The sequence below is a fragment of the Micromonospora sp. NPDC048839 genome (assembly GCF_040649915.1).
Classification (GTDB): Bacteria; Actinomycetota; Actinomycetes; order Mycobacteriales; family Micromonosporaceae; genus Micromonospora.
In genome coordinates, this window is record NZ_JBEZGL010000007.1 from 187,286 (window position 1) to 302,628 (window position 115,343).

The following is a 115,343-nucleotide window of genomic DNA, read 5'->3' on the forward strand; positions in this document are numbered from 1 at the left end:
GCCGAGATCGGTGATGTAGCCGATGATGGCTATCGCGCCGGCCAGGCGCAGGCTCGCGGAGCTGACCCGTCGGTACTCGTCCGCCCCGTAGCCGATCACCCGGTCGTCGTAGCAGCCGAGCGCCTTGAGCGAGATCAGCCAGGCCAGCACCAACCCGGGGGCCACCAGCACGTACGGGACCTCGGAACCGGTCGGCTGGCCGTCGCCGAAGCGGGTGACATAACCGATGAACAGCGCGACGATGAGCACGGTGGTGTCCAGGACCACCATGACCCGGACGTAGGACCGCTCGTCGGCGCGCGCCACCAGCCCGGCGCGATTGTCGTTCGGCTCCGCCGACGTGGCGGGGGTCAACAGTGTCGCCGCGGTCACCGGCCCTCCCACTCTGCTCAGGATGGCCCCGGCCAATGGGTCGGACCGAAGGCGGACCGACCATGCCGGAACAGTCGACATCCTGCCTGGATAACTATGACTACCGATTGCTTCGGACGTATTGCCGTCACTTTTCTTCAACCTGGAAGCCAAAAAAGGCCTGCCTACCGGGATCCGGTAGGCAGGCCTTCGACCTCGGTGTGTCAGCTCAACGCGGTGCCGGCGGACGTCGCGCGATGGCGCTGAGGAAGATGCTGCCGATCTCACTCGGGTCCTTGGTGACGAAGACGTCGCCACCGGTCACCTTGGTGATCGACTCAAGCTCGGCCTTGCTGACGCCCTCGCCGATGCCGATCATGATGACCTGGACCGGTCGGTCCGGATCGGCGACCTGCTTGAGCTTGGCGAGCAACTGCTGCTGGCTGAGACCGTTGTCGTCGTCGTCCTTGCCGTCGGTGAACAGCACGATCGAGTTGACCCGGCCGGGTTGCCAGTTTTCCTGCACCGCCAGGTACGCGGCCAACATGGTGTCGTAGAGGCCGGTGTCGCCGTCGGAGGGTTTGATGCCGCCGAGCGCGCCCTCCAACTGGGCACGTTGGCCCGAGAGCGGGCCGATGCCGACCAGCTCGCGGTAGTCCCGGTTGCCGACCAGCTTGGTGGAGAAGGTCCACAGGCCGATCGACCAGGTGTCGTCGAAGAGGCCGAGGCCACGACGGGCCGCGTCGACGGTGACCTCCTCCCGGCTCCGGTTGTTGGCGGAGGGCACCGGGTCCTTCATCGAACCGGAGACGTCGATGACGGCAAGCATTCGGCCGGGCTGGGTGGCGATCGACCAGCTCGAGACGACCCGCTGGATCGCGGCCGGGTCCAACCCACCCGCTGCCGTGCCGCCGTTCGCCGGCGCGGTCGGCGCGCCGCCGGACGGGCTCGGGGCACCCTGGGGGGCCTTGAAGCCGTCACCCCAGTTGCCGTCCGGCGCGCGCAGCGACTGGGCCGCGAGCCGATTCCGGAAGGTGGGGCTGGTGAGCAGCTCGAACAGCACCCGGGCCGCCGACGCCTTGCTCGGCTCGATGCCGGGCAGCACCGCGTACGGGTAGTCCAGCGGCATCGGGGCCGGCTCCATGTAGAGCGCGGCCAGCGGCACCGGTGGCTCTTTGCTGTTGTAGGCGATCACGTCTTCTTCGGACAGCGCCGCCGCGCCGAGACCGCTGGCGATGGTCGTCGCGTCGTTGGCGGTCGGGAAGCGGGCCAGCAGGTCGTTGCGCAGTGAGGATCGGCCGGTGGCCAGTGCGCGAAGCGCGCCGACGGTGCTGCGCTGGGCGTCTTCGCCCGCGCCGTTGGCGGCAGCGGTCAGCGAGAGCAGGCCGGAGAGGCCGGCCGCGTCGCGAGTCGGCTCGACGATCCCGGTGCGCAGCGGTGTGCTGGTGTTGTTCATCTGCTTGAGCAGCTCGGTCCAGGTGAACTTCTTGTCCGGCCAGCCCAGCCGGAGTGCGATCGGCTCGGGCATCGCGACGACGATGGGGCTGCGCGCGATGGACGCGCCGTTGGTCGGAGCGAACGCGGTCGCGTCCTTCTTCAACCGCAACAGCCAGGTCGAGGAGTCCGGCACCCAGACGTCCGGACTGACGGCGGTGCCGCTGGCCTGCCCCACACCGGCGAGGACCGCGCCGTGCTTGGCCGCCACCACGGCCGCCACGTCGACCGGGTCGGACGCGGAGACGTCGACCCGGATGCAGGTGGGACCCACCGCGGCGCCGTCCTTGACCCACTGGGACGCGGCGGCGTCCACCGCGGGTGCGAGCTCGGAGGCGACCGCCACCGCGAGTCGGATCTCACCCGAGCAGTTGGACTGGATCAACTCCCGATAGCCGAACCACGCGCCGGTCGTGACGACGAGCACCGCCGCCATCGCGGCGGCGGCTGCTAGGTGGAGTTTCGAACGCATGCGATGGCGGCCTGCTGACACGGTGACCATCTTGCGTACAAGGTGCCGTCTCTGCCACATCCGTTCGGCCTAAAGTTACGGAGGAGAAACAGTTGATCACCATTTAGCAACAGAGCGTGACGCGCTGGCCCCGAGGTGTTGCCGAATCGGCGTCAGCTTCACATCCCTGTGTCGGCCCTCACGGCAGCACACACGTCGGACTCGGCACCGGCACCGGCTCTCCGATCGCCTCCGGAACGCCGGTCTCGACGTCGCGCCGGAAGATCCGCACCATGTCGGCCCGTTCGTCCGCGACGTAGAGATGCTCACCGATCAACGCAAAGTGCCGGGGCCACTCACCACCGGTGTCCACTTCGGCCACCAACTCGGGCAGCTCCCCGGCCAGGCGGAAGGCCGACAGGGTCCCCACCCCCCGGTTGGCGACGTAGAGAAACCGGCCGTCCGGGCTGACCGCGACCTCCGAGGGCTGCACGTGACCGGGCCGCCCGCTCGCCTCGACCCGACCCGACTTGTGCAACGCGCCGTCGTCGGTCAGCTCGTACGCGGTGACGGAGGCATCCAGCTCACCGACGACGTAGCAACGCCGTCCGTCCGGGTGGCGGGCCAGGTGCCGGGGTCCGGTGCCCGGCGTCGTGCGGGTGCGTGGCGCACGGGGCACCAGTCGACCGCTCGCCGCCTCCAGGTCGTACCGGTAGACCGAGTCGGTGCCGAGATCCACCGCGAGCAGTGGCCCCTGGCCCGACCCCGGCGAGACCATGTGGGCGTGCGCGTGGTCCTGCCGCTCCGGGTCGGGGCCGTGCCCCTCGTGCACCACCAGGTCGGTGCGCTCGCCGGGCACCCCCTGCGGGTCGAGCGCGAAGACCGCCACGCTGCCGCTGCCGTAGTTGGCCGCCACCAGGTGGCCACCGTCGGGCACCACCGCCAGGTGGCAGGGCTCGGCCCCACCTGTCGACCGGCTGCCCAGCGGATCCAGCGCGCCGTCCGGCCCGACCCGCCAGGCGCTGATCTCCCCGGCCGTCAACTCGTTCACCGCGTACAACACCGGCCGGGTGGGGTGCCGCGCCAGGAAGGAAGGGGACGGGGTGACCGCCACCGTGCCGAGCGGGGTCAACGCTCCGGTCGTCGGGTCGCGACGCGCGGCGACGATGCCGCTGCCCCGCCCACCACTCTGCGCGGTGTAGCCCCCGATGTGGACGACCTCACCCTGAGCACTCACGTTCCACTCCTCCGCCGGCATCCTCCGCTGATCCAACCAGAGGCTGCCCGCATCGCCCGCCGGTTAACCGGCTTTGCCGGCCGGATCTCAGGCCGTGGGCACCGGCTCCCCGCGCTGCCGGGCGACATGCTCGACCAGAGAGATCAACACCATCTTTCCGGACTGCCGGTCGCGGGCGTCGCAGAGCACCATCGGCACGTCCGGGTCCAGGTCCAGTGCCCGGCGTACGGTCTCCAGGTTGAACCGGCGGGAGTCGTCGAAGCAGTTCACGCCGACCACGAACGGGATGCCACGCTGCTCGAAGTAGTCGATGGACGGAAAACAGTCGGCCAGCCGACGGGTGTCGGCGAGCACCACCGCCCCGAGCGCGCCGAAGGCCAACTCGTCCCACAGGAACCAGAACCGATCCTGGCCCGGGGTGCCGAACAGGTAGACCTGCAGGTCGTCGTTGATGGTGATCCGGCCGAAGTCCATCGCCACCGTGGTGGTCGACTTGCCCTCCACCCCGGAGACGTCGTCGGTGCCGATCCCGGCGCCGGTCAACACCTCCTCGGTCTGCAACGGGCGCACCTCGCTCAGGGCACTGACCAGCGTCGTCTTGCCAGCCCCGAAGCCGCCCGCGATGAGGATCTTCAGCGCCAGCGGGATGGTGGTGCTGGTGCCCGTATGGTCATAGCGCACGGAGTCCACTGACCACCGCCTTGAGGATGTCGTCGTCGGGAAGTTTTCCGGCGGCCGGTGGCTCGTGCACCGCGACCAGGCCCTCGGCCAGGAGATCACCGAGTAGTACCCGGACCACACCGACCGCGAGGTCCAGTTCGGCTGCCAACTCGGCCACCGACACCGGCCGGAGGGCCAACGCGATCAGCCGTCGATGCTCCGGGAGCAGGTGCGGATGGCCGGCGTCGTCGACGTCCGAGTCCGCCAGCACGATCGCGACCAGGTCGAAGCCGTCGACGGCGGAGCGGACCCGGCCTTTGGTGAGGGTGTACGGGCGCACCACCGGGCCGGCCTCGCCGTCCAGCCACTCGTGTTGCGGCCCGGGCGGCTCAGCCCGCATCACCGTCTCCCGCCGACGATCGGGCCGGCGCGGCGAGGTTCTCCCCCACCCGGATGACAAGCATCGCCATCTCGTACGCGACCAACCCGATGTCCGCGGCGGCGTCGCTCACCACCGCCAGGCACGCGCCCTGCCCGGCGGCGGTGACGAAGAGGTACGCCGACTCCATCTCCACCACCGTCTGCCGGACCGGGCCGCCGTCCACGTGCCGGCTGGCGCCCCGCGCGAGGCTGGAGAAGCCCGCGGCGAGCGCACACAGATGCTCCGCGTCGGAGCGCTCCAACTCGGCCGAGCAGCCGAGCAGGAGACCGTCGGCGGACAGCACCACCGCCTCCCGGGCGGCCGGCACCCGTTGCACCAGCTCGTCGAGCAACCAGTCCAGGCCGGCGCTCTGCTTCGTCGAATGCCGCACTAGGCGTCCCTCTCAGTCGCGGTCGGGGGTTCGGGGGGCGTCACCGGACCAATCGGGGTGGCCGGACCGGTTGGCGCTGCCGGGGTGGTGACGGTGGCGCGTCCGCGCGCCGTGCCGGCCTGCAGGGCCGCCATCACCCGGCGCACCTCCTCGGGAGACCGGGGCGCCGGGGTGTCGGTGACTGTCGACCGAGGTTGGGCGGCGGCGGGGGTACGACGTCGCACCCGGCGGGGCAGACCCTCCAGCTCGTCGTCCGCCGCCGACCCCGCGTCGCCCGGCCCGCCGCCCGAGGTCGGTGCGCTGGCTGGTGGGGCGGACGGTGCGGCGACGGTGCGCGGCGCGGTTGGTGGGCGGGTGCGGGGCACGGCACCCCGACGAGCCGTACGGGCCAGCCGCCGGGCCGGGTCGGCCGACGCGGCGGACAGCGTGGCGGGGTCGGGGCCGGCCGGCGGCTCGGCGGTGACCAGGTCGGCGGGGATCAGCACCACCGCGGTCACCCCGCCCTGCTCGGAGGGACGCAACCGCACCCGTACGCCGTGCCGGGCCGCCAGCCGGGCCACGACGAACAGGCCGAGCCGGGCGCTCTGCGCCGGGTCGAACTCGGGCGAGCTGGCCAGCCGGGTGTTGGCGGTCTCCAGGGCCGCGGCGGACATGCCCAGCCCCTGGTCGGTGATCTCCAGGGCGTACCCGTTGGCCACCTGTTCCCCGGTGACGGTGACCCGGGTGTCCGGCGGGGAGAAGGCGGTGGCGTTCTCGACCAGCTCGGCGAGCAGGTGGATGACGTCGCCGACCGCCCGACCCAGCACGCCGACGGGCTGCGCGGCGGTGATGTCCACCCGGTCGTACGCCTCGACCTCGGAGATCGCGCCGCGGATCAGGTCGACCATCGCGACCGGGTTTCGCCAACCCCGGCCGGGCGCGGAGCCGGCAAGGATGACCAGGTCCTCGGCGTGCCGGCGGAGCCGGGTCGCCAGGTGGTCGACCTGGAAGAGCTCGGCCAGCTCGTCCGGATCCTCGGCCCGGCGCTCCATCCGGTCCAGCAGGTGCAGCTGACGGTGCACCAGGCTCTGGCTCCGGCGGGCGATGTTGAGGAAGACCTCGTTGAGCCCACGACGCAGGGCGACCTCGTCCACGGCGGCCTGGACGGCGGTGCGCTGCACCTCGGTGAAGGCGCGGCCGACCTCGCCGATCTCGTCGTGGCCGTACTCCAGTGGCGGTGCCTCCCGGGCGACGTCGACCTGCTCGCCTCGGCGCAACCGGGCCACCACGTCCGGGAGACGGTGCTCGGCCAACTCCAGCGCGGCGGTGCGGACGCCGCTGAGGCGATGCACCAGCGTGCGGCCGAGCCGCAGCGCCACCAGCACCGAGACCACCACGGCGACGAGCCCGAGCACACCGGCGGCGGCGAGCCGCGCCAGGATGCGTACCGCCATCGGCACGGAACGGTCGGTGAGGCCATCGGCCTCGGCCAGCTCGAAGTCGCGCAGCTGCTGCTGCACCGCGTCATGGCTGGTCTGCCAGGCCGCCGCGTCGACCGGCGGTCGGCCGGACCGGTTGGCCGCGAGCAGCGCGTCCTGCATCGTGCGCAGCCGGGTGAACGCCTCGCCCTCGGTCAACCGCTGGTACGCGGCCCGGCCGCCCTCGGGCAGGTCAGCCACGGCGCTGTCGACGAGCCACCGTTGATTGGCGATGGCCTGCACGAGTTGGGTGTGCTCCCCCTCGGCGAACCGTCCGGCGCTCAGCGCGCCGGTCAGCAGCGCGTCGCTCTGGCCGAGCAGCTCCCGGGAGCGGCCCAACGCGGTGAGCGCCAGTGCCTGCCGGTTGAGGTCCGGGTCGTCGAGGGTCGCCATCGCGGAGAACGCCTGGAAGGCCGCGGTGACCATGCCGCTGTACAGGCCGATCGCGCCGCTGCGGTCCACACTGCGGTCGTCGATGAACTGCCGGCCGGCCGGCAACGCCGCCAGGGCGGAGACCAGGTGGTCGATCCGGGCCTCCAGTAGATCGTCCGCGGCATCGCGCAGGGCTTCCCCGTCGACACGGCGGCGCAGCTCGGCGACAGCCCGGTCGGTGCGCTGCCGTTGCTCGGCCAGGACGGGCAGCCGGGTGGTGCCCGCGAGTTGCACCACCGAGAGTCGGCGCTCCCGCTGCAACTCGGTGACCACGACCTCGCCGGGGCGACCCAGGTCGTACAGCAGGGTGCGGGCGGAGAGCAGGCCCAGGGCGGGACCGAAGGTCAGCGTGGTCGCGAAGATCCACAGCGCCAGAAGCGCGGTCACCGGCACGACGACCAACGCGGTCAGCTTCGAGCGGATCGGCCAGTCGCGGGTTCTCATCAGACCTCGCCCGTGCAGGGGTGGCAGGAGGGGTGCCGGCACCGCCGGGCAACGCGTCGGCCGGCTGCGCACCCGGCGTGACGCCGGGCACCGGCGCGGGCGCCTTGGGCAGGATACGTAATCGGGGGCCGTTGCACTACCGCCCGTCGCGCCGACATCGACGCTCCGAGATGCCTTGCGGGGGCGGCCGCGGATCCGCACCCGGTCGACCTGAGCAGGCGCGTTTTCTGGACCTGGTCAGGTCTGGGCCGGTCGGCGGGGCCGCCGCGCCGGAGGCGCTTCTCCCGCTGCCGGACGCAAGCCGGCCAGAAAGTACCCCGGATCGGGATTGGCGATCAGTGCGCGGAGGGAATACCAGGTGACGAAGGAGGAGCCCATGTCGCCCACGCAGGTAATCGTCATCGTGCTCGTCGTGCTCGTGGTCGTCGCGGTGCTGGCCGTGGCCGTCCGGTCGCTCGGCCGCCGTCGCGCGCTGCGCGACCGGTTCGGGCCGGAGTACGACCGGGTGGTGGAGGAGCAGGACAGCCGATCCGCCGCCGAGCGCGAACTGCGCGACCGGGAACGCCGGCACGCCGAGCTCACGCTCACCCCGCTCAGCCCGGAGTCCCGGGCCCGCTACAGCGCCGCCTGGGAGGAACTCCAGGTGCGCTTCATCGACTCACCCGGCGAAACGGTTGGCGACGCCGACACTCTGGTCACCCGGCTCATCGAGGAGCAGGGCTACCCGACCGGGGACTTCTCCGACCAGATCGCCCATCTCTCCGTCGAGCACGCTCGCACACTCACCAACTACCGCGACGCGCACGACATCCACCTGCGCAACTCCCGGGGCGAGGCCAGCACCGAGGAGCTGCGGCAGGCGGTCGTGCACTACCGGTCACTCTTCGCCGATCTGCTCGGTGAGGAGCCGGTCGGCCACCGTACGCCCGAACAGCGCCACCACCCGGACCACGACTCCACGAGCCGCTGAGGAGGCCACCGATGCGCCAGGAAGAACAGCAGGTGAGCAACGACCACCCGGAGGCCGTCCGGTCCGCGCCCGTCCCGGTACCGCCCACCGGCGACCGGGCCGGCCGCTCGGACGTCCCCGAGGACGCCCTGGACGACCGGGGCACCTTCGACGACCAGACCACCCCGAACGAGCGGGACGCCTCCGACGGGCGGGACGCCTCGAACGAGTGGACCGCCCCCGAGGAGCGGACCGACGACACCACTCGGACCGACGACACCACTCGGACCGACGACACCGCGCGAGTCGACGACACCGACCGGGACGCCGCGTACGACCCGGTCGACGACGAGCACGCCGACGACTCCGACCCGCGCCACCGGCGGGACGACCGCTCCGCCGACGAGGGCGGTTTCCACGAGCCGGGGCCACTGCCCACGGCGTTCGGAGCCACCACGGTGGCCGACGCGGTGGCGGCCTCGGCACTCGCGAGCCCCAACCCGCAGGATCAGCCGGACGCCCGGGCCGAGCGGACGGCCCAGCCGGGCGACGGCGCCGAGGACGGCGAGCGTGAGGGCCTGCGGGCCGACCCCACGGCCGAGTTGCACCGCCGGGACGCCGCCCCGGGCACCGACCCGGACGCGGTGGCCGCCGGCTACGGCAGCGCCGCGCCGGAGATGGTCGATCCGGACGCGGACGGCGAGCCGCTCGACACCGAGGGCGACGGCACGTCGTTGGGGGCCGCCGGGACGTCGCGGCCCGCCGGGTCGACAGTCGCGGCCGAGCCGGCGACACTCCTGGACACCGACACCGCGCAGGGCTTCCGGGACCGCTGGCGGGACGTGCAGCTGCGTTTCGTCGATGATCCGCACGCGGCGGCCGGCGAGGCGCAGTCGCTGGTGGAGGAGGCCATTCAGGCGCTCTCCTCGGCGCTGGCCGCCCAGAAGAACACGTTGGGCGGGTGGCAGGACGCCGGCTCGGCCGACACCGAGCAACTGCGGATGGCGGTGCGCAACTACCGGGACTTCCTGGACCGCGTACTGGGTCGCTGAACGACGCACCACCGAGGGGCGCTCCGGCCGGTCGGCCGGGGCGGCCCCTCACCCTGTGCGACGGGTACGCCGGCGAGCCGATCGACAGGCGCGCGACACCCCCCAATCCGCCCGAACGCAACGCAAGCTGCGTCGAGGCGTGAAAACGTCCGGACGGGGTAATAGGGCGCGCGCGCACCAACCAGCGCAGACGTCGGGACGAGGGGTGACGGGATGGACGGCGACGGTCTTCGGCTCAACATGAACGGCCTGGACTACCTGATTCTGGCGCTGTACTTCGTCACCGTCCTCGGGGTCGGCATCGCCGCGCGCCGGGCGATCCGGACCAGCGTCGACTTCTTCCTCTCCGGCCGGTCCCTGCCGGCCTGGGTGACCGGGCTCGCCTTCGTCTCGGCGAACCTGGGCGCGCTGGAGATCATCGGTATGGCCGCGAACGGCGCCCAGTACGGCGTCATGACGGTCCACTACTACTGGATCGGCGCGGTGCCGGCGATGGTCTTCCTCGGCATCGTGATGATGCCCTTCTACTACGGCTCCAAGGTCCGCAGCGTGCCCGAGTACCTGCGGCTGCGGTTCAACCGCCCCACCCACCTGCTCAACGCGCTCAGCTTCGCCGTCGCCCAGGTGCTCATCGCCGGCGTGAACCTCTACGCGCTGGCCCTGGTGATGCAGGCACTGCTCGGCTGGCCGCTCTGGACCGCGATCGTGGTCGGCGCGGCGATCGTCCTGGCGTACATCACCATCGGTGGTCTGACCGGCGCGATCTACAACGAGGTGCTTCAGTTCTTCGTCATCCTGGCGGGCCTCATCCCGGTCACCGTGATCGGCCTGGTCAAGGTCGGCGGGGTCAACGGCCTGATGGACGCGGTACGCGACTCCAAGCTCGGCGAGGCGGGCCTGCATGCCTGGCAGGACACGGGCAGCACCGCCAACCCGCTGGGCGCGCAGTGGATCGGCATCGTCTTCGGCCTCGGTTTCGTGCTGTCCTTCGGCTACTGGACGACGAACTTCGCCGAGGTGCAGCGGGCGCTGTCCGCCAAGAACATGAGCGCCGCCCGGCGTACGCCGATCATCGCCGCGTACCCGAAGCTGTTCATCCCCCTGGTCACGGTGATCCCCGGCCTGGTGGCCCTGGTGACGGTCAAGGGCCTGGGGGCGGAGACCGGCGACCTGCAGTACAACAACGCGATCCCACTGCTGATGCGCGACCTGCTCCCCAACGGCGTCCTCGGCGTCGCGGTCACCGGCCTGCTGGCCTCGTTCATGGCCGGCATGGCGGCCAACGTGAGCGGCTTCAACACCGTCTTCACCTACGACATCTGGCAGGCGTACATCCGTCGCGACCGGCCGGACGACTACTACGTGCGGGTCGGTCGGTGGGCGACGGTCGCCGCCGTGGTGGTCGGCATCGGCACGGCGTTCATCGCGGCCGGGTTCAGCAACATCATGAACTACATCCAGGCGCTCTTCTCCGTCTTCAACGCGCCACTGTTCGCCACCTTCATCATCGGCATGTTCTGGAAACGGATGACCGCCCTCGCCGGCTTCTGGTCGCTGCTGCTGGGCACCCTGGTGTCGCTGAGCCTCTACCTGCTCTACAAGGGCGGCGTGATCGACTTCAACTCCGACCTGGAGGAGAGCTTCTGGGGCGCCGGTCTCGCATTCGTCACGGCGGTGGTGGTCGCCGCGATCATCACCCCGCTCACCGCGCCCAAGCGTGACGAGGAGTTGCGCGGGCTGGTCTACGGCATGGGCGGCGTCGACCTCAAGGGAGACGTGCTCGCCGGCGACGCCGTCTGGTACCGCTCCCCGGTGCTGCTCGGTCTGATCGCGGTCGCGCTGGCCGCCCTCTTCTACATCCCGGTCTTCTAGGAAAGGAGTCGGCAGATGAGCAACGACGGCCAGCCGGCACAGGACCCGCTGATCGACGAGTCGCAGGAGGAGCAGCGCCGCTCCGCCGCCGCCCGCTTGTTCGACGTCCGTCGGGTGATCGGTGGTCTCTTCGTGGCGTACGGGGTGATCGTGACGTTGATCGGCATCTTCGACAGCGCCGCCGAGATCGACAAGGCCCAGGGTGTCCGGATCAACCTGTGGGCCGGGTTGGTGATGCTCGTCTTCGGCCTGCTCATGCTGCTCTGGCAGTGGCGGCGCCCGGCGGAGCCGCCGGCCGCCAACGAGAAGCAACCCGGCACCTGACGGCTGCTCCTTCGGCCTGAGCGAGACCCGATGGCCTGAGCCCGACCCGATGGCCTGAGCCCGACCCGTTGCCTGAGTCCGACCCTTCGGCATGAGCCCGGCACGAGGGGGTACGCCAGGGGCAGCAGGCAACGTGTCGGACACAGGAGGCACCACCATGACCGATCGCGATCGGCAACCGCCGTTGGAGGACAGCCCGGAGGTCGCCTCGGCGGTGGACGATGACGCCACCGTCCCGCAGTTTCGGACCGGCGGCGGCCCCGACCGGGACACTCCCGGGTTCGCCGAGCCTCGCAGCCGGCCGGACGACCTCGCGCCGGACACCGACGAGCTGATCGGCGACCCGTACGGCGCCGGCACCGGGGCCACCGGGACGGGCACCGGGGCCGGCGGCGACAACATCCGCACCGGCGCCGAGCAACCCTGGGAGCCGGAGGATCTGGTGATGGCCCGCGGGCAGGACCTCACCCCGGAGAACCTGGACAAGGCCCGCCGCGATCTAGCTGAGCAGGGCCGGGCCGCCATCGAGCGCACCGTGCCCTGATCGGGTACGAAGGGGGGTCCCCGACCCGACCTTGACGGTCGGGCCGGGGACCCGGGGGACCTGCCGCCGGCAGTGCCTCACCTACTGCCGGCGGCGGGTGGTTACGGTCGCGATCCGGTCAGAGCGCCGGGTACGCGTTGCGCATGAGCTCCTGGAACTGCGCGGAGAACCACGCACCGGAGATCGGCGCGTCGCCCAGTGCCCCGGACGGGTTGTTGCCGTTGCGGGCGTTACCGCCATACGTCGGGTCACACATCCGGTCGAAGCCCTTGCCCTCGTTGTTCGGGATCTCCTTGCTGGAGCCGTCCGACTCACCCGGGGGCTTCACCCAGACGTACGCGTCGATGCCCGTGGCCGGGGTCGCCCGGGGCCGCTCACCGAGACCGGCGCCGGCCTGGTTGCACCAGTTGCCGAGGTGGGCCCGACGGTCGATGCGACCACCGTTGACGTAGGTGTCCACGCTGGTCATCGCGCCCGGCCCGGTGGGCCGCGCGGAGCCACCCCAACCGTTGCGGGACGTGTCGATCAGCATGCCGATGTTCGAGTTGAAGCCGACCGAGACCAGCTGGTTGCGGAACGCCTGGGCGAACGACAGCTCGTCGACGTAGAAGTTCCAGTCGACCCACTTGGACTGCCGCACCGTCTGACCGTTGACGTTGTCGGTGACCTTGAAGTTCGGCTCCTGCAGCGCCGAGTAGTTCGCGGTGTTGGTGATGAACCCGTGCACGTTGTTGACAGTGCTGCCGGAGGCGACCGCGGCGGTCTTCAGGATGTTGGAGGTCGGGACGAAGTTGGAGTCCCAGCCGAGCCAGCCGTGGTGGCCGGCGTCGATGTAGTTGTAGACGTTGCCGAGGGATCCCAGCTTCGCGAGGGCGTAGCCGACACCGTTGACGTACGCGCCGTTGGCCTTGACCGTGTCACACATGACCGTGCCGCCGGGCTGACCGGAGGTGTTGGTCACGATGTTCGGCAGCGAGTCGATCTCGATGATGTTGATGATCCGCAGGTTGCGGTACTTCGACTCACCCTGGATCGCGGCGATCGGGTCGATGTACTCGGCCTTGTACTTGGGCAGCTCGTCCGGACCCAGCTCACCGTTGGAGGAGAGCGCGGAGCAGTCCCGGCCGGGCAGGTTGTAGATGACGAACTGGATGTAGCCAGCGCCCTGGCGCAGCGCCTCGTCCAGGTGGTCACGCACCCCGAAGGCACCGTTGGAGCTGCTGTCGGGGGTGCCGTTGATCGCGGCGATCCGGTCCAGCCAGACGGCGGTGGGGTTGTTGGAGACCCGGCTTCCGCCCGGCTCGGCGTCCGCCTTGGCCTTCCACTCCGGGTTCACGTAACCCGGCACACCGACGTACGGGTTGTCCACCTTCTGCCCCGGCGGCGTGCTGGTCGGGGGCGCGCTGGTCGGCGGCGCGCTGGTCGGAGGCGTGCTGGTGGGCGGCGTGGACGTCGGCGGCACGCTGGTCGGCGGCGCGGAGGTCGGGGTGACACCGCCGTTGCAGACCACGCCGTTGAGGGTGAACGAGGTCGGCTTCGGGTTGCTGCCGCTCCAGGCGCCGTTGAAGCCGATGTTCGCCGACGCGCCGGCGGCCAGGGTGCCGTTGTAGGACATGCTCCGGGCGGTCACCTGGCTGCCGGACTGACTGAACTCGGCCGACCAACCCTGCTGCACCCGCTGGCTGGAGTTGGGGAAGGTCCAACCCAGCGTCCAGCCGTTGACCGGGTCGCCGAGGTTCTTGATGGTGATGCTCGCGGTGAAGCCGCCGGACCAGTCGTTCGTCGTGTAGCCGATCTCGCACTGCGTCGCGGCCTGCGCCGCCGTAACCGGAATCGTTACCAACCCACCGGCGACCAGGGCACCCGCGCCGGCGAGCGCGAGGGCCCGGCGTTGGCCGGACAGCCTTCTCCACACATTCATGCCACTGATCTCCTTGGGCGAGACCGGGCCCACGTACGGCCCGGCGAGACGGCCCGGTGGGCGTCCTGCACGGACGGCCGCCGGCGCCAACGGGATTCTTTCGGGGACGCCCGACCCGGACGGGCGATGGTGGTGGTGGTGCACGACCAGCACGGTGGCCGGTCGATCGACGGCGGGATGTCGCCCCGGTGAAACCGGGTGCCCTCGACTGCCTGCCTGCGCGGTGTGGCTCCCCGAACCGCGTGCGCCGATTCTTACATGGGAGCGCTTCCATGGCAATGGCTCGATGCGTCGTGGGCCGGCGCGGCTCGCCTGCGGAGCCGTTTCGGACGATACCCCCGAGTTCGCCCGAGCGGCACGTCAGAGACGCCGGCGCCGCTACCGGATGGCCGCAGCGGGTCCGGCACGACGAATGCCGAACGCCGTGGGCCGCTCGCAAGGCGGCGCGGTGCCAGAGATGACGCGGCACGCGCTGAAAGCCGCGTAGCACCCCTTCACCTCTTACCCGACCAAAGGTCAAAACGCGAATCTTTCACTTCATAAGTCATGAAACGGTCTAACGTCGGTCTTAGCTCGGTTGTCGCCGAGCTCAGGACAACAGGGATGGAGTGACGCAGGTCATGGCTAAGAAGATGCTCGGGAAGGTCGTTGCGGGCGCCGCGCTCGGCGGCGCGTCGCTCCTGGTGTTCGCACCGGGGATCGCCTACGCCAACGGCCACGACGACGGCAGGGACCAGGACGGCAAGGTCTACGCCAAGCCGCACGTCGTCAAGGCCGGCGAAGAGATCAAGCTCCTCGAGATCTGCCCGGATCGGCAGGAGCACGCGTTCGTGTGGTCCAAGGTCACCGGCAAGGTCAAGCTCGAGCCGGCCAAGGATGACCGGGGCGAGGACCGCGAGTGGGGCGAGGAGGAGGACTCCTACGACCACGAGAACGGCAAGGACGAACACGGTAAGGACGACGAGGGCAAGGACGAGCACGGCAAGGACGACAAGGGCAAGGACCACGAGGGCAAGGACGAAAACGGCAAGGACGAAAACGGCAAGGACGAAAACGGCAAGGACGACAAGGGCAAGGACGAGCACGGCGGCCAGGGTGGCGGCGCTGCCGCCGACGCCTACGAGGACGAGGGCAGCAAGGACTGGAAGGGCGAGGAGCACGGCCAGGACGCGGACGACAGCCGCGAGGAGAAGGACTGGGGCTCCAAGGACGAAGACAAGAAGGACTGGGAGTCCAAGGACGAACACGGCTCCGACAAGGGCTGGGAGTCCAAGGACGAGCACGGCTCCGAGTACGGCTCGGACAACGGCTCGGACAAGGGCTGGGAGTCCAAGGACGAGCACAGCTCCGACAAGGGCTACGACTCCAAGGACGAGGACGAGTACAGCTCGGACAAGGGCTGGGAGAACAAGGACGAGCACGGCTCCGAGTACGGCTCGGACAAGGGCTACGACTCCAAGGACGAGGACGAGTACAGCTCGGACAAGGGCTGGGAGTCCAAGGACGAACACGGCTCCGAGTACGGCTCGGACAACGGCTCGGACAAGGGCTGGGAGTCCAAGGACGAGCACGGCTCCGACAAGGGCTGGGACTCGAAGGACGAGCACGGCTCGGACGAGGACAGCTGGGAGAAGGAGCGCGAGTTCGTCTACTACGGCGACGCCAAGGTCGACAAGGACGCCAAGCCGGGTCGCTACGAGCTCAAGGGCTCGTGCGGCGAGGGCGAGCTCGTCGTGCTGCCGCACGGCGGTGTCGACGGTGGTGACGGTGGCGCCAGCACCGGTACCGACCGTGGCCTGGCCACCGGCGGGGCGGGCCTGCTCGGCGCTGCCGCGCTCGGCGGGATCGTGCTGATGCGTCGTCGGCGGACCAATGGTTCGCTCGTCTGACGTGACGACGACACGGGCCGGCGGCCGTCACGGGAGACCGTGGCGTGCCGCCGGCGCGGCCGTCGTCGTCACCATGGCCATGCTCGGTGCTGGCATGATCGGCTTCGCCCTGAAGACCACGCCCCCGACCCGACCGCCGCAGCCGCTGGCCCAGGCCGGTCCCGAGGTGAGCGGGCCGGCCGACACCGCCACCGCCGTCCCGCCGGTCGACGGGCAGCCGGTCGGCCAGGGGGGTGTGCCGGCCGGGTTGGCGCGCTCCGCGCCGACCAGCATCGAGATCCCCCGGATCGGCGTCAACGCGGCGATCCTGTCCCTCGGCACCAACCCCGACGGCACCGTCCAGGTCCCCCCGTTGGAGCAGGCCGACCAGGCTGGCTGGTACGAGCCGGGAGCGAGCCCCGGCGAGACCGGTAACGCGGTCATCGTCGGGCACGTGGACTCGGCGAAGCTCGGCCCGGCCGTCTTCTTCGAACTGGGCTCCCTCGTGCCGGGTGACACCATCACGGTGCGGCGGGCGGACGGCCAGCCGGCCGCGTTCCAGGTCGACTCGGTGAAGTCGTACCCGAAGACGGCCTTCCCCACCGAGTTGGTGTACGGACCCAGCGACCGGCCCGGTCTGCGGGTGGTCACCTGCGGTGGTCAGTTCGACGAGGCCGCCAAGAGCTACCCGGACAACATCGTCGTCTTCGCCACCCTGGTGGCCTGATCAGGGGGACGAAACGAAACGCGGTCCGGCCGGTCGGGTCACCCCGACCGGCCGGACCGCGTCCGGCGTAGCGACTCAGGCGGCCGCGGAGGTCCGCACCAGGGTGCGGATCTGGCGCAGCAGCACCGACAGGGCGGCGAGATCCGCCCGCGACTCGTCGAACTCCCCCATCGCCCGCCGGGCGCGGTGGATCGAGGTCGCGTTCGACTGCTCCCACTGCTGCACCCGCTCGTGCGGCGGCAGGTCCTCCGGGGTGGAGTCGAACACCTCCGCGGTGAGCGCGGCAAGCGCGGCGTACAGGTCGTAGCGCAGCGCCATCCGAGCCAACGTCTGCCAGCGGTCCTCGCGAGGCAGCAGGGAGATCTTCGACAGCAGCGAGTCCACCCGGAACAGGTCGGACAGCACGAAGTAGACCGAGGCCACCTCGCTGACGTCCCGCCCGCTGGCGTTCGCCGTCTCCACCACGTCCATCAGACCGAAGCTGTACATCAGCCGGGTCGCGCGTTCCGCCAGCTCGCGGGGCAGCCCGCGCTCGGTCATCGAGTCCATGTGCGCGGCGATGCCCTGGCGCTCGTTGCCGTAGAACAGCTCCTCCAGCCCCGGCAGCAGCCGGGTGACCCCGTCGCGTAGCCGGGCGATCTCGGCCGGCACGTCGATCGGCGAGCGCCGGTTGGACACCAGCCACCGCACGGCCCGGTCGAGCAGCCGACGGGTGTCCAGGTAGACACTCGTCTGCAACTCCGGCGCGACCTTGTTGTCCAGCGCCTCGACCGCGTCCCACAGGTCGCGGAGGCCGAACACCTCGCTGACCACCACGTAGGCCCGGATCACGTCCGCCGCGCTGGCCGCCGTCTCCTCGACCACCCGGAAGATGAACGAGATGCCACCCCGGTTGATCGCCTCGTTGACCAGCACGGTCGTGACGATGTCGCGGCGCAGTCGGTGCCGGCCCATCCGGTCGGCGAAGCGCTCACGCATCGGCGTCGGGAAGTAGTTGACCAGGACCCCGGTCGTCCACTCCTCGTCCGCCAGACCCTCGGTGAGGATCTCCCGCTCCAAGACGATCTTCACGTACGCGAGCAGCACCGCGAACTCCGGCGCGGTCAGCCCGGACTCGCTGCGTACCGCCAACTCCTCATCCGGCGGCAGCGCCTCCAGCGCCCGGTCCAATCCACCCGACCGCTCCAACTCGTTGATCATCCGACGGTGCACCGGCAGCAGCGAGGCGGCCTGCGCCTGGGCGTTGTTGATCGCCCGTGCCTGGTCGTAGTTGTCCCGCAGCACCAGCTCCGCGACCTCGTCGGTCATCCCGGCCAGCAGCTCGTCGCGCTCGGCCGTGGTCAACTCGCCGTCGGCCACCGCCGTGTTCAGCAGGATCTTGATGTTCACCTCGTGGTCGGAGGTGTCCACGCCGGCCGCGTTGTCGATGAAGTCGGAGAAGATCCGGCCGCCGGTCAACGCGTACTCGATCCGGCCGAGCTGGGTCCAGCCCAGGTTGCCGCCCTCGCCCGCGACCCGGCACCGCAGGTTGCGCCCGTCCACCCGGATCGCGTCGTTGGACTTGTCGCCCACCTCGGCGTTGGTCTGGGTGGACGCCTTGACGTAGGTGCCGATGCCGCCGTTCCAGAACAGGTCCACCGGAGCGGTGACGATCGCCTTCATCAGCTCCTGCGGCGACAGGTGCGTGACGTCGTCGTCCAGGCCGATCGCCGCCCGGACCTGCGGCGTGATCGGGATGGACTTCGCGGTACGCGGGAAGATGCCGCCGCCGGCCGAGATCAGCTCCGGGTTGTAGTCCTCCCACGAGGACCGGGGCAGGTCGAACAGCCGCCGCCGCTCCGCGTACGAGGTGGCCGCGTCCGGCTCCGGGTCCAGGAAGATGTGCCGGTGGTCGAAGGCGGCCACCAACCGGATGTGCTCGGACAGCAGCATCCCGTTGCCGAACACGTCGCCGGACATGTCACCGACGCCCACCACCGTGAAGTCCTGGGTCTGGGTGTCCAGGCCCAACTCCCGGAAGTGCCGCTTCACCGACTCCCAGGCGCCCCGGGCGGTGATGCCCATCTTCTTGTGGTCGTAGCCGGCGGAGCCGCCGGAGGCGAAGGCGTCGCCCAGCCAGAAGTTGTGTGCCGTGGAGATCTCGTTGGCGATGTCGGAGAACGTCGCGGTGCCCTTGTCCGCCGCGACCACCAGGTACGGGTCGTCGTCGTCGTGCCGGACCACGTCCTCGGGCGGCACGATCTGCCCGCTGACGATGTTGTCGGTGACGTCGAGCATCGCGCCGACGAACTCCTGGTAGCAGGCGACCGCCTCGTCCCGGTCACCCGGCTTCTGCTTCAGCACGAAGCCGCCCTTGGCGCCCACCGGCACGATCACGGTGTTCTTCACCATCTGCGCCTTGACCAGGCCGAGCACCTCGGTCCGGAAGTCCTCCCGCCGGTCGGACCAGCGCAACCCGCCCCGGGCCACCGGCCCGAACCGCAGGTGCACGCCCTCGAAGCGCGGCGAGTAGACGAAGATCTCGAACTTCGGTCGGGGCGCGGGCAGGTCCGGGATGGCCTGCGGGTCGAGCTTGAACGCCACGTACGCCTTCGGTCGCCCGTCGGCGCGCTTCTGGTAGAAGCTGGTCCGCAGGGTCGCCTCGATCAACGTCAGGTACGACCGCAGGATCCGGTCCTGGTCCAGGCTGGCCACGTCGTCCAGCCCGGCCCGGATCGTCTCCACCAACTCGCCGCTGCGCTGCTGCCGCTGCTCGGTGGTCTGCTCGCCCGGCGCGAACCGGGTCTCGAACAGCTCCACCAGCAACGCGGCGAGCTTCGGGTACGCGATGAACGTCTGCTCCATGTAGTCCTGGGAGAAGACCGTGCCGGCCTGCCGCAGGTACTTCGCGTACGCCCGCAGCACCACCACCTGCCGCCAGGTGAGCCCACCGCGCAGCACCAGCTCGTTGAACCGGTCCACCTCGGCCTCACCGCGCCAGGCCGCCGCGAAGGCATTCTCCACGTGCGGGCGCACCTCGGACAGCTCGTGGTGCCCCTCGGGCAGCATCAGGCCGAAGTCGTACAGGTAGACCCGCCCGTCGATCCGATCCACCTCGTACGGGTGCTCGTCGACCACCCGCACACCGAGGGAGTGCAGCACCGGAAGCACGGCGGAGAGCATCATCGGTTCGCCGTACCGGTAGACCTTGAACCGGACGTCCATCGCCTCGGCCAGGTCCGCGCCGGGTACCCGGGTGCCGGGACGGGGTGCGAGCTGCTTGCGGAACAGGTGCATCTCCAGCTGGCCGGGCTCCTCCAGCAGCTCCAGCTTCGCCAGGTCCTTCATCGCCTCGTACGGCGTGTGCCCGTCCTTGTAGCCCTCGGGGAACGCGTCGGCGTACCTGGTGAACAGGTGCTTGGCCTGCTCGTCGCCGAGCTTGCGCTCCAACACCAGCCGGTAGTCGTCGTCCCAGAGCCGGGTCGCGTCGGCCAACTCCTCGGCCAACAGGTCGGCGTCGATGTCGCCGGGTGGCCGGGTCGGGTCGGTACGCACGATGAAGTGCACCCGGGCCAGCATCGACTCGGTGACACGGGTGGTGTAGTCCACCCCGACACCGTTGAGCTCCCGCAGCAGGATGTCCTGCATGCGCAGCCGGTTCTGCGTGGTGAACCGGTCCCGGGGCAGGTAGATCAGGCAGGAGATGAACCGCCCGTACGCGTCCCGGCGCAGGAAGACCCGCAGCTGCCGACGACCGGCCATCCGCAGCACGCCGATCACCGCGTGGTAGAGGTCGTCGGTCTTGATCTGGAACAACTCGTCGCGGGGGTAGGTCTCCAGGATCTGGATCAGATCCTTACCCGAGTGGCTGCGCCGGCTCAGGCCGGAACGGTCCAGCACCTCGGCCACCTTGCGGCGCACCACCGGCAACTCCCGGACGCTGGTCCGGTACGCGGCGGTGGAGAACAGGCCGAGGAAGCGCCGCTCGCCGATCACCTCGCCGGCCTCGTTGAAGATCTTGAAGCCGATGTAGTCCAGGTACGCCGAGCGGTGCACGGTGGCCCGCGAGTTGGCCTTGGTGATGATGAGCAGGCGCTTCTCCAGCACCTTGTCGTGCGCCTCCGGCGTCATCGACGCCAGCGGCCGGGCCTCCGGCGCGTCGGAGCGCAGGATGCCCAGACCCGTGCCGAGCACCGCCTCCAGCGCCTTGCCGTCGACCTCGTCGCCGGCATCGCCGCTCGCGACGTCGACCAGCCGGTACTCCCGGTAGCCGAGGAAGGTGAAGTGGTCGTGGGCCAGCCACCGCAGCAGCTCCACCGAGTCGGTGATGTCCTTCTCCGGCACCGGCGGCCGGTTCTCGGCGGTACGCGCGGAGGCCAACTCGTCGGCGAGCGCGAGGGAACGCTGACGCATCTTCGGCCAGTCCTCCACCGCCTCCCGCACGTCGGTGAGCACCCGCTGCAGCTCGCGGCGCAGCCGGTCCCGCTCGGCCGCGTCCCGGACCGGGTCGATCTCGATCCGCATCCAGCTCTCGATGATGTCGCCGGCGATCGCGTCGTCCGGCTCCACGTCCGCGGAGACCTCGGTGAGGCGGCCCAACGGCTCCCGCCGCACCACCACCAGCGGGTGCACCAGCAGATGCACGTCCAGGTGGTACGAGTTGAGCAGCGCGGTCACCGAGTCGACCAGGAACGGCATGTCGTCGGTGACGATCTCGACGACCGTGTGGTGCTGGTCGGCGTGCGGCTCGTGGATCCGCAGCTTCAACTCGCCCGGCACCCGCTGTTGGGCGAGGTCCCGGTGCGCCCGGGCCGCGTCGAGCATCTCTTCCGCCGTGAAGCCGACCAGCTCCTCGTCCGGTGCGAACCGCCAGAAACGGCCGACGAGTGTCGCCGCGTCGTGGTCGTCCCCCGCGAGCGCGACAGCCTGAGCCACCAGGCGCTCCGCGTTGGGAACGGGTTCGTCGAGCTCGGCGTCCTCCACGTCGTCGGCCAACGCCTCGGTGGGCAGGCCCAGATCGTAGATGGTGTCGATGCTCGACCCGGTCAGCCCCGTGACTCCCGTGTCGAGCCGGCCGTAGCCGTCCCCGTCGGTCGCCGAATCGAAGCTGTCGTCGTCCCGGCCGGAGTCATCCTGCCGGAGGTCGGGTTCCGGTTTGATCGCCGGACGCCGGTCCATCGGTGCCACTCCCCTCGACCCACCGCGTTGTGGGTCACTCTGCCGCTCAGCCTAGGCCCTGCCGTTGTGCGCCTTCGTCGGCGGACCACTGGCCAGACGTCCGGATCGGGACTTTGTCCTTTCACCCGTTGCGGGTCCGAGGTTGGCCGGCTGCGGGATACCCCGCCACGCGATGTTCATCACACCGGCCCGGCCCGTCTTTGAGCGCGCCCGCCACCGTGGGGGACGTTGGGGACGGCGTCGGCGTACTACCGTGCGAAGGCGCTCCGAGATCGGAAGGACCAGCTTCATGCCCTCGTCGTACCCCCGGCCCCTCCGGCCGAACCCCGTCCGCCGTGTGGCCGCCGCCCTCACCGCGGCGCTGCTCATGGCCGGCGTTCTGGCTGGCTGCTCGGCTGACGACGGGCCGGAGGGCAGTCTCGACGCCTTCCTCGCCGGTTGGCGCAGCGGCGATCTCCAGGCGGTCGGTCTGATCGACCCGACCGGCAGCAAGCTGCCGTCGACCGAGGTGAGTCGCCAGATCAAGGAGCTCTCCGGTGAGCTGGCGGCGACCCCGCCCACGCTGACGCGTCGCGGCGAGCCCAAGGTGAAGGCGGACATCGCCACCACAACCGTCCAGGTGGAGTGGAAGCTGCCCGGTCAGACCCCCTGGACGTACGACCGGGAGGTGCGTCTCGCCAAGGGCGGCGACGACCAGTGGCAGGTGATCTGGGAGCCGAAGGTGATGCACGAGCAGCTCACCGAGGGTGACCGGTTGGCGTTGCGCCGCGACGCCAGCACCCGCGCCGGGGTGCTGGACGCCGCCGGGCAGCCGATCGTGACCCCCCGGCCGGTGGTGCGGGTCGGCGTGCAGCCCGACGGGGTCACCGACCTCAAAAAGCTCGTCAAGGACCTCGACGCGGCGTTCAAGGCCATCCGCCCGGCACTGGTCCCCGGCGTCGACCTGGCCGACCTGCCCGACCGGGTGACCAAGGCCGAGCCGGGTGCCTTCGTCGAGGTGGTGTCGCTCCGTGAGGAGGCGTACCGGCAGATCAAGCCCCGGATCTACGACCTGCCCGGCACCAAGTTCGTCTCCGACAAGATCGACCTGGCGCCCACCCGCGAGTTCGCCCGTGCGCTGCTCGGCTCGGTCGACCCGGCGCAGGCCGACGACCTCGCCGCACACCCCGACCGGTACGTCGTCGGCGACCTGGTCGGGCACGGCGGGCTGCAGGGCCGCTACGACGAGCGACTACGCGGTGGCCCCGGGCTGACCGTGGTGGTCGAGCGTCCCGCCGAGGGCGGCAAACTGGAACCGACCGGCACCGAGTTGTTCCGCCGGGAGCCGCAGCCCGGTCAGGCGCTGAAGACCACGCTTGACGTCGCCGTCCAGAACGCGGCCGACGGGGCTCTGCGCGCCGAGCCGCGGCGGTCCTCGATGGTGGCGCTCCGGATCAGCGACGGTGCGGTGCTCGCCGCCGCGAACGGCCCTGGCCCGGCCGGGGAGAATCTGGCCTTCGACGCTCAGGTGCCTCCGGGCTCCACGTTCAAGATGGTCAGCACGCTCGGCCTACTGGACCGGGGCGCGGTCACTCTGGACGGGCCGGTGGCCTGCCCGAAGACCTTCACCGTGGACGGTCGCTCCTTCAAGAACTCCGACAACTTCGAACTCGGCTCGGTGCCGTTCCGCACCGACTTCGCCAAGTCCTGCAACACGGCATTCGCCTCGCTCGCGCCGAAGCTCGGCGGTGACGGGCTGGCCGCCGCCGGCCGCTCGTTGGGCCTGGAAGGTCAGTGGGACCTCGGCACCGACGGCTTCACCGGCAAGGTGTCCACGGGCGGCAGCCCGGCCGAGCAGGCCGCGGCATCGTTCGGGCAGGGCACCACGCTGGTCAGCCCGCTGGCCATGGCCGGTGCCACCGCGGCGGTCGCCCGAGGCCGCTTCGAGCAGCCGAAACTGCTCATCGACCCGGCGCCGGCCAAGCCGGCCCCGCCGGGCGAGCAACTCAAGCCGGAATCGGTCGCGGCACTGCGCGCGATGATGCGCGAGGTGGTCACCACGGGCACCGGCAGCGCGCTGAAGGACGTGCCGGGCGAGGTCTACGGCAAGACGGGCACCGCCGAGTACGACGACAACCCGGCCCACACCCACGCCTGGTTCGTCGGTTGGCGGGGCGACGTGGCGTTCGCCGTCTTCGTGGAGAAGGGTGGCGCCAGCACGGCATCGGCCGTCCCGATCGCCGAGCGCTTCCTCCGCGCCCTCCCCGCGTCCTGACACCGAGGCCGCTCAGGCGCGCCCAGCCCCGACCCACGCCCAGGCGGCAACCCCGCACACCGCTCAGGCGTTGATCGACTCGGTTTTGCTGAAACCGCGCTATCCGAGCCCCTCGGACGCCGCGACATCATGAAAGCCGAGTCGATCATGACCCGGCGGGGCGGCGTTCGGGTCAGGCGGTGTCGGCTTTGCGGTGGTCCGGGGCATTCTCGGCCGGTGGGGAGGGCCGGCGAAGCAGACCCGGGCCGGCCGACGCGGGTGGGCCGACCGGCTCCCGCTCGGTCGTAGCCGGGAGGTGGGCCGCGCCCTCGGCGGAGTCACCACCGAATCGACCGGAAGCAGCCCCCGCACCATCGGGGCGCTCGATGCCGGCCCGATCATCGGCGACGGCGACCGGGTCGGCGGACCCCGCCTCCGGGAGCGGCGCGGCATCGACGGCCGGAGACCACGAGGGGGCATCGTCGAAGGACGCCGCGCCGCCGATCACACCAGCCACCCCACCAACCCGCGAGGCGCGATCCAACCCACCGACCTGCTCGGCGCGGTCCACCCCATCAACCCGCTCCGCGCGATCCACCCCACCAACCCGCTCCGCGCGATCCAACCCACCTGCACCGTCGGCGTGGCCGGGTCGCTCGGTGGGCGCCGGGGTCCGGCCGTTACCGCGCCGGGGGCCGGGGGTCGGCCGGGACGACAGCAGCCGGGGCGGGACCGCTTCCGGGGCAGTGACCGGGGCCAGGCCGGCGACGACGGTGTTGACGATCTCGGCCGCGTACGAGCCGTCGGGGTCGTAGTCGGGGTCGAACACGGTCAACTCCACGCCGAGGCAGTGCGGGGTGTCGACCAGGCCGGCGAGCAGGATCTCCAGCTCGGCGAAGGCGATCCCACCGGGATCGGGGGCATCGACGGCGGGCATCACCGCGGGGTCGAGCACGTCCACGTCGATGTGCACCCAGTAGCCCGCGCAGTCGGCGAGTTGCTCATGCGCCCACTGCGCGGTCCGGGCCGCGCCCTCGGCGCGCAGCGCCGGCACCGGCCGGGTGGTGATCCCGGCGGCCTGCAGGTCGAGCCGGTACTCGTCCTGGGCTCGGATGCCGAGCACCACCACGTCGATGTCGCGGAAGTAGGGGCGGCGACCCTCGATCGCGGCCAGGTCGGCCTGGCCGCGCCCGGTGACGAGGGCCAGGTCCTCCCCGGCGGCCGCCCCGACGTAGGAGGCGTTGCCCGGGTGCCGGAAGTCGGAGTGGCCGTCGACGAAGACCAGCCCGATCCGCCCGCCGACGGCCTCACCGAGGCGGTGCATGGCCAGCGCCGAGCCGAGCAGCACGGAGCAGTCGCCGCCCAGCACCACCGGGAACTCACCCCGGTCGATGATCGAGCCGATCCGCTCGGCGAGGGCCAGCGAGTAGTCGGCGATCTCCCGGGCGTGGCACACCCCGTCGCCGGGCCGCCAGTCGCCCGGGTCGTACCGGGCCGGGGTGACGCAGCCGGCGTCGCGGGCGCGGAGCCGGGCCAGCAGTTCGTGGTCGCGCAGTGCGCCGGGCGCCTTGGCGCACCCGGGGACCGACGTGGACGTCGGCGGCCGCAGACCGAGATTTGTCGGCGCGTCGAGGACGGCGATCCGGCGCATCATGAGCTCCCGTCCTCGTTGGTCGGGCGGGCCGGCCGGAACGCCGGCCCGCGCTGGCGTGCTACGAACTCAGAACAGGGCGCTGGCCAACGCCCGGCGCGCCGAGGCGACGGCCGGATCGTCCGGGCCGGCGATGGAGAAGAGCGAGACCAGGTGCTGGCGGGCGGTCTCCCGGTCTTCTCCGGCGGTGCGCCGGACCAGACCGACGAGCCGGGCGTACGCCTGCTCGGCCAGACCGCTGAGCACCTCGATGTCGGCGGCCAGCAGCTGCGCGGCCACGTCGTCGGGGGCGCTCTCGGCGGCGGCCAGCGCGGCGGCCGGGTCCGCGCCGGCGACCCGGCGGGCCACCCCGACCTGGGCCAGCCCCGCGGTGGCCGCGGCGTCCGCCGGGGCGTCGGCCAGAATCTTCCGGTACGCCTGCTCGGCGGCGTCCAGGTCGCCGCTCATCAGCGCGTCGTCGGCCTCGTCGAGGCGGGGGTCCTCCGGCTCGGCGACCGTCACGCCGCCAGCCTTGAGTACGGCCTGGATCCACTGCCGCAACTGGGCCTCGGGCACCACCCCGGAGAAGGCGTCGACCGGCTGGCCGCCGACGACCGCGTAGACCATGGGGATGCCCTGGACTCGGAACATCTGGGCGATTCGCGGATTTTCCTGCACGTCGACCCGTGCCAGCACCCAGGTGCCGCCACCCTCGGCGTTCAACTGCTCCAGGACCGGGGCGAACTCGTCGCTCTCCGGGAAGCCGGCCGCGCCGAAGAACACGACGACGGGCACGGCCATCGACCGTTCGAGCACCTCGGACTGGATTGTCGCCTCGGTGACGTCGACGATGGCGGTGCTCCCGCCGGCGGTGGGCGCGCCGGGGGTGCCGTTGGACGGGCCGCCCTGTGGGGGCGTGCCAGGGCGGGTACTTGCTGGTGCGGGGCCACGCAGCGTGCTGAGGTCGACCGCGCCGCGGGTGAAGATCGACGAGGTGATCCGTGGGTCGCTCATGGTTACCTAGTCTCGCACGTGAGCCCCCGATCTCAGGTCACCCACAACCCCGACGTTGCAACTCTCACGCCCCACCCCCACCCCCGGCGATCGGGCATTTCTGCCGCCAGGAAGCGGGCGGCGGGTGCGTGATCGACGGGGGTGGCGGTATGGGTCAGAAGCGGGCTGGTTCGCGGTGGGTGCCCCACTCGGCGCGGAGGGCGTCGCAGATCTCACCGAGGGTCGCTTCGGCCCGGACGGCGTCGAGCATCGCGGGGATCATGTTCTCGTCGGTGCGGCTGGCGTCGACCATCCGGGCCACCGCCGTACGGACCGCCGACTCGTCCCGCGCGCCCTTGCGCTCGGCCAGCACCCGGCGCTGCTCCAGCTCCACCTCGTGCGAGATGCGCAGGATCTCCAGCTCCTTGGCGACCGTACCGGTGTGGCAGTTGACCCCGACGATCTTCTTGTCGCCCTTCTCCAGAGCCTGCTGGTAGACAAAGGCCGACTCGGCGATGTGCCCGGTGAACCAGCCGTCCTCGATGCCGCGCAGGATGCCCGAGGTCATCGGGCCGATCTGGTGCGGCCCCTCCCCGCCGAGCTGCCGGATCCGGGCGAAGATCTCCTCCGCCTCGGCCTCGATCTTGTCGGTCAGCGCCTCGACGTACCAGGATCCGCCGAGCGGGTCGGCCACGTTGACCACGCCGATCTCCTCCATCAGCACCTGCTGGGTACGCAGGGCGATCTCGGCGGACTCGTCGGTGGGCAGCGCCAGGGTCTCGTCGAGCGCGTTGGTGTGCAGCGAGTTCGTGCCGCCCAGCACCGCCGCGAGCGCCTCGACGGCGGTGCGTACGACGTTGTTGACCGGCTGCTGCGCGGTCAGCGACACCCCGGCGGTCTGCGTGTGGAAACGCAGCCACAGGGCCTTCTCGCTTGTCGCACCGTAGACGTCGCGCAGCCAGCGGGCCCAGATCCGGCGGGCGGCGCGGAACTTGGCGATCTCCTCGAAGAAGTCGAGGTGCGAGTCGAAGAAGAAGCTCAGACCCGGCGCGAACACGTTCACGTCCAGGCCGCGCGAGAGGCCCAGCTCGACGTACCCGAAACCGTCGGCCAGGGTGTACGCCAACTCCTGCGCGGCGGTCGAGCCGGCCTCGCGGATGTGGTAGCCGGAGACCGACAGCGGCTTGTAGCGCGGAATCTCGGCGGCGCAGTATTCCATCAGGTCGCCGATCAGGCGCAGGTGCGGCTCCGGGTCGAAGAGCCACTCCTTCTGCGCGATGTACTCCTTGAAGATGTCGGTCTGCAGCGTGCCGTCCAGCTTGGACAGGTCGGCGCCCTGCCGCTCGGCGGCGACCAGGTACATGCAGAACACCGGCACGGCCGGACCGGAGATCGTCATCGAGGTGGTGACGTCGGCCAGGTCGATGCCGTCGAAGAGCGCCTGCATGTCGGTGGCGGTGTCGATGGCGACGCCGCAGTGGCCGACCTCGCCGAGCGCCTGCGGGTCGTCCGAGTCGCGGCCCATCAGGGTCGGCATGTCGAACGCGACCGAGAGGCCGCCACCGCCGGCGCCGAGGATCATCTTGTAACGCTCGTTCGTCTGCTGGGCGTTGCCGAAGCCGGCGAACTGCCGGATCGTCCAGGTCCGCCCGCGGTAGCCGGTCGGATAGAGACCCCGGGTGTACGGGTATTCGCCCGGCCAGCCGATCCGCTCGAAGCCCGGGTACGCGCTGCCCTCGGGCGGCCCGTAGACCGGTTCGACCGGCATCCCGGAGAGCGTGGTGAAGTCAGCGTCGCGCTTGCGTGCGGCGTCGTAGCGGGCCTGCCAACGCGCCCGTCCGGCGTCGATCTCGTCGGCGTCCATGAGCAGGGCTCCTCCTCGGGTCCTCGACTGCACGTCGAGTGTAGGGCCCACACCTGAACGATCGCTAAGTCCCGTCGTACCGACCGGTAACGTGAGCTGGCGGATGGCGTCGGAGAGCCAGGACCAACCGCGGGGCGCGCGACCGGGCGACGCACGGGTAGACGACGCCACAACAGCCGCACAGGCCGTGCTTACCCGATGCGGGAACCTCGGGTGTGACCTCGCGGATCGTGTCGAGCGGGCTGCGGCTCGCCGGCACCTGGAGCACCTGCCTGGCGCGGTCGACGGCGCTCCGCGCCACGGCGACGGCCGTATCGGGTCGGGCCGCCCGGCTTGTAGACCGACAGCAGCGTCGCGATCAGTCCGACCGCCGGACCCAGCGGCGTCAGCAGCGCCAGAGGCAGTCCGGCCTCGCCCCGGATCTCGGCCACCGGCCGGCCCGCCTCAACCAGTTCGTGCGCCCGCAGGGCCAGGTCCTGGAGGACCGCGCTGCCGACCAGCATGATCCCCAGCATCAGTACGAGTTTCGTCGCGACCCACCGACGCCGCCAGAGCCCCCACGGCGTGCCGGCCGCAAGTGCCACCCCGGTCAACAGGGCGAGTTGGTGGGCCGGGCCGAGAAACGTCTCGTCGACAAGCAGCATCATGGTGTACGCCGAGCGCAGGTATCCAAGGTCATCTGCACCGGCGGCAGCGATGGCCATGGTCGCCATCACGCTGATCACCCCCAGCCAGCCGACCGCGCTCGCGATGTGTGTTGCCAGCAGTGCCTTGCGGACCCGGGGCGAGACGAGCCGTTGCTGGTCGCGGGTCGCCCGCAGGTGCCGGTTGGCCGCCGGCAGGAAGATCAGGACCACCGCGGCCACCATCGCGCCCAGGCTCATCCAGTCGAACGCCACCGCCAGGGGCTGCCGGTCCCCCGGGTTGCCGACCATGCCGGGCAGCCTGAACACCACCGTGTTCGCGACGAGCGCGGTCAGGGTGACCCGACCCCACTGCCTCCCCCGCCGGGTCATGGTGGCAAGGAACAACAGCATCGAGCCGAGTTCCACCGGCCAGAAGATCCGGTGGGCCGGAGCACCGTCGAGCAGCTCGACGACCAGGCTGAACAGCATCAACGCCACCGCGGCGGCGATAGCCGAAGATGCCGCGACGAGCAGACGGGGAACTCGTGGCCCCGACTCCGGGGATGTCGCTGAGCGTTTCATCGTGTGATCTCCGTGCGGGAGGGGTGGGCAGGTTGGCACGGAACAAGCGTGTCGAGAAGAGCGCGTTCTGACTGCCGGGGCACCAGGCGAGATCGAGGTGGTGGTAGCACCCCCCAGCACTGGCAGGTTGCCCTCCTGTCGTGTCCGCCCAGTTCGCCATACGCTGGCCCACTGAGCTGCCCTGACCCGGGAGAGTGATGATCGAGCAGGCCACGGCGTGGCGATCGCGGCTGGGCCGGGAGGCGAGGGCGCTGGTCTCCACCGACATCTGGCGGCGAACCCTGCACCTCCTGGTGGTGACCCCTTGGGCGGTGGCGATGACCGTGCTCAGCGTTCTCGGGCTCATGCTCTCCGCGGCGCTCCTGCCCGTCCTGCTGCTCGGCGTGCCGACCTTCCTCGGCTACGGCACCGCGCTGCGCCGCTGCGCCCGCCTCGAAACGAGGTGGTGCCACCTGGTGCTCGGCGAACGGGTCCCGATGGCGCTGCGCGCACCCGCGGGCACCGGTTGGGCGCAGCGGGCCGGACACCTCGTGCTCGACCCGACTCTGTGGAGGGTCGCGGCGTACCACCTGCTCCGCCTGCCGCTGGCCCTCGGCACGGCGCTACTGACCCTGATCGCCTGGGGCGGCGGGGCCTGGCTGCTGGTCGCCGCCACGCATCCGCCGGCCTGGCCGTTCGCCGACACCCCGCTACCCCGTGGCAGCACCGCGCACGCCCTGCTGCACGGGCCGCTGCGACCGGTCACGGCGGCGCTACTGGTCACCGGCGGCGTGGCCCTGCTGATCGCCGCCCCGACGGTGGTCCGGGCGCTCACCCTGGTGCACGTCGCGTTCGCGAAGGCCATGCTCGGCTGGGCGTCGACCCGCCAACTCCGGGCCCGGGTTCAGGAGGTCGAGCGACGCCGCGCCGAGGTCGTCCGGGCCGCCGAGGCCGAACGCCGGCGCATCGAGCGCGACCTGCACGACGGCGCCCAGCAGCGCCTCATCCACCTCGTGCTGACCCTCGGTATGGTCCGCCACCAGTTCGCCGACGACCCGGTCCGCGCCGCGCCGCTGCTCGCCACCGCCCATCAGGAGGCCAAGCAGGCGATCATCGAGCTGCGCGACCTCACCCGTGGGCTGCACCCGCCGGTGCTCGCCGACCGGGGCCTGGACGCCGCGCTGTCCGCTTTGGCCGCCCGGTCGCCGGTGCCGGTCACGATCGACGTACGCCTCGACCGTCGACCGCCGCGACTCATCGAGTCCATCGCCTACTTCATGGTGGCCGAGGCACTGTCCAACACGGCCAAGCACGCCCAGGCCACTCGGGCTCAGATCCACCTGGCGGCCCGTCGCGACGCGCTGCTGATCCGGGTGACCGACGACGGCGTTGGCGGTGCCGACACGTCGAGCGGGTCCGGGCTGGCCGGGCTCGCCGAGCGTGCCCACGGCGTCGACGGCGACCTGACCGTGCACAGCCCAGCCGGCGGGCCGACGGTGCTCACCATGGAGTTGCCATGCGGGTGGTGATCGCCGAGGACTCGGCGCTGCTGCGCCAGGGCCTCACCCTGCTGCTCATGAGCAACGGACATGAGGTCGTCGAGGCGGTCGCCGACGCGGAGCAACTACTCCGGGCCGTTGCCGAGCACCGCCCCGACCTCGCGCTCCTCGACGTACGCATGCCGCCCACCCACACCGACGAGGGGCTCCGCGCCGCGCTTGTCATCCGGCGTCAGCAGCCCGACACCGCGGTGCTGGTGCTCTCGCAGTACGTCGAGGAGCGCTACGCCGCCGACCTGCTCGGCGGCGACCTGCACGGGGTCGGCTACCTGCTGAAGGACCGGGTCGGCGAGGTCGGCGAGTTCCTCGACGCGCTGACCCGGGTGGGTGCCGGCGGCACCGTGTTCGACCCGGAGGTCGTCCGTCAGATCCTCTCCCGTAGCCGCCGGGACAGTCCGCTGCGCAGGCTCGCCCCACGCGAGTTGGAGGTGCTCCACCTCATGGCCGAGGGCAGGTCGAACGCCGGCATCGCGGCGGAGCTGGTGATCACGGAACGGTCCGTCGAGAAGCACATCAACAGCATCTTCGGCAAACTGCACCTGCCGGTCACGAGCGGCGACAACCGGCGCGTGATCGCGGTACTGCGGTTTCTCGACAGCGGCGGACAGCGGCGGTGACCAAGCGCGCCCCGACGCACCGACGCCTCAGGCTCCGGCCGCCACTCCCGGCTGGTTCAGCTCGATGTCGTCCACGGTGACGTTGACCTGGGTGACCGTCAGGCCGTACTTCTCCACCGCCTCGATCACCGCGGTCCGCACCGCCTCGGTCACGTCGACCACGACGTGACCCGCGTCGATCACCAGGACCACGTTGATGACGGCCGAACTGCCCTTCACGTCGGCCGAGACACCCCGGCGAGCGTCGCCCACCTCGTCCAGGCCGACCTTGTCCAGCACGCTGTTGAAGAACCGGGCCACGTCACCGCCAAGATCGGCGACACCGGGCACCGAGCGAGCGGCCGCCCCGGCGATCTTCTCCACGACCTCGTCGGAGACCGACGTGACACCCCGGGCCGCGCCCGTCGCGGGCTGCGCTGCGCCGGCGTTCTCCACCGCGTCCGTCATGATCACATCTCCCCTGGTCCCGGTGCCCTGTGGACCGACCGATTCGTCAGCCCGCTCGCGTGGCCGACCGTGCGGCGGCCGTGCGCCGCGAGCCTACTAAAGCCGGAGCGACTTTCGCTTACAGGCAACCGAAAGCGCGGCGCCGCCGCGGCCTACTGGCGTGGCCTCCCGCGCGCTGGCGGTCCGCGGACCACCCAGCCCACTGATCAAACCGTCCACGATGGAACTGAGCCGACAGCGGCGGCAAGCGCGCCGCTCGGCGGGCTCAGCCGCGGCACGTCCTGAACCAGCGGCCGGGGAACTGCGGCTGGAGCCGCACGCGCGGGGGCGCCGCCGATCGTCGACTCCGCCCGCGGCACTCTCCGGTTCAGCGGGCGAGCTGGGCGAGCAGTTCGTCCGCCGCCCGGTAGGGGTCGATCGCGCCCTCGGCCACCTTGGCGGCGAGCGTGGCCAACTCCGTACCGTCGCGCAGTGAGCCGATCCGGGCGCGAAGGGTGCCGAGCGCGATCGCCTCGACCTCGGCGGCGGCCCGCGCCTCCTGGCGCCGGCGCAGCTCGCCGTGCTCGACGAGCCAACCCCGGTGCTTGTCGATCGCCGCCGCGATCTCCTCGATGCCCTCGCCGCGCGCGGCGACCGAGCGGACCACCTGCGGTCTCCACTGCCCCGGGCCACGCTCACCGAGGGCGATCATGCCCTGGATGTCGCGGACGGTGGCGTCGACGCCGTCCCGGTCGGCCTTGTTGACCACGAACACGTCGGCGATCTCCAGGATGCCGGCCTTGACCGCCTGGATCGCATCACCCATGCCGGGTGCGAGCAGCACCAGTGTGGTGTCGGCCAGCGAGGCCACCTCCACCTCGGCCTGCCCGACCCCGACGGTCTCCACCAGCACCACGTCACAGCCGGCGCCCTCCAGCACCCGGACCGCCTGCGGCGTCGCCGCGGCCAACCCGCCGAGGTGACCCCGGCTGGACATGGACCGGATGTAGACGCCCGGATCGGTGGCGTGGTCCTGCATCCGCACCCGGTCGCCGAGGATCGCTCCACCGGTGAACGGGCTGGACGGGTCGACCGCCAGCACGCCGACCCGATGCCCCTTCGCCCGCAGCGCGCGGACCAGCTCGTTCGTGGTGGTCGATTTGCCCACCCCGGGCGAACCGGTCAGCCCGACGACCTGGGCCTGCCCGGCGTACGGCGCCAGCGCGGCGGCGATCGCCGGCAGCAGCGAGTCGCCGTTCTCCACGAGTGTGATCAGCCGGGCCACCGCGCGGGGGTCACCCGCGCGGGCCCGTTCGACAAGCATCGGTACGTCCCGGGTGCGGCGCACCGACGTGGTGCCCGTGGACGGGACGTGCTCCGCCGCGTCGCTCACCGCACCACCCTTGGACGCGACCGCGGCGCTCGCAGAACCGGCTCACGTCGCGCGCTCACTGGTCCACCGCAGCCTTGCCCGGCACGTGGATGATCAGCGCGTCGCCCTGGCCGCCGCCACCGCAGAGCGCCGCCGCGCCGGTGCCGCCACCGCGCCGCTTCAGCTCCAGAGCGAGGGTGAGGACGAGACGAGCGCCGGACATGCCGATCGGGTGCCCCAGCGCGATGGCGCCGCCGTTGACGTTGACCCTGTCCGGGCTGATGCCGAGGTCCCGGGTGGACTGCACGCCGACCTGCGCGAACGCCTCGTTAATCTCGATCAGGTCCAGGTCGGCGACGCTCAGGCCACCCTTCTTCAACGCGTGGTTGATCGCGTTGGACGGCTGCGAGTGCAGGGAGTTGTCCGGGCCGGCCACGTTGCCGTGCGCACCGATCTCGGCCAGCCAGGTCAGCCCCAGCTCAGTGGCCTTGGCCTTGCTCATGACGAGCACGGCAGCGGCGCCGTCGGAGATCGGCGACGAGCTGCCGGCGGTGATGGTGCCGTCCTTGGCGAAGGCGGGGCGCAGCCTGGCCAGCGACTCGACGGTCGTGTCCGGGCGGATGCCCTCGTCCTCGCTGATCACCAGCGGGTCACCCTTGCGCTGCGGGATGACCACCGGGGCGATCTCGTCGGCGAAGTGGCCGTTCTTCTGCGCGGCGGCGGCCCGCTGGTGGCTGGCGGCGGCGAACGCGTCCTGCTCCTCGCGGGTGATGCCGTGCCGGGCACCGAGGCGCTCGGTCGACTCGCCCATCGAGCAGCAGTCCCAGGCGTCGCTGAGCCCGTCGTGCGCCATGTGGTCCTTGACCACCACGTCGCCGTACTTGTAGCCGGTGCGCTGACCCATCAGCAGGTGCGGGGCGTTGGTCATCGACTCCATGCCGCCGGCCACCACGATGTCGAACTCGCCGGCACGGATCAGCTGGTCGGCCAGGGCGATCGCGTCCAGGCCGGAGAGGCAGACCTTGTTGATGGTCAGCGCCGGCACCGACATCGGCACGCCGGCCTCGACCGCGGCCTGCCGCGCCGGGATCTGACCGGCGCCGGCCTGCAGCACCTGGCCCATGATCACGTACTGGACCTGGTCGGGGCTGACCCCGGCCCGCTCCAGCGCGGCCTTGATGGCGATCCCGCCCAGCTTCGTGGCCGAAAGGTCCTTGAGGTTGCCCAGCAGCCGGCCCATCGGGGTCCGCGCGCCGCTGACGATCACCGAAGCCATGCCTGCCTCCGAGGGGGGTGCCGAGCTGTACGCCTTAACGATTGTTCGGTCAGACTAGCGCCATGACCGAGAACTCCTCCGCCGAGCCCGGTGCCGACTCCGTCACAGACATCGGGCTTCGCAAGATCGACCACGTCGGGATCGCCGTGGCCGACCTGGACGCCGCCATCGACTTCTACCAGCGGACGTTCGGGATGCGCTGTGTGCACGTCGAGACCAACGCCGAGCAGGGCGTGCGGGAGGCGATGCTGGCCGTCGGGCCGACCACCGAGGGTGGCTGCGTGCAACTGCTCGCCCCGCTCACCCCGGAGTCGACGATCGCCAAGTTCCTGGACCGCAACGGTCCGGGGGTGCAGCAGGTCGCGTACACGGTGGTGGACATCGACGCGGCGTGCGCGGCGCTGCGCGCGCGCGGGATGCGGCTGCTCTACGACACACCGCGGCGCGGCACCGCGGACAGCCGGATCAACTTCGTCCACCCGAAGGACGCCGGTGGCGTCCTCGTCGAACTGGTCCAACCAGCCCTCACCGCCCACTGACCCCGCGCCGGCGCGTCCCCGCGCTCACGCCCGCCGCGCCCGCACCCCGCCCGCGCCGCCGCCAGGCCGCGCCTCGCCGGCGCCGCGCCCGCCGCCGTACCCCGCCCACGCCACCGCCGCACCCCGCCCGCGCCAGCAAGATCCGCGCAACTTCGGGGATGTTGCTGCCTCCACCGAACGTGAGGCAGCAACATCCCCGAAGTTGTCGCCCTCCGCGCGGCCCGCGCGCCTCCGCGCGCCACGTGCCCCCCCGCGCGCCACGTGCGCGCACGTCAGTGCGCGGTTGGTGGGGCGGCCGGACACCTTCACGCATCGGCGGATGCAGTTTTTCACAGAGGACTTCCCGGTCTAGCTACCGTTCAGTAACGTCCGGCCCCACCGGAGCGCGACCGGGGTCGGATGTGTCGAATGCCGACATGGCGGTCGTGACCCACCGGCGCCGACGATGGCAGCACCCGGGCCCGTGCGGGTGCGGACGAACCGGAGGTCACCGTGCAGGACATCCTCGAAGCGATCATGGCGGCGGAGGAATCGAACGATCCGGACCGCGAACTCGCCGGCGTCGCCGGGCTGCCCGTACCGGAGAGTTACCGAGGCGTCGTGGTCCGCGCCGAGGAGGCCCGGATGTTCGACGGCATGCCCACCCGGGACAAGGACCCGCGCAAGGCGCTGCACGTGCAGGAGGTGCCGACGCCGGAGCTGGCGCCGGGCGAGGCGCTGATCGCTGTGATGGCCAGCGCGATCAACTACAACACGGTGTGGACCAGCATCTTCGAGCCGCTGCCCACCTTCAAGTTCCTGGAGCGCTACGGCCGGGTCTCCGAGCTGACCCGCCGACACGACCTGCCGTACCACGTGGTCGGCTCGGACGCGGCGGGCGTGGTGCTGCGCACCGGCCCCGGGGTGACCCGCTGGGCCCCCGGCGACGAGGTGGTCGCGCACTGCCTCTCCGTCGAGTTGGAGGACGCGGCCGGGCACGACGACACCATGCTCGACCCGCAGCAGCGGATCTGGGGCTTCGAGACCAACTTCGGTGGGCTGGCCGAGCTGGCGGTGGTCAAGGCCAACCAGCTGATGCCCAAGCCACGGCACCTGAGCTGGGAGGAGGCGGCCAGCCCCGGGCTGGTCAACTCCACCGCGTACCGACAGCTCGTCTCGCATCACGGGGCCAACATGAAGCAGGGCGACGTGGTGTTGATCTGGGGCGCCTCCGGCGGCCTCGGCGGGTACGCCACCCAGATGGCACTCAACGGTGGCGCGATCCCGGTATGCGTCGTCTCCTCGCCGGAGAAGGCCGAGCTGTGCCGCCGGATGGGTGCGGACCTGGTCATCGACCGGGCGGCGGAGGGCTTCCGCTTCTGGAAGGACGAGGAGACCCAGGACCCAGACGAGTGGAAGCGCTTCGGCGAGCGGATCCGTGAGCTGACCGCCGGCGAGGACCCGGACATCGTCTTCGAACACCCGGGTCGGGAGACGTTCGGCGCCAGCGTCTACGTGGCCCGGCGCGGTGGGACCATCGTCACCTGCGCCTCCACGAGTGGTTTCCAGCACCAGTACGACAACCGTTACCTCTGGATGCACCTCAAGCGGATCGTCGGCAGCCACTTCGCCAACTACCACGAGGCGTGGCAGGCCAATCGTCTGGTCGCGCTCGGCAAGGTGCACCCGACGGTGTCCCGGACCTACGCTCTGGAGCAGACCGGCCAGGCCGCGTACGAGGTGCACCGCAACGCCCACCAGGGCAAGGTCGGGGTGCGTTGCCTCGCACCCGAGGACGGTCTGGGCGTACGCGACGGGGAGCTGCGGGCCCGGCACGAGGAGGCGATCAACCGCTTCCGGGGGCACTGACCGGCACCGCCGGCCCGGAGCGCTGACCGGCACCGCCGGCCGGACGGATGAAGGCTCGATGGCCAATGCGCTGATCGGACATTGTTCTTCCGCTCCCATTAGCGGAAAACCCGCCCGGATCGAACAAAGGGCCTCGGGGTAACCCCGGGGCCCTTTTCCGCGTCACGCTCCGTGGCGTCCGACCCGCCCGGGACCTGCCAAGATCGGCGATTGGTCCCGCTCCGCCGATGGCGGGAGTTGACCATGTAAAGAGGCCACGAAAGCTGCGCACCGCTCTTGCGAAGCACCCTGGGGCGTCTGCCAGTATGTCCCAATGCCCCAGCAGCAGTCCTCCCCTCTCGCGTTCTTCGATAACGCGAACTCGCAGCCAGACTTCACCGTCGGCCTGCGCGGTTACAACACTCACCAGGTCGATGACTTCCTCGGCCGGATGACCGCCGCGCTGACCCAGTCCGAGCAGGCCCGTGCCGAGGCCGAGCAGCGGATGAACGACGCCCAGCGTCGGCTCCGCCAAGCCGAACAGCGCATGAGTGCGCTGGAGCAGAAGCTCACCGACACGAACAAGCAGCTCGAAGAGAACAGCCGGCCCACCCTCTCCGGCCTGGGCACCCGCGTCGAGCAGATCCTCCGGCTCGCCGAGGAGCAGGCGAACGACCACCGCAACGAGGCGAAGCGCGAGTCGGAGGGCATCCTCTCCGCCGCCCGCCTCGAGGCCCGCGAGATCACCGACAAGGCGCGTGCCGAGGCCGCGGCCATGAAGGCCAGCGCCGAGCGCGAGGCGGGCAACCTGCGCACGGCCGCCGAGCGCGAGGCCGCCGAGGTCCGGGTGCAGGCCCGCCGTGAGGCTGACACGCTGCGCGCGGACGCCGACCGCGAGACCAAGCAGCTGCGTACCGTGACGGCGCACGAGGTCGCCGAGCTGAAGTCGACAGTCGAGCGGGAGGTGGCCACCCTCCGGGCCACCGCCGAGCGGGAGATCACCCAGCAGCGGGCGAAGGCCGCCCGCGAGGCTGAGGAGAAGCGCGCCGAGGCGACCAAGCTGCTGACCGACGCGCGGGACAAGCGCGACAAGGACCTTCAGGCTCTGGAGCTCCAGCTGGCCGAGCGGCGGGAGAAGTCCGAGCGCGAGGAGTCCGAGCGGCACGCCGCCCAGGTCGCGCAGACCCAGAAGATGGTCAGCGAGGCCGAGCAGCGTGCTCGGGCCGCGCAGGAGCGGGCGAAGGAGATCGAGCAGCGCGCCGAGGCCCGCCGGGTCGAGTCGGAGCGCAACGCCGCCGAGACGGTGGACAAGGCAAAGGCGCACTCCGAGAAGACCCTCAACGAGGCCAAGGCCGAGTCGCAGCGTCTGCTCTCCGAGGCCCGTACCGAGGCGGAGCTGACCACGCAGGCCGCCCGCCGCGAGGTCGAGGACCTCACCCGGCAGAAGGACGCGGTCACCTCGCAGCTGGGCCAGATGCTCTCCGGGCTCGCTGGCATCGTTCCGGGGATGCCCGCTGCCGCCCCGGCGGCCAAGCCGGAAGCCAAGAAGACCGACGGCGGTCAGGAGCGGGTGCCGGCGGAGACCGCCGGCTGACGCGAGGCGTCAGGTCGGGGCATCGACGGCGCGAGGTGACACCGGGTAACCGGTGCAACCTCGCGCCGTATGCGTTTCCCAGCCGGTGGTATCCCTTGCCCGCAACGGAGTGAAGTAGGTCGCACAAGGCGCGTCCGTATCGCCCCAGCAGGCCCTGTTGCGTGTGAGGATGGGGGCATGTCGCACGGCGAGGAACTGTTCGCTCTCGGCGGGGACGTGACGACGGAGCCCAGCTTCGAGTCCGCTCTGCGGGGGTACGAGAAGAAACAGGTTGATCGGTATGTCGCGCGTGCCGAGCACGAGATCGCGACCCTCGCCTCGGAACGGGAACAGGCGTATACACAGATCCACAAGCTGGCCGGCCAGGTCGAGGTGCTCCAGCGTGACCTGACGCAGGTCCGCAAGCAGATGAACGTGGTCGACCGGGCCTCGTTCCGCCACCTCGGCCCACGGGTCGAGTCGATCCTCACGCTCGCGGAGGAGCAGGCCGAGCAGATCTTGTCCGATGCGAACGTGGAGATCGAGGCCCGTCGCGCCGCGGCCGAGCACATCATCGAGGAGGCCCGCCAGCAGGCCGCGCGGGCCCTGAAGGACTTCGAGATCGCCCTCGCCGCGCGCCGCTCCGAGGAGGAGCGGCACAGCGCCGCCCGACGGGCCGAGGCCGAGGCCACGCTGCGGTCCGCCAAGGACGAGTCGGCGCAGTTGCGCAAGGCGGCGCAGGACGCGCTGGCGAAGGCCCAGCAGGAGGCCACCCAGCTGCGGGACACCGCCAAGGAGATCCACGCACGCGCCCAACAGGAGTCGACCAAGCTGCGCGAGACGGCCCGGGAGACATTGGCGAACGCCCAGCAGGAGGCCAGCGACCTGCGCGGGGCCGCCAAAGAGGTGCACGCCAAGGCCCTCCAGGAGGCCAAGCGGCTCACCGACACCGCGACCGAAGCCGGCCGGGCCAGCCACGCCAAGGCCCAGCAGGAGGCAAAGCAGATCATCGACGACGCGTCGATGGCCGGGCGCTCCACCCGCGCCAAGGCGCTGCAGGAGGCGGAGCGGCTGACCACGCAGGCCACCGAGGCGGCCAAGCGCAGCCGTGCCGAGACCGAGGCGTACGTGCAGCGGATGCGCACCGAGACCGAGGCGTACGTGCAGCACACCCGGGCGCAGACCCAGCAGGAGCTGGGCGCCTGGCGGGCCGGGGTGGAGCAGGAGGTCAACTCGCGTCGCGAGGCGGCCGACCGGGAGTTGGCGCAGCGTCGGTCCACTGCCGAGCAGGAGTTCGCCAAGCGCCGCGACGAGCTGGACAAGCAGCACACGTCCCGCCAGCAGGAGCTGGAAACCGGGTTCGCCAGCCGTCAGCAGGAGTTGGAGGGGGGTTTCACCACCCGCCGCGACGAGTTGGAAACCGAGTACACGGGACGCAAGAACGAGCTGGAGACCGGGTACACGAGCCGCCGGGATCAGCTGGAGACCGAATACTCCACGCGCAAGAACGAGATCGAGCAGGGCGCGGCCGGGATTCGCCAGGCGGCCGAGCAGGACGCGGCGGCTCTCCGCCAGCGGTCCGAGGCGGAGGCCGCCGAACTGCTGAGCCGGGCCGAGACCGAGGCCGGCGGCAAGCGCCGCGAGGCCGACGAGCACGTCGCGGCCTCCCGTCGGCAGTTCGAGGAGTACGCGGCCACCACCCAGCAGCACCTGGCCACCACTCAGCAGCACCTGGCGGCCACGCAGCAGGAGTCCGCGGCGGGCCGACAGCAGCTCGCCCAGGTGATGCTGGAGATCGCCCAGGCTCAGCAGCAGCTCGCCGACCTGCGCCAGGAGACCTGGAAGTCTCGGCAGGAGTCGGACGAGCTACAGCGGCAGATGACCGAGGTGCGGTTGCAGAGCGTAGCGGGTCCGATCGATGGTCCGACCACGCCGGCCGCCGGTGACGGTGCGAGCCGAGGCGCGGCCGACGACGGTGACCAGGGCGCGACGGTCTCCGGCGCGGCCACCACCGACGCCGGCACGTCGCCGGGGTCCGGTGCGGCCACCGGCCTCAAGACCGAGCCCGCCGACACCCGGCAGCCGGCGAACGCCGGTGCCGAGAGCAACGGGCAGTCCACGACCCGACCGATGGCCGAACCGGCGAACGCCGGTGCCGAGAGCAACGGGCAGTCCACGACTCGGCCGGTGGCCGAGCCGGTGACCACGGTCGACGGAGGCGCGGCCAGCGCCGGGGTGGACGGGGAGCCGACCGTGGCCGCCGTTCCGGGCGAGGGTGGCCGGGGCGCCAAGCCGACCAAGATCACCAGCACCGGTGAGAACGGCAAGCGACCCAGCAAGCCGACCACCGACGAGCGCAGCGCCAAGCCCAGCAAGGTCACCATCGAGAAGGACTGACGGGTACGCCGCCAGCGCTGACTCGTGTGCGCGCCGAGATCTTGGACAGTTTCCGTCACGCGTTGACGGAAACTGTCCAAGATTCAGATGTGCGTCGGATGACGCTGGGATGGGCTGGGGATCCAGCCGGCAGCGACAAGGGCCCGCCGGACGGTGCCGGCGACCTCATCGGGGCGGGCACGGACCAGCCAGGCCGGAAAGCGCAGGATCCGGTCGCCGCTGGTCCAGACATCGTTCTGCCGACGCATGTCGTCCGCCCACTGCCGGGCGTCCATGTGGTGCGCGCCGTCGATCTCGACCTGCACCCGCCACTGCCGCCAGTACGCGTCCAGCCAGCGGTTGCGGCCCGCCGCGTCGACCCGATACTCCTGAAGATCAGGTACGGGCAGCCGGTGCCGGCGGCAGAGGCGCAGGAAGTCGATCTCGGAGAGCGCCTGCGCGCCGCCGGCGATGTCACCGACGGTCTGTTGGATCAGGTGCCGGCGGGGCGCTCGCGGGAGGACGTCGAGCACGGTCCGCAACTCCTCGGGAAGCACCCGCCGCTGCTGACATCCGGCCGCCAGCATCCCCTGCGCCTCCTCCACTCCGACTGCCCAGCCCGCCGCGTCGACGAGTGCTCTGGCCGTCGTGGTGCGCGGTGGACGGGCGAGTTGCCGGTGCGAGTCCGGCAGCACCGACGTGCGGTGCACCAGCACTGCGGGCATGTCGATGGGGAGGCGACGCAGCGAGGTCCGTGCGGCACGGCGGGCGGCCGGCACCAGCACGTGCAGTGGCTCACGGCGCAGCCCGCGTACCCCGGCTTCGGTGGCGGCGGTTACCCCGGCCAGCATCGCGCCTGGTCCGGCAGCCAGCACCGCGACCCAGAGCTGTTGGTCGCGGCTCAGGCGACCGTTGCCGGTCAGCAGGATCCCGCGGCAGATCGACCGCCAGCGGCCGGAGCGGATTCGCCCACGGACTGCCCCCTCGCTGAGGAGGCTGGAGACCTGCGCGGTCGTCAGCACGCCTGCCTGCTCGAAGGCGAGCCAGTCGAGCGCGTCGGCGTCATCGGGAGGCAGCATCCGAACAGCGTTCACCGCCGCGAGGCCGCCACACCACCAGATCTTGGACAGTTTCCGTCAGCGCGTAACGGAAACTGTCCAAGATCTGCACGTGAGCGGGGTCTGAAGGGTGCTGACGGTGGTTGGGTGGGGCACATGGAGCGCCAGATTGACGGTCTCGTGGTCGATGGTGACCATGAGGTGGCTACGCTGCTGACGCGCTGGGAGATGATCACAAACGTCCGCCGGCAGTCGATCGGACTGATGGAGGAACCTCCGCGTGGCGGTCGTTCGTGACCACCACCCGTCATCCCACCGCCCGAGTCGGGAGGTCTCTTGGTGCCGCAGCACGACCCGTCCGGCGACGACCCGGACGTGACCCCGGGGCCACCGCCAGCGAAAAACCCGCCGGCTGAGACGCCACCGTCTGCGAAGACGCCACCACCTGCGGAGACGCCACCGTCTGCGAAGACGCCGCCACCTGCGGAGACGCCGCCACCTGCGGAGACGCCGCCACCTGCGGAGACGCCGCCGCCGGTGCCGGTTCCCGCTCCGGGAATCGACCCGGACGAGCCACCGGCGGTCCCGTCCGGAAAGTTCGGCACACCGGGGCGTCCGCTGCGCCGCAGCAGCTTCCTGATCGGGTTCACCGGGGCGTTGGGCGTGCTGCTGGCGTACACCCTCTATCTGGGGATTCGCAATGCCGGCGGCATCCTGGTGCTGGTGGTGATCGCGCTCTTCCTGGCGGTCGGCCTCAACCCGGCGGTGGTCCGGCTTCGCCGCTGGGGCGTGCCGCACGGCCTGGCGGTGGCGGCTGTCGCGTTGACCGTGGTGCTGCTGCTCTGCGGCGGCGTGGTCGCGCTGGTTCCGCCGATCGTGACGCAGTCGGGGCAGTTCATCGACCAGATCCCGAACCTGCTCGACGAGTTGCGCCGCAATCCGACGGTCAATGACCTGGTGGAGCGGTACGACGTGGTGGAGCGCGTGCAGGGCGCGGCCAACGCGCAGACCGTCGGCCGGGCGCTCGGCGGGGTGCTGGGCGGCGCACAACTGATCTTCGGCACGGTGTTCCGGACGCTGACGGTGCTGGTGCTGACGATCTACTTCCTGGCCTACTTCAACAAGCTGCGCGCCCTCGGCTACTCGTTGGTGCCCCGGTCGCGGCGGGAGCGGGTGCAGCTGATCGGCGACGAGATCCTGGCCAAGGTCGGGGCCTACATGGTCGGCGCGCTGAGCATCGCGGTGCTGGCCGGCGCGACCACCTTTGTCTTCGCGCTGATCGTCGGGCTGCCGTACCCGTTCGCGCTGGCCGTGGTGGTGGCGGTGACCGACCTGATCCCGCAGATCGGCGCCACCCTGGGCGCGGTGATCGTGAGCCTGGTCGGCTTCGCCGCCGACCTGCCCACCGGCATCGCCTGCGCGGTCTTCTTCCTCATCTACCAGCAGGTGGAGAACTACCTGATCTACCCGAAGGTGATGCGGCGCTCGGTGGAGGTCAACGAGGTGGCCGCCCTGCTGGCCGCGCTGCTGGGCGTGGCGCTGCTGGGTGTGGTGGGCGCGCTGATCGCCATCCCCACGGTGGCCGCGCTGCAACTGATCCTGCGCGAGGTGGTGCTGCCCCGCCAGGAGACCCGCTGACGCACGGCGAGGGGGTCAGCCGGCCTGACCGGCGGCCGGGCCGGGGACGGGCGTGTCGGCGAACGAGGCCACCGTCCGGTCGGCGTACGCGCTGACGTCGCCGGCCTCCATCGGCCCGTCCCAGGTCGTCGGGAGCGGCACCTCGACGGCCGGGTTGACCCGTCGGACGATCTCGTCGAGCACCGTCTCCGCGTCGCCCACCCAGAGGTGCTTGGCACCCGACACGCCGACGACCTCGGCCTGCGGCACGGCGGCGAACTGCTCCCGCGCCTCGGTCGGACGCAGGTAGTCGTCGAACTCGGGCACCAGCGCCGTCAGCGGGCGACCCGAGGCGGCCCAGGTGGCCAGGTCGTCGGGTGTCGAGAAGCGGAGCGGCGGGGAGAGCAGGATCGCCCCGGTGACAGCGGGGTCGCAGCCGTACTTCAGGGCCAGGTCGGTGCCGAACGACCAGCCGACGAGCCAGATGTCGGGCAGCTCGGCGAACTCCGCGTACTCGATGGCGGCGGCCACGTCGTACCGCTCCCCCACCGCGCCGTCGAAGGTGCCCTCGCTGGTGCCGCGCAGGCTGCTGGTGCCCCGGGTGTTGAACCGCAGCACGGCCAGGTCGGCCAGGGCGGGCAACCGCCAGGCCGCCTTACGGAAGACGTGGCTGTCCATCATCCCGCCGTGGGTGGGCAGCGGGTGCAGGCAGACCAGGGTGGCCACCGGCGGCCGGTCGGCGGGCAGGGCCAACTCGCCGACCAGCCGCAGACCGTCGGCGGTGTGCAGCTCGATGTCCTCCCGGCGGCCGGGCAGGATCGACGACGCGCGGATCGCTGTGCTCACCGCCCAAGTGTGTCGTGAAGTCACCGCCGCCGCCCGTCCAGGCACGAACAGCGTGATCCAGGTCGCTGAGCCGTGGCGCGGGGACCCCGGCCCCGGTCGCTGAGCCGCAGCCCGGGGTGCCCCGGCCGGATCGGTCGGTAGCGCGGGGCACCCCGGCCGGGTCGGTCAGTAGCGCGGGGTGCCGCGGCCTCGTTGCACCGCCGGGCCGCGCCGGTCCCGGGCTCGCCAGCAGCCGCTGTGCCAGTGCCGCCGGTCGGTCAGGTCCCCCAGGCCGTCGGCCGGCCAGGCCACCAGGTGCGCCACCCCCGGCCGGATCTCCTGGTCACAGCCGGGGCATCGGTACGTCTTGACGGACGCCCCCGCGCCGATCCCGCGTACCTGCCAGGCGCCGTCGGTCCACTGCTGCACCGAGGCGACACCCTGCCGGACCCGATCGGCGTCCAGGTTGGCGTTGTCGTCCCGGCGAGGGCGATTGCGACGGGGGCTCACAGTCACCAAGGTTACGGTCACTTCCAGCTGGCCGGCTCGCCAAGGTCGTCGGCGACCCGGAGCCCGCCGATAACCGTGCTGACCTCGGCGTCCGTGGGCGAGCGCTCCCAGCGGTTCTCGTGCCCCATGGACAGCAGGGTGTTCGGAATGCCGAGCACGTGCCAGAAGTCGCCCATGTCGAACACCGGCCGGCCGGCGATCTCGCGGTTGGCCTTGGACCGGTCGGGCGAGGAGGGACGGGGTGAGTAGAAGAGCCGCACCGGCAGGGTGGCCGCGCCCTGGAGGGCGACCGTCAGCGCCGCTTCGGTGTGGTCCGAATCCGTGACGGGCATCTGGGTCGGCGTGGTGGTTCCCGCCACGTTCACGATGCGGGGCCAGAACAGCTGACGCACCGCCACCTCGCACGCGCTGATCCGGGCACCTGGCGGCAAAGCGGTCAGTCGGATCGGCGCGACACAGTGGCGGGCTTCGTCGAACCGAAGTGCCGCGGCCGCTCGTTGGATGTCGGCGCTGGTCTCGCCGAGAGTCGCGACCCGGACGTACAGGCCCGGGACGGGCTGCCAGCGCAGCACCCACCCCTTCGCGACCCGGTCGAGCTGACGGATCACCCCGTTGTACCGCGATGCGGCGTCGACGCCCGGGCCGGGCGAGGCAAGATCCTTCTCGCTGTCGGCGGCGTAGGCGTTGTCGGGGCCGATGTCAAAAAGCTGGCTCGGGTCACCGGTCTCGGCCGTCCGTGGGTCGGCAGCAACGATCACCAGAGCCTGCACACCGCCACCCAGATCCAGCCGCATGCTCTCGACCCGGGCCGCGGAGCGCCAGGCGACCGGTTTCGCGGCCGACGGGTCGACCCCGAAGTGCAGCAGCTGAGGGTCCGAGCCGACCAGGGCGGGGCTCGCCGCCGCCCCGGGAATCCCCGGTGCCCGGGGTGGCGTGACCACGACCAGGCTGGGCGTGACGGCCGGCTGTGGCGGCGCGGCCGACGGCGTGCGGAGGGCCACACCGGCCCCGAGCAGCATCGCGACGCCGAGCCCTGCCCCGATGGCGGCACGCCGTCGCCGCCGACGGGTTCGTCCCCCGTGCACCGCCGCCGTCAGCAGGCTGTCGGTGTCCACGGGTCCGTCGGCCTGCTCCCGGAGTACCCGTGCGATCCGCTCGTCGAGGTTGGTCACGGCCGGCTCCCGTTCGTCGTGGGAACGCCGTGGCGCTCCCGCAGCTGGCTGAGCGCCCGCATCGCGTGGGTGCGGACGGTGACCGGGGAACAGCCGAGAATCTGGGCGATCGTCGCGTCGTCGAGGTCCTCGTAGTAGCGCAGCACGAGCACCGCACGCTGCCGGTCGGGCAGGCCGAGGATCAGCCGCCACATCTCGTCCCGGTCGGCCGCGTCACCGCCCAGGTCCCCGCGCCCCGGCCGGTCGGCGAACTCGGCAGTGGCCAACTCCCGGCTGGATCGGCGACGCCACCAGGAGGTGTTGGCGTTGACGAGCATCCGGCGCACGTAGACGTCCGGATGGTCGGCACGGGCGATCTTCCGCCAGTGCACGTACGCGCGCGCCAACACGTCCTGGGTGAGGTCCTCGGCCCGGTGCTCGTCACCGGTCAGCAGCCGGGCCAGCCGGACGAGCGCCGGCCCGCGACTGCTGACGTATTCCTCGAAGGTCACACCACTGAGACGCCGTCACCGGCGCCCACTGTTGACACCGGTCAGCGGTGCGAGTGGTCGCGGAAGCCGCGTCGGGTCTTGCGGCCCAGGTAGCCGGCGGTGACCAGGTGCTCCAGCAGCGGCGCGGGCGCGAAGCCCGGCTCGCGCAACTCCAGGTACAGCTCGCGCTGGATGGCCAGCGCGACGTCCAGCCCGACCACGTCGAGCAGCTCGAAGGGACCCATCGGGTAGCCGCAGCCCAGCTTCATGGCGTGGTCGATGTCGTCGGCCGTCGAGTAGCTGGCCTCCAGCATCCTCACCGCGTCGTTCAGGTAGGGGAAGAGCAGCGCGTTGACGATGAATCCGGACCGGTCGCCGCAGACCACACCGGTCTTGCCGAGCGCGGCGCAGACGGCACGGGCGGTGGCGGTGGCCTCCGGGGAGGTGCGGATGGTGCGGACCACCTCGACCAGCGGCATGACCGGCGCCGGGTTGAAGAAGTGCAGCCCCACCACGTCGGCCGGCCGCTGGGTGGCCATCGCCACGTCGATCACCGGCAGCGACGAGGTGGTGGTGGCCAGCACCACGCCCGGCTTGCAGATCTCGTCGAGGCTCGCGAAGAGCGCCTTCTTGACGCTCAGCTCCTCGACCACCGCCTCGACCACCAGGTCGACGTCGGCGAGGTGGTCGAGCGTGGCCGACCAGCTGATCCGGCCGAGCGCGGCGTCCCGGTCAGCCTCGGCGAGCTTGCCCCGCACCACGCCCTTGTTCAGCGAGGTCTTCACGGCCTCGCAGACCTTCGCGGACTTCTCCGCGCCGCGGGTCACCGAGACGACCTCGTAGCCGGCCTTCGCGAACACCTCGATGATGCCGGTGGCCATCGTCCCGGACCCAACGACGCCGACCTTCGCGATGGCTCGCGCGCCGTCGGCGAGCGCGGCCTCCGTCGCGGGCGGCGTCGCCTCATCCGGTACGACCACCGGCGAGCCGGGCCGCTCGTAGGTGTAGAAACCCCGGCCCGACTTCCGGCCGAGCAGTCCCGCCGTCACCATCTGCTTGAGCAGCGGCACCGGGGCGTGTCGGCGGTCCCGCCCGCCGCGCCGGTACATGGTGTCCAGAATCTCGTACGCGGTGTCCAGGCCGATCAGGTCCATCAGCGCCAGCGGGCCCATCGGCAGACCGCAGCCGAGCTTCATCGCGGCGTCGATGTCCTCCCGGGCGGCGTAGTGCGACTCGGCCATGGCGACCGCGTGGTTCAGGTAGCCGAAGAGCAGCGCGTTGGCGATGAAGCCGGCCCGGTCGTTGATGGTGACGTCGACCTTGCCGAGCCGGGCGCAGAGCGCCTCCACGTCGGCGACCACCTCGGGCGAGGTGACGACGGTGCGGACCACCTCGACCAGCTTCATCACGGGCGCCGGGTTGAAGAAGTGGATGCCGATCACCTGGTTGGGCCGGGTGGTGGCCACCGAGATCTCGGTGACGCTCAGCGACGAGGTGTTGGTGGCGAGGATGGCCTCCGGCCGGCAGACCCGGTCCAGTTCGGCGAAGATCCGCTGCTTGAGGTCGAGGTGCTCGGGCACCGCCTCGATGACCAGGTCGACGGAGTGCAGCGCGGGCAGCCCGACCGCGAAGTGCACCCGCTCGTGCAGGGCGTCGCGGTCCGCCGCGGCGAGCTTGCCCTTGGCGACCGCGCGGTCGGTGGAGGCGGTGAGGGTGGCCCGGCCGCGTTCCAGCGCCGGCTCGGAGATCTCGACCGCGACCACGTCGATGCCGTTGCGGGCGAAGACCTCGACGATGCCGGCACCCATGGTGCCCAGCCCCACCACACCCACGGTGCTGAACTCGCGCGCCACGACCGGCCTCCCCAGACACTCCGCACGGCCCCTGAACGGCCGCTAAGGTTATGCGCGCGAGTCTGCCACGTGACGCTTGGTTGTCGAGACGCCGTGGCATATTTCACCGCCGACGACGTGGGGTCGTCAGGCGGCCGGCGCGCTGGTCAGGGCCAGCAGTTCCGCGACGAACTCCGCCGGCCGCTCCAGGTGCGGGCTGTGTCCGCAGCCGGGCAGCACCACCTCGTGGTACGCGCCGCCGGCCGCCGCGTACCGCTCCAGCACCGACCGGGTCTGGCCCACCATCGGCTGCGGCGGGCAGGCCTCCTCGCCGGGCCAGCCGGGTACGAGACCCAGCGAGCCCAGGTACGCCAGGTCGAACAGTGAGGTGTCCGAGACGATGACGTCGGCGTCGCCGCGTACCCAGGTGACCTGGGGCTTGTCGGCGACGGCCACCAGCTCGTCGGCGAGCCGGAACCAGGTCGGCGCGAGCGCGTTGAGCACACCACGTTTCCCCGGCGCGGTGCCCGGCCAGTTCGTCGAGGGCGCCGCCGTGCCCGGGTAGTTGTCGTCCCCGGTGGCGGTGGAGAGCACCGTGTCCAGGAGCAGGTCCTCGTCCGCGCCCAGTGCCGCCGGATCGGCCACGTAGGTGGCGCGCAGGACCGCGCGCGGGCTGGCCGGGGCGTCCACGCTCCGATCGCCGGCGGCGAGCCGGGCGACGAAGTCCGGATTCGCCGTGCCCGCGCCGGTGCCGGCGAAGTCGGGAGTGGTGGGTGTGCCGGTCAGGTCGCGGGTGCCGCCGAAGCCGTACGGGGAGACCGGTGCCGCGAGCAGCAACGCGCCCACCCGGTCTGGACGGTCGACGAGGAGCCGCATCGCCACTCCGCCCCCGAGGGAGTGCCCGACGACCACCGGGCGGGTGTCGTTGGCGCCGAAGAGCGTCGGGTCGTCCAGGAGGGCGGCCACGTCGTCGGCGAAGTCCCGCAGTCCCCGGGTGGCGTCCACCGGGGCCGTCGCCGAGTCGCCGTACCCGCGCAGGTCAGGAGCGACCACCCGCACCGTCGGCGGCAGCCGCCGGACCAGCGGCTCCCAGAACAGCGCGGACGAGCAGTTGCCGTGGATCAGCAGCACCGGGATGCCGTCCGGCGGGCCGGCCACCCGGACCGCCTGGGTGATGCCGTTCGCCGTGACGCTCCGTTGCTCGGTTTCCATCCGCGGGATGGTGCCACGCCCGCCGGCGCCGGTCCAGGTGCCGGACAGCCACCCTGGGCGCGGCCCAGGTGTGGGCCGCACCCCGGGTCGCAGGTCAGCGTCGGGCGCCCGGCGGAGTGGCCAACGGCAGCGGCAGTGTCGGTCGGACGTCCCGGCGGGACGGGCCGAAGCTGAGCCCCACCGGGTCGGTGTGTGCCACCCCCGGGTCGAACAGGCGCAGTTCGGTACGGCCGAGTCGGATCACGTCGCCGTCGGAGAGAAGCTCGACCTCGGTGATCCGGCGGTCGTTGAGCCAGGTGCCGTTTGTCGAGCCAAGGTCCCGCAGTGACGGGCCCTCCGGGGCCAGCCACACCTCGGCGTGGCGGCGGCTCAGGTGCGGGTCGCTGATGACGACGTGACCGGTCGGTGCTCGACCGACCACCTGCGGTTCGATCCGAAGTCGGAAACTCGCTCCGCGCATCGGCCCACCCGCCACCGTCAACAGCGGCCTAAGTTCCGGATGTTCCTCCATGGACAGTCAGCCCTCCACCCCACACCGTTACTCCGCGCGTCAGCCTGCCACCAGACGGTAATCATCGATACCGACCAGCCGGTCAGCTCCTCGCCACCTCCCGGCTACCCGCCGTTCGACGATTCGGGCGGGTCGCGTTCACCATCGACACCCTGGCCTGCACTGATCAACGATCAGGCGCAGCCGTGCGACTCCGGGCCGTTCGGCAACGATCTGGACCTACCGGTGAGTAATCCTCGGGTCTAGACTTCCGCCATGACGGCTGTGCGGGTCCCCGGTCTTCCGGTCATCGAGGCGGGTCGACTGGTCTCCACCAGCCCGGCCACCGGCGTCGAGGCCGGCCGCTTCGCGGTCGCGACCGACGCCGACGTGCGGCGGGCCGTCGAGGACGCCCGCGCCGCCGGCGGGTGGTGGGCCGGGCTCGGCTTCACCGACCGCCGCGAACGGATGCTGCGCTGGCGCGCCCTGCTCGCGAAACGCATCGAGGAGCTGGCCGAGCTGGTGCACGTCGAGGGCGGCAAGCCGACCGCCGACGCCATCGTCGAGATCGTCACCGCGATCGAGCACATCGACTGGGCCGCCCGCAACGCCAGCCGGGTGCTCGGCCCGCGCCGGGTGCGGTCCCGGCTCATCCTCGCCGAGTTCTCCGGTCACCTCGAATACCAGCCGCACGGCGTGGTCGGCGTGATCGGGCCGTGGAACTATCCGGTCTTCACGCCGATCGGTTCCGCCGCGTACGCGTTGGCCGCCGGTAACGCCGTGGTACTCAAGCCGAGCGAATACACCCCGGCCGCGGGCCAGTGGCTGGTGGACAGCTTCGCCGAGGTGGTGCCCGAGCACCGGGTGTTCAGCGCCGTGCACGGGCTGGGCGACGTGGGCGCCGCGCTGTGCCGCTCCGGGGTCGACAAGCTGGCCTTCACCGGTTCGACCGCCACCGCCCGCAAGGTGATGGCCGCCTGCGCCGAGACGCTGACCCCGGTGCTGATCGAGGGCGGCGGCAAGGACGCCATGATCGTCGACAGTGACGCCGACCTGGACGCCGCGGCCGAGGCGTGCGTCTGGGGCGGCATGACCAACGCGGGCCAGACCTGCATCGGCATCGAGCGGGTGTACGCCGTCGACTCGGTCTTCGACGCCTTCGTCGACAAGGTGGTCGCCCGCGCCGGTCGGTTGACCGTGGGGCCGGAGGGCGCCGACATCGGGCCGATCACCATGCCCCGACAGCTCGACGTGATCCGCCGGCACATCGACGCCGCGATCGACTCCGGTGGGCGCGCCGTGCTCGGTGGTCCGGGCGCCGTGCAGCCGCCGTACGTGCACCCGACCGTGCTCGTGGACGTACCGGAGGAGTCGGCCGCCGTCCAGGAGGAGACGTTCGGCCCCACGCTGACCATCAGCCGGGTCCGCGACGCCGACGAGGCCGTCACCCGCGCCAACGCCCTGCCGTACGGCCTCGGGGGTTCGGTCTTCGGCCGACGGCGGGCGGTGTCCATCGCGCGGCGGCTGCGCTCCGGGATGGCCTCGATCAACTCCAGCCTGACCTTCGCCGGCATGTCCACCCTGCCGTTCGGCGGGGTCGGCGACTCCGGCTTCGGGCGGATCCACGGCGAGGACGGGCTGCGCGAGTTCGGCCGGGCCAAGGCGATCACCCGCCGTCGGGCCCGCTCGCTGTTGCCGTCGATGACCTTCGAACGGACCCCGACCGACATGGCCCGACTCGTCAAGGCAATCAAGGTGATGTACGGCAGATGAGTGTCGGATAACCGATCTCGACGAAGATCGGCGTATCCACATGTTTATACCCGGTGTCGGCGGCGGTACATTGCGTTAAATGGGCCCCAATCGATTGCGCTACCGCCTTGTCGACAGCGACCAGTCGTGGAGTGCGCGGCGGCGCCGGCACCGCTCGGACTGGTTGGCGCGCACCTTCCCCGACATCGGCCAGATGCACGTGGTCGATCTCGGTGGCCGGCTCGGCACCTGGCACCGCGCGACCGTCCGGCCGGCCCGGGTCACCGTCATCAACCTGGAGCAGCCACCCGCCGTCGTGCCGGACTGGGCCCACGTCGAACAGGCCGACGCCTGCGACCTGCCCGCGCGCCTCGCCAGGACCGAGTACGACCTGGTCTTCTCCAATTCCGTCCTGGAGCACGTGGGCGGGCACGAACGCCGGCTGCGCTTCGCCGCCGCCGCCCGCGCGATGGCCGACCGGCACTGGGTGCAGACGCCCTACCGCTACTTTCCCATCGAGCCACACTGGATCGCGCCCGGGATGCAGTTCCTGCCGGTACGACTGCGCACCGCGCTCGCCCGCCGTTGGCCGCTGGGCCACAAGCCGACCCGCAGCCACGACGCCGCCATCCACCAGGTGCTCTGGACCGAGTTGCTGGACCGCTCGCAGATGCGCCACTACTTTCCCGACTCGCACATGCTCGTCGAGCGGGCGTTCGGCCTGCCCAAGTCGCTGATCGCGGTGCGTACCGGCGGGTGAGCCGCTCAGAAGAGCGTCAGTTCGTCCTTCTCGATGCCCCGCAGCCGGTCGTAGTTCACGACCACGCACCGGATGCCCCGGTCCGCGGCGAGCACCCGGGCCTGCGGCTTGATCTCCTGGGCCGCGAAGACCCCGGCCACCGGGCTGAGCAGCGGGTCACGGTTCATCAACTCGAGGTATCGAGTCAGCTGCTCCACACCGTCGATGTCACCGCGCCGCTTGACCTCGACGGCGACCGCGCCGGAGTTGGCGTCCCGGCACAGCAGGTCGACCGGGCCGATCGCCGTCATGTACTCGCGGCGGACCAGCGTGAACCCCTCGCCCAACGCGCCGGGGTTGGCGGCCAACAGCTCCTGGAGGTGCGCCTCCACCCCGTCCTTGCGCAGGCCCGGGTCCACCCCCAGCTCGTACGAGGTGTCCTGGAAGATCTCCTCCAGGGTGATCCGCAGCTCCTCGCCAGCCTTGTTGACCACCCGCCACACGCCGGGGGCCTCCTCCAGCCGACAGGGCGGGCTCATCCAGTTCAACGGCTTGTACGCCCGGTCGTCGGCATGGATCGACACCGACCCGTCCGCCTTCACCATCAGCAACCGGGTGGCCGGCGGCAGGTGAGCCGAGAGCCGTCCGACATAGTCCACCGAGCACTTCGCAATGACCAACCGCACCCGACGAGGGTAGCCGAGGACCCACCGGTCGCCGCCGAGCGGCACTGGCGCGTCGGTGCCATGCTGAGACCGTGTTCGAAGTCCTCACCGGCACCGGCCTCGCCGCCTCAGCGGGGCTGAACGCCTACATACCCCTGCTCGCCCTCGGCCTTCTCGGCCGCTACACCGACCTGATCGACCTTCCGAGCGGCTGGACCTGGCTCGGTAACGGCTGGGTCATCGTCATCCTGGCCGTGCTGCTCGCCGTGGAGATGGTGGCGGACAAGGTGCCCGTGGTCGACCACATCAACGACGTGGTGCAGACCGTGGTCCGACCCACAGCCGGTGGCCTGGCCTTCGGCGCCGGCTCCTCGTCGGAGACGGTGACGGTGAGCGACCCGGGGAGTTTCTTCTCCTCGCACCAGTGGGTGCCCGTCGTCACCGGCGTACTGCTGGCGTTGGGCGTGCACCTGCTCAAGTCCGCGGCACGGCCGGTCATCAACGCGACCACGGCCGGGTTCGGCGCCCCGGTGGCCAGCACCGCCGAGGACGCCACGAGCGTGGTGGTCTCCCTGGTGGCGATCATCCTGCCGGTGCTGGTGCTGGCGTTCCTGCTGGGTCTGGTGGTCTTCGTCTTCTGGTTCCTCCGGCGGCGCTCGGAACGCCGCCGGGAACGCGAGGCGGCCCGCGCCGCCGGCTTCCGCGTCTGATCTGGTCGGCGGCGGATCGGCGGCTCGCCATACCCGGGTTGCGCGGGCCGACATAAGCCTAGGGTCGGGGCAGGACCTAGAGGAGGTTGGCATGACTGCAGCTTTGGAGATGCCCCGAGTCCAGGAATGCGTCGTCGCCGCGTGCGCGTACAACCAGGCGGGTGACTGCCACGCCTTCGCGATCACGATCGGCAGCATGGATCACGCGCACTGCCACACCTTCGTCGAGTCGCCCATCCGGGGTGGCGTGGACGGAATGACCGCCCAGGTCGGCGCCTGCCAACGTTCGGACTGTCGGCACAACGAGCAGTTGGAGTGCCACGCGTCGTCGATCAAGGTCGGCCCGGACAACGACCTGGCCGACTGCATGACGTACGCCGGCCGCTGACCCACCGACGGCGGGTCAGGGCAGGTCGTTGGCGCGTCGGATGACCGTCACCAGGTCGTCGATGATGTCGGTGAGGGCGAAGTCCTTCGGGGTGAAGACCCGGGCCACCCCGGCTGCCCGCAGCGTGTCGGCGTCACCGGCGGGGATGATGCCGCCCACGACCACCGGCAGGTCCGCCCGTCCGGCGGCGCGCAGCCCGTCCAGCACCGCGGGCACGGCGGCCAGGTGCGATCCGGAGAGCACGGACAGCCCGACCAGGTCGACGTCCTCCTCGACGGCGGCGGCGACGATCTGCCCCGCGGTCAGCCGGATGCCCTGGTAGACAACCTCGAACCCGGCGTCGCGGGCACGTACCGCGATCTGCTCCGCGCCGTTGGAGTGCCCGTCCAGGCCGGGTTTGCCGACCAGCAGACGCAGCCGGCCGCTGCCCAGCTCCCGGGCGGTGGCGACGACCCGCTCGCGGACGGCGGCGAGGCCCGGGTCCCCGCCGCTGCCGGTGGCGCCGGCCAGGCCGGTCGGCGCCCGGTACTCGCCGAAGACCTGCCGCAGCGCTCCGGCCCACTCGCCGGTGGTCACGCCGACCCGCACGCACTCCAGGGTGGCCGGCATCAGATTTGTGGTGCTCGCGGCGTCCGCGCGCAGCCGGGAGAGGGCCGCGTCGACGGCGGCCGCGTCCCGATCGGCCCGCCACCGGTGTACGCCCTCCGTGGCAGCCGTCTCGACCGCCGGATCGACCTGCTCGACGGCCTCCGCGCCGGCGGCGGTCAGCGGGGAGGATTCGGTCTCGGCGTACCTGTTGACCCCGACCACCACGTCGGCACCGGACTCCATCCGCCGGCGGCGCTCGGCCAGCGAGGCGACAAGCGCGCTCTTGAGGTAGCCGGTCTCCACGGCGGAGACGACACCGCCCAGCTCCAGCACCGTGTCCAGCTCGACCCGCGCCCCGGCGACGACCTCGTCGACGAGCGCCGTCATCACGTGCGAGCCGGCAAAGAGATCGGGATATTCGAGCAGATCCGACTCGTACGCCAGGACCTGCTGCATCCGCAGTGACCACTGCTGGTCCCAGGGGCGGGGCAGGCCGAGCGCCTCGTTCCAGGCGGGTAGCTGCACCGCGCGGGCCCGGGCGTCGCGGGACATCGTCACGCCGAGCATCTCCAGCACGATGCGCTGGATGTTGTTCTCCGGCTGCGCCTCGGTGAGGCCGAGCGAGTTGACCTGCACGCCGTAGCGGAACCGCCGTTGCCGGGCGTCGGTGACCCCGTACCGCTGCCGGGTGATCTCGTCCCACAGCACGCCGAACGCGCGCATCTTGGCGATCTCCTCGACGAAACGCACCCCGGCGTTGACGAAGAACGAGATCCGCTGCACCACGTCGCCCATCCGCTCGGGCGGCACCTGACCGGAGTCACGGACCGCGTCGAGCACGGCGACCGCGGTGGCCAGCGCGAAACCCACCTCCTGCACGGGCGTGGCACCGGCCTCCTGGAGGTGGTACGAGCAGATGTTCACGGGGTTCCACCGGGGCATCGCCGTCAGCGTGTGGGCGATGACGTCGGCGGTCAGTCGCAGCGAGGCGGCCGGCGGAAAGATGTAGGTCCCCCGGGACAGGTACTCCTTGATGATGTCGTTCTGGGTGGTGCCGGCGCAGCGGGCCAGGTCGGCGCCCTGTTCCAGCCCCACGGTGCCGTACAGGGCGAGCAGCCACATCGCCGGGGCGTTGATGGTCATCGAGGTGTTCGTCTCGGCGAGCGGTATGCCGTCGAAGAGCGCCCGCATGTCGCCGAGGTGGGCCACCGGCACGCCGACCCGGCCCACCTCACCGGTGGCCAACTCGTGGTCCGGGTCGTACCCGGTCTGGGTGGGCAGGTCGAAGGCGACCGAGAGGCCGGTCTGCCCCTTGGCCAGGTTGCGCCGGAAGAGGGCGTTGGTCGCGGTGGCCGACGAGTGGCCGGCGTAGGTACGCATCACCCACGGGCGGTCCCGCTCGGGCAGCCGTCCCGTAGATGCCGTCTCATCCATGGCTGGAGCTTAAGTTACCGTTCAGTAAAACGGGCTGTGGAAAACCACACAGGTCCATGTCGGGGACGTCTGGGCGCGAAGCGCGCGCAGTGGTGCGCACCGCTACACCCCGGACACCGCCCCGGCCGGGTCAGGACGCACACTGGACGGCATGGATGACGAGCTGGCCATCTCCGTCCGCGGGCTGCGCAAGGCGTACGGCGACAACGTCGCGGTGGCGGGCGTGGACCTCGACGTGCGCCGGGGCGAGGTGTTCGCGTTGCTCGGCCCGAACGGCGCCGGCAAGACCACCACCGTGGAGATCCTGGAGGGTTACCGACGCCGGGATGCCGGCGAGGTCTCCGTGCTCGGCACGGACCCTGAGCTCGCCTTCGGGTCGCGCCTGCGGGGCTCGCAAGCTCGCTCCTCGCGCAACCCACGACAGCCGGATCCGGAATGGCGCGCCCGCGTCGGCATCGTGCTCCAGGGCACCGGCGAGTTCGACGAGCTGACCGTGGCCGAGGTGATCCGGCACTTCTCCGGCTTCTATCCCGACGCCGACGACCCGGACAAGGTGATCGAGCGGGTCGGGCTGGCCGACAAGGCGAAGGCCCGGACACACACCCTCTCCGGCGGGCAGAAGCGCCGCCTGGACGTGGCGCTGGGCATCGTCGGTCGCCCCGAGCTGCTCTTCCTCGACGAGCCGACCACCGGCTTCGACCCGGAGGCCCGCCGCGAGTTCTGGGAGCTGATCCGCGACCTCGCCGCGGCCGGCACCACGATCGTGCTGACCACGCACTACCTGGACGAGGCGGAGGCGCTCGCCGACCGGGTCGGGGTGATCGCCGGCGGCCGACTGGTCGAGGTGGCCGCCCCGAACCAATTGGGCAACCGGCAGGAGGCCCTCGCGACGGTGTCCTGGCGTACCCCGGACGGGACGCTGGAGAGCGCGCAGAGCGCGACGCCGACGGCCCTCGTGGCCGACCTGGCCACGCGTTACGGCGGCGAGGTCCCCGGCCTCACGGTGACCCGGCCGACCCTGGAGGACGTCTACCTCACCATGATCGGACACGCGCGATGACGACCACGACGAAGCCGGCGACGCCGGTCACCGCGACCCGCGGCCGTCGGCCGGGGGCCGGTGCGCTCGCCCTACGCCAGGGCCGACTGGAGATCACCCAGTTCCTGCGCAGCCGGGAGTCCGTGGTCTTCACCATGGGCTTCCCGATCATCATGATCCTGATCTTCGCCGCGATCTTCAGCGGGGAGATCGGTGGCGGGGTCAAGTTCACCCAGTACTTCATCACCGGCATGATCGCGACCGGCCTGATGACGGTGAGCTTCCAGAACCTGGGCATCTGGATCCCGATCGAGCGGGACCGCGGGGTGCTCAAGCGCTACCGGGGCACCCCGATGCCGAAGTGGGTCTGGTTCGCCGGCAAGGTGATCATGGTGGTGGCGATCGGTATCGCCGAGACCGTGCTGCTGCTGACCGTCGCGGTGGCGCTGTTCGACCTCGACCTGCCGGGCACCGCCGAGAAGTGGTTCACCTTCGGCTGGGTCGCCGTGCTCGGGGTGACCGCGTGCACCCTGTGCGGCATCGCCATCTCGTCGCTGGCCCGCACCGCCCGCAGCGGCTCGGCGGTGGTCACGCCGGTCGCCCTGGTGCTCCAGTTCATCTCCGGGGTGTTCTTCGTCTTCACCGACCTGCCCACCTGGATGCAGCAGGTGGCGGCGCTGTTCCCGCTCAAGTGGATGTGCCAGGGGCTGCGGTCGGTGTTCCTGCCGGAGAGCTTCGGCGCCCAGGAGCCGGGCGGCTCGTTCGAGCTGGGCCGCGTCGCGCTGGTGCTGACCCTGTGGTGCGTGATCGGTGTGGTGCTCTGCCTGACCACCTTCCGCTGGACCACCAAGCGCGACGGCTGACCCGTTCCGGGGTCCCGAATCGCCCCGGGACCTGCCAGACTCTGCCGATGGCCGCTCGACCGACCCGGCGTGGTCTCCTGCTCGCGGGTGCGGGAGCGACGGCGCTGGCGGTCGGGGTCGGCTGGGCCGCCCGCGACCTGATCCGTCCCTCGCCGGCACGGCCGACGCCCCCGGACGCGCCCGCCGGTGACGAGCGGCTGACCAGCCGGCCGTCCGCCGCACGTGGCCGCTCGGTCGACTTCTACACCGCCGTCCCGGACGGGCACGGCGACGGCCGGGGGTTGCCGGTCTGCCTGGTGCTGCACGGCGCGTCCACCACCGCACGCGACTTCCCCGGGCTGGGCCTGGGGCGCTTCCTGACCGACGCGGTACGCCGGGGCGCGCCGCCGTTCGCGCTCGCCGGAGCGACCGGCGACCGCCTCTCCTGGCGCCCCGCCGGTCGGGACGACCCGCAACGGATGGTGCGCGAGGAGCTGCCGGCCTGGTGCGCCGAGCGGGGCTTCGACGCCACCCGGCTCGCGGCCTGGGGCTGGTCGATGGGGGGCTTCGGCTCGCTGTTGCTCGCCGAGACCTGGCCGGGGCTGCTCCGCGCCGTGGCGGCCTTCTCCCCCGCCGTCGCGCCCGGCGATGACGTCTTCGCCGGTGCCGACCGGCTGCGCGGCACCCCGCTGGGCCTGTGGTGCGGCCGGCAGGACGACTTCCTCGACGACGTGCAGGCGCTGGAGCGGGCGCTGCCGGAGCCGGCGGCCCACGCGGAGTACGCCGACGGCCGGCACGACTTCCGCTACTGGGGGCGGGTCATCCCCAGCGCGTTGGAGTTCGTCGCGGCGGCGCTGGCCGCGCCGCCCCGACCGTCCGGCCCGAATTGAGCCCGGGGACCGCGAACGGTCCCCGGGGCTGCACGTCTCAGTAGGTGTAGAAGCCCTTGCCGGTCTTGCGGCCGAGGTCGCCGGCGGTGACCATCCGCTGGAGCAGCTCCGGCGGAAAGAACTTCTCGTCGGCCGTGTCGGTGTAGATGTTCTTCGAGGCGTGCAGCAGCACGTCCACGCCGGTCAGGTCGGTGGTGGCCAGGGGTCCCATCGCGTGCCCGAAGCCCAGCCGGCAGGCCGTGTCCAGGTCCTGGGCGGACACCACGCCGGACTCGACAAGCTTGACCGCCTCCATGACGAGGGCGGAAATCAGCCGGGTGGTGACGAAGCCGGCGATGTCCCGGTTGACCACCACCACCGTCTTGCCGATCTCCTCGGCGAAGGCCCGCGCGGTGTCCAGCGTCGCGTCGGTGGTCTTGTAACCGCGTACCAGCTCGCAGAGCTGCATCATCGGCACCGGGGAGAAGAAGTGGGTGCCGACGACCGCCTCGGGCCGCTCGGTCACCGCGGCGATCTGGGTGACCGGGATGGCCGAGGTGTTGGTGGCGAGCACCGCGTCCGACTTGCAGATCTTGTCCAGGGCGCGGAACACCTCGTGCTTGATCTCCAGCCGCTCGAAGACCGCCTCGACCACGATGTCCGCGTCGGCCGCCGCCTCCAGCTCGGTGGTCGGGGTGATCCGGGCCAGCGTCGCCTCGACCTCGGACGCCTCGATCTTGCCCTTCTCGGCGAACTTCTCCAGTGACTTCCGGATGCCGGCAAGCCCTCGGGTGGTGGCCGCGTCGTCCAGGTCGCGCAGCGTCACCTGCCAGCCCGCCTGCGCCGCCACCTGGGCGATGCCGGAACCCATCAACCCAGCCCCGACGACCGCGAGTCGACCTGCCATCTGCTTCTCCCTCGCTGCGATTGAGTGCCTCACCGCACCCTAGCCGGCGAGCCTGAACGATGACTAAGCGAGTCGCCGGACGCCGACCGACCCGGCAGGCCCGGACGGTGATCGACGGCACCCACCTGCCGGCACTCGACGGCGGCCCGGAAGGACCGAGCCCGAGCGACGTCGGCCATGACATGATGCCGCGCCGGGTGGAAAATTCCCGACCCCACTCGGCGAACAAACTCGGGTGCGGGCGCATCGAACCCTACGACAACAACCCAGTGGAACGAGCCAGGAGTCAACGATGCGTGCAATGCCTGTGGTCGGAACCCTCACCTGCCTCTTGTTCGTGGGGGCGTGCGCGTCACCCACGCACCGGAGCGGTGACGCGGCACCGGCCGGTTCGCCGGAGCAGACGGCCAGCGCGCCCACCACCGGGACGCCGACGTCGCCCACGCCGTCATCGCCGTCATCGCCGTCATCACCGCCCGTGCCGTCCAGCGATGCCACCAGCACCGCCCTCGTCCTGGGACCGAACGGGCTCGGCTCGCTGAAGCTCGGCATGTCCCGTGAGCAGGCCACCGCGACCGGGATGCTGCGCCCGTTCGCCGACTACCGGGACGAGTGCGCGCTGGCACAACTGCGGCCCGCCCCGACCGACAAGGGGAACGTCAATCACTCCCGAACTCTGGGAATCGCCACCATCGACGCGTACGGCAGCATCAAGACGCCCGAGGGAGCGCGAATCGGCATGTCCAGCGCCGACATGGTTCGCATCTACCCGGGGTGGACGGCGGCCGACGGGGACGCCACAAACGGTCGCGGCATCGTCAAGACCCCCGGCAACAACAAGGCCGTCTACCGCATCGAGACGGACAAGGGCGCCGTGATTCAACTGACCCTGCAGTACGCGAACCAGAACTGCTACGAGTAGACGGACCCGAACCGGCCGGCCTGCGGTGCCAGTGAGCTGGACAACCGCAGGTCGGCCAGGATCTCGTCGGTCAGGTCGACGTCGCCGACCTGTTTGATCTGCAGGTAGACGCCGTAGCCGCGCTGCGGCACGGTGAGTACCACCTCGCTGAACGAGACCGAGGCACCACACGAGGTCCACCGCCGTACCCGTGCCTGGTTACCGCCCAGGTCCAGGGTCCGGTCGGGCTGCGGGACGCAGGAGGTGTGACTGGGGAATGCGGGTGCCGAGCCGCCGGCGAGCAGAGCCTTGCTCGCACCGACGAACACACCGGGTATGCCGCTCGCCGGATCGGACCAGACGTCGAGATCCGGAGCGACCACGAGACCCGGCGCCGGGCCGGAGGGAAGTCGCAGCACCGCGGGATCCCAGCCGGCGTTGCGCACCTGACCGGCCCAGCTGGACGGCACCACCACCGACAGGGCACCAGAGGCATCGGCCACGCGTACCCAGCCGGACCCGGTGGCGCTGGAACCCGCCGTCGCCAGCAGCGCGGTCAGTGCGACCCCGACGCCGACGACCCGTCCCAACTGCCGCACGAACCGGCCACGGCCCGTGTCCCGTTCCATCCAGGCGATGACTCGTTGCAACTCGTCGAGCATGACCGCGGCGGACGCCCACCGTTGTCGAGGGTCGTGATGCAGCGCGCGTCGCACCAGATCGTCCACGGTGGACGGAATTCCGGGGCGTACCTGGGACGGTCTGGGCAACGACCGCCCACCCCTGCCCGTGCGGCTGGCCTGCTCGGGCGGGTTCCCGGTCAGCATGTGGTACATCGTCGCGCCGATCGCGTAGACGTCGGCGCGGATGTCCAGGCCTCCACCCGGGGTGGCCTGCTCGGGCGGCATGTAACCGGGTGTGCCGGCGGCGATGGTGAAGCCGGACGCGTTCGCGAGCGCCTTGGCCAGGCCGAGGTCGGCGACGAGGACCCGATCTCGACCCGCGGCCGGCTCGAACAACACATTGGACGGCTTGAGGTCGCGGTGCAGCACACCGGCCTCGTGCAGCACGGTGACGGCGCTGGCGATGTCGGCCGCGACGAGCAGGGCCTCCCGTACCGGCATCGGCCCCGAGACGAGCCGATCCGCGAGGGTGCCACCGGCCGCGTACGGCATCACCAGATACGGCCGGCCGTCCGGCAACTCGCCAACGTCGAGAACACGCACGAGCAGGCTGGAATCCGTCCGCCGCATGATCCGCGCTTCCTGCTCGAAGCGCTCCCGCAGATCGGCGTGGTACGACCAGTTGTCCGCCAGCACCTTGATCGCCACCGACGCGTCCAGGGCATCGTCTCGCGCCGAGCCACACGGTGGCGAACGCTCCGGAACCGATACGGCGCAGCACACGATATCGGCCGATCTTGTCGGGGACTGACACGCCCGTATTATGGCCTCCGATACGGGGAGGAACGGGGCCTGGGTATGTCAGACGATCTTGATATCGAAAAGCTCGCCGACCGCGCCTCCACCGGCGACGCCGCAGCACTCGACGCGCTGCTGATCAGAATCGGTCCGCAGATGCTGCGGCAGTGCCTGCGCCTCCTCCCGTGCCGGCAGGACGCCGAAGAGGCGTGCCAGGACGCCCTCCTGCAGGTCGCTCGCAAGATAGACGGCTTCGGGGGACGGTCCAAGTTCTCCACCTGGCTGTACGTCGTCACGGCCAACTGCGCGCGGCAGACGTACCGGAGCCTCAAGCGCCGGGCCGGCGAGCAGGCCGTGGCACTGCTTCCGCTCGATGCCGCCGACCCGCGTACGACGAGCGTGATCGCGGGCTCACGGCTCGACCTGCTGGACGCGCTGGAACGGCTGGAGGCCCACCGACCCGAACTGGTCGCCCCTCTGGTGATGCGTGATCTGTGCCAGTTGACCTACGAGGAGATCGCCGACCACCTCGCCATTCCGATCGGCACCCTGAAGTCACGCATCCACGACGCGCGACGACACGTACGGGCCTCGCTGCAGGCTGCCTGACGCGGCGGGCCTCAGATCTCCAGTGACGGTTCGTCCGGGGTGGTGCCCCGCTCGACCGCCACCCCGAGAGCGCGGAGATCGGCCACGAAGTCCGGGTAACCCCGGTCGACGTGGTGCACGTGGGAAACCTCGGTGACCCCCTGCGCGCACAACCCGGCGATGATCAGCCCAGCGCCGGCGCGGATGTCGGTCGCCTGGACCGGGGCACCGGAGAGCCGACCCCGCCCTCGGACCACCGCGTGGTGCCCGTCGGTCTTGATGTCCGCGCCGAGCCGCATCATCTCGTTGGCGAACATGAACCGGCCGTCGAAGATGTTCTCGGTGATCAGGGAGGCGCCGTCACTGACGGCGGCCAGCCCGATCGCCATCGGCAGCAGGTCGGTGGCGAAGCCGGGGTACGGCAACGTCACCACGTCCACCGCCCGGGGCCGGTCGTCCATCCGTACGCGAAAGCCGTCCCCCCGGGTCTCCACCAGGCCACCGGCCGCCACGACCTTGTCCAGCGCGACCTCCAGGTACGCCGGGTCCAGCCCGGTCACCGTCACGTCGCCGCGGGTCATCGCCGCACCGAACGCCCACGTGCCGGCGACGATCCGGTCTCCCACCGTGGCGTGCCGCACCGGGTGCAGGCCCGGCACCCCGGTGATCCGCAAGGTGGAGGTGCCCGCACCGGAGATCCGCGCCCCCATCTGGTTGAGCATCGTGCAGATGTCGACGATCTCCGGTTCCCGGGCGGCGTTGTCGATCATCGTGACGCCCTGGGCCAGCACCGCTGCCATCACCAGGTTCTCGGTCGCTCCCACGCTCGGGAAGTCCAACACGATGTCCGCGCCGCGCAGCCCGTGCGGGGCGGACGCGATGACGAAGCCGTGCTCACCGGAGATCTCCGCGCCCATCCGGGTCAGCCCGGAGACGTGCATGTCCAGCCCGCGTGACCCGATGGCGTCGCCACCAGGATGGGCCACCCGCACGTACCCCCGGCGGGCCAGCAGCGGGCCGAGCACACAGATCGACGCGCGCAACCGCCGGACCAGGTCGTAGTCCGCCTCGGCGCCCGGCTGCTCGGGCACGTCGATGGTCACCGAACGGGACCGGGCCACCCCGCCGCGGGCCACCATCGGGTCGACCGGGTCGTCCGCGTCGAACCGGACGCCACAGCCCAGCCGGCGCAGCACCTCACCCATGATCGCGATGTCGGTGATCCGCGGGACGTTCGTGATCACGCTGCGGCCCGGGGCGAGCAGCGCGGCGGCCATCAGCTTCAACGCCGAGTTCTTGGCCCCCACCACGTGTACGGTGCCGGCGAGCCGGGCGTCCCCGTACACCCGGATGAGGTCGACGTCGTTGACCGCCGGGTCGCCCGCGTCGCCGGGGCCCGCCACCACCGGCCAACTGGGCGTGCTGTCCGGCCGCGTCGGGATCGTCAGGTCGGGAATCCGTAGGCTGTGCGTCATGGCCGTCCACCTCACGCGCATCTACACCAAGGCCGGCGATGCCGGCATGACCAGGCTGAGCAACAACGAGCAGGTGCCGAAGACCGATCCACGGATCGCCGCGTACGCGGATGTCGACGAGTGCAACGCCGCGATCGGCGTCGCGCTCGCCCTGGGTGGGCTCGACGAGGAACTGCGGGGCGTGCTGGGGTCGGTGCAGAACGATCTGTTCGACGTCGGCGCCGACCTGTCCACCCCCGTCGAGCCGGAGCCGAAGTACCCGCCGCTGCGGGTCACCGAGGCGTACGTCGAGCGCCTTGAGGGCTGGTGCGACGAGTACAACGCACGCCTGAGCAAGCTCGACTCCTTCATCCTCCCCGGCGGCACCCCGGGCGCGGCGCTGCTCCACGTGGCGCGCACCACCGCTAGGCGTGCCGAACGCGCGGCATGGGCGCTGGTCAGCCACGATTCGGAACGGACCAGCACTCTCCCGGCAAAGTATCTCAACCGGCTCTCCGATCTGCTCTTTATCCTGTCAAGAACGGCAAATCCGGCGGGAGATGTGCTATGGGTGCCGGGCGGCAAGCGCTGACCATGGGCGCGCTGCACCACGTGGAGGTGTGGGTTCCCGATCTGGCCGCTGCCACGCGTAGTTGGGGCTGACTCCTCAGCAGCAGGCGCCACACCGCGCTCGCCGCAGCACGCCCGACGGGGCGGTGCGGCGGGCGCGGCGGCGGGCGCGGCGGCGGGGCGGGCGCGGCGGCGGCGCGGCGGCGGGGCTCGCCCCAGCGGGCTCGTCGAACCAGGCTCCGTCGCAGCGAGGCGTGCCGAAGCGGGGCTCGCCCCAGCGGGCTCGCGGCACCCAGGGCGCGCCGCAGACCCGGCGCCGATTCTGGTCAGCGGCGGGCTCGACGCGGCCTGGCTGGCCAGGGCTCAACGCGCCTGGGGCTCGCCGCCCCCATGATCCACTCGGGATCATGAAAACCGTGGCATCCAGCCCACCAGAACACCCCGACATCAAGAAAGTCGAGTCGATCAACCGGCCTGCTCAGCCGCCACGACGCAACCGGCCGGCACCCCCGACCACCGAGAAGGCGAAACTCCACCAAACCGGCAACGGCAGGTGCTGAAAACCGCGCCAGACCGGCACACAGCGGCAACAACGGGTTTCCGGGGGAGCCCGCCCGGCGCAGGGATCAAGCCTGACCGCCCGGAGCCGGGTGGGCTCCCCCGGAAACCCCAAGCGCAACCACCGACAACCCGGGCGGTCTCCCCGGAACCCCAAGCGCAACCACCGACAACCCGGGCGGTCTCCCCGGAAACCCCAAGCGCAACCACCGACAACCCGGGCAATCTCCCCGGAAACCCCGAGCGCAACCACAGACGAGCCGATCAGGCAGCCGGCCAGTCCTGGGAGGCCATACGCGGCGAGACCGCCCCCGGAGGGGCGGCCTCGAGCCAGGAGAGAAAACCGGTAACGGTCGACCGCGCCATGGCGATCTCCACCGGTGCGTGGTGACTGGTACAGCGGAGGATCACCCAGTCGGCCGGCATGGAGAGCCGTTCCTGGCCCTCCGGCAACCGGCGGCGTTCCACCGCCAGCCCTTTGCGGGAGAGCACCCGCTTGGGTCGGATCGCGAAGCTGAACATCCGGTACCACCGCAGCTCGTCACCGGCGAACCGGCCGAAGCCGGGCGACCAGCCACGGCCGTCGAGCATGGTGGTGACTCGGACGCTGAGCCGGATGATGCCACCGCTACGGGTGACCAGCGCTCGCCGGACGAAGAGGGTCAGAAGCGCGCCGAGGATGACGACAACGCCGATCCCGATTCCTTCGACGATGTCCATCCCCGGTGTGACTCAGCGGCTCTGCGCGGAGACCGGGGTTGCGCTCTCGGCCAGCACGATGACGCCGTCGGCGCTCACCGAGAGGAAGCCACCGGCGACCTCGTAGGAGACCTGCTCACCGCCGGCGAGCTTGATGCGGACCTGACCGGGCTCGGCGAGCTGGCCGAGCAGCGGCGCGTGTCCCGGCAGGACACCGAGCTCGCCTTCGGTCGTCCGGGCGACGACCATTTCGGCGTCACCGGACCAGACCTTCTCCTCGACGGCGACGAGCTCGACGTGAAGCTGCTTTGCCACGCTGTCTCCTTGCTGCGGCGACGGATTGCCGAAAGTCTAGCCTGACGCGCACGCGCTCCCAACGCGGGTGGGAGAACCCGCGCCGCGGCTACTTGGTCTTGTTCACGAAGTCTGGATGCTCCAGCAGGAAGGCGTCGAGCTGCTCGTTGTGCAGGGCGGTGAAGAAGTCCGGGACATCCGCCTGGAACTGCTCACCGAGATAGACGCCCCTGCTGTTCTTGAGCTCACCACCGGAGAGCTTGATCATCTGGATGGTGTTCGGGCGGATGTCCTTCAGGGCGAGCCCGAAGTCGACAACGCTGCTGCCCCGACCGTTGAAGATCAGCGACTGGCCGGCGGCGCGGAGCACCTTGTCCAGCTTGAGTGGGTTGGCCACCACGTCGGCACTGAACGCCTGGCCCACCATGGCCTTGACGAACTGCTGCTGGTGGCGCTGCCGGCCGTAGTCGGAGTCCGGAACACCGTTCTTCGGGTAGCGCTGCCGGACGTAGTCCAGCGCCTGCCAGCCGCTGAGGTGTTGGTTGCCCTTCTTGTAGACCGCCTGCGGGCCGACGTAACCCTCGCCGTACGTCTTGCCCGGCCGCGGCTTGCCGTCCGGCTGCTTGTGCTCGGACTTGACGTCGCGCTCGATGTACATGTCGACGCCGCCCATCGCGTCGACGATCTTCTGGAAGCCGGTGAAGTTGATGATGGCGCCAGCGTCGAACCGCTTGATGCCTGTCACGTTCTGCACGGTGGTGGCCAGCAGCTCGAAGCCCCGGGCCGCGTCGGGGTTGGCCCCCGGCACCTTGCTGCCGAAGGACATCGCAGCGTTGATCTTCGTGGTCTCGCCCGGGAAGTCGGCCTTCTTGAACGCCGGGATCGGCACGTAGAGGTCGCGCGGCAGGGAGAAGAGGTAGGCCCGGTCCATCGACGCCGGCACGTGCAGCACCATGATCGAGTCGGCGAGCGGCGCGGCTGTCGGCGTACGCGGGTCGATGCCGACGAGCAGGATGTTGAGTGGACCCTTGATGTCGCTCTTCTTCGCCTGGGCACCCGCCGCCTGGTCACCGAACAGGTCCGCCTTGCCGACCGCGCCCTCGTAGCGGGCCATCAGGGCCTCCGTGCCGACCAGCACCGCGCCGCTGAGCACGACCAGCACGGTGCCGAACACCGTGCAGATCCTGGCCCAGCGCGGCACGCCGCGCCAGACGGATGACTTGCGGCCACGCTTGCCGGCCTTACCCACGAGCAGCTCCGTTCGTTACGCCCACACGAAGGAAGACGGGCGCACGTCGTCGAAAGGTTGCGAAGATCAACGCTCGTTAGGGGTGAGCGCGCGGATTAGAACGTATCTCGGGTTCTTGGGAACGGACGACCCCGAGTAACGGACCGCGACGATGGTAAGACGCGAAGATGAACAAAAGACTGCCCCGGCATGGCCGGGGCAGTCTTTTGGTTGCGGGACGAATCGGGCCTGTCAGGCCTTCATCAGCTCCTCAGCCTTGCGCTCCAGGTCTTCGAGACCGCCGCACATGAAGAACGCCTGCTCGGGGAAGTGATCGTACTCACCCTCGCTGATCTTGCGGAACGCCTCGATGGTCTCCTTGATCGGGACCGTCGAGCCCGGTACGCCGGTGAACTGCTCCGCCGCGTAGGTGTTCTGCGAGAGGAAGCGCTCGATCCGCCGGGCACGGGCCACGGTGATCTTGTCTTCCTCGGAGAGCTCCTCGATACCGAGGATGGCGATGATGTCCTGCAGGTCGCGGTAGCGCTGCAGGATCCGCTTCACCTCGGTGGCCACCTGGAAGTGCTCGGCGCCGACGAACTCCGGGGCGAGGATCCGGGACGAGGACGCCAGCGGGTCCACGGCCGGGTAGATGCCCTTGTCGGAGATCGACCGCTCCAGGTTGGTGGTCGCGTCCAGGTGGGCGAACGTGGTGGCCGGGGCGGGGTCGGTGTAGTCGTCCGCCGGCACGTAGATCGCCTGCATCGACGTGATGGCCTGGCCCCGGACGGAGGTGATCCGCTCCTGGAGCTCGCCCATCTCGTCGGCCAGGGTCGGCTGGTAACCCACGGCGCTCGGCATACGGCCGAGCAGGGTGGACACCTCCGAACCGGCCTGCGTGAAGCGGAAGATGTTGTCGATGAAGAGCAGCACCTCCTGCTTCTTCACGTCCCGGAAGTACTCCGCCATGGTCAGCGCGGAGAGGGCCACCCGCAGCCGGGTGCCCGGCGGCTCGTCCATCTGGCCGTAGACCAGCGCGGTCTTGTCGATGACGCCGGACTCGGTCATCTCGGCGATGAGGTCGTTGCCCTCACGGGTGCGCTCACCCACGCCGGCGAACACCGAGGTACCACCGAAGTTACGGGCCACCCGGGTGATCATCTCCTGGATGAGCACCGTCTTGCCCACGCCCGCGCCGCCGAACAGGCCGATCTTGCCGCCCTTGACGTACGGGGCGAGCAGGTCGATGACCTTGATGCCGGTCTCCAGCATCTCGGTCTTCGGCTCCAGGTCCGCGAAGGCCGGGGCCTTGCGGTGGATGCCCCACCGGTCGTCGGCCTCGAACGTCTCGCCCTCTTTGAGGTTGAGCACCTCGCCGATCGCGTTGAACACCTTGCCCTTGACCGCGTCGCCCACCGGTACGGTGATCGGCTCACCGCGGTCGCGCACCTCGGCGCCACGAACCAGGCCGTCGGTCGGCTGCATCGAGATGGCACGGACCAGATTGTCACCCAGGTGCTGGGCGACCTCCAGGGTCAGCGTCTTCTCACCGCCGGACAGGTTCACGGTGACGTTGAGGGCGTTGAACAGGGCCGGCATGGCGTCGCGCGGGAACTCGGCGTCGACGACCGGGCCGATGACCCGGACCACGCGACCCGTGGCCGTCTTGGTCTCTACTGGTGCAGTCATCACACTTCACTTCCCGACGCGGCCAGCGCGTTGGCGCCGCCGACGATCTCGCTGATCTCCTGGGTGATCCCGGCCTGGCGAGCCGAGTTCATCTCGCGCGTGTACTTCTCGATCATCTCTTCGGCGTTGTCGGTGGCGCTCTTCATCGCCCGCCGCCGTGCCGCCGACTCACTCGCCGCCGACTCGATCAACGCCGCGTAGATCCGCGTGTTGATGTACCTCGGCAGGAGCGCGTCGAGCAGCGCCTCCGCCTCCGGCTCGAACTCGTACGCCGGCAGCAACCCCTCGGAGCGCGGCCGGTCCTCCACCTGCATCGGACCGATCACCTTGGTGACCGGGTTCTGCGTCATCAGCGAGTGGAACTCGGTGTAGACGATGTGCAACTCGTCGACGCCGAGCACCCCGTCCGCTCCGGCACCGCCGTCGGCGTCGTCCGCACCGGCCGTGAACGCCTTGATCAGCGTCTCACCGACGGTACGGGCGTCCTCGAACGACGGCTGCTCACTGAAGCCGGTCCAGTTCGCCTCGATCGGCCGGTTGCGGAACCGGTAGAACCCGACGCCCTTACGTCCGATGACGTAGAGCACCGGCTCCTTGCCGTCCGCCTTGAGCCGCGCGATCAGCGACTCCGCCATCCTGATCGCGTTGGAGCTGTAACCGCCGGCCAGGCCACGGTCGCTGGTGACCAACAGGACGCCCGCCCGCCGCACCCGCTCGCGCGGGGTGAGCAGCGGGTGGTCGATCCGCGCGTTGGACGCCAGCGCCGTGAGCACACCGGTGATGGCCTGGGCGTACGGCAGGGACGCCTGCACCCTGGCCTGAGCCTTGGCGATCCGGCTCGTCGCCACGAGCTCCATCGCCTTGGTGATCTTCTTCATCGACTTCGCCGAGCGGATTCGTTGACGAAGAACGCGTACCTGGGCCGCCACGGGATCAGCTCTCGGCCGGGCGGTCGGTCGCGCTGTCGCGGAAGCGGGTCACCGTCTCGCGGTTCTCGTCACCCTCGAGCGGAGCGGCCGGCGCGTCGTTGACCTTGCGCTCGTCGTCCTTGTTGAGGAAGACCTGCTTGAACTCGGCGATCGCCGCGTCCAGCGAACCGACGATGTCGTCGCCCCACTGGTTGTCGGCGATGCCGGCCAGCACACCCTCGTGCTTGTGCCGCAGGTACTGGAGGAACTCCGCCTCGAAGCGGCGAACCTCGCCCACCGGGATGTCGTCCAGCTTGCCCTCGACACCGGCCCAGACCGAGACGACCTCCTGCTCGACCGGGAACGGCGAGTAGTTCGGCTGCTTGAGCAGCTCGACGAGGCGTACACCGCGGTCGAGCTGGGCGCGCGAGGCCCGGTCCAGGTCGGAGGCGAAGGCGGCGAACGCCTCCAGCTCGCGGTACTGGGCCAGGTTGAGCCGCAGCGAACCGGCGACCTTGCGCATCGGCTTCACCTGGGCGGCGCCGCCGACCCGGGAGACCGAGGTGCCGACGTTGATCGCCGGGCGGACGCCCTGGTTGAACAGGTCCGTCTCCAGGAAGATCTGGCCGTCGGTGATCGAGATGACGTTGGTCGGGATGAAGGCCGAGATGTCGTTGGCCTTCGTCTCGATGATCGGCAGACCGGTCATCGAGCCGCCACCCAGCTCGTCGGAGAGCTTCGCGCAGCGCTCCAGCAGGCGGGAGTGCAGGTAGAAGACGTCACCCGGGTACGCCTCACGGCCCGGCGGGCGACGCAGCAGCAGCGACACGGCCCGGTACGCCTCGGCCTGCTTGCTCAGGTCGTCGAAGACGATCAGGACGTGCTTGCCGCCGTACATCCAGTGCTGCCCGATGGACGAGCCGGTGTACGGGGCCAGGTACTTGAAGCCGGCCGGGTCGGACGCCGGGGAGGCCACGATTGTCGTGTACTCCATCGCGCCGGCCTCTTCCAGCTGGCCCTTGATCGAGGCGATCGTGGAGGCCTTCTGGCCGATGGCGACGTAGATGCAGCGGACCTGCTTCTTCGGGTCGCCGGTGCGCCAGTTGTCCCGCTGGTTGAGGATCGCGTCCAGGGCGACGGTGGTCTTACCGGTCTTGCGGTCACCGATGATCAGCTGCCGCTGGCCCCGACCGATCGGGGTCATCGCGTCGATGGCCTTGATGCCGGTCTGCAGCGGCTCGAACACCGACTGGCGGGACATCACGTTCGGAGCCTGCAGCTCCAGCTCGCGGAAGCCCTCGTTGGCGATGTCACCGAGCCCGTCGATCGGCTTGCCGAGGGCGTCGACCACGCGGCCGAGGAAGGCGTCGCCGACCGGAACGGAGAGAACCCGCTCGGTGCGCTTGACGCGCTGCCCCTCCTCCAGCTTGGCGGAGTCACCGAGAACGACGACACCGATCTCCCGGACGTCGAGGTTCAACGCCACGCCGAGCGTGCCGTCCTCGAACTCCAGGAGTTCGTTGGTCATGGTCGAGGGCAGGCCCTCGACGTGGGCGATGCCGTCGCCGGTGTCGGCGACGGTGCCGACCTCCTCGCGGGAGACGTCGGACGAGTAGGAAGAGACGTAGCGCTCCAGGGCGCCGCGGATCTCTTCCGTCGAGATGGTCAGCTCGGCCATCCTCTGCTTCCTTAAAATTCAGGGGCCCGGGATACCTAGTACCGACCGGTCCGAATGGCGTCTGTCATTCCGGGCGCTGCGGCGGCGGAGCCGCCCCGACGCTGAGCGGCGGAGGCCGCTCGGCCGCTGGGCGGCTGAGCCGTTCAGCGCTTCGCGAGCGCGTTGCGGGTCTCGTTGAGGCGGCGCAGGATGGTGCCGTCGTACAGGTCGGAACCGACCCGCACGCTCACGCCACCCAGGACGTGCGGGTCGACCGTCTGCTTGACGGAGACCTCCCGACCGTATATCGCGGTGAGGCTCGCACCCAGTCGGCGTTCGTCGTCGTCACTCAACGGGGCCGCGACGGTCACGTACGCCACCTGCCGGTCGCGTCGCTCGGCGGCGAGTTCCACCAGCCGGGTCAGCGCGCCGGTGAAGGAGCGCCCCCCGAACCCGCCGAGCGCCACCTCGACGAGGCGGACGGTGACCGGGCGGGCCTTGTCGGCGAGCAGCTCCCGGGCCAGGGTGGCCCGCTGCTCGACCGGGGCGACCGGGTCGGCCAGCGTGTTGCTCAACGCCGACTGACCGGCCACGACCTGGCCGAAGCGGAACAGCTCGTCCTCGACCTCGCCCAGCTCGCCGGCCTTGTCGGCGCTGGCGAGCAGCGCCTCCACGCCGAGGCGCTCGGCGCCGTCGAGCAACTCCGACGGTGCCGACCAGCGGCCGGAGACCAACGCCACGAGCAGGTCGAGCGCGTCGGCGCCGATCCGCCCGCCCAGCATGTCGCCGAGCAGGGCACCGCGGTCCTCGCCGGAACGAGCCGGCTCGGACAGTGCCCGGCGCAGCCGCGGCTCACGCCGCAGCAGGGTCGCCACGGAGAGGATGGCGTCGGCGGTGGAGGCCACCGCCGACGGCTCCGCGCCGCGGACGTACGCGTCGAGGCGCTCGGCCGCGACCTTGTACGACTCCCGGCTGGCGGCCTGCATCAGCGGGCCCCCGTGCTCTCGAGGCCGCTCAGGAACCGGTCGACGGTGCCCTTGCGTCGCGCCTCGTCGGCCAGCGACTCGCCAACGATCTTGCTGGCCAGGTCCACCGCGATCGTGCCGACCTCCGCGCGCAGCTCGCGCACGATGGTGGCCCGCTCGGCGGCGAGTGCGTCCTTGCCCGCCTGGATGACCCGGTCGGACTCTTCCCGCGCCTTGGCGAGGATGTCCTGTCGGATCCCCTCGGCGTCGGCCCGCGCGTCGTCACGGATCTTGGCGGCGTCGGTGCGGGCCTCAGCGAGCTGGGCACGGTACTGCTCAAGCAGCTGGTTCGCCTCGGCCTGGGCGGCCTCGGCGCGCTTGATGCCGCCCTCGATCGCGTCGACCCGGGCCTGGAACGTCTGCTCCATACGGGGGAAGACGAACTTGATCAGTACGAAGCAGAGCACGGCGAAGGCGACAACGCCGACCACGATCTCCTCGGGAATGGGGATGATCGGGTTGTGGTCTGACTCACCACCCTCAGCGGCGAGGAAGTACATGGGTGACCTCCCGGTCGACGAGCGGATTAGAGCTCTCCCTGCCAGATGAAGCCGAAGGCGATGCCGAACAGCGCGAGCGCCTCGATGACGGCGAAGCCGATCCAGACGTACGGCAGGGTCATCCGCGACGACTCGGGCTGGCGGGCGGTCGACTGGATGTAGGCGGCAAAGACCAGACCAACGCCGATGCCCGGGCCGATGGCCGCGAGGCCGTAGCCGATGGCTGCGGTGCTGCCAACGACACCTTCTGCGGCGGCGACGTAATCCATTAGTGGTTCCTCCTGGTTATCACGCGTGTCTCTCACGCGGGACGACAACGGATGGTGCGTGGATCAGTGCTCTTCGGCGAGCGCGCCCTGGATGTAGCTGGCGCTCAGCACGGTGAAGACGTAGGCCTGCAGGACGATGACCAGCGCTTCGAGAAGGGTCAGCGCCACGGTCATCACCCAGGACACCACCGAGATCGGTGCCAGCCAGGCGTTGGCGTTGATCATCGCGAAGCCGCCGAGCGTGAAGACCAGCAGGAGCATGTGGCCGGCGAACATGTTCGCGAAGAGACGAACGGCCAGCGAGAAAGGCCGGATGATGAAGGTCGAGAACGCCTCGATCGGGATCAGCAGCGGCAGGATGTACCACGGTGCCGGCGGGATCAGGGCGTGCTTGAAGTATTTGGCGAAACCGTGGTGCCGGATGCCGATGTAGTTGAACAGCACGTAGCTGATCACCGCGAGGATCGCCGGGAAGGCGATGTGCGAGTTCGGCGAGATCTGGAAGAACGGGATGATCGCGAAGGCGTTCGTCACCAGCACAAAGCAGAACAGCGTCGTGAAGTACGGAGCGAACCGCACGCCCTGGTGACCGATCATGTCGACCGAGATGTTGTTGCGCACGAAGCCGTAGATCGACTCGGCGAACCACTGCTTCTTGGTCGGCACCAGCTTCGGGTTCCGATAGGTCGCCAGGAAGAAAATGATCAGAACGCCGACCGCGATCCAGACCATCAACGTGAACTTGGTGAACCAGTACGAGTTTTCCACACCCCAGGGCAGGATGCTGGGCAGGTAGAAGTCCTCCTTGCTAGGTGGGAATTCTGCCTGGCCCGCTGCCAGGACGTTCGCCTGTCCGAACACCGCGTCCCTTCCTAAGTAGGCGTGCCGAGTCGGCGGATGACCAGGATGACTCCCCCGGCCATGCCGAGCACGAAGCCGATCCCGGTGGCGACGCCACCGGTGTCGAGCCACTGGTCGACCAGCCAGCCGATGAAACCCCACACGAGCATGCCTCCGATGAGGTAACTCAGTGCGGTCCAGCCCTGACCGGCACCGGACGGATAGTCGTCCGGTTGACCGGGGGGACGGGGGGTTTGGTCATCAGCCATGACGGGGCGAACGATATCAGCCGGGAAGACGAGGCTGTGCCTCACCCCCCGCACAACCATCGTTGTGTGGGCTTCTCGTGGGCGCCGTCGTCTGTGGGCACGCTACTCCCCTTCCGCCCGTCGGAAAATGACCGGAGGCCGACACATTGCGGCGCGTCCGCTGGTTGGGACGACCGCCAGGTCAGCCCAGCGGCCGACGAGCGTGCACCGTGGTCAGCCACCAGAGGTGCACCGCTGTCCACACTGCCACCCCGGCGACGATGCCAAGGCACAGAGGGATCAAACCGGCCCAACCGGTCGACGCCACCGCCACCAGCACCGCACCCAAAAGGCTGAACTTCACCACGTACAAGCCCAGGCCGAGCGGCAACAGCAACTGCGGGTTGACCTGGTCGGCTCGCGCCAACACCACTGTGGTGAGGGTGTAGCTGAGCACCGTGACACCCACGCCGGCCGCCGCGCCGAGCGCGGCCGTCCCACCGCCGGTCACCCCGCCCACCACCGCGGCGAGCACGGCCAACGCCGCCGACGCGGCCAACAGGACCGGCAGGTGCCGCAGCCGCCACCGCCGGTCGGTGTCGGGCGCGACCACCCCGGGCTCAGCCACGGGGGTACGCCGGAAACGCCGCGACCAGCTCGGCCACCTCGGCACCGATCCGGGTCAGCTCGTCGGCGCCGCCCGGGGCGCCGGGATCGGTGCGCACCGCACGGGCGATCAGGGTGGCCACCTGCCGCAGGTCACCCTCCCGCATGCCCTGGGTGGTGACGCTCGGGGTGCCCACCCGCAGACCGGAGGCCACCATCGGCGGCTGCGGGTCGTACGGGATGGCGTTCTTGTTCAGGGTGATCGACGCGGCGTCGCAGCGACGCTCGGCCTCCGCGCCGGTCACCCCCACCTCGCGCAGATCGATCAGGGCGAGGTGGGTGTCGGTGCCGCCGGACACCGGGCGCATCCCCTCGTCGGCCAGCCCGGCCGCGAGCGCCTGGGCGTTGCTGACCACCTGCCGGGCGTACGTCTGGAACTCCGGCTGGGCGGCCTCGCGCAGCGCGACCGCCTTCGCCGCGACGGCGTGCATCAGCGGACCGCCCTGGGTGAACGGGAAGACCGCCTTGTCGATCCGCTGCGCCAGCGACTCGCGGCAGAGGATCAGGCCGCCGCGCGGGCCGCGCAGCACCTTGTGGGTGGTGGCGCAGACGACGTCCGCGTACGGCACCGGGGACGGGATCGCCCGGCCGGCGACCAGGCCGATGAAGTGCGCGGCGTCCACCATCAGGTACGCGCCGACCTCGTCGGCGATCTCCCGGAACCGGGCGAAGTCGATCAGCCGGGGGTACGCGGTGGCACCACAGATGATCAGCTTGGGTCGGTGCGCCCGGGCCAGGTCGCGTACCTCGTCGTAGTCGATCAGCTCGGTGTCCGGCCGGACGGGATAACCGACCGGGTGGAACCACTTGCCGGAGAAGTTCACCCGGCTGCCGTGGGTGAGGTGCCCGCCGTGCGGCAGGTCCATCGCCAGCACGGTGTCCCTCGGCTGCACCAGGGCGGCGTACGCGGCCAGGTTGGCGCTCGCCCCGGAGTGCGGCTGGAGGTTGGCGTGCTCGGCCCCGAAGAGCTCCTTGGCCCGGGCGATGCCGATCTCCTCGGCCCGGTCCACCTCGGCGCAGCCCCCGTAGTAACGCCGGCCCGGGTAGCCCTCGGCGTACTTGTTGGTGAGCGTCGAGCCGAGCGCGGCCAGCACCGCCGGCGAGGTCAGGTTTTCGCTGGCGATGAGCTGCAGGCCACCCCGCAACCGGTCCAGCTCGCCGAGGACCACCCCGGCGATCTCCGGGTCGGTGGCCCTGAGCTGCGCGAAATCTGGCCCCCAGAAGGTGCTCGTCTCGGTCTCCACAGCGAACGAGTCTAGGGGGCCGCAGACTGGGACATGTGAGATGCCTCGTCACCGGAGCGACCGGCTACATCGGCGGGCGGCTGACGCCGCTGCTGCTCGCCGAGGGACACACCGTGCGGTGCCTGGCCCGTAAGGCGGTTCGGCTGCGCGACGTGCCCTGGGCCTCGGCGGCCGAGATCGTCGAAGGGGACCTGAGCCGGCCGGACACGTTGCCCGCCGCCTTCGCCGACGTGGACGTCGCCTACTTCCTGGTGCACTCCCTCGGCCGGCCCGACTTCGAGGCCGCCGACCGGACGGCGGCGACGAACTTCGCGGCGGCGGCCCGCGCGGCAGGCGTACGCCGGATCGTCTACCTGGGTGGCCCGGAGCCGGCGTCCGACGCGGAGGTCCCCTCCCCGCACCTGCGGTCCCGGGCCGAAGTGGGCCGGATCCTGCTGGCCAGCGGGGTGCCCACGGCGGTGCTGCGGGCCGCGGTGATCATCGGGTCCGGCTCGGCGTCGTTCGAGATGCTGCGGTACCTGACCGAGCGGCTGCCCGCCATGATCACCCCACGCTGGGTCCGCAACCGGATCCAGCCCATCGCCGTCCGCGACGTGCTGCGCTACCTGGCCGGCTGTGTCGCGCTGCCGCCGGACGTCAACCGGGGCTTCGACATCGGCGGACCGGACGTGCTCACCTTCCTCGAGATGATGCAGCGTTACGCCCGGGTGGCCGGCCTGCGCCGGCGGATCATCGTGCCGGTCCGCCCGCTCACCCCGTCGCTCTCCTCGCACTGGGTCGGCCTGATCACCCCGGTGCCGAACGCGATCGCCCGCCCCCTGGTGGAGAGCCTGATCCACGAGGCGGTCGCGCACGAGCACGACATCGCCAGGTACCTACCCGACCCGTCCGGTGGGCTGACCGGCTTCGACGACGCGGTGGCGCTCGCGCTCGCCAAGGTCCGGGACGCCCAGGTGGAGACCCGCTGGTCGACCGCGAGCGGCCCGGACTCGCCCGCCGAGCCGCTGCCCAGCGACCCGGAGTGGTCCGGTGGCAGCGTCTACACCGACGTCCGCGAGCGGGCGGTGGACGCCCCACCGGCGGCGCTCTGGCGGGTCGTCGAGGGAGTCGGCGGCGAACACGGCTGGTACTCGTTCCCGCTCGCCTGGTCGGTGCGCGGCTGGTTGGACCGCCTGGTCGGCGGGGTCGGGCTCCGTCGGGGCCGACGCGACCCGCACCGCCTCCAGGTCGGTGAGGCGCTGGACTTCTGGCGGGTCGAGGAGATCGTCCCCGGCGAGCTGCTGCGCCTGCGCGCCGAGATGCGGCTGCCCGGCCGGGCCTGGCTGGAGATGCGGGTACTGCCCACCGAGGACGGCCGCAGCCGCTACCAGCAACGCGCCGTCTTCCTCCCCCGCGGGCTGAGCGGGCACGCCTACTGGGGGTCGGTCGCGCCCTTCCACGCGGTGGTCTTCGGCGGCATGGCCCGCAACATCGCCCGCAACGCCGAACAGACCCCCTGATCCCCGCAGGTCTCAGTTGCCGGTGCGGGCTCCGGTGAGCTGGAAGGCGGTTCGTTCGCTCGGCGGGACGAAGTCGCGTACCGGTTGACCGCGCAGGGCGGTGGAGAGCACCTCGCCGACCGCGTCGACCATCCGGGCCTGCACGGCCTGACCGACCGCGTCCCGGGGATCGTCCGGGTTCGCCGCCATCGAGGCGACCGCGATCTGCGGGGTGAACGCGACGACCGTCTCCGTCTCGTACCGTTCCGAACTGCCGGTCTTGCCCGCGACCGGCCGGCCGAGCCGCGCCCGCAGGCCGGCTGCGGTGGCACCGTCGCAGCGCCCGTACATCGACTGGTCGCCGACCGGGCAGCGCGCCGCGTCGGTGGCCGCCCGCGCAACGTCGACGTCGAGCACCTGTCGGCAGTCCGGCTTGGCGGCGTCGACCGGCCGGCCACCCGCGTCGGTGATCGACACCACCGGCAGCGGCGCGCACCAGGTCCCCTCGGCCGCCACCGTGGCGTACGCGGTGGCCAGGTCCAGCGGCGTGGTCGCGGCGACGCCCAGGGTGAACGCACCCCAGTCCTTCGCGTCGTAGCGGGCCAGTCGGGCGTCGGCGTCGGCGCGCAGCACGATGCCGAGTCGCTCGGCCATCTCCACCACCCGGTCGGCGCCGACCTTCTCGGTCAGCCAGGCGAAGTACGTGTTCACCGACCGACCGAACCCGGTCCACATGGTGCGGGGGCCATCCATCGAGGACGGGCTGGCGTTCGAAGGGCACCAGCGGCCGTCACAGCTCGCCTCCCCGGTCGCCGGGAAGCGGGTGAGCAACTGGGTGGGCGCCACGAAGTCGGTCGACAGCGGCAGGCCCGCCTCCAGCGCGGCGAGCATCGTGAAGAGTTTGAACGTCGACCCGCCCTGGTACCCCTCGATCGCGCCGCCGCCGCCGATCAACTGGTTGACCGTGTTCGGGCGGTTCTTCTGCCCGACCGGGTTGTCCCGCACGCTGTAGGCGCGGTTCACCGACATCGCCAGCACCCGTCCCGTGCCCGGTTGCACCACGGCGGTCGGCACCGCCTCGGCCGCCGACGGCTGATAGATCTTCAGCACCTGCTCGGTGGTGGCCCGCTGCACCCCCGGGTCCAGCGACGACACGATGGAGAACCCGCCCCGGCGCAGCGCGCGTTGCCGCTCGTCGGCGGACGCCCCGAACGCGGACTGGCTGCTCCACCAGCGGGTGAACCAGTCGCAGAAGAATCCCCAGTCGTTGTGCGCCTCGGGCACCCCGGTGCAGTCGTTGGGCGTCTCGCTCGGCCGTAGCTGCAACGGCTCGGCCCGCGCCGCCGCCGCCGCTTCCGCCGGCACCTGCCCCGACTCCACCAGCCGCTCCAACACGTACGACCGCCGCGCCATCGCGCTGTCGGCGTCGCCGTTGATCGGATCGTCGCTGTCCGGCGACCGGACCAGACCGGCCAGCAGCGCCGCCTGGGCCAGGGTCAACTCGGCCGGGGACCGGGAGAAGTAGCGCTTGCTGGCCGCCGCGATGCCGTACGCCCCGGCGCCGAAGTAGGCGATGTTGAGGTAGCGGGTGAGGATCTCCTCCTTGTCGAGCTCGCGTTCCAGCGCGAGCGCGTAACGCATCTCCTGGAGCTTGCGGGCGGTGCTGACCTCGGTGGCGGCCACCCGCTGCGCCTCGGTCAGCCGGGGGTCGCTGCTGAGCACGTTGCGGACGTACTGCATGGTCAGCGTGGAGGCGCCCTGCCGGGTCTGCCCGTCCCGCTTGTTGACGGTGAAGGCGCGCACCACGCCCCGCAGGTCGACTCCGCTGTGCTGGTAGAACCGGACGTCCTCGGCGGCCACGATCGCCTCGCGCATCACCGGGGCCACCTCGCGCAGCGGCACGTCCACCCGGTCCTCCTGGTAGAAGGAGGTGATCAGGGTGGTGCCGTCGTTGGCGTAGAGGTTGGAGCGCTGGGCGGTGGGCGGCGTACGAAGTGTGTTCGGCAGCTCCGAGTACGGCGTGGACAGGGCGCTGAAGCCGATCCCGAACACCAGGGCCACCGGCAGGGCGGCTGCGGCCAGCACCAGCCCGGCCAGCACTCCGGCGATCACCACGGTCAGCAGTTTGTCGAGATGGGCCCGGATCATCAGCTCTCCCCGCAGGAGCCGGTCACGCTAGGACCCGTTCAGAATGACCCGGAACGCCGCTTTCGCCCCGGGTTTTCCCCAAACCCGGAGGAAACTCGCACCGCGCTCAATCAGGGCAGCAGCGCGCCGGCCAGCGGGTGGACCGTCTCCTCGATCTCGTCGGCGACCCGACTGAAGCACTGGTCACCACGACCCCACGGGTCGTCCAGATCGTCCGTCGTCAACGCCGAGGCGCCCAACCGGGCGTCGTGCGCCGCTGCCACCAGGGCCACGCCCCGGGCGTACACGGCCTCCGGGGTCGCCTCACCCGGCGGCAACGCGGCGGCGTCCACCGCGGCCAGCAGCCGACCGAACTCGCCCAGCACGAACGTGCGGGCCGCCGCGTCCGGCCGCAACGCCACCACGTACTCCTGCTGGTCGGCGGTGGCGGTCAGCACCAGGTCGGCGGCGTCGATGTGGTCCGACCGCAGCTTGCGCGCGGCGAACCCCTCGACGTCCCCACCACGGCCGGTGACCTGCCGGGCCGCCGGCGGATTCATCTCCTCGCCCGCGTGCCAACCACCCGTGCCGGCGCTGTGGCTGTGCAACAAACCGTCGGCCTGGGCCGGGTCCTGCGCACGCCGCGTCAACCGCTCCCGCACCGCCAGAGCGAGCAGCCGCTCCGCCATCGGAGAGCGGCAGATGTTGCCCATGCAGACGTGCAGGACCGTGAACGGGGGCACTCAGACCCCCCGACCGTCGATGAGGTCCGGAACGACGTCGCGCAGCTTCTCCAACGGGATCGCCCCGGCCCGCAGCAGTTGCGGCACCTCACCGGTCAGATCGACGATCGTGCTGGGCACCGGGTCCGGGCACGGCCCGGCCTCCAGGTAGGCCCGCACCGAGTAGCTGAGCTGGTCCCGTGCCTCCTCGGCGGTCACCGCGGCGGGCTGGCCGGTCTTGTTGGCCGACGAGACCGCCATCGGGCCGGTCTCCCGCAGCACCTCGAGCGCCACCGGGTGCAGCGGCATCCGCACCGCCACCGTGCCGGTCTTGTCGCCCAGGTCCCACTGGAGGCTCGGCGAGTGCTCGACCACGATCGTCAGCGCACCCGGCCAGAACGCCTCCACCAGGTCCCGGGCGGCCGTGGGCAGCGAGAAGACCAACCCGTCCAGGGTGTGCCGCGAGCCGATCAGCACCGGCGGCGGCATCTGCCGACCCCGGCCCTTGGCATCCAGCAGGGCCTTGACCGCGTACGGGGTGAACGCGTCCGCGCCGATCCCGTAGACGGTGTCCGTCGGGAGGACGACAAGCTCGCCGTTCTTGACCGCCTCGATGGCCGCAGCGATGCCGCGGTCCCGATCGGCGGGCGACCGGCAGTCGTAGAGCATCACGAGGAGTCAGTCTGCCACGCCGCCCCGATCGGGGCGTGCTGGCCGTCCGCCCGTCGGGACGCGGTGGCGTAACGGGGACGTCCGGTGAGGTCCAGATGCGCCGTGACAGCGGTGAAGTCACCGTCGCCGGCAAGCAACGCGGGGACCGCCGCGCCGTGGGTGTCGTCGTGCTCCACCCCGACAACGCCGCCCGCGCGCAGCAGCGCCGCCGCGCGGCTGACGACCGGCCGGATCACCGCCAGGCCGTCCGCGCCCCCGAAGACCGCCTCCGCGGGGTCGTGCCCGGCCACCTCCGGCGGGACCACCACGTCGTCCGGCACGTACGGCGGGTTGCAGAGCAGCACGTCCACCGAGCCCACCAGGGACGCCAGCAGGTCCGGCGCGGTCACATCCGCCTCGACCACCTCGATCGGCCGGTCCCCCGCACCGGCCCGCTCCGCCGCGTTGCGCCGCAACCAGGCCAGCGCCTGCGGGGACCGCTCCACCGCGATCACCCGCGCGCCGGGCAGCTCCTGAGCGACCGCCAGCGCGATCGCCCCCGAGCCGCTGCAGAGGTCGACGACCACCGGGTCGGTGCGGCCCCGGGCCTGCTCGACACCCCAGCCGGCCAGCAGCTCCGTCTCCGGCCGAGGCACGAACACACCCGGGCCGACCGACAGGTCGAGGTGCCGGAACCCGGCCCGGCCGGTCAGATGCTGCAACGGCACCCGCGCGGCCCGGCGGCGCGCCAGCTCGTCGAGCCGCGCCAACTGCGCCTCGTTCAGGTCGTCGGCGAGAGCCAGCCGGCCCCGGGGGACCCCCAGCACGTACGCGGCCAGCACCTCCGCCTCCACCCGGGCCGAGCCGACCCCGGCGGCGGCGAGCGCGCGAGCGACCCGAGCCACCGCGGTGGACGGGCGGGTGGGGCCTGTCCCTCCGGGGGGGTGTTGCGGCAGAGTGTTCACGCGACAATCATGATGCGTCGCGGGCAGCGCGACCAACGGGTGCGCGGGCGGCGCACACGACAGGGGGTTGGCGGGTGGGGTGGCTCGACCGGGTCGATGACCAGGTTGACGCCCTCACGCGTGCCCGGGCACTGCAGGAGGCCAGCCGCTCCGCGGAGTCGTACGTCCTGCTCGAACGTGTGATCCGCACCACCACCGATCCGGCGGCGCGGGCGGACGCGATGGTGCAGCGCCTCTCCGCCCTGATCAATCTCGGTCGGACGGCGGAGTTCACCCGGGCCATCGAGGAGGCGTCGGCGGCCGTCCGCGATCTCGCCGAGCCGTACCTGCACGGGCACCTCAACGCGCTCGCCGCCCTCGCCGCACACCACCAGGGCGCACTGGACCGCTCCGTCACGCACCTCGTCCGAGCCGCCCGCGCGCTGGGCGCCGTCGAGGACCCGGACCGGGACACCGCCTGGGGCTGGCACGACCTGGCCATGGCGTACAGCTACCTCAGCTTCCACGGATACGCCCTGGGGGCCATCGAACGGGCCCGGCAGCTCGGTCTCACCGCCGGGATCCCCGAGGAGACGTTCGCCGCGCCGGGCATCCGGCTGCGCAACGCCGTGGCACTGGACCACAACGGCGACAGTGACGGCTGCCTGCGGGTGCTCCGGGACGTGGCCGCCGACCTGGCTCGCTTCATCGGCTCCGGGCGGGCCGGCCGGCTGCGCCCGAGCAGCCTCGCCGCGTACGGCTACGCGGCTGCCCGGCAGGCCGCGCTCGGCGACCAGGTGGAGACCGACGGGAAAGCCGATCCGGCCCGCCTGATCAGCCACGGTGGGGACAGCTCCCGTGCCCGCGACCTGCGTCAGCTCGGGCAGGTGTGCCTCGCCGTCGCCGACGGCCGGCCGATCGAGGCGGTCGCCCGACTGGACACCGTCCAGGTCGCCAACGAGACGCTCGGGGCGGCCGAGCCGGCCCGACTGCGCAGCATCGCGCTGGCCCGTGCCGGTGACCACGCGGCCGCGCACCGGGCCGACCGGCTGGCGTTCCGGCTCGCCGCCCAACGCAATGATCGGCTGCGCGACGTCTACATCGACGGCATCGCCGCCCGGATCGACCACGAGGAGATGCGCCGCGAGGCGGCACGGTTCGAGGGCGAGGCGTTGACCGACCCGCTGACCGGGCTGCCCAACCGCCGCCGGTTGGAGCGCTACATCACCGCGGTGGTCACCCGAGGCGACCGGGTGGTGATCGGTGTCTGCGACCTGGACGGCTTCAAGGCCGTCAACACCCGCCACGGGCACCACTCCGGTGACCTGGTGCTGCAACGCATCGCCGGGGTGATCAACCGGGTGATGCGCCGGGGTGACTTCGTGGCCCGCTACGGCGGCGACGAGTTCGTGGTGGTGCTGCCGGACACCGGCATGCGCGAGGCCGCCGAGGTGGCCCGCCGGATCGAGGCCGCCGTCCGACTCGAAGACTGGGAGTCGCTGGTGCCGGGGACCCCGGTCGGGGTGAGCATCGGCTTCGCGGAGGTCTCCGGCGGCGGTGGGTTGCGGGACGCGCTCGGCGTCGCCTTCGAACAGGCCGACCGGGCCATGCTCCGCGCCAAGTCGCGTCCCCGCGCGAGCTGATCGCCCGGCGGGTCAACGGCGGGGCACGACGGCGGTCAGCGGCGGGTCAACTCGGTGTCGCCAGCGAGCCGGGCGGCGCGGTCGGCCTCGGCGAGCGCGTCCAGCACGCCGTCCAGTTCGCCGGCGAGCGCCAGGTCCAGGTTGTACGCCGTGTAGCCGATCCGGTGGTCGCTGATCCGGTTCTGCGGGTAGTTGTAGGTGCGGATCCGCTCCGAGCGGTCCACCGTGCGCACCTGCGCCTTGCGGGCGTCCGAGGCGGCGGCGTCGGCCTGCTCCTGCGCGGCGGCGAGCAGCCGGGCGCGCAGGATCCGCATGGCCTGCTCCCGGTTCTGCAACTGGGACTTCTCGTTCTGGCAGGAGACGACGATGCCGGTTGGCAGGTGGGTGATCCGCACCGCGGAGTCGGTGGTGTTCACCGACTGACCACCCGGGCCGGACGAACGGAACACGTCGATGCGCAGCTCGTTCTGGTCGAGGGTGACGTCGACGTCCTCGGCCTCGGGCAGCACCAGCACCCCGGCGGCGCTGGTGTGGATGCGGCCCTGCGACTCGGTGACCGGGACCCGCTGCACCCGGTGCACGCCGCCCTCCCACTTGAGTCGCGACCAGACGCCGTTGCCGCCCTCCGGCACACCCTTCGTCTTGATCGCCAGCGAGACGTCCTTGACCCCGCCGAGGTCGGAATCCTGGGCGTCGATCACCTCGGTGATCCAGCCGTGCCGCTCGGCGTAGCGGGTGTACATCCGCAGCAGGTCAGCGGCGAAGAGAGCCGACTCCTCGCCACCCTCACCGGCCTTGATCTCGACGATCACGTCCTTGGCGTCGTGCGCGTCACGCGGAATGAGCAGCTCGGCGAGGCGCTCCTCCAGCGTCGGCACGGATCCGGCGATGGACTCCGCCTCGCCCGCGAAGGACGGGTCCTCGGCAGCCAACTCACGAGCCGCGGACAGGTCGGCGCGGGCCTGCTCCAGCTCGGCAGCGGCCTTGTGCAGGGGCACCAGCTCCGCGTAGCGGCGACCCACCCTGCGCGCGGTGGCCTGGTCGGCGTGGATGGCCGGATCGGCCAACCGCTTCTCCAGCTCCGCGTACTCGTCGAGGAGGGCGGCCAGACGCTCGCTGCTCATGCTGCGGATGCTCCTTCGACGGTGCGAAGCCGGCCGGACCGAAGGCCGCCGGCTGCGTAACAGGGCACAACGCGGACGGCGCCCGCGCCCGGTGATAAACCGGACGCGGGCGCCGAACGAGGAGTTACTTGGCCTTCTTGGCCTGAACCTTGGCGTACTTCTGCTGGAACTTCGCGACCCGGCCGGCGGTGTCGAGAACGCGCTGCTTACCGGTGTAGAACGGGTGGCAGGCGCTGCAGGTCTCGGCGTGGATCGTGCCGCCCTTGGCGGTGCTGCGGGTCGTGAACGTGTTGCCACAGGAGCAGCTGACCTCGGTGGTCACGTACTCCGGGTGGATGTTTGCCTTCATCGCCTCGGTCCTCTCGTTGGTGGTCGCCGGGTCGCCGTCATCACTCGTCGCGCCGTACACGACGGGCTCGGGCGTGAACCGGAACCGGTGGCCGATTGACCAGTGTGCCATGGGCCTGAGCCGACCCGGTAGTCGGGCCGCACACCTCGTCCGGCATCGTCAACACGTGCTCCCCCATCCGCATTCCCGCCGCCCGGCAGGGCATTCGCCCACCCGGCGGCCCGCAGCCGCCGCGTACCCCGCCGGAGGTACGTCCCACGAGCCGGAGGGGTGCCGGTGACCCGCCTGATCGCCACCCGGGGACTACCCGCCTCGGGTAAGACGACCTTCGCCCGAACGCTCCAGCCGTCCGTGGCCCGGGTGAACCGGGACGACCTGCGCCGGATGCTGCACGGCGAGCGGCTCTTCACCCAGTGGGCCGAGGCCCAGGTGACCGTCGCACAGCGTGCCCAGGTCGAGGCGTTGCTGCGGGCCCGGGTGGACGTCTGCGTGGACGACACCAACCTGCGCTCGCGGGCCCTGCGGGGCTGGGCGGACCTGGCCGCCCGGCACGGCGCTGATTTCGAGGTGCACGACTTCACCGACGTGCCACTTGACGAGTGCCTGCGCCGCGACGCCGCGCGCCCGCCTGCCGACCAGGTCGGCGCGGACGCGATCCGTCAGCTGCACGAGCGGTACCTGGAGGGGCGGACCCTGCCGTTGCCGGTGCCGCAGGCGCGCACGGGACGCCCCGCCGTGGTGCACCCGCCGTCGACCGAGCCACCGGAGATCGTCCTGGTGGACATCGACGGCACCGTCGCGCTGGCCGTGTCCCGCAGCCCGTACGACATGACCCGGGTCGGCGAGGACGAGCCGAACGCGGCGGTGATCGCGGCGGTCCGGGCGATGCACGCCGCCGGGTACGGGGTGGTCTTCTGCTCCGGGCGGGACGCCTCCGCCCGAGCGGCCACGGAGGCCTGGCTGGACCGGCACGTCCGGGTGCCGTACCTCGGCCTGCACCTGCGCGCCGTCGGCGACTCGCGGAAGGACTCGGTCGTGAAGCGGGAGATCTACGACCGGGAGATCCGGGACCGTTACCGGGTGGCCGGTGTCTTCGACGACCGTGTCCAGGTGGTCCAGATGTGGCGAGCCCTCGGCCTCACCGTCTTCCAGGTGGCCGACGGAGACTTCTGAGCCGCGAGTTGGCACTCGCCGTCGCGATGCCGACTGACCGCCCCTTCTTCACCACCTTTGCTCTGCTTCAACCGGCGCAACAGTGCCGGCCGTTGAGTGTTGCGTGGGGTGAAGCAGAGCAAAGGGCAACGTGTGCACCATCGGGCCGGGCCGGGCGTGCTGCCGGGCCGGGCCGGGCCGGGCGTGCTGCCGGGCCGGGCCGGGCCGGGCGTGCTGCCGGGCCGGGCCGGGCCGGGCGTGCTGCCGGGCGCCTGGCGAGACATGACGAAGGGGCACGGCCAGGACGGCCGTGCCCCTTCGTCGTCGATCACCCGGGACTGGTTACTCCCCCGGCGTCGACTTCGCGATCTGCATCAGGAACTCGATGTTGGTGCGGGACTGCTTGAGCCGGTCCAGCAGGAGATCCATCGCCGCCTGCGAGTCCAGCGAGTGCAGCACCTTCCGGAGCTTGTGGATGATGGCCAGCTCCTCGGGTGCGAGCAGGACCTCTTCCTTCCGGGTGCCGGACGGGTTGATGTCGATGGCCGGGAAGGTCCGCTTGTCGGCGATCTTCCGGTCCAGCTTCAGCTCCGCGTTACCGGTGCCCTTGAACTCCTCGAAGATGACCGTGTCCGCCATGGAACCGGTCTCCACCAGCGCCGTGGCGATGATGGTCAACGACCCGCCGTTCTCGATGTTGCGGGCCGCGCCGAGGAAGCGCTTCGGCGGGTAGAGCGCCGTGGAATCGATACCACCCGACATGATCCGGCCGCTGGCCGGAGCCGCCAGGTTGTACGACCGACCGAGCCGGGTCACCGAGTCGAGCAGCACGACCACGTCGTGTCCAAGCTCGACCAGGCGCTTGGCCCGCTCAATGGCCAGCTCGGCCACGGTGGTGTGGTCCTGCGGCGGACGGTCGAACGTGGCCGCGATGACCTCGCCCTTGATCGACCGCTGCATGTCGGTGACCTCTTCAGGCCGCTCGTCCACCAGCACCACCATCAGGTGGCACTCCGGGTTGTTGCGGGTGATCGCGTTCGCGATCGCCTGCAGCACCATCGTCTTACCCGCCTTGGGCGGCGACTGGATGAGTGCCCGCTGGCCCTTGCCGATCGGCATGACCAGGTCGATGACCCGGGTGGTGAGGATGTGCGGCTCGGTCTCCAGGCGCAGGCGCTCCTGCGGGTAGAGCGGAGTGAGCTTGTAGAACTCCGGACGACGCCGGGCCTCCTCCGGCTCCATCCCGTTGATCGTGTCCAGCCGCATCAGCGGGTTGTACTTGTCGCGCCGCTGATCGCCGCTGTTACCGCCCTCGCGGGCCGCCCGCACCGCACCGGTGATCGCGTCACCGCGGCGCAGGCCGTACTTCTTGATCTGGGACATCGAGACGTACACGTCGTTCGGACCGGCCAGGTAGCCGGTGGTCCGCACGAAGGCGTAGTTGTCGAGCACGTCGATGATGCCGGCCACCGGGACGAGTACGTCGTCCTCGCTGACCTGCGGCTCACGCCCACCGGTGTCGGTGCCGGTCTCGGTGCGCTCACCGCGCCCGCGACGACGGTCCCGGAAACGGCTGCGCCGGCCACGCCGGCCGCCGCCCTCGCCGTCATCGTCGTCGTTGTCCCGCTCGACACGCTCGGCACGCTGACCACGGTCGTTGCGGTCGCCCCGGTCGCCCCGGTCGTTGCGGTCGTTGCGCTCGCCCCGGTCGGAGCGCTCCGTGCGCTCGTTCCGCTCGCCGCGCTCGGTCCGCTCGCCCCGGTCGTTACGCTCGGCACGATCCGCCCGCTCGCCCCGGTCGGAGCGCTCCGTGCGCTCGGCCCGGTCCACACGCTCGGTGCGCTCGGCCCGTTCCGGACGCTCGGCCCGCTCGGTGCGCTCGGCTCGCTCCGGACGCTCGGCCCGCTCGGTGCGCTCGGTGCGTTCCGGACGCTCGGTGCGCTCGGTGCGTTCCGGACGCTCGGTGCGCTCGGTGCGTTCCGGACGCTCGGCCCGCTCGGCGCGTTCCGGACGCTCGGCCCGCTCGCGGCGGTTCTCGCCACGATCGGCCCGGTCGCCGGCTTCCGCCTCGTCGGTACGCGTCTCGGTCGGACGTGCCGCCTCGGTCGAACGCGCCTCAGCCGGACGGGTCTCCGCCGCTGCGGCCCGGCTCCGCCGGGTGCGACCACGGCCCTCGGTTTCGGGGGCTGGCTCAGCCGCTGCCGGCTCGGCGCCACGCCCTTCGGCGGCCGGCCGGTCGGCGGTCTCCCGCACCTCGGCGCGCACCCCCTCACGGGTCGGGGCTGCTGCGGCCGCGACCTCGGCCCGCGGTCGAGGGGTCCCGGCGGCGTTGCCGCCCTGCCGCTCGGAAATCGCGGCGATCAGCTCGCCCTTGCGCATGCGAGCCGTGCCGGAGATGCCGAGCGACGCAGCCAGGCTCTGCAGCTCTGGCAGCAGCATCGCCGACAGACCGGTGCCGCTACGCCGACGACGGGCGGGAGCGGCGGCGGTGGCATCGCCAGCGACGTTGGAAACATCCGACGTCACGTCGGTGGTGTCGCTCAATGGATTCCTTCCCTCGATAAAGGCCGGGACTGCCCGGAGTCGGAACTCAGGTGGCCGGGCGGCCTCGGTGCACCCGCCTCGCAAGGACGCGTCGCGGGAGTCTGTGACACAGCAGCCGGTCGGTATCCCGACTCACCAACGTCGGTGAGCAGGTCTCGCCGTCTGCGGCGACCTGTGGAATCTGCGGTGCGGCGTGGGCCTTTGGCAGGGGTGTGACGGGCTGACCGCCGAGAGCTTCGGGGGTGCGCCGCCTCGCAGGAGATCGCGTGCTTCGCGGCTGTGCTAGGTCTAGAGCGTAATCAACTCTTCCGACCTGCGGCAACAGGGTCCCGCTCGGCGTGTCCAAGTCTACCCCGAGCAACCCGCGCACCGCTGACGTCTATCGGTAACTGCCAGATTTCCCAGTCTGTTCCCACCGGGAAGTGCTCCGGAGGCTCGCTGAACGCCAGCACGGTGGGCCCGGCCCCACTGACCACGGCTGCCACACCAGCCGCTCGCAACGCTCTGACCAGCGCCGATGTGCCGGGCATCCCGGATGCGCGGTAGTCCTGGTGGAGCCGGTCGACGGTCGCCGGCAGCAGCAGCCCCGGGTCGGCGGTGAGCGCGTGCACCAGCAGGGCCGCCCGTCCCGCGGTCAACGCGGCGTCGCCGTGCGGCACGGTGGCCGGCAACGCGGCCCGTGCGGCAGCGGTCAACCCGCGCTCCGCCGGGACGAAAACGGTGGGCAGCACCCCGTCCGCGACCGGCAGGGACACCGCCCGTGCGCCTGTCGGCTCGGACCAGGCCACCGTGAAGCCGCCGAGCAGACACGGTGCGACGTTGTCGGGATGGCCCTCGATCTCGGCGGCCAGCCGGAGCGCGGCCCCGTCGTCCAGCCGGTGCTCCCCGTCGGTGACCAGGGCACGGGCCAGCAGCACCCCGGCGACGATCGCGGCGGACGAGGAGCCCAGCCCGCGCGCCTGCGGGATCCGGTTGACGCACTCCACGCTCAGGCCCTCGGGGTGGGCGTCGAGCACGTCGAACACGGCCCGCATGGCCCGCACCACCAGGTGCCGGTCGTCGTCCGGCAGCTCCCCGGCACCCTGCCCGGTCACCGTCACCCGGACCCCGCCCGGCGCGACCTCGGCGGACACGTCGTCGTAGAGCCCGAGGGCGAGACCCAACGCGTCGAAGCCCGGACCCAGGTTGGCGCTGGTCGCGGGGACCCGGACACGGACCGGCCCGGCGGTGAAGTTCGTCGGCACGCGCTCATGCTAGGCGTCGGCGCCGACGAACCGGCCCGGTGCCCGCTGCCTGGGACCGCCGAGTTCAGCCGGCCGGGTTCGGGACCGGCTCCGCGACCGGATCGCTGAGCGTGAGCCGGCGGGTGGCGATCCGCCAGCCGACCGCGTACACGAGGGTGATCAGCCCGCAGCCGGCGAGCACGACCCGTTCGTCCACCACGTCCACGACCAGGGCCACCGCCAGCTGACTCACCGAGATCGCCAGCGTCGCGAGCATCATGTCGGTGGCGAAGACACGCCCACGCAACCGGTCCGGAACTTCGCCCTGCAGGGCGAAGTTCGACATCACCCAGTTGCTGCCGCCGGCGAAGTGCGCCACGAAGACCAGCAGCAGCACCAACGGGAACCAGCGCACCACCGACGTGCCCAGATAGGACAGCCCGTAGAGCGACATCGACAGCGCGAGCCCGGGCAGCAACCATGCCCGGTTGGTGAGCACCCGACGCATCAGGATCGGCCCCACCAACGCACCGGCGCCGCGCACCGCGAAGAGCAGGCCGGCGCCGAGCGGGCCGACGCCGTACAGGCCGGCCAGCAACGGGAACACGGTCAGCACGCCGTTGCCCAGGCCCACCGCCGACTTCACCGTGACCAGCGCGAGCACCCGGGGGCGGTGACCGATGTAGCCGAGCGCCTCGCGGACGGCGGCCCAGGTCCGCTGGGCCGGCAGGTCGGTGTCCCGTGGCGCCTGCAACGGCCGGCGGATCCGGGTGGCGAGGGCCGCGGCCAGCGCCAGGCCCACCGCTGCCACCCAGAAGCAGACGTACGGGCCGGCAGCGGTGCTGAGCACGCCACCGAGCGAGGCACCGACGACGGTCATGGTGCCCCAGGCCGAGCCGGCGACCGCGTTACCGGCGGCCAGCTCGTGCGGCTCCAGCACGTTGGGCAGCGCGGCCTGCGCGGCCGGCGAGTAGAACGCCTTGGCCACCGCGACCACCCCGATCGCGACGAGCGCCAGCCACGCCGTGGAGGCGCCCCGCACGCCGAGCAGCAGCAACACGCCGGCCAGCGCGGCCACGTTGGCCGCGATCATGATCTTCCGGCGGTCGAAGCGGTCGGCGATCGTGCCGGTGTACGGCAGCAGCAGCGCCACGATGCCGGTGTCCACCGCCAACACCAGCGCGCCCCAGACCCCGCTGCCGGTCAGCTGCGGTAACAGCACCAGCAGTGGCACCATGACGAACCAGTCGGCGCCGAAGACCACCAGTTCGGCCAGGAAGAGATTGCGGAAGCTCCGGTTGCCGGTCAGGACCGAGAGGGTGGACGCCACGGAGCGGCACCTTACCTGGTCGGGGTCGGGGCCACGCTCGCTGTCAGCAGAGCCGAAACCGTGACGAAGGTGTAACCCAACGACCGCAGTCCATTGATCATGTCGGTCAGGCCGCGGAGCGCGACCAGTCGCCGATGTGCCCCCACGTCGTGGCCGAGCACGATCGTTCCCGGTCGGACCCCAGCCACGATCCGCCGGGCGTGGCCGGCCGGGTCGTCGGGAAACTCGCGTTCCACCATCTGCAGCGACCAGAGCACCAGCCGGTAGTCCAGCCGGGCCGCCGCGTGCAGCACCGCCCCGCCCAGGTGACCGTACGGTGGGCGAAGCAGCCGGGGCGGCGTCCCGGTCACGTCGGCGATCGCGTCGTGGCTTCGGCGCAGGTCGTCGTACGCCTCGGCGGCGTCCAGCTCGGCCAGGTCCCGGTGGTCCCAGCTGTGGTTGCCCACCTCGTGCCCCGCGAGCCGGTCGCGGACGACGTCGGCGTGCCGGCGGACCTGCGCGCCGACCATGAAGAACGTGGCCGGAACCTGGTGTCGGGCCAGGGTGTCGAGCACCATCGGGGTCCACTGTGGTGCGGGACCGTCGTCGAAGGTGAGGGCCACCAGACGCTGGCTGGTCCTTCCCGACCAGAAGACCTCAAGCGCGCCGGCGCCGACATCCTGCTGGCCGTTTCCGAGTGTGGCGCTGGCGGGGCCGCCGGCGATCGGCAGCCGGCGATGGGTGCTCTGCCACGCCTCGGACGCCCCGACGCCGATGGCCACTCCGCCGACGAGCAGCAGGCCACGGCGCAACAGGTCGCGCCGCCCCCACCCTCGCGTGCCGTCGGCCATCCGCCCACCCTTGCCTCACCCACACCCATCCATCTACGAAGAGTACGCAAGAAGTTACACAAGGTGCGAGTCCGGTCGGACCGGAGTGTTTCGGTCCACAGACCTGGAACGCCCCCGGCAGAACCCTGCCGGGGGCGTTCCGAGTCGCGGTCCGACCTACTCGGTCGACTCCGACGGAGGCAGCGGCGAGGTACGGCTACGGGGCAGACGCAGCACCTCGAACTGGTCCGTACCCTCGACCAGCGCAGCCGACGGCGCGGCTCGCCCGGCCGGCTGCGCACCCTCGGCCGTGGCCGGGGCAGGTGCGCCGCTCGGCACCGCCACCTGGTTCGGGGCCGACACCTCGTCGGTCTCCGCCGCGGTCACCTCCGACCTGCCGGCGCGCCGCCGGTCGCGTCGGTCCCGCAGCGACTCCTTGGTGTGCTCCACCATCGTGTAGAGCGTCGGCACCAGGATCAGGGTGAGCAGCGTGGAGCTGAGCAGACCGCCGATCACCACCACCGCCAGTGGCTGCGAGATGAACCCGCCCTCACCGGTCAGCCCGAACGCCATCGGCAGCAGCGCGAAGATGGTCGCCACCGCGGTCATCAGAATCGGACGCAGTCGGCGCCGGCCGCCCTCGACCACCGCCTCCCGGACGCCCATGCCCTGCGACCGGTACTGGTTGATCAGGTCGAGCAGCACGATCGCGTTGGTCACCACGATGCCGACGAGCATCAGCACGCCGATCAGCGCCGGCACGCCGAGTGGCGTCCCGGTGACCAGCAGCAGACCGATCGCGCCGGTCGACGCGAACGGGATGGAGATCAGCAGGATCAGCGCCTGGGTGAGGCTGCGGAACGTCGCCACCATGATCAGGAAGACGATCGCGATCGCCACCAGCACCGCCAGGCCCAGATCACCGAAGGCATCCGCCTGATCCGCGCTGACGCCACCGATCGTGAAGCTCGCGCCCGGCACGTCGATGGCGTCCAGCCGCGTCTGCAGCTCCTTGCTCGTCGCGCCCAGGTTCGAGCCGGTCGCCGCGCCGGTCACCGACACGCTGCGCTCACCGTCGATCCGGGTGACCTGCTGCGGCCCCTCACCCTGGGTGACGTCCGCGATGTCGTCCAGCTTGACCGGCCCCACCGGCAGCGCCCGCAGCTCCTCCACCGACATCGGCGGCCGCGTACCCAGCCGCAGCACCACGTTCTGCTGCTGGCCGTCGAGGGAGACCTGACCCAGCGGCGCTCCCCGGAACGCCTGCGACACGAGCTGCCCCACGGCGGCCTCGGTGAGTCCGGCCCGGCCGGCGGCGACCCGGTCGACGGTCACGTCGACCCGCGGCACCCGCTCGGCCAGGCTGGTGGAGACATCCTCGACGTCCGGGACACCGGCCATCGCCGACCGGGCCTCCTCGGCGGCCCGGGTCAGCACCTCCGCGTCGCTGGCCTGGACGACCACCTCCAGCTGGCTGGTCGACGCCTCCTGCCCGCCACCGAAGCTGATCTCGCCCACACCGGCGCCGATCTTGTCGAACTCCTTGCGCAACACCTCACGCATCTGCTTCGCGTCGGTGTCACCGTCGAGCGCCAGTGACCAGCTGGCGACGTTGTTGCCGCCGCCACCCGCCCACGGGTTGTCGCCACCGCCGGCGGTCACCTGGTACGTCTCGACGCCCTTGGTGGCCGACAGCACCGACTCGACCTGCCTGGCCGCCGCGTCGGTGGCCGCCAGGCCACTCCCGGCCGGCAGCTCCTGGCTCATGTTGAGGGTGTCCTGGCCGGAGTCGTCCAGGAAGTTGGTCTCCAGCTTCTGGGCCAGACCGAAGGTGCCGAAGAGCACCAGCAGGCCGAGCCCCACCGTGATCCACCGGGTCGACCGCTTACGGGTGGCGAACCCGACCACCGGCAGGTACGCCCGCTGCAACGGGCTGCGCAGCTCCTTCTCCTCCGCGCCACGCCGCACCGCCTCGTCGTCCGCGGTGCCGCCACGCGGCTTCAGGAACCAGTACGCGAGCACCGGGATCACGGTCAGCGACACCAGCAGCGAGGCGAGCAGCGCCACCGTCACGGTGATCGCGAACGGGGCGAAGAGCTGACCCACGAACCCGCCGACCAACGCGATCGGCGCGAACACCGCAACCGTGGTGAGGGTGGACGCGGTCACCGCACCGGCCACCTCACGGACGCCGGTGACGATGGCGTGGCGCTTCTCCTCGCCGTACTCCAGGTGTCGTTTGATGTTCTCCAACACCACGATCGAGTCGTCCACCACCCGGCCGACCGCGATGGTCAACGCGCCGAGGGTGAGCAGGTTGAGCGAGTAGTCACCGATCCACAGGGCGATCAACGCCACCAGCACGGAGAGCGGGATGGAGACCGCGGTGACCACCGTCGAGCGCACCGACAGCAGGAAGACCAGGATGACGATGACCGCCATCACCAGGCCGAGCAGACCCTCGGTGGTCAACGACTCGATCGACTTCTCGACGAACGGCGCCTGGTCGAAGACGACCGTCAGCTCCGCACCGGAGGCGTCCTTCAGGTCGGCGAGCCGGTCCCGGATCTCGTGCGAGATCTGCACGGCGTTGCCGTCCGGAGCGGCGGTGACCGCGATGCCGAGGCTGTCCTTGCCGTTGGTCCGGGTGATCGCCGTGGCCGGCGCGAGCTGCTGCTCGACCGTCGCCACATCACCGAGACGGACCGGCGTCGCGCCCGGGGTGACCACGATGCCGCGCAGGTCCTCCAGGTTGGCGATCGGCGCACCGACCTGCACCGGAAGAGCCAGCCCGCCGTCGGTCACCGCGCCGGCCGGTACGGCCACGCCGTTGGTCTTCAGCGCCGCGCCGATCGCCGCCGGCTGCACCTGAGCCGCGGCCAGCTTCGCCGGGTCCGGGGTGACCACCACGATGTCGTCGCGGGTGCCGGTCACCTCGACCGTGCGTACCCCCTCGATGCCCTCCAGCTCCGGCACCACAGTCGCCTGGAGCTTCTCGGCGAGCGCCCGCTCGTCCGCCGCGCCGGCCGCGGCCAGCACCACCGCCGGCAGGTCGTCGGTGCTACCGGCGATGACCTGGGGGTCGACGCTCTCCGGCAGTTGGGCGTCGATCCGGCTCAGCGCGGTCTGCATCTTGTTGACCACGTCGTCCAGGTCGGTGCCGAACTCGTACGTCACCTGGACGGTGGCCGACCCCTCGCGGGACGTGGAGGTGACCTTGTCCAACCCCGGAATGCCCTGGAGGGCGTTCTCGATCGGCTCGGTCACCTGCGACTCGACGATCTCGGGGCCGGCGCCGGGGTAGGGGGCCACGATGAACGCGGCCGGGAATTCGAGCGACGGCAGCAGTTGCTGCTTCAGCGACGGCACGGCGAACACTCCGAACACCGTGGTCACCACCGCGATGAGGGCGATCAGCCCTCGGTTGGCGAGGCTGAATCTGGCAAGCAGCGACATCGGCCTGGTTCACTCCTGAACGAGATTGCGGGCGGGGATACGTGAAAGTGTGCCGGATTCGATCACCGGAACCCCCGCCGCCCCCGACGCAGTCTCACCACCCGACCGCCGGCCTGCCCGCAGCGGGCGGCCGGCGCGCGCTCAGGCCAGGTCGAGGGCGCGAGCGGCGGCCATCGGGTCGTTCGCGATGGTCAGCGGCGCCGGCGCCGTGGAGATCGCCCACTCCGGGTCCTTCAGGCCGTGGCCGGTCACCGTGCAGACCACCGTCGACCCGGGCGGCACCGCGCCCGCCTCGGCCTGCTGGAGCAGGCCGGCCACGCTGGCCGCGCTGCCCAACTCGACGAAGACCCCCACCTCGCGGGCGAGCAACCGGTACGCGGAAAGGATCTCCCGGTCGGTCACCGCGGCGATCAGGCCACCGGAGGTGTCCCGGGCGTCCAGTGCCTTGGTCCAGCTCGCCGGGTTGCCGATCCGGATCGCCGTGGCGATCGTCGACGGCTCCGGCACCACCTGGCCGGTCACGATCGGGGCGGCACCGGACGCCTGGAAGCCGTACATCTTCGGCGTCCGGGTGGTGGCGCCGGCAGCCCGATCCTCCGCGTAGCCCATCCAGTAGGCGGAGATGTTGCCGGCGTTGCCGACCGGCAGGCAGTGGATGTCGGGCGCGTCACCGAGCGCCTCGACGACCTCGAAGGCGGCGGTCTTCTGGCCGTGCAACCGGTCGATGTTCACCGAGTTGACGAGCGCGACCGGGTGGTCCTGGGCCAGCTTCGCGGCGAGCGACAGGCAGTCGTCGAAGTTGCCACTGACCTGGAGCAGCTTCGCGCCGTGCACCAGCGCCTGGGCCAGCTTGCCCAATGCGATCTTGCCCTGCGGCACCAGGACCGCGCAGGTCAGCCCGGCCCGCGCCGCGTACGCCGCCGCGGAGGCGCTGGTGTTGCCGGTGGAGGCGCAGATGATGGCCTTGTTGCCGGCCTCGACCGCCTTCGACACCGCGAGGGTCATCCCCCGGTCCTTGAACGAGCCGGTCGGGTTGGCGCCCTCCACCTTGAGGTGCACGTCGCAACCGATCCGGGCGGACAGCACCGGCGCCGGCAACAGCGGCGTGTTCCCCTCGTGCAGCGTGACGATCGGCGTGGCCGTGGTGACCGGCAGCCGATCCCGGTACGCCTCGATCAAACCCCGCCACATGTCGATCTCCTCGCCTCTACCGCCGCACCGACCCGAGCATCAGGGCCACCTTGGACCAGCCTGCCGGAGTGGTCGATGGCACACCCCGGCTTACCCACCTGTCGGGACGCGCGAGCCCACCCATCGATGGTGTCAACGAATCAGGCGCCACCCTCGACCCGCAACACACTGGTCACGGACCGGACAATGTCCAGACCGCGCAACTCGCCGACGGTCGCGGCGAGCGCGGCGTCCGGTGCCACGTGGGTGACGATGACCAGCTCGGCGTCGCCGTCGCGGCCGGGCGACCCACCCGCCGAGCCCTGCCGCACCGTCGCGATCGACACGTCGTGCCGGGCGAACACGCCCGCCACCGCGGCCAGCACGCCCGGACGGTCGGCCACGTCCAGGCTGACGTGGTAGCGGGTCAACGCCTCACCCATCGGCCGGACCGCCAGGGCCGCGTACGCGCTCTCGCTGGCCGCGCGCACCCCGGCGAGCCGGTTGCGGGACACCGCGACCACGTCACCGAGCACCGCGCTGGCGGTCGGCGCGCCCCCAGCGCCCCGACCGTAGAACATCAGCTGCCCGGCCGCGTCCGCCTCCACGAAGACCGCGTTGAACGCGTCGCCGACGCTGGCCAGCGGGTGGCTGCGCGGGATCATCGCCGGGTGCACCCGGACGCTCACGGTCTCCCGGCCGGTAGGGTCGACGCCCCGGGCCGCGATGCAGAGCAGCTTGATCGTGCAGCCCATCGCCTGGGCGCTGGCCATGTCCGCGGCGGTCACCTCGGTGATGCCCTCGCGGTGCACGTCGGCCGCGCCGACCCGGGTGTGGAACGCCAGCGAGGCGAGGATCGCCGCCTTCGCCGCCGCGTCGAAGCCCTCCACGTCGGCGGTCGGGTCGGCCTCCGCGTACCCCAGGGCGGTGGCCTCCTCGAGGGCCTCGGCGAAGCCGGCCCCGGTCGCGTCCATCGCGGAGAGGATGAAGTTGGTGGTGCCGTTGACGATGCCGGTGACCCGGTTGATCCGGTCCCCGTGCAGCGACTCGCGCAGCGGGCGCAGCAGCGGGATCGCACCGGCCACGGACGCCTCGTAGTAGAGGTCGCCGCCGCCCTCGGCCGCCGCCTCGTGCAGGGCCACCCCGTCCTCGGCGAGCAGCGCCTTGTTGGCGGTGACCACGCTCTTGCCGGCCCGCAGCGCCTCGACCAGCCAGCCCCGGGCCGGCTCGATGCCGCCGACCACCTCGATCACCACGTCCACGTCGTCGCGTTTGATCAGGCCGAGCGCGTCGGTGGTGAACAGGGCCTCGTCGACGGGCAGGTCACCGCGGTCGCGGCCGAGCCGGCGGACGGCGATACCGGCGATCTCCAGTGGAGCGCCGATCCGGGCGGTCAGGTCGGCCGACTGCTCGTGCAGCAGCCGGACCACCTCCTGGCCCACAGTGCCACAGCCGAGCAGCGCCAAGCGCACAGGTGACGTCATCCAACATCCAATGCCAGCAGGTCCTCTTCGGTCTCCCGCCGGACGATCAGGCGCGCCTGGCCGTCACGCACCGCCACGACCGGGGGCCGGGGCACGTGGTTGTAGTTGCTGGCCATGCTCCGGCAGTACGCACCGGTGCCGGGCACTGCGACAAGATCTCCGGGCTGCACGTCGGCGGGCAGGAATTCATCCTTCACCACGATGTCCCCTGACTCACAGTGCTTTCCCACCACGCGGGCGAGCAACGGCTGCGCGGTCGAGGCCCGGGAGGCCAACGTGGCCGAGTAGGACGCGTCGTAGAGGGCCGTGCGGATGTTGTCGCTCATCCCGCCGTCGACGCTGACGAACGTGCGGATGCCGTCGAGCTCCTTGACCGTGCCGACCTCGTAGAGGGTGAACACGGCCGGGCCGACGATGGCCCGTCCCGGCTCGATCGACAGGTGCGGCACGGCCAGGTTCTCCGCAGCGCACTCCAGGTCGACGATCTTGCGCAGGCGCTTGGCCAGGTCCTGCGGAGTGGCCGGGTCGTCCTGCGTGGTGTACGCGATGCCGAAGCCGCCGCCCAGGTCCAGCTCGGGCAGCTCCACCCCGCGTGCGTCGCGGATCTGCGCCTGGAGGGAGAGCACCCGGCGGGCCGAGACCTCGAAGCCGCTGGCGTCGAAGATCTGCGAGCCGATGTGCGAGTGCAGACCCCGCAACTCCAGGACGCCCTCGTCGAGGATCTTGAAGGCGGCAGTCGCGGCGGCGCCGCCGGCCAGCGAGAAGCCGAACTTCTGGTCCTCGTGGGCGGTGGCGATGAACTCGTGGGTGTGCGCCTCCACGCCGACCGTGACCCGCACCAGCACCCGGGGCCGGACCCCGCGCTCGCGGGCGAGCGCGGTGAGCCGGTCGATCTCGGTGAACGAGTCGACGATGATCCGTCCCACTCCGGCGTCCAACGCCCGGGACAGCTCGGCGACCGACTTGTTGTTGCCGTGGAAGCCGATCCGCTCCGGCGGCATCCCGGCCGAGAGCGCGGTGGCCAGCTCACCCCCGGTGCAGACGTCCAGGTGCAGGCCTTCCTCGGCGATCATCCGGACCACCGCCCGGCAGAGGAACGCCTTGCCCGCGTAGTAGACGTCCTCGGTGGGGAAGGCCGCCCGAAAGTCGCGGCAGCGCGAGCGCAGGTCGGCCTCGTCGAGGACGTACACCGGGGTGCCGAACTCGGCCGCGATGTCGCGGACGCTGAGGCCCGCGACGGCGACCGCGCCGTCCGCGCCGCGCGTCACCGACCGCGGCCACAGCGCCGGCACGAGGGCGTTGACATCCGCCGGGGTACGCAGCCAGGCCGGCCCCCGCTCGCTGATGTCCGCGTGCAGCGCACCGGCCTCATGAGCCCTCATGTCACATCCTCTCGGGCGCGGAGACGCCGAGCAGGTACAGGCCGTTGGCGACGACCGTGCGGGTGGCGTCGTTGAGCCACAGCCGGGCGCGGTGCAGGTCGGTGATCTCCTCGTCGCCGCGCGGCAGGATCCGGCAGTTGTCGTAGAACCGGTGGTAGGACTGCGCGACGTCCTCCTCCAGGTAGTGGGCCACCCGGTGCGGCTCGCGCCGCTCGGCGGCGGTGGCGACCACCGCCGGGAACTCGGCGAGCGCCTTGAGCAGCTCGTTCTCCTTCTCGTGACTGAGCAGTTCGGGGCGGAACGCGTCGGCGTCACCGGCGAGCAGCCCCACCTCGGCGGCGTTGCGGGCCACGCCGGCCGTCCGGGCGGCCACGTACTGCACCTTGTAGACCGGGTTGTCGTTCTTGGCCTTGGTCCACAGCTCGATGTCGATGTCGATCGGGGAGTCGCTGGAGTAGCGGGCCAGCGCGTACCGGGAGGCGTCCACGCCGATGGCCTCGACCAGGTCCTCCAGGGTGATCACCGTGCCGGCCCGCTTGCTCATCCGCATGGGCGCGCCCTCGCGCAGCAGGTTGACCAGCTGCCCGATGAGGATCTCCAGGTTGCGCTCCGGGTCGTCACCGAAGCAGGCGGCCATCGCCTTCATCCGGCCGATGTAGCCGTGGTGGTCGGCGCCCAGCATGATCACGACCCGCTCGAAGCCGCGCTCGCGCTTGTCCAGGTAGTAGGCGCAGTCCGCGGCGAAGTACGTCCACTCGCCGTTGGACTTGCGCAGCACCCGGTCCTTGTCGTCACCGAAGTCGGTGGTGCGCAGCCAGGTGGCGCCCTCGGACTCGTAGAGGTGTCCCTGCTCGCGCAGCCGGTTCAGCGCCAGGTCGAGCTCACCCCGGTCGTGCAGGTCCTTCTCGTTGAAGTAGGTGTCGAACTCCACTCCGAAGTCGCGTAGCGAGGTGCGGATCTCGTCGAACATCAGCGCGACGCCCTCGACCCGGAAGATCTCCTGGGCGGCGTCGTCGTCGAGCGACCCCACCTCCGGCCGGCGGGCCTGCACCTCGGCGGCGATCTCGGCGATGTACGCCCCGCCGTAGCCGTCCTCCGGGGCCGGCTCACCCTTGGCGGCGGCCAGCAGCGAACGGGCGAACCTGTCGATCTGCGAGCCCGCGTCGTTGAAGTAGTACTCCGTGCCGACCTCGGCGCCGGTGGCCCGCAGCAGCCGGCTCAACGCGTCGCCGACGGCCGCCCAGCGGACCCCGCCGATGTGCACCGGCCCGGTCGGGTTGGCCGAGACGAACTCCAGGTTGATCTTCTCCCCGGCGAGTTGCTCGCTGCGGCCGTACTCCGCGCCGGCCTCGACGATCACCCGGGCGAGCTGACCGGCGGCGGCCGCGTCGAGCCGGATGTTCAGGAAGCCCGGCCCGGCGATTTCCACCGATTTGACACCGGGCGTCCGGCCCAGTTCATCGGCCAGAGCCGTCGCCAGCTCCCGGGGCGGGACACCCACCTTTTTGCTCAACTGCAGCGCGAGCGTCGACGCGTAGTCGCCGTGCTCGGGGTTGCGCGGTCGCTCCACCACCGTGCTCGCCGGAAGCGCGGCGCGGTCGAGCCCACGCTGCTCGAAGACGGCGTGGGCGGCGGCAAGGACGACCGAGGCTAGTTCTGCAGGAGTCACCCAGCCATGTTATCGGGGGTAGACTCGGGCACTCGGCGGCTCCCCTGCGCGTCTACCGGCCCGCCACTCCCCTGACCGACCGACTTGACGAGGCACGATGAGCATCAGCACCCCGGGTGGCCCTGAGCGCCGCCCGACCGTGGTCAGCACCGGCAAGAAGCCGGCCGCGGGCCGGCCGGCGCCCGGCGCCAAGGCCGGTTCCGGCAAGCCGGCCGGCTCCCCCCGGGCCGGCGGCAAGGGCCCGCGCAAACCGGTCACTCCGGTCAAGGTGAGCCAGGGCCGCGCCTGGGGGCCGATCGCGCTCTTCGTCGCGGTGGGCGTGCTCGCGGCCGGCATCATCGGCTACGGCGCCTTCGCGGCGTTCCAGGGCTCCAAGCCGTGGGACAAGCGGGCCAACGCCATCGACGGCATCGTCAACATCCGCAAGACCGACGGCGAGAGCCTGAAGTACGAGTCGCACAAGCCGGGTCCCCTGACCTGGAAGTACTCGCCGCCGGTGGGTGGCGTGCACAACGCCGCCTGGCAGAACTGCATGGGCGACGTCTACGACGCCCCGATCGCCAACGAGCACGCGGTGCACAGCCTGGAGCACGGCGCGGTGTGGATCACCTACCGCCCCGACCTGCCCGCCGACCAGGTCGAGAAGCTCGCCGGCAAGGTGCGCGGCGTCGAAAAGATGCTGATGAGCCCGTACGAGGGCCTGGACAAGCCGATCTCGCTGCAGGCCTGGGGCTACCAGCTCAAGCTCGACAACGCCGACGACTCGCGGATCGACGAGTTCATCAAGGACCTGCGGGTGAACGCCTCCGCCGAGGGCCCGACGGCGCTCTGCAACACGGGCATCACCGCCACCGGCACCACGCCGCGTGATGAGGCCCCCCAGCAGCAGCAACCCCAGCAGTAAGGACGCCGATGACAGCCCCCGCCACCACCGACAGCGAGTACGACGACACCCCGGCCGCCCCGGACGAGGACGGCCGGGCCCCGGCGTCGCGTTACGGCGTGCTGGCGCTCGCCGTCATGGTGGTGGTGGGGCTGCTCCTCGGTTATGCGGGCGGCCTGCTCACTCCGCGGTTCACCCGGCCCGGTGACGCGTCGGTCGAAGCGGGCTTCGCCCGGGACATGACGACCCACCACGCGCAGGCGGTCGAGATGAGCCTCATCGCGTACCGGTCGGCGACCCTCCCCGAGGTGCGGCAGATCGCCGTCGACATCGCCACCGGGCAGCAGGGCGAGATCGGCGCCATGCAGACCTGGCTGCGCGAGTGGGGCCTCAGCCCGACCGGTTCGAAGCCGCCGATGTCGTGGATGTCCGACGGGGCCGCCGTCAAGAACGGCCTGATGCCGGGGATGGCCACCCCGCAGCAGATGACCGCCCTGCGGGACGCCAAGGGCATCGAGGTCGACCGGCAGTTCCTGACCTTGATGTACGCCCATCACCTGGGCGGCATCCACATGATCGACGCGGCGCTCGACGAGACCGACAACGACGAGGTCGTACGGGTGGCACAGACCATGAAGAACACCCAGCAGACCGAACTGAACAACCTCCGGCAGCTCCAGGCGCAGGCAGCCAAGGGTTGACCGGAACGGGCGTACCCGGCCCGCGTTCCCGCCGATCGGTGCGGTGACGCGGGCCGCGCCACGTCGAGGCCACCTCCCCCGCCGCTCGCCCTCGCACCACCTTGATCGACTCGCCTTTCAGGAAGTCGGGCTGTCCACGCGACCCGGACGCCCCGACGTGCAGGAACCCGAGTCGATCACCGGCGGGCAGACGCCACCCGTGACCCTGGATGCACGCCTAAGTACCTTGTGGGTGATTTGACCGGGACAGGCGATTACGTTGCTTCGAGACTTTTCTCCCCACATATCGTGACCAGTTGCGATTCGTGCTCGTTGCCCAAGACGTGGGGGTTGCACTCAGAGACGCACGGCGTTCGGTCACCAGCTGGTGCCGACGCCACACCATCGGCGGTGACGGGGCGGTGGCAGCCGTCCGTCGCGGACAGCGGCAGAGCGAGCCGGGAATGCTCAGCCGCGAACAGGAACTCGAACTGATCGACACACTCCGGGGCGTCCACCCCGACGAGTTCGGCCTGGACGACGAGCTGTGGACGAGGCAGAGCCTCACCACGCTCATCCAGCGCCGATTCGACCTGCCGCTGGACGCCGGGGCGGTCGGGGCGTACCTGCGGGCCTGGGGGTTGGGTCCGCGCGAGCCGCGCGAGCGGGCCTGTGGGCTCTGCGTCAGCGCGGTCGAGCGCTGGGTCCGCAGCGAGTACCCGGCGATCACCAGGGCCGCCCAGGAGCACCTCGCCGAGGTCTACTGGATCGGTCGGATCCGGCTGCGCGGCACCATGCCGGCGGCGGACGTGATCTCCGCCGTCTCGTCCCGCGGCCGGGTGCGCTTCATGATCACCACGCCGACGGTGGACCCGCCGCTCCCCCGCGACTTCGTGCTGCGGCTCAGCGGCGAGGAGCAGCGCACCGTGCACCTGATCGTGGACGGCTCCTGGCCGCGCAACGAGTGGCCACGCCGGCTCCCCCGGCGAGTCGTCCTCCATCCGCTGCCCAGCTGTGGGCGGGCCGTCGCGGCCGCCTGAGCACCGGGTGGGCCGGTCGCCGACACGATCGGCTCACCCGATACCGATTCGGCGTACGCGGAGGAGGTTTGCTAGTCTTCTCCAGTCGCTGAGCCCCCGTAGCTCAGGGGATAGAGCACCGCCCTCCGGAGGCGGGGGCGCAGGTTCGAATCCTGCCGGGGGCACCAAACGTGAGCAGCACAATAAGGCCCCTGACCAGGGAGAACCCGGTCAGGGGCCTTATTCATGTGTCCGGCTGTGTCCGGCCGTTAGCGGCCCGTGGCGGGCGTCTGTGCCATATCCGTGCCAAAGTTCGGCCGATCGGTCAGTCGTGGCCGAACGCCCGTTCGACGCGTTGCCGGAGAGCGGCCTCACCGCCGTCTAGGCACTTGGCGTAGATCCTGAGCAGCACCTCCACTGACTGCCCGGCCCAGTCGGCTACCTGCGTCGGCGGCACTCCCCCGTTAAGCTGTGTCGACACGGCAGCGTGCCGTAGGTCGTACGGGGTGCGTGCCAGCGGGGAGGCGTAGACCTCGGGCGTGAACACGGCGGCACGCGCCCACCGCCACACGCGATTAATCGTCCCCTTGGGCAATTCCTCCTTGTTGCGCTCTCCCACGAATAGCCGACCGTCCGGGCCGTAGCCGAACAGTTCGACGTGCGCATTGATGATTGCGGTTAGTTCGGGTGGACAGGGAACCGTGCGCGTCTCCCCTCGGGCGCGCTGCTTGAGTTGCCGGCTATCTCGGTTCTTTCCGCTGTCGGTCCATTCTCGGCCCGCGTGCGGGTTCGCTCCGTCAAGGGTGAATTCTCCCCATCCCGTTTCCGGTAGATGCAGGTTCGGCTTTGCCAGGCGAACGGCTTCCTCCGGCCGCATCGCGGCGTAGTAGAGGCAGGCGTAGAAAGCGACCATACGTGGCCCGATGCGCCCCTGCTCCCGCACCCCGTTGAGTAGCGTTCGCACCTGTACCGGGTTGGCCACCGATCGCCTGTCGATCGTCGTAACGGTTTTCGGCGGCTTCCACTTCAATTGTGGCAGCGGATTTGCTGGCAGCGCTCGCCGTTCTACCGCGTATTCGATTGCCGTATTGAGAATCTTGCGACGGCGGCTGATGACGCTTGGCGCGGCCGGTGCTCCGTCGAGTCGCACCGTGAGGCCGTTCAGCACCGGCCGCAGCACTTCCGGACGGCTAAGGCTTGCCACGTTGCGGGTGTTGCGCTTCACCCAACCGAGCGCCTTTGCCACCTCGTCCGGCACTCCTTCGGCGTTGCGCCGCGTGGTGTTGAAGGCCCAGCGGCCCAACGCGTGGCGAAGCAGCTTGGCCTCCGGCCGCCCCTTGCCATTGGTCAACATGAGGACGGTAAGCGCTGTCAGCGCTTCGGCGTGAGTACGCCTAGTCGTGGCAGCCACATGCGGCCACTTCATATCGGCGAATGAACACGCCAGCTCGTACCACGACATGGCGACTGTTTCGCGTCGCATCGTGATCGGAAGTCCCGAATCGACATCGAATGCTTCACCCTTTCGGGAAGCCGTTACCAGTTCAGAACGGAAGCTCTCCGCAAGCGCTTTTGTTTTGAATACCTCTTTGCGTGACTGGCCGGCAGTCCGCCAACGAACACGATAGGTGCGCCCTTTCTTCCCGTCATACGTCTCAATCGACCAGATGCGTACGTCATAGGTGGTACTCAAGCTGCCTCCTCATAGAGCGATTCAAGCCAAGATTCGTAGTCGCGCCGCTCAATGCGGATCTCCCCGTTGGGCAACTTGCGGGCGGGCGGACCCTTTCGCTTTGCTCGCCAGTCATAGAAGGTCGATCGGCTAATTCCGAGGTCGTCGCAAACGTCGGCAATCGTGAGGTGACGGGCGGGGCGGGATGCCCCCCGCGCTGGCCGATTCGGGGTGGTCATGGCGGCTGTCCTCCCTCGGGATGGCGTGGAGGTAGAAACGTTGAAATGGCAGGATGCGCAGCACACGGGCGGGTCCGGTGCCGCCTGATTTGCATCGTGAGCGCCGTCCGGCCCCCACTGGTCACCTGGTGGAGGGTCGGGGCAGCAGTGCGGCAGGAGGGCATAGAGCGGCCCTCTGAGAGCGCCGTAGGCGCAAGATCTGGGCAGGGTCGGTGTAAGGCATAGGGCCGGACTGTCTGTGCGGCTCTCAGCGGGCCGTTTCGGTGCCGGTGGCCTGGCTGCTGGGCCGGGAGGGGCCGGGAGGCGGTGACACGGTGACAGCCAGGCGGCTGGCGGGGTGTTTCTGCTGGTCAGCGTGGCTTTCGGTCTGTCACCGGAGGGTGGTGACAGGTGGTGACAGCGGTGACAGGGCCGGGTAGCTGTCACCGCTGTCACCGTTTGTCACCGGGGGGTGGTGACAGCGGTTCAGGTGCTGTGAGCTGCGGAAACGTGGCTGCTGGGCGGGGTTGTCACCGTGTCACCGCTTCCGGGGTTGTGGTCGGCGGCGCGGGGGTGGACTTCGTAGCTGCCGGTGTCGGTGGTGCGGATCCAGCCGTGGGCGGTGAGGACGTCCAGCACGGCGGTGACGTCGGCGGCGCGGGGTAGTTGCCGGTGGCAACGGCGGTGTAGCTCGCGGCGGGTGAAGGTGGTCATGCCCTTGGCGGTGACGATGGTCAGGACGCGGCGGGCGGTTTCGGTGGTGGCGTCGGCGGTAATGGTGGCGATGGCGGCTCGGTAGTGGGCGGCGAAGAAGTCAGCGAGCCTCACGGCGTCGGCCATGCGGTCGGCGTCGATCGGGCGTCGCCAGGCGTCGGCGGGGTGGTGGGCGACGTGCAGCAGCCCGGCTAGGCGCAGCGTCGCGCCGGCCAGCTTGTTGCCCCATTCCCGCATGTCGTGCAGGCTCCCGCCGGGCCGTAACTCGGCTTCCACCTGCTCCGCGGCGGCACGGCGGACCTTGCCGGCTTCCTCGGTGAGAACGACAACGGCGGGGTCTTCCCACTCGGCGAACGTGGCGGCCAGGTCATGCACGCGGCTGCGGTAGCCGGCGGCCACCGGTTCGGGCACCGGGGGTGTGTCGACGGGTCGGTAGCCGGCCATCGACGCGGGCAGCGCGAACAGAAACCGCGCCGGCAACCCACGCCCGGCGAGCCCAGCGTTACCGCCGAACTGACGCAGCACCACCGGTTGCGCCATCACGCACACGGTCAGCGCGGGCTTTTCGATGGAGGCACCTTCGCGGGTGATCCGTTCGTTGCTCATCGGCTGCCCCGCGTGACCTTTCAGGTAGGGGTCAAGGTTCGGGGAAGCGGAGTAGCGGCCGGCGAGGGTGTCGAAGATGCCACCTTCATCGCTGATGATCGCCATGCGTCCGCCGTTGGCGGCCATCAGGTTGATGAGGACTTCGGGGGTGGCGTCGTCCACGATCAGTTTCGGTAGGCCGGGAACGGTGATGGCCTCGGCGGCGATGGCGGCGGCCACAGCGTCGGCCGTGGCGTCGTCGCGTTTGCCCGGGTCGGTGGCCTTCGCTGCCTGAGCCTTGGCCTGCTCGGCTTGCCGGTCGGCGATGTCGCGCAGCGCGGCGGCCTCGGCGATGCGGGGCCGGATCGCATCGGAAAGCGTCGACTGTGCGGCGAACAGGGGTGCGGTCATCGCCCGGTGCACGGGGCTTTTGCGCTCTCCGGGGCCAGCAATGACAGCGGTGAAGATGTTGACCGGCTCGCGCCACCCGGGCACCGGCTCCACCTCCAGGCGGCCACCCGCGCAGGCGGAGAGCACGGCAACGGCGAGGGTGCCGGCCATGGCCGGATCGGTGGCCGTGAACCGGGCTACGCCGGTCGCCATGTCGCCGAGCCAGCGGGGGAACACGTCCAGCGGAAACGGCGGTGGCACGGTGGCGGCCCCGGTCAGGGGCACGGGCATATCCCACAGTGGCCCGGTGTCGCCCGGGGGCGCGTCGGTGTCGTGTGGGTCGTCGGCGACCAGGTGCAGGCGAGCGGGCGTCATGCGGCCACTCCTTCGGCTCGGAAGCCACCACGGATGGCGGCCTGTATGTCGCGGTCGGTCTGGTGGGCTTGCCGACCGGCCTCGGTCAGGGCGGTGATCGCGTCGGCGGGGTCGATGGCTCCGGCGGTGACCATGCGGGCAACGCCTCTAGCTGCGCCGTAGAGGGTGGTGCGTCGAGTGCCCTCGGTGGCCGTGGTGATCCGATCCAGCAGCGCGGCGAGCAGCCGATCAGGGTGAGAGATGCCCCCCGCCTCACGTAGGCACGTCGGGCCGGTCGCGGTCAGGGCCGGTGGTGCCGGCGGTGGCAGGCAGGCCGTGAGCAGGGCGGGGGGCATCTCCCTCACGGCCTGGCCAGGTATCCACCGGTACGGGCGTCCGGTGCGCGGGTGCACCGACGGCGGCAGCACGACGTACCCGCCATCGGCCTTCACGTCGATACCGGGGCCGAGCCCTTGACCTGGCTTGCCCTGGCTGCACGGCACCCGCTGTCCGGGGTGCCGGTAGTACAGGTGCAACCCATCAGAGCCGGTACGGACCCGCGCCGTAGGCGGCGTCAGGCCGGCAGCGATCAGCCGCGCCAGGGTGGCCGCCCCATCGTGCGCCGGATCCACGTCGACCACCACGAACCCCGACGCCGCCCCGGTGCGCAAGGCGAGCTGCCCGCGCGGCACAGCGGCCACGATCGCGGCCACGCGCGCCGGGTCGGTGGTAGCGGCGTAGAAGCCATGGCAGGTCAGGCACGGGCACGCTTTCTGATCGTGGGTCGGGTCTTCTTCCGCCTTCGGGCAGTTAGCGCAGTTGGCCACGGGCCGTTTCGAGCGGCCGAGCATGAACACCGGCCAACCGTGTTCGGCGTAGCGCACGGCGGCGGTGAGCAGGTCAATCACGGTGCCTCCTGTTCACGCTGGACGCCGCCGGATAGCGCGGGCGGCGTCCAGGTCGATCAGCGACCCGCCCCCGGTGCCCGAGTCGCGCACGGGCCGTCCAGCGGCGGCGGCGACGTTAAGCCGCAGATAGAGCCGGTAGCGACCGGCATCAGCGCCGGTCAGCGCGTGGCGGGTGCCGCGTTGAACGAGATGCCCGGCGGCGGTCAGGGCAGCCGTTGCGGCGTCCAGCTCGGCGCGGGTGCCGGTAAGCCACACCTCCAGGCCGTTCACCCCGGTCACCGTGCGGCCCGCCCGGGTCGAGGCCGGGCGGTGATCGCGGCGCGGGTCACGGCCTGCCGCAGGTCGCCGAGCAGCCCAACCAACTGCCGCCGGGCGGCCAGCTCGCCCGGGGCGAGCGCGACCCTGACGCGCACCTCGGCGTGCTCCCGCCCTGTCGCGGTGCGGACCCTGACGAGCACGGCGCGGGAGCGGCCGGCGACGTCGACCACGATCTCTTCGGAACGGTGCTCACCGAGGTTGCAGCGGTGATCCATTCCGCACCACTCGGTGTGGCCGGCGGCGCGGCGGTTCATCGGGGGGTGCCCTTGTCGTGTAGCTCGCGCAGGTAGTTGATGGCGACGCGGCCGGTGCGCAGGTGCTCCCCGTTACCGTCGCAGCGGCGACAGGTGCGCCCGACGCGCAGGATCAGGGAGCGGCGGCGGCCGATGCCGTGGCAGCGCCGGCAGCGCCGAAACGGCCTGATCATGCAGGCAGCGAGGTAACCGAGTGTGACGACGGCGAGAATCAGGATGATCATGCCGGCAGCGCTGCCGGTGTGGGTTGCGGTCGCGGCGAGGGTGAGCACGGTGGGGCCTCCCGAGGCGTTTTCCGGGCTACAGGCAGGGATGGGGCGACCCGCGACCGGCCTATGTCTGTCCTGACCAGGCCGGTCGCGGGTCGAGTCGCGTGGACGCGACCGGTCGCGGGCGAGCCGCGACCGGCTACGCGGCCTTGCGACGGGTGATCGCGGCGTCGATGTCGTCGGCCTTGGCTCCCTTGAGGGCCTTGCCGGAACGCTTGACGTCTACGCTGCGTACACCGAACGCGCGGACCTGAGCGGAGATCGATTCGGCGGTTACGTCCGCGTACGCCTCGGGCAGCCGGGCGGCGAGGCGGCCGGCGATCTCTTCCCACTGCGCGCCGGTCTCGCCGCGCTCGATCACGCTGCGGACGTCGGCGAGCACGTCACGCGACACGCGGGCGATGTCCTCACCGGCCGCCATCCCGGACAGGGTGCCGGCCTGCTCGCGCAGCTTCCGCGCGGCCAGGAGGATCTTCTCCGCGTCGTCGGCGTCAGCGAGGTACGTCCGCACGGTCGGGGTGGCATCCGACGCGCCGCGCAGGATGCCGACACCCTTGTAGGACGGCAGCAGCGTGGACGAGTCGTAGCCCTCGGAGTTTGCCCCGGCCCCCAACACCAGATCCGAGACGTTCCACGAACCGGTACGCAGGGAAAACCGCACCTGGTGGTTGTCGCGAAAGCTGATGAACTGGGTAGCGACCTGCCCGCCACCGACCCCGGAGGGCCGCTGTGTGGCGTCAACGAACATCACCCCGGCGGCCGGGGCGACCTTCACGAGGTAGACCAGCAGCGACGCGATTTCCTTGCTGATGTCGCCGAGGTCGAAGTACTCCTGGAACTCGTCCAGGAACACGGCCCGCACCGGCATGTTGTACTTCGGGTCGCGGGCGATTTCGCGGGTCAGCTTGCCTTCCGGGCAGATGTCGACGGGCAGCTTCGACAGCCGCTCGTAGCGGTCCTGCACGTCGGCCTTGATCTCGCGCAGCGCTTCCAGCACGATTTCCGCCGGGTCGCCGTCGCGGGTCATGGCCAGGCCGAACGCGTACCGGTCGGCGACCAGCGCGAACTTGCGCCAGTCGGGCTTACCTCCCCCGTCGAGAACGGTCAGCTTCACGTACGGGTCAAGCGCCGCGTACAGGGCCAACGCGCGGGCGGCGAACGTCTTGCCCTGCCTCGGTTGCGCGCCGATCAGGATGCTGTTCCACATCAGGTCAACGGCGACCTTGTTGCCGCGCTCGTCCAGCCCGAACGGGGCCGGCTGCCAAATGTCGGTCGGCTTGCACCGCAGCAGCGGCGTCCGGCCCGCGCCCTGGGCAAGCGGGTCACGGTCGGCGACCCACAACGTGTGGCGCCGGTGCGACGACGGGTCGCGGGTGATGAACACCTGCGACACCGCCACGTCCAAACCCGAGGCGATCGAACCGCGGGCCTTCACCGCGTCGTCAAACGTCTTGCCGTACGGCAGGTCAATCGACACCTGAGAGCCGGTGCCGGAGGGGTCACGGGCCATCGTGGACCCGAACTCCACCCGCTGGTGCGTCTTGTCCGGGTTGCCGAGGCCGGCGGCGTAGTAGGCGCGCAGGATGATGTCCGGGTTGACCCGCCGGAACCGACCCGCCACGGTCGCCGGGGTGATGATCGGCCGGTCATCCGGCCGCCCGACGTGCGCGAGGTAGGCCACGGCCAGGCCGGCACCGGCGGTCAGCGCCCACCACGGCGCGGTCGCCCACGCGATCGGCGCAGCCACGGCCACCGTGAGCGCCTCGGCGAGCAGGACGACACCCCGCCACGCGCGGGTGGCCTTCACCTCCCGGTGCAGCTTGTGCCACATCGCCGGGTCGTTCGCGTCAGCGGCGGCCTGCCGTAGGCCGGTCTGCTCGGCCACCCACCACCACCGCAGTTGGCGGCCGGTCAGCCGGAACGCGCCGACCGTGGCCCAGAACGCGGCCTGCGTGGAGTACCAGGGAGCGCGAACGGCGTGGAAGCCGGCGCGGTAGCCGGCCAACTTGGCAGCCTCCGTCGCGCTGTGCTTGATGTTCTGCCACCCCGACCAGTTCGCCGGGATGATCGGCCGCCGTCCGTTCGGGGCGACCGGCGGCGGGTCAACCAGCATCCCGCCCGACTGCGGCGTCTCATCCAACGGCATGTCGAAGTGCGTGTCACCGGCCGCCGGTTGCGGCCGGGGTGCCCGCCGGGCGCGGGCGTCGTCCAGGTCGACCACCTCGGCGTCCGGGCCGGCGGTGGGGTCTGTCAGGTCGTTTTCGGCGGCCTGCCAGTCGAAACGGTTCTCATCGGGGGCAGTCATGATGGGGGTTCCTCCAACGGTCGGGAGATCGGTAGGGGGCCGGGGCGCGGCGGATGGTTTGCGAGGCCGTGAGGCCGCGCCCCGGGCGGTGCTACGTGCGGAGGCGGTCAGCGACCGCTACGCGGGCAGTCCGAGCAGGTCGTAGGCGCGGGGGCGTTGCCCCACAACGTGGCGTAGTGCTTGCCGCAGGGCAGAAGAACCGTTCGGGAGTGCGGGTTAGGTGCGCGGCGGGGGATCATGGGTGTTCTCTCCCTGATGTCTGCAAGACGATGGGGTGAGGCCGGCGGCGCAGCACTGGTTTCCAGGCCGTAGGGCTGCGCCGCCGGGCGGAACTAGTCGTGCGTGCGAACGAGGTGCGCCAGGGCCGCGCCCATGCCGAGCACCGCGACCGGGAGGCAGGCGACGGCGGTGGTGATCCACCACGGGGCCGAGGTGATGCCGGCAGCTACGAGCAGGTGGTAGGCGACCTGGCCGAGCGCGCCGACCACGAGCGAGCCGAGCGCGGACCACTTGGCGAAGCGCAGCGCCGGGGCGGGCACCCGACCGGAGAGCCACACGTAGAGCGCGTACGCGCCGTAGGTTTCCACTCCGATCGGCAGGGTGATCGCGCTGTTGATGGAGAGGCTGTCCCAGATGCCCGGCAGGGGGTGCACGATGCCGAACCCGGTGAGTCCGCCGAGGCCGACCCACCCGGACCAGATGGCGACGAACGCGGGCAGGGCCAGCAGCACCACCGGCCACACCACCGCCGATCGGGCCGGCGCGGGCGCGGGCGGCGTGTCCGGGCGACTGACCGGCGCGACCTGCTCGACCGGCTCGGGCGTCGTGATCTCCGGCTCGGGCGTCGGGTCCAGCTCGACCGGCGGCGCGGGCTCAGGTGCGGCCGGGTCCGTGGTGGTCGGCTCGGTGGTGTCGGCCGGCGGCGCGGCGGGCTCGGTCTTGAGCAGGGCGAGCAGTTCACCGGCCTTGGGTGCGCCGATGCGGAACTCCCGCATGAGCCGGTTGCGCGACGGGAACGCCTCGCCGTCGGGCAGGTCCAGCGCGCGGGCGGCGGGCAACAGGTGCTCGATGGGCTGCGGGTAGCGGGTGCCGTTGATTGTAGGGGCAGTCATGGCGGGTGGCCTCCGGTCAGTGGTCGAGGATGTCGGCGAGCAGGTCGCGGTGGGCGGCGAACACCTGGCCGCTGTACAGCACGTCGAGGTGGGTCAGCAGGCAGGCGTAGTCGTCGGCAGGCAGCCAGGCGGCGCGGCGGGCGTCGTCGGCACCGGTCACGTCGGGCAGGACGCGCCACCCGCGGCCGAGGTCGATGCGGACGGGGGTGGTGACCATCCATGCCTCGTCGGAGGCGCGGGGGTCGGGTACGTAGCGGGCCGGCAGCGTCTTCACCCATGGGTCGGTGGGGTCGGGGGTCAGGCCGGTTTCCTCGGCCAGCTCCCGGAACGCGGCGGCGGTGGGGTCCTCGCCGGGGTCGACGTGTCCGCCGGGCAGCGCCCATCCGTGGTTGTCGTCGCGCTCGATCAGCAGCAGCCACCGGCCACCGTGAGAGTCCGAGGCGGTGACGATCGCGTCGGCGGCCTGTGCCTCGCCCCAGTGCCCGAGTTCGTTGCGCCCGTATCGGATACCGGTCGGCGCGAACGGGTTGACCGGTCGGCCGTCGACGAGAGGGAACGGGATCGCGGCAGCGGCCCGGCGGGCCGTCCAGTCGATGTCGGCGGGGTTCATGGTCGGGTCGGCCCAGCTCGCCCCGGCGGCGATGCCGGCCAGAACGGACGGGTCGGTGTAGGTGCGGTTCACGCGGCGGCCTCCATGGGATAGGCGCAGTCGACGCACTCGCCGAGCGAGCGCGGGATGAAGTAGGGCCGAACCGTGTGGCAGGTGCGGCAGGTCCGGCGGGCCGTGAGTGCCTTGCCGATCGCGGCGCGCTGCGCGGGGGTCGCGGTGCGCTTCGGCGCGGCCAGGTCGACCCGGTACAGGTAGGCGGTGCGGGTGCCGCCGACGCCGCGCCAAAGGATCTGAGCGGCGACGGGTTGACCACCGGGGCGTAGGCCGGCGGCGGTCAGTTGGCGGCGGGTGGCGTAGCCGGGCGGGGCACCCTTCCACCAGTAGGTGGGGAGTCCGTACCGCGTGCCGGCCGGATCGGAGTAGGCGGCGCGGATGCGCGACATCAGGTCACGTCCCGGCGCACACGGTGAACGTGCATCGTGTCCGGGTTGACGAACTCCTGTTCACCCCATGGGCTGCGGTAGCGCACCCGCCAGGTGTCGGCACCCCAGAACGGCGACCAGCCCGCCCAGTCGACCGCGATCACGCGATCGGCGGCGTGCCGTGACGTGCCGGGCGGGCCGGCGCTGGCGAGCAGGTCACCGACCCGCAGTCGGCTCGGCGGCAGCGATTCCAGGTCGGCGCTCGTGTAGC

Annotated in this window: 99 protein-coding genes, 1 tRNA gene and 2 pseudogenes (2 of these 102 running past the window's edge); 33 read left to right on the top strand and 69 right to left on the bottom strand. The window is 71.1% G+C overall.

Annotated elements, in window-relative coordinates; genetic code table 11:
* The 7 genes from AB0C25_RS16110 to AB0C25_RS16140 all read right to left on the bottom strand — a co-directional run.
* Positions 1–357, bottom strand: partial view of a sugar transferase gene (locus AB0C25_RS16110; protein WP_357373979.1) — the 5' portion only. Its footprint begins 1,110 nt before the window's first position; 357 of the gene's 1,467 nt are visible here — the first part of the coding sequence; its start codon is at positions 355–357; the stop codon falls past the left edge of the window.
* Between the two features lie 223 nt (positions 358–580).
* Positions 581–2,338, bottom strand: coding sequence for a substrate-binding domain-containing protein (locus tag AB0C25_RS16115; protein ID WP_357373740.1), 1,758 nt, complete (start codon positions 2,336–2,338; stop codon positions 581–583).
* 157 nt (positions 2,339–2,495) lie between these two features.
* Positions 2,496–3,533: a lactonase family protein gene (locus tag AB0C25_RS16120; RefSeq protein WP_357373742.1), complete on the bottom strand. Its 1,038-nt coding sequence runs from the start codon at positions 3,531–3,533 to the stop codon at positions 2,496–2,498.
* Positions 3,534–3,620: 87 nt separating this feature from the next.
* A complete protein-coding gene (locus tag AB0C25_RS16125) occupies positions 3,621–4,223 on the bottom strand; it encodes an ATP/GTP-binding protein (RefSeq protein WP_357373744.1) in 603 nt (200 codons plus the stop codon).
* The gene (locus AB0C25_RS16130; RefSeq protein ID WP_357373746.1) at positions 4,204–4,593 is read right to left on the bottom strand and encodes a DUF742 domain-containing protein; all 390 of its coding nucleotides are present in this window, start codon (positions 4,591–4,593) and stop codon (positions 4,204–4,206) included. Before AB0C25_RS16130 ends, AB0C25_RS16125 begins: the two co-directional genes overlap by 20 nt.
* Positions 4,583–5,005 (bottom strand): roadblock/LC7 domain-containing protein, encoded by a 423-nt coding sequence (locus AB0C25_RS16135; protein ID WP_357373748.1) that lies wholly within the window; start codon positions 5,003–5,005, stop codon positions 4,583–4,585. Before AB0C25_RS16135 ends, AB0C25_RS16130 begins: the two co-directional genes overlap by 11 nt.
* Positions 5,005–7,338 (bottom strand): nitrate- and nitrite sensing domain-containing protein, encoded by a 2,334-nt coding sequence (locus tag AB0C25_RS16140; RefSeq protein ID WP_357373750.1) that lies wholly within the window; start codon positions 7,336–7,338, stop codon positions 5,005–5,007. Before AB0C25_RS16140 ends, AB0C25_RS16135 begins: the two co-directional genes overlap by 1 nt.
* 376 nt (positions 7,339–7,714) lie before the next feature.
* Between AB0C25_RS16140 and AB0C25_RS16145 the strand changes: the two genes are divergently transcribed.
* The 5 genes and pseudogenes from AB0C25_RS16145 to AB0C25_RS16165 all read left to right on the top strand — a co-directional run bounded on the left by AB0C25_RS16145 (position 7,715) and on the right by AB0C25_RS16165 (position 12,079).
* A complete protein-coding gene (locus tag AB0C25_RS16145) occupies positions 7,715–8,308 on the top strand; it encodes a hypothetical protein (RefSeq protein WP_357373752.1) in 594 nt (197 codons plus the stop codon).
* A 392-nt stretch (positions 8,309–8,700) separates the two neighbouring features.
* Positions 8,701–8,889: pseudogene (locus AB0C25_RS16150) on the top strand (hypothetical protein); the annotation flags it as partial.
* A gap of 663 nt (positions 8,890–9,552) precedes the next feature.
* Entirely contained in the window at positions 9,553–11,211 is a 1,659-nt protein-coding gene (locus AB0C25_RS16155; RefSeq protein WP_357246237.1) for a sodium:solute symporter family protein, read from the top strand.
* A gap of 15 nt (positions 11,212–11,226) precedes the next feature.
* Positions 11,227–11,535 (top strand): hypothetical protein, encoded by a 309-nt coding sequence (locus AB0C25_RS16160; protein ID WP_357373754.1) that lies wholly within the window; start codon positions 11,227–11,229, stop codon positions 11,533–11,535.
* Between the two features lie 157 nt (positions 11,536–11,692).
* Positions 11,693–12,079: a hypothetical protein gene (locus AB0C25_RS16165; RefSeq protein ID WP_357246242.1), complete on the top strand. Its 387-nt coding sequence runs from the start codon at positions 11,693–11,695 to the stop codon at positions 12,077–12,079.
* A gap of 118 nt (positions 12,080–12,197) precedes the next feature.
* Here AB0C25_RS16165 and AB0C25_RS16170 read toward each other — a convergent pair whose 3' ends face one another.
* Positions 12,198–14,000 carry a glycoside hydrolase family 6 protein gene (locus AB0C25_RS16170; protein WP_357373756.1) on the bottom strand — a complete coding sequence of 601 codons (1,803 nt, stop codon included), beginning with the start codon at positions 13,998–14,000 and terminating at the stop codon, positions 12,198–12,200.
* 620 nt (positions 14,001–14,620) lie between these two features.
* Between AB0C25_RS16170 and AB0C25_RS16175 the strand changes: the two genes are divergently transcribed.
* Both AB0C25_RS16175 and AB0C25_RS16180 read left to right on the top strand, forming a co-directional pair.
* Positions 14,621–15,889: a hypothetical protein gene (locus AB0C25_RS16175; RefSeq protein WP_357373758.1), complete on the top strand. Its 1,269-nt coding sequence runs from the start codon at positions 14,621–14,623 to the stop codon at positions 15,887–15,889.
* Between the two features lies 1 nt (position 15,890).
* The gene (locus tag AB0C25_RS16180; RefSeq protein WP_357373760.1) at positions 15,891–16,595 is read left to right on the top strand and encodes a class F sortase; all 705 of its coding nucleotides are present in this window, start codon (positions 15,891–15,893) and stop codon (positions 16,593–16,595) included.
* A 75-nt stretch (positions 16,596–16,670) separates the two neighbouring features.
* Here the strand turns inward: AB0C25_RS16180 and AB0C25_RS16185 are convergent, their stop codons facing one another.
* Entirely contained in the window at positions 16,671–21,752 is a 5,082-nt protein-coding gene (locus AB0C25_RS16185) for an NAD-glutamate dehydrogenase (RefSeq protein ID WP_357373762.1), read from the bottom strand.
* 289 nt (positions 21,753–22,041) lie between these two features.
* On the opposite strand from AB0C25_RS16185, the gene AB0C25_RS16190 reads away from it, so the two are divergent.
* Positions 22,042–24,006, top strand: a complete 1,965-nt coding sequence (locus tag AB0C25_RS16190; protein ID WP_357373764.1) for a penicillin-binding transpeptidase domain-containing protein — start codon at positions 22,042–22,044, stop codon at positions 24,004–24,006.
* Between the two features lie 664 nt (positions 24,007–24,670).
* Here AB0C25_RS16190 and AB0C25_RS16195 read toward each other — a convergent pair.
* The 4 genes and pseudogenes from AB0C25_RS16195 to AB0C25_RS16210 form a co-directional block, all read right to left on the bottom strand.
* Positions 24,671–25,639 (bottom strand): annotated as a pseudogene (locus tag AB0C25_RS16195) (arginase family protein); the annotation flags it as partial.
* Between the two features lie 66 nt (positions 25,640–25,705).
* Positions 25,706–26,629 (bottom strand): tetratricopeptide repeat protein, encoded by a 924-nt coding sequence (locus tag AB0C25_RS16200; RefSeq protein ID WP_357246255.1) that lies wholly within the window; start codon positions 26,627–26,629, stop codon positions 25,706–25,708.
* Between the two features lie 154 nt (positions 26,630–26,783).
* Positions 26,784–28,472 (bottom strand): methylmalonyl-CoA mutase family protein, encoded by a 1,689-nt coding sequence (locus AB0C25_RS16205; RefSeq protein ID WP_357373766.1) that lies wholly within the window; start codon positions 28,470–28,472, stop codon positions 26,784–26,786.
* Positions 28,473–28,663: 191 nt separating this feature from the next.
* Positions 28,664–29,587 carry a DUF2269 family protein gene (locus AB0C25_RS16210; protein ID WP_357373768.1) on the bottom strand — a complete coding sequence of 308 codons (924 nt, stop codon included), beginning with the start codon at positions 29,585–29,587 and terminating at the stop codon, positions 28,664–28,666.
* Between the two features lie 290 nt (positions 29,588–29,877).
* Between AB0C25_RS16210 and AB0C25_RS16215 the strand changes: the two genes are divergently transcribed.
* Entirely contained in the window at positions 29,878–31,188 is a 1,311-nt protein-coding gene (locus tag AB0C25_RS16215; RefSeq protein WP_357373770.1) for a sensor domain-containing protein, read from the top strand.
* A complete protein-coding gene (locus tag AB0C25_RS16220) occupies positions 31,176–31,835 on the top strand; it encodes a response regulator transcription factor (protein ID WP_357373773.1) in 660 nt (219 codons plus the stop codon). Before AB0C25_RS16215 ends, AB0C25_RS16220 begins: the two co-directional genes overlap by 13 nt.
* Before the next feature lie 27 nt (positions 31,836–31,862).
* Here the strand turns inward: AB0C25_RS16220 and AB0C25_RS16225 are convergent, their stop codons facing one another.
* From AB0C25_RS16225 to AB0C25_RS16235, 3 genes are all read right to left on the bottom strand, one after another.
* The gene (locus AB0C25_RS16225) at positions 31,863–32,282 is read right to left on the bottom strand and encodes an Asp23/Gls24 family envelope stress response protein (protein WP_357373775.1); all 420 of its coding nucleotides are present in this window, start codon (positions 32,280–32,282) and stop codon (positions 31,863–31,865) included.
* Between the two features lie 367 nt (positions 32,283–32,649).
* Positions 32,650–33,654, bottom strand: a complete 1,005-nt coding sequence (gene meaB, locus AB0C25_RS16230; RefSeq protein WP_357373777.1) for a methylmalonyl Co-A mutase-associated GTPase MeaB — start codon at positions 33,652–33,654, stop codon at positions 32,650–32,652.
* Positions 33,655–33,709: 55 nt separating this feature from the next.
* On the bottom strand, positions 33,710–34,909 hold the full coding sequence (locus AB0C25_RS16235; protein WP_357373779.1) for an acetyl-CoA C-acetyltransferase: 1,200 nt from the start codon (positions 34,907–34,909) through the stop codon (positions 33,710–33,712).
* A gap of 62 nt (positions 34,910–34,971) precedes the next feature.
* On the opposite strand from AB0C25_RS16235, the gene mce reads away from it, so the two are divergent.
* The 4 genes from mce to AB0C25_RS16255 all read left to right on the top strand — a co-directional run bounded on the left by mce (position 34,972) and on the right by AB0C25_RS16255 (position 41,245).
* Positions 34,972–35,448, top strand: a complete 477-nt coding sequence (gene mce, locus AB0C25_RS16240; RefSeq protein ID WP_357373781.1) for a methylmalonyl-CoA epimerase — start codon at positions 34,972–34,974, stop codon at positions 35,446–35,448.
* A 492-nt stretch (positions 35,449–35,940) separates the two neighbouring features.
* On the top strand, positions 35,941–37,296 hold the full coding sequence (gene ccrA, locus AB0C25_RS16245) for a crotonyl-CoA carboxylase/reductase (protein WP_357373783.1): 1,356 nt from the start codon (positions 35,941–35,943) through the stop codon (positions 37,294–37,296).
* 313 nt (positions 37,297–37,609) lie between these two features.
* Entirely contained in the window at positions 37,610–38,869 is a 1,260-nt protein-coding gene (locus tag AB0C25_RS16250) for a DivIVA domain-containing protein (RefSeq protein WP_357373785.1), read from the top strand.
* A gap of 177 nt (positions 38,870–39,046) precedes the next feature.
* The gene (locus AB0C25_RS16255) at positions 39,047–41,245 is read left to right on the top strand and encodes a hypothetical protein (RefSeq protein ID WP_357373787.1); all 2,199 of its coding nucleotides are present in this window, start codon (positions 39,047–39,049) and stop codon (positions 41,243–41,245) included.
* A gap of 83 nt (positions 41,246–41,328) precedes the next feature.
* Here the strand turns inward: AB0C25_RS16255 and AB0C25_RS16260 are convergent, their stop codons facing one another.
* Positions 41,329–42,303: a hypothetical protein gene (locus AB0C25_RS16260; RefSeq protein WP_357373789.1), complete on the bottom strand. Its 975-nt coding sequence runs from the start codon at positions 42,301–42,303 to the stop codon at positions 41,329–41,331.
* A gap of 135 nt (positions 42,304–42,438) precedes the next feature.
* Here AB0C25_RS16260 and AB0C25_RS16265 point away from each other — a divergent pair, with 135 nt between their 5' ends.
* Complete coding sequence (locus AB0C25_RS16265) at positions 42,439–42,579, top strand: hypothetical protein (protein ID WP_357373791.1); 141 nt, start codon at positions 42,439–42,441, stop codon at positions 42,577–42,579.
* Positions 42,580–42,819: 240 nt separating this feature from the next.
* Positions 42,820–43,920: an AI-2E family transporter gene (locus tag AB0C25_RS16270; protein ID WP_357373793.1), complete on the top strand. Its 1,101-nt coding sequence runs from the start codon at positions 42,820–42,822 to the stop codon at positions 43,918–43,920.
* A gap of 15 nt (positions 43,921–43,935) precedes the next feature.
* Here the strand turns inward: AB0C25_RS16270 and AB0C25_RS16275 are convergent, their stop codons facing one another.
* The 7 genes from AB0C25_RS16275 to AB0C25_RS16305 all read right to left on the bottom strand — a co-directional run bounded on the left by AB0C25_RS16275 (position 43,936) and on the right by AB0C25_RS16305 (position 50,380).
* The gene (locus AB0C25_RS16275; RefSeq protein WP_357373795.1) at positions 43,936–44,745 is read right to left on the bottom strand and encodes an alpha/beta hydrolase; all 810 of its coding nucleotides are present in this window, start codon (positions 44,743–44,745) and stop codon (positions 43,936–43,938) included.
* 165 nt (positions 44,746–44,910) lie between these two features.
* Positions 44,911–45,240: an ATP/GTP-binding protein gene (locus tag AB0C25_RS16280; protein ID WP_130404050.1), complete on the bottom strand. Its 330-nt coding sequence runs from the start codon at positions 45,238–45,240 to the stop codon at positions 44,911–44,913.
* An 11-nt stretch (positions 45,241–45,251) separates the two neighbouring features.
* Positions 45,252–46,406 carry a hypothetical protein gene (locus AB0C25_RS16285; protein WP_357373797.1) on the bottom strand — a complete coding sequence of 385 codons (1,155 nt, stop codon included), beginning with the start codon at positions 46,404–46,406 and terminating at the stop codon, positions 45,252–45,254.
* The gene (locus AB0C25_RS16290) at positions 46,403–46,897 is read right to left on the bottom strand and encodes a SigE family RNA polymerase sigma factor (RefSeq protein ID WP_357246294.1); all 495 of its coding nucleotides are present in this window, start codon (positions 46,895–46,897) and stop codon (positions 46,403–46,405) included. The genes AB0C25_RS16285 and AB0C25_RS16290 overlap by 4 nt, the downstream gene beginning before the upstream one ends.
* Before the next feature lie 41 nt (positions 46,898–46,938).
* The gene (locus tag AB0C25_RS16295) at positions 46,939–48,729 is read right to left on the bottom strand and encodes a 3-hydroxybutyryl-CoA dehydrogenase (RefSeq protein ID WP_357373799.1); all 1,791 of its coding nucleotides are present in this window, start codon (positions 48,727–48,729) and stop codon (positions 46,939–46,941) included.
* 126 nt (positions 48,730–48,855) lie between these two features.
* Complete coding sequence (locus tag AB0C25_RS16300; RefSeq protein ID WP_357373801.1) at positions 48,856–49,920, bottom strand: alpha/beta hydrolase; 1,065 nt, start codon at positions 49,918–49,920, stop codon at positions 48,856–48,858.
* A 94-nt stretch (positions 49,921–50,014) separates the two neighbouring features.
* Complete coding sequence (locus AB0C25_RS16305; RefSeq protein ID WP_357373803.1) at positions 50,015–50,380, bottom strand: FHA domain-containing protein; 366 nt, start codon at positions 50,378–50,380, stop codon at positions 50,015–50,017.
* Positions 50,381–50,686: 306 nt separating this feature from the next.
* On the opposite strand from AB0C25_RS16305, the gene AB0C25_RS16310 reads away from it, so the two are divergent.
* Entirely contained in the window at positions 50,687–52,183 is a 1,497-nt protein-coding gene (locus AB0C25_RS16310; protein WP_357373805.1) for an aldehyde dehydrogenase family protein, read from the top strand.
* A gap of 79 nt (positions 52,184–52,262) precedes the next feature.
* The gene (locus AB0C25_RS16315) at positions 52,263–52,922 is read left to right on the top strand and encodes a class I SAM-dependent methyltransferase (protein WP_357373807.1); all 660 of its coding nucleotides are present in this window, start codon (positions 52,263–52,265) and stop codon (positions 52,920–52,922) included.
* A gap of 5 nt (positions 52,923–52,927) precedes the next feature.
* On the opposite strand, the gene nucS is transcribed toward AB0C25_RS16315, so the two are convergent.
* Complete coding sequence (gene nucS, locus AB0C25_RS16320; protein ID WP_357246312.1) at positions 52,928–53,587, bottom strand: endonuclease NucS; 660 nt, start codon at positions 53,585–53,587, stop codon at positions 52,928–52,930.
* 71 nt (positions 53,588–53,658) lie between these two features.
* On the opposite strand from nucS, the gene AB0C25_RS16325 reads away from it, so the two are divergent.
* Together AB0C25_RS16325 and AB0C25_RS16330 are read left to right on the top strand one after the other, a co-directional pair.
* Positions 53,659–54,276, top strand: coding sequence for a DUF4126 domain-containing protein (locus AB0C25_RS16325; RefSeq protein WP_357246315.1), 618 nt, complete (start codon positions 53,659–53,661; stop codon positions 54,274–54,276).
* 91 nt (positions 54,277–54,367) lie between these two features.
* Positions 54,368–54,664: a DUF1540 domain-containing protein gene (locus tag AB0C25_RS16330; protein ID WP_357373809.1), complete on the top strand. Its 297-nt coding sequence runs from the start codon at positions 54,368–54,370 to the stop codon at positions 54,662–54,664.
* A gap of 15 nt (positions 54,665–54,679) precedes the next feature.
* On the opposite strand, the gene AB0C25_RS16335 is transcribed toward AB0C25_RS16330, so the two are convergent.
* Positions 54,680–56,686 (bottom strand): protein meaA, encoded by a 2,007-nt coding sequence (locus AB0C25_RS16335; RefSeq protein ID WP_357373812.1) that lies wholly within the window; start codon positions 56,684–56,686, stop codon positions 54,680–54,682.
* Positions 56,687–56,837: 151 nt separating this feature from the next.
* On the opposite strand from AB0C25_RS16335, the gene AB0C25_RS16340 reads away from it, so the two are divergent.
* The 3 genes from AB0C25_RS16340 to AB0C25_RS16350 are packed head-to-tail and all read left to right on the top strand — an operon-like array spanning position 56,838 to position 59,457.
* Positions 56,838–57,746, top strand: a complete 909-nt coding sequence (locus AB0C25_RS16340) for an ABC transporter ATP-binding protein (RefSeq protein ID WP_357373814.1) — start codon at positions 56,838–56,840, stop codon at positions 57,744–57,746.
* A complete protein-coding gene (locus tag AB0C25_RS16345; protein ID WP_357373816.1) occupies positions 57,743–58,588 on the top strand; it encodes an ABC transporter permease in 846 nt (281 codons plus the stop codon). Before AB0C25_RS16340 ends, AB0C25_RS16345 begins: the two co-directional genes overlap by 4 nt.
* A 47-nt stretch (positions 58,589–58,635) precedes the next feature.
* Entirely contained in the window at positions 58,636–59,457 is an 822-nt protein-coding gene (locus AB0C25_RS16350) for an alpha/beta hydrolase-fold protein (protein WP_357373818.1), read from the top strand.
* A 37-nt stretch (positions 59,458–59,494) separates the two neighbouring features.
* Here the strand turns inward: AB0C25_RS16350 and AB0C25_RS16355 are convergent, their stop codons facing one another.
* Positions 59,495–60,343: a 3-hydroxyacyl-CoA dehydrogenase family protein gene (locus tag AB0C25_RS16355; protein WP_357373820.1), complete on the bottom strand. Its 849-nt coding sequence runs from the start codon at positions 60,341–60,343 to the stop codon at positions 59,495–59,497.
* A gap of 478 nt (positions 60,344–60,821) precedes the next feature.
* Between AB0C25_RS16355 and AB0C25_RS16360 the strand changes: the two genes are divergently transcribed.
* Positions 60,822–61,265 (top strand): hypothetical protein, encoded by a 444-nt coding sequence (locus AB0C25_RS16360; protein WP_357373822.1) that lies wholly within the window; start codon positions 60,822–60,824, stop codon positions 61,263–61,265.
* Here AB0C25_RS16360 and AB0C25_RS16365 read toward each other — a convergent pair.
* On the bottom strand, positions 61,256–62,650 hold the full coding sequence (locus AB0C25_RS16365) for a serine/threonine-protein kinase (protein ID WP_357373824.1): 1,395 nt from the start codon (positions 62,648–62,650) through the stop codon (positions 61,256–61,258). The two genes, AB0C25_RS16360 and AB0C25_RS16365, sit on opposite strands and share 10 nt — an antisense overlap.
* Before the next feature lie 75 nt (positions 62,651–62,725).
* Between AB0C25_RS16365 and AB0C25_RS16370 the strand changes: the two genes are divergently transcribed.
* A complete protein-coding gene (locus AB0C25_RS16370) occupies positions 62,726–63,274 on the top strand; it encodes an RNA polymerase sigma factor (RefSeq protein ID WP_357373826.1) in 549 nt (182 codons plus the stop codon).
* An 11-nt stretch (positions 63,275–63,285) separates the two neighbouring features.
* Here AB0C25_RS16370 and murA read toward each other — a convergent pair whose 3' ends face one another.
* Positions 63,286–64,728 carry a UDP-N-acetylglucosamine 1-carboxyvinyltransferase gene (gene murA / locus AB0C25_RS16375; RefSeq protein ID WP_357373827.1) on the bottom strand — a complete coding sequence of 481 codons (1,443 nt, stop codon included), beginning with the start codon at positions 64,726–64,728 and terminating at the stop codon, positions 63,286–63,288.
* On the opposite strand from murA, the gene AB0C25_RS16380 reads away from it, so the two are divergent.
* Positions 64,727–65,299, top strand: a complete 573-nt coding sequence (locus AB0C25_RS16380) for a cob(I)yrinic acid a,c-diamide adenosyltransferase (RefSeq protein WP_357246347.1) — start codon at positions 64,727–64,729, stop codon at positions 65,297–65,299. The two genes, murA and AB0C25_RS16380, sit on opposite strands and share 2 nt — an antisense overlap.
* Before the next feature lie 800 nt (positions 65,300–66,099).
* Here AB0C25_RS16380 and AB0C25_RS16385 read toward each other — a convergent pair.
* From AB0C25_RS16385 to glyA, 13 genes are all read right to left on the bottom strand, one after another.
* Entirely contained in the window at positions 66,100–66,555 is a 456-nt protein-coding gene (locus AB0C25_RS16385) for a DUF2550 domain-containing protein (protein ID WP_357246350.1), read from the bottom strand.
* Between the two features lie 12 nt (positions 66,556–66,567).
* Positions 66,568–66,849 carry a F0F1 ATP synthase subunit epsilon gene (locus AB0C25_RS16390; protein WP_357246353.1) on the bottom strand — a complete coding sequence of 94 codons (282 nt, stop codon included), beginning with the start codon at positions 66,847–66,849 and terminating at the stop codon, positions 66,568–66,570.
* Between the two features lie 88 nt (positions 66,850–66,937).
* Positions 66,938–68,083 (bottom strand): LCP family protein, encoded by a 1,146-nt coding sequence (locus AB0C25_RS16395; RefSeq protein ID WP_357373981.1) that lies wholly within the window; start codon positions 68,081–68,083, stop codon positions 66,938–66,940.
* Between the two features lie 225 nt (positions 68,084–68,308).
* The gene (atpD, locus tag AB0C25_RS16400) at positions 68,309–69,745 is read right to left on the bottom strand and encodes a F0F1 ATP synthase subunit beta (protein WP_357246357.1); all 1,437 of its coding nucleotides are present in this window, start codon (positions 69,743–69,745) and stop codon (positions 68,309–68,311) included.
* Positions 69,745–70,674 carry a F0F1 ATP synthase subunit gamma gene (locus AB0C25_RS16405; protein ID WP_357246359.1) on the bottom strand — a complete coding sequence of 310 codons (930 nt, stop codon included), beginning with the start codon at positions 70,672–70,674 and terminating at the stop codon, positions 69,745–69,747. Before AB0C25_RS16405 ends, atpD begins: the two co-directional genes overlap by 1 nt.
* 4 nt (positions 70,675–70,678) lie before the next feature.
* Entirely contained in the window at positions 70,679–72,331 is a 1,653-nt protein-coding gene (gene atpA / locus AB0C25_RS16410; RefSeq protein WP_357373830.1) for a F0F1 ATP synthase subunit alpha, read from the bottom strand.
* Positions 72,332–72,474: 143 nt separating this feature from the next.
* A complete protein-coding gene (locus AB0C25_RS16415; protein ID WP_357373832.1) occupies positions 72,475–73,296 on the bottom strand; it encodes a F0F1 ATP synthase subunit delta in 822 nt (273 codons plus the stop codon).
* Complete coding sequence (locus tag AB0C25_RS16420) at positions 73,296–73,835, bottom strand: F0F1 ATP synthase subunit B (protein WP_357373834.1); 540 nt, start codon at positions 73,833–73,835, stop codon at positions 73,296–73,298. The genes AB0C25_RS16415 and AB0C25_RS16420 overlap by 1 nt, the downstream gene beginning before the upstream one ends.
* Positions 73,836–73,861: 26 nt before the next feature.
* Complete coding sequence (locus AB0C25_RS16425) at positions 73,862–74,104, bottom strand: ATP synthase F0 subunit C (RefSeq protein WP_357246371.1); 243 nt, start codon at positions 74,102–74,104, stop codon at positions 73,862–73,864.
* 63 nt (positions 74,105–74,167) lie between these two features.
* The gene (gene atpB / locus AB0C25_RS16430; RefSeq protein ID WP_357373836.1) at positions 74,168–74,965 is read right to left on the bottom strand and encodes a F0F1 ATP synthase subunit A; all 798 of its coding nucleotides are present in this window, start codon (positions 74,963–74,965) and stop codon (positions 74,168–74,170) included.
* A gap of 11 nt (positions 74,966–74,976) precedes the next feature.
* Positions 74,977–75,213 (bottom strand): hypothetical protein, encoded by a 237-nt coding sequence (locus AB0C25_RS16435; protein WP_357246376.1) that lies wholly within the window; start codon positions 75,211–75,213, stop codon positions 74,977–74,979.
* Positions 75,214–75,394: 181 nt separating this feature from the next.
* On the bottom strand, positions 75,395–75,820 hold the full coding sequence (locus AB0C25_RS16440) for a hypothetical protein (protein WP_357373838.1): 426 nt from the start codon (positions 75,818–75,820) through the stop codon (positions 75,395–75,397).
* Positions 75,813–77,102, bottom strand: a complete 1,290-nt coding sequence (gene glyA, locus AB0C25_RS16445; protein WP_357373840.1) for a serine hydroxymethyltransferase — start codon at positions 77,100–77,102, stop codon at positions 75,813–75,815. The genes AB0C25_RS16440 and glyA overlap by 8 nt, the downstream gene beginning before the upstream one ends.
* A gap of 35 nt (positions 77,103–77,137) precedes the next feature.
* Here glyA and AB0C25_RS16450 point away from each other — a divergent pair, with 35 nt between their 5' ends.
* Positions 77,138–78,601, top strand: coding sequence for an SDR family oxidoreductase (locus AB0C25_RS16450; protein ID WP_357373842.1), 1,464 nt, complete (start codon positions 77,138–77,140; stop codon positions 78,599–78,601).
* A 12-nt stretch (positions 78,602–78,613) separates the two neighbouring features.
* Here AB0C25_RS16450 and AB0C25_RS16455 read toward each other — a convergent pair whose 3' ends face one another.
* The 4 genes from AB0C25_RS16455 to prmC form a co-directional block, all read right to left on the bottom strand.
* Positions 78,614–80,728 carry a transglycosylase domain-containing protein gene (locus AB0C25_RS16455; protein ID WP_357373844.1) on the bottom strand — a complete coding sequence of 705 codons (2,115 nt, stop codon included), beginning with the start codon at positions 80,726–80,728 and terminating at the stop codon, positions 78,614–78,616.
* A gap of 110 nt (positions 80,729–80,838) precedes the next feature.
* Entirely contained in the window at positions 80,839–81,450 is a 612-nt protein-coding gene (locus AB0C25_RS16460) for a phosphotyrosine protein phosphatase (protein ID WP_357373846.1), read from the bottom strand.
* Positions 81,451–82,098, bottom strand: coding sequence for an L-threonylcarbamoyladenylate synthase (locus AB0C25_RS16465; RefSeq protein WP_272619657.1), 648 nt, complete (start codon positions 82,096–82,098; stop codon positions 81,451–81,453).
* Positions 82,098–83,045, bottom strand: coding sequence for a peptide chain release factor N(5)-glutamine methyltransferase (gene prmC / locus AB0C25_RS16470; RefSeq protein ID WP_357373848.1), 948 nt, complete (start codon positions 83,043–83,045; stop codon positions 82,098–82,100). The genes AB0C25_RS16465 and prmC overlap by 1 nt, the downstream gene beginning before the upstream one ends.
* Positions 83,046–83,119: 74 nt before the next feature.
* Between prmC and AB0C25_RS16475 the strand changes: the two genes are divergently transcribed.
* A complete protein-coding gene (locus tag AB0C25_RS16475) occupies positions 83,120–84,667 on the top strand; it encodes a GGDEF domain-containing protein (RefSeq protein WP_357373850.1) in 1,548 nt (515 codons plus the stop codon).
* 35 nt (positions 84,668–84,702) lie between these two features.
* Here the strand turns inward: AB0C25_RS16475 and prfA are convergent, their stop codons facing one another.
* Together prfA and rpmE are read right to left on the bottom strand one after the other, a co-directional pair.
* Complete coding sequence (gene prfA, locus AB0C25_RS16480) at positions 84,703–85,791, bottom strand: peptide chain release factor 1 (RefSeq protein WP_357373852.1); 1,089 nt, start codon at positions 85,789–85,791, stop codon at positions 84,703–84,705.
* 124 nt (positions 85,792–85,915) lie between these two features.
* Positions 85,916–86,140, bottom strand: coding sequence for a 50S ribosomal protein L31 (gene rpmE, locus AB0C25_RS16485; RefSeq protein WP_355008073.1), 225 nt, complete (start codon positions 86,138–86,140; stop codon positions 85,916–85,918).
* A gap of 276 nt (positions 86,141–86,416) precedes the next feature.
* Here rpmE and AB0C25_RS16490 point away from each other — a divergent pair, with 276 nt between their 5' ends.
* Positions 86,417–87,313 (top strand): AAA family ATPase, encoded by an 897-nt coding sequence (locus AB0C25_RS16490; RefSeq protein WP_357373854.1) that lies wholly within the window; start codon positions 86,417–86,419, stop codon positions 87,311–87,313.
* Positions 87,314–87,634: 321 nt separating this feature from the next.
* Here the strand turns inward: AB0C25_RS16490 and rho are convergent, their stop codons facing one another.
* From rho to argS, 9 genes are all read right to left on the bottom strand, one after another.
* A complete protein-coding gene (gene rho, locus AB0C25_RS16495; RefSeq protein ID WP_357373856.1) occupies positions 87,635–89,836 on the bottom strand; it encodes a transcription termination factor Rho in 2,202 nt (733 codons plus the stop codon).
* Positions 89,837–90,135: 299 nt separating this feature from the next.
* The gene (gene thrB / locus AB0C25_RS16500; RefSeq protein WP_357373858.1) at positions 90,136–91,080 is read right to left on the bottom strand and encodes a homoserine kinase; all 945 of its coding nucleotides are present in this window, start codon (positions 91,078–91,080) and stop codon (positions 90,136–90,138) included.
* Positions 91,081–91,144: 64 nt separating this feature from the next.
* Positions 91,145–92,389, bottom strand: a complete 1,245-nt coding sequence (locus AB0C25_RS16505; RefSeq protein WP_357373860.1) for an MFS transporter — start codon at positions 92,387–92,389, stop codon at positions 91,145–91,147.
* 11 nt (positions 92,390–92,400) lie between these two features.
* Positions 92,401–93,219 (bottom strand): polysaccharide deacetylase family protein, encoded by an 819-nt coding sequence (locus tag AB0C25_RS16510; protein ID WP_357373862.1) that lies wholly within the window; start codon positions 93,217–93,219, stop codon positions 92,401–92,403.
* A gap of 156 nt (positions 93,220–93,375) precedes the next feature.
* Positions 93,376–96,654 (bottom strand): efflux RND transporter permease subunit, encoded by a 3,279-nt coding sequence (locus tag AB0C25_RS16515; protein WP_357373864.1) that lies wholly within the window; start codon positions 96,652–96,654, stop codon positions 93,376–93,378.
* Positions 96,655–96,795: 141 nt separating this feature from the next.
* Positions 96,796–97,845, bottom strand: a complete 1,050-nt coding sequence (gene thrC / locus AB0C25_RS16520) for a threonine synthase (RefSeq protein WP_357373866.1) — start codon at positions 97,843–97,845, stop codon at positions 96,796–96,798.
* A gap of 140 nt (positions 97,846–97,985) precedes the next feature.
* Complete coding sequence (locus AB0C25_RS16525; RefSeq protein ID WP_357247143.1) at positions 97,986–99,296, bottom strand: homoserine dehydrogenase; 1,311 nt, start codon at positions 99,294–99,296, stop codon at positions 97,986–97,988.
* 8 nt (positions 99,297–99,304) lie between these two features.
* Positions 99,305–100,690, bottom strand: a complete 1,386-nt coding sequence (gene lysA / locus AB0C25_RS16530) for a diaminopimelate decarboxylase (RefSeq protein ID WP_357373868.1) — start codon at positions 100,688–100,690, stop codon at positions 99,305–99,307.
* 1 nt (position 100,691) lies between these two features.
* Positions 100,692–102,359, bottom strand: a complete 1,668-nt coding sequence (gene argS / locus AB0C25_RS16535; RefSeq protein ID WP_357373870.1) for an arginine--tRNA ligase — start codon at positions 102,357–102,359, stop codon at positions 100,692–100,694.
* Between the two features lie 97 nt (positions 102,360–102,456).
* Between argS and AB0C25_RS16540 the strand changes: the two genes are divergently transcribed.
* The 4 genes from AB0C25_RS16540 (at position 102,457) to AB0C25_RS16555 (ending at position 105,129) form a co-directional block, all read left to right on the top strand.
* Positions 102,457–103,263 (top strand): DUF3105 domain-containing protein, encoded by an 807-nt coding sequence (locus AB0C25_RS16540; RefSeq protein WP_357373872.1) that lies wholly within the window; start codon positions 102,457–102,459, stop codon positions 103,261–103,263.
* 8 nt (positions 103,264–103,271) lie between these two features.
* The gene (locus tag AB0C25_RS16545; RefSeq protein ID WP_357373874.1) at positions 103,272–103,943 is read left to right on the top strand and encodes a DUF305 domain-containing protein; all 672 of its coding nucleotides are present in this window, start codon (positions 103,272–103,274) and stop codon (positions 103,941–103,943) included.
* Between the two features lie 323 nt (positions 103,944–104,266).
* Positions 104,267–104,962, top strand: coding sequence for a winged helix-turn-helix domain-containing protein (locus AB0C25_RS16550; RefSeq protein WP_357373984.1), 696 nt, complete (start codon positions 104,267–104,269; stop codon positions 104,960–104,962).
* 92 nt (positions 104,963–105,054) lie between these two features.
* Positions 105,055–105,129, top strand: a tRNA-Arg gene (locus tag AB0C25_RS16555).
* A gap of 137 nt (positions 105,130–105,266) precedes the next feature.
* Here AB0C25_RS16555 and AB0C25_RS16560 read toward each other — a convergent pair.
* The 12 genes from AB0C25_RS16560 to AB0C25_RS16615 form a co-directional block, all read right to left on the bottom strand.
* Complete coding sequence (locus AB0C25_RS16560) at positions 105,267–106,634, bottom strand: integrase (protein WP_357373876.1); 1,368 nt, start codon at positions 106,632–106,634, stop codon at positions 105,267–105,269.
* Positions 106,631–106,852: a helix-turn-helix domain-containing protein gene (locus tag AB0C25_RS16565; protein WP_357373878.1), complete on the bottom strand. Its 222-nt coding sequence runs from the start codon at positions 106,850–106,852 to the stop codon at positions 106,631–106,633. Before AB0C25_RS16565 ends, AB0C25_RS16560 begins: the two co-directional genes overlap by 4 nt.
* A 465-nt stretch (positions 106,853–107,317) precedes the next feature.
* Entirely contained in the window at positions 107,318–108,895 is a 1,578-nt protein-coding gene (locus AB0C25_RS16570) for a YfjI family protein (RefSeq protein WP_357373880.1), read from the bottom strand.
* A complete protein-coding gene (locus AB0C25_RS16575) occupies positions 108,892–109,782 on the bottom strand; it encodes a bifunctional DNA primase/polymerase (protein WP_357373882.1) in 891 nt (296 codons plus the stop codon). Before AB0C25_RS16575 ends, AB0C25_RS16570 begins: the two co-directional genes overlap by 4 nt.
* Before the next feature lie 12 nt (positions 109,783–109,794).
* Positions 109,795–110,061, bottom strand: coding sequence for a hypothetical protein (locus AB0C25_RS16580; protein ID WP_357373884.1), 267 nt, complete (start codon positions 110,059–110,061; stop codon positions 109,795–109,797).
* Positions 110,058–110,354: a hypothetical protein gene (locus tag AB0C25_RS16585; RefSeq protein WP_357373886.1), complete on the bottom strand. Its 297-nt coding sequence runs from the start codon at positions 110,352–110,354 to the stop codon at positions 110,058–110,060. The genes AB0C25_RS16580 and AB0C25_RS16585 overlap by 4 nt, the downstream gene beginning before the upstream one ends.
* Entirely contained in the window at positions 110,351–110,626 is a 276-nt protein-coding gene (locus AB0C25_RS16590) for a hypothetical protein (protein WP_357373888.1), read from the bottom strand. Before AB0C25_RS16590 ends, AB0C25_RS16585 begins: the two co-directional genes overlap by 4 nt.
* Positions 110,627–110,762: 136 nt before the next feature.
* Positions 110,763–112,928, bottom strand: coding sequence for a cell division protein FtsK (locus AB0C25_RS16595; protein WP_357373890.1), 2,166 nt, complete (start codon positions 112,926–112,928; stop codon positions 110,763–110,765).
* A gap of 332 nt (positions 112,929–113,260) precedes the next feature.
* Positions 113,261–114,040, bottom strand: coding sequence for an ABC transporter permease (locus tag AB0C25_RS16600; protein ID WP_357373892.1), 780 nt, complete (start codon positions 114,038–114,040; stop codon positions 113,261–113,263).
* Positions 114,041–114,056: 16 nt separating this feature from the next.
* Positions 114,057–114,722: an NUDIX domain-containing protein gene (locus AB0C25_RS16605; protein WP_357373894.1), complete on the bottom strand. Its 666-nt coding sequence runs from the start codon at positions 114,720–114,722 to the stop codon at positions 114,057–114,059.
* Complete coding sequence (locus tag AB0C25_RS16610; protein ID WP_357373896.1) at positions 114,719–115,093, bottom strand: RRQRL motif-containing zinc-binding protein; 375 nt, start codon at positions 115,091–115,093, stop codon at positions 114,719–114,721. The genes AB0C25_RS16605 and AB0C25_RS16610 overlap by 4 nt, the downstream gene beginning before the upstream one ends.
* On the bottom strand, positions 115,093–115,343 hold the 3' portion of the coding sequence (locus tag AB0C25_RS16615; protein ID WP_357373898.1) for a hypothetical protein. The gene runs 28 nt beyond the window's last position; 251 of the gene's 279 nt are visible here — the last part of the coding sequence; its start codon lies beyond the right edge, outside the window; it ends in the stop codon at positions 115,093–115,095. Before AB0C25_RS16615 ends, AB0C25_RS16610 begins: the two co-directional genes overlap by 1 nt.

What these genes read in the sequence shown, in the direction of transcription:
- AB0C25_RS16345 (WP_357373816.1), top strand. Translation starts at nt 57,743, where the DNA reads ATGACGACCACGACGAAGCCGGCGACGCCGGTCACCGCGACCCGCGGC.
- AB0C25_RS16370 (WP_357373826.1), top strand. Translation starts at nt 62,726, where the DNA reads ATGTCAGACGATCTTGATATCGAAAAGCTCGCCGACCGCGCCTCCACC.
- AB0C25_RS16265 (WP_357373791.1), top strand. Translation starts at nt 42,439, where the DNA reads ATGGAGCGCCAGATTGACGGTCTCGTGGTCGATGGTGACCATGAGGTG.
- AB0C25_RS16130 (WP_357373746.1), bottom strand. Translation starts at nt 4,593, where the DNA reads ATGCGGGCTGAGCCGCCCGGGCCGCAACACGAGTGGCTGGACGGCGAG.
- AB0C25_RS16380 (WP_357246347.1), top strand. Translation starts at nt 64,727, where the DNA reads ATGGCCGTCCACCTCACGCGCATCTACACCAAGGCCGGCGATGCCGGC.
- AB0C25_RS16350 (WP_357373818.1), top strand. Translation starts at nt 58,636, where the DNA reads ATGGCCGCTCGACCGACCCGGCGTGGTCTCCTGCTCGCGGGTGCGGGA.
- AB0C25_RS16225 (WP_357373775.1), bottom strand. Translation starts at nt 32,282, where the DNA reads ATGACGGACGCGGTGGAGAACGCCGGCGCAGCGCAGCCCGCGACGGGC.
- AB0C25_RS16420 (WP_357373834.1), bottom strand. Translation starts at nt 73,835, where the DNA reads ATGTACTTCCTCGCCGCTGAGGGTGGTGAGTCAGACCACAACCCGATC.
- AB0C25_RS16205 (WP_357373766.1), bottom strand. Translation starts at nt 28,472, where the DNA reads ATGGACGCCGACGAGATCGACGCCGGACGGGCGCGTTGGCAGGCCCGC.
- AB0C25_RS16200 (WP_357246255.1), bottom strand. Translation starts at nt 26,629, where the DNA reads ATGAGCGACCCACGGATCACCTCGTCGATCTTCACCCGCGGCGCGGTC.
- mce (WP_357373781.1), top strand. Translation starts at nt 34,972, where the DNA reads ATGACCGAGAACTCCTCCGCCGAGCCCGGTGCCGACTCCGTCACAGAC.
- AB0C25_RS16185 (WP_357373762.1), bottom strand. Translation starts at nt 21,752, where the DNA reads ATGGACCGGCGTCCGGCGATCAAACCGGAACCCGACCTCCGGCAGGAT.
- murA (WP_357373827.1), bottom strand. Translation starts at nt 64,728, where the DNA reads ATGACGCACAGCCTACGGATTCCCGACCTGACGATCCCGACGCGGCCG.
- AB0C25_RS16585 (WP_357373886.1), bottom strand. Translation starts at nt 110,354, where the DNA reads ATGAACCGCCGCGCCGCCGGCCACACCGAGTGGTGCGGAATGGATCAC.
- prfA (WP_357373852.1), bottom strand. Translation starts at nt 85,791, where the DNA reads ATGAGCAGCGAGCGTCTGGCCGCCCTCCTCGACGAGTACGCGGAGCTG.
- AB0C25_RS16315 (WP_357373807.1), top strand. Translation starts at nt 52,263, where the DNA reads ATGGGCCCCAATCGATTGCGCTACCGCCTTGTCGACAGCGACCAGTCG.
- AB0C25_RS16220 (WP_357373773.1), top strand. Translation starts at nt 31,176, where the DNA reads ATGCGGGTGGTGATCGCCGAGGACTCGGCGCTGCTGCGCCAGGGCCTC.
- AB0C25_RS16385 (WP_357246350.1), bottom strand. Translation starts at nt 66,555, where the DNA reads ATGGACATCGTCGAAGGAATCGGGATCGGCGTTGTCGTCATCCTCGGC.
- AB0C25_RS16160 (WP_357373754.1), top strand. Translation starts at nt 11,227, where the DNA reads ATGAGCAACGACGGCCAGCCGGCACAGGACCCGCTGATCGACGAGTCG.
- AB0C25_RS16540 (WP_357373872.1), top strand. Translation starts at nt 102,457, where the DNA reads ATGAGCATCAGCACCCCGGGTGGCCCTGAGCGCCGCCCGACCGTGGTC.
- AB0C25_RS16190 (WP_357373764.1), top strand. Translation starts at nt 22,042, where the DNA reads ATGCCCTCGTCGTACCCCCGGCCCCTCCGGCCGAACCCCGTCCGCCGT.
- AB0C25_RS16570 (WP_357373880.1), bottom strand. Translation starts at nt 108,895, where the DNA reads ATGACGCCCGCTCGCCTGCACCTGGTCGCCGACGACCCACACGACACC.
- AB0C25_RS16595 (WP_357373890.1), bottom strand. Translation starts at nt 112,928, where the DNA reads ATGACTGCCCCCGATGAGAACCGTTTCGACTGGCAGGCCGCCGAAAAC.
- AB0C25_RS16600 (WP_357373892.1), bottom strand. Translation starts at nt 114,040, where the DNA reads ATGACTGCCCCTACAATCAACGGCACCCGCTACCCGCAGCCCATCGAG.
- AB0C25_RS16250 (WP_357373785.1), top strand. Translation starts at nt 37,610, where the DNA reads ATGCCCCAGCAGCAGTCCTCCCCTCTCGCGTTCTTCGATAACGCGAAC.
- AB0C25_RS16305 (WP_357373803.1), bottom strand. Translation starts at nt 50,380, where the DNA reads ATGCGCGGAGCGAGTTTCCGACTTCGGATCGAACCGCAGGTGGTCGGT.
- AB0C25_RS16330 (WP_357373809.1), top strand. Translation starts at nt 54,368, where the DNA reads ATGACTGCAGCTTTGGAGATGCCCCGAGTCCAGGAATGCGTCGTCGCC.
- AB0C25_RS16425 (WP_357246371.1), bottom strand. Translation starts at nt 74,104, where the DNA reads ATGGATTACGTCGCCGCCGCAGAAGGTGTCGTTGGCAGCACCGCAGCC.
- AB0C25_RS16235 (WP_357373779.1), bottom strand. Translation starts at nt 34,909, where the DNA reads ATGGCTTCGGTGATCGTCAGCGGCGCGCGGACCCCGATGGGCCGGCTG.
- AB0C25_RS16515 (WP_357373864.1), bottom strand. Translation starts at nt 96,654, where the DNA reads ATGTCGCTGCTTGCCAGATTCAGCCTCGCCAACCGAGGGCTGATCGCC.
- AB0C25_RS16340 (WP_357373814.1), top strand. Translation starts at nt 56,838, where the DNA reads ATGGATGACGAGCTGGCCATCTCCGTCCGCGGGCTGCGCAAGGCGTAC.
- AB0C25_RS16565 (WP_357373878.1), bottom strand. Translation starts at nt 106,852, where the DNA reads ATGACCACCCCGAATCGGCCAGCGCGGGGGGCATCCCGCCCCGCCCGT.
- AB0C25_RS16215 (WP_357373770.1), top strand. Translation starts at nt 29,878, where the DNA reads ATGATCGAGCAGGCCACGGCGTGGCGATCGCGGCTGGGCCGGGAGGCG.
- AB0C25_RS16610 (WP_357373896.1), bottom strand. Translation starts at nt 115,093, where the DNA reads ATGTCGCGCATCCGCGCCGCCTACTCCGATCCGGCCGGCACGCGGTAC.
- AB0C25_RS16435 (WP_357246376.1), bottom strand. Translation starts at nt 75,213, where the DNA reads ATGGCTGATGACCAAACCCCCCGTCCCCCCGGTCAACCGGACGACTAT.
- AB0C25_RS16545 (WP_357373874.1), top strand. Translation starts at nt 103,272, where the DNA reads ATGACAGCCCCCGCCACCACCGACAGCGAGTACGACGACACCCCGGCC.
- AB0C25_RS16335 (WP_357373812.1), bottom strand. Translation starts at nt 56,686, where the DNA reads ATGGATGAGACGGCATCTACGGGACGGCTGCCCGAGCGGGACCGCCCG.
- lysA (WP_357373868.1), bottom strand. Translation starts at nt 100,690, where the DNA reads ATGAGGGCTCATGAGGCCGGTGCGCTGCACGCGGACATCAGCGAGCGG.
- atpD (WP_357246357.1), bottom strand. Translation starts at nt 69,745, where the DNA reads ATGACTGCACCAGTAGAGACCAAGACGGCCACGGGTCGCGTGGTCCGG.
- AB0C25_RS16455 (WP_357373844.1), bottom strand. Translation starts at nt 80,728, where the DNA reads ATGATCCGGGCCCATCTCGACAAACTGCTGACCGTGGTGATCGCCGGA.
- atpA (WP_357373830.1), bottom strand. Translation starts at nt 72,331, where the DNA reads ATGGCCGAGCTGACCATCTCGACGGAAGAGATCCGCGGCGCCCTGGAG.
- AB0C25_RS16170 (WP_357373756.1), bottom strand. Translation starts at nt 14,000, where the DNA reads ATGAATGTGTGGAGAAGGCTGTCCGGCCAACGCCGGGCCCTCGCGCTC.
- AB0C25_RS16155 (WP_357246237.1), top strand. Translation starts at nt 9,553, where the DNA reads ATGGACGGCGACGGTCTTCGGCTCAACATGAACGGCCTGGACTACCTG.
- AB0C25_RS16300 (WP_357373801.1), bottom strand. Translation starts at nt 49,920, where the DNA reads ATGGAAACCGAGCAACGGAGCGTCACGGCGAACGGCATCACCCAGGCG.
- AB0C25_RS16465 (WP_272619657.1), bottom strand. Translation starts at nt 82,098, where the DNA reads ATGCTCTACGACTGCCGGTCGCCCGCCGATCGGGACCGCGGCATCGCT.
- AB0C25_RS16140 (WP_357373750.1), bottom strand. Translation starts at nt 7,338, where the DNA reads ATGAGAACCCGCGACTGGCCGATCCGCTCGAAGCTGACCGCGTTGGTC.
- rpmE (WP_355008073.1), bottom strand. Translation starts at nt 86,140, where the DNA reads ATGAAGGCAAACATCCACCCGGAGTACGTGACCACCGAGGTCAGCTGC.
- AB0C25_RS16310 (WP_357373805.1), top strand. Translation starts at nt 50,687, where the DNA reads ATGACGGCTGTGCGGGTCCCCGGTCTTCCGGTCATCGAGGCGGGTCGA.
- thrC (WP_357373866.1), bottom strand. Translation starts at nt 97,845, where the DNA reads ATGTGGCGGGGTTTGATCGAGGCGTACCGGGATCGGCTGCCGGTCACC.
- AB0C25_RS16165 (WP_357246242.1), top strand. Translation starts at nt 11,693, where the DNA reads ATGACCGATCGCGATCGGCAACCGCCGTTGGAGGACAGCCCGGAGGTC.
- AB0C25_RS16210 (WP_357373768.1), bottom strand. Translation starts at nt 29,587, where the DNA reads ATGCTGTTCAGCCTGGTCGTCGAGCTGCTCGACGGTGCTCCGGCCCAC.
- AB0C25_RS16415 (WP_357373832.1), bottom strand. Translation starts at nt 73,296, where the DNA reads ATGCAGGCCGCCAGCCGGGAGTCGTACAAGGTCGCGGCCGAGCGCCTC.
- AB0C25_RS16510 (WP_357373862.1), bottom strand. Translation starts at nt 93,219, where the DNA reads ATGGCCGACGGCACGCGAGGGTGGGGGCGGCGCGACCTGTTGCGCCGT.
- AB0C25_RS16175 (WP_357373758.1), top strand. Translation starts at nt 14,621, where the DNA reads ATGGCTAAGAAGATGCTCGGGAAGGTCGTTGCGGGCGCCGCGCTCGGC.
- AB0C25_RS16260 (WP_357373789.1), bottom strand. Translation starts at nt 42,303, where the DNA reads ATGCTGCCTCCCGATGACGCCGACGCGCTCGACTGGCTCGCCTTCGAG.
- AB0C25_RS16355 (WP_357373820.1), bottom strand. Translation starts at nt 60,343, where the DNA reads ATGGCAGGTCGACTCGCGGTCGTCGGGGCTGGGTTGATGGGTTCCGGC.
- AB0C25_RS16255 (WP_357373787.1), top strand. Translation starts at nt 39,047, where the DNA reads ATGTCGCACGGCGAGGAACTGTTCGCTCTCGGCGGGGACGTGACGACG.
- AB0C25_RS16145 (WP_357373752.1), top strand. Translation starts at nt 7,715, where the DNA reads ATGTCGCCCACGCAGGTAATCGTCATCGTGCTCGTCGTGCTCGTGGTC.